This window comes from Demequina gelatinilytica, from assembly GCF_000971115.1.
GTDB lineage: Bacteria > Actinomycetota > Actinomycetes > Actinomycetales > Demequinaceae > Demequina > Demequina gelatinilytica.
Map to the genome: position 1 here is coordinate 57,672 of NZ_BBLV01000007.1, position 115,343 is coordinate 173,014.

The window sequence follows — 115,343 nt, forward strand, 5'->3', positions numbered from 1 at the left end:
ACCGCGAGCGCGTGCTGACGGTCGCGTCGCTGGTCGAGCGCGAGGCGAAGAAGGACGAGGACCGTGCCAAGATCGCGTCGGTCATCTACAACCGTGTCGACGCGGACATGAAGCTGGAGCTCGACTCCACGGTGAAGTACCTCTCGCCCACGGAGGGCGTGTGGACCACCGAGGAGGAGCGCGCGATCGACAGCCCGTACAACACGTACAAGTACACGGGTCTCCCGCCTGGCCCGATCGCGGGCGCGGGTGAGAAGTCGATCGAGGCCGCGATCAACCCGGCGGACACGGACTACCTCTTCTTCGTCACGGTCAACCTCAAGACGGGGGAGACCAAGTACGCGACGGAGTACGCGGACCACCTCAAGAACGTCCAGGAGCTGCAGGACTGGGCCGCAGCCAACTCGACCTCCAGCGACGAGTGAGCCCGGCGCGCCGGGCCGGCGTGCTCGGTCACCCGATCGCGCACTCGCTGTCGCCGGTCCTGCACCGCGCGGCCTACCGCGAGCTCGGGCTGGACTGGGAGTACGACGCGCACGACGTGCCGGCGGGAGGCCTGGCGGCCTTCCTCGCCGAGCTGGACGGGTCCTGGGCGGGGCTGTCGCTGACGATGCCGCTCAAGGTCGAGGCGATCCCGCTCATGGACTTCGTGGAGTCCATGGCGAAGCTGGTCGGCGCGATCAACACGGTCCTGGTCCAGGACCTCGGCGGCATCCGCCAGCTCACCGGCGCGAACACCGACGTATGGGGGATCCAGGCTGCCTTCCGCGAGGCCGGCCGGGAGCGTGCCTCCAGCGGCCTGATCATCGGCGGGGGAGCGACCGCGACGTCGGCCATGGCGGCGCTCGGAGCGATGGGTGTCGAGGCGCCGCTGGTCGCGGTACGCAACCGGGGCCGCGCGGGCGGGCTGCTGCGGGCGGCCACCAAGATGGGGGTGCGCCCACGGTTCATCGCGCTCGAGGACGTCGCCGGTGCCGCCCGCGATGTCGAGGCAGCCGTCTCGACGGTCCCTGCGGAGGCCGGCGCGGCGCTCGGCGCCGCGATCCCCGTCGTCCGTGACGACGCCTTCCTGCTCGACGCCGTCTACGACCCGCTGGTGACGCCCCTCGGTGCGGCGTGGACCCGCGCGGGAGGCGTCCGCATCGGCGGCGAGCGCATGCTCCTGCACCAGGCGGGGGAGCAGGTGCGGCTCATGACGGGGCGGCAGGCCCCGCTCGACGCCATGGGGGACGCCCTGTCCCGCGCGCTGTCCGAGGTGTGAGAGAGGCAACACTCAACCTCACGCGGGAAGTGCCGATGGTAATTTCGCACGGTTATCTTCACGCGTAGGGAGCACGGATGAAGCAACTGGGAAGCATCCTGCTCGAGGACGGCACGCTCACCGAGGACCAGCTGGTCGACGCGATCGACGCTCAGCAGCAGCGCGGTCAGTCGCTCGGGCGCACGCTGGTCGAGCTCGGCTACATCTCCGAGGGCCAGCTGGTGCGCGCGCTCGCGCAGCAGGTCGGCATGGAGTTCGTCGAGCTCGCGGAGTTCCCCGTCGACCGCACCGCGGTCGCGATGGTGCCGGAGGCCGTCTGCCGCCGTCACCACGCGCTCCCTCTCGCGGTGGGCGACGGCATGATCAAGGTCGCGATGTCGAACCCCGGCAACGTGGTCGCGGTCGACGACATCGGCACCATCACGCGCCTGCGCGTGGTGCCCGTGGTCGCGGCGCACGACGACCTCCAGCAGGCGATCGACCGCTACTGCCGCTCCGACCAGGAGCTGCAGAACCTCCAGGGCGAGATCAGCGACGAGCCCGACGGCGTGGACCTGTCCGACATGGGCGCGGTCATCGAGGACGATGCTCCCATCGTCCGGTTCGTCAACCTGCTGATCACCCAGGCCATCCAGGACCGTGCGTCCGACATCCACATCGAGCCGGCCGAGACCGACGTCCGCGTGCGCTACCGCATCGACGGCGTGCTCCATGAGATGCAGCGCGCGCCCAAGGCGACCCAGAACGGCATGATCTCGCGCATCAAGATCATGTCCGACATGGACATCGCCGAGCGTCGCAAGCCGCAGGACGGCCGTCTCTCCGTCAACCACCAGGGGCGCAAGATCGACCTCCGTGTCGCGTGCCTGCCCACCGTGTGGGGCGAGAAGATCGTCATGCGTGTGCTCGACAACTCCACCGCGACCATGGCGCTCGAGGACCTGGGCCTTCGGGAGCAGAACCAGGCGCTGTACCGCGACTCGTACACCAAGCCCTACGGCATGATCCTGGTGACCGGACCGACCGGTTCGGGAAAGTCGACCACGCTCTACGCGACGCTCAACCAGGTGTCGCGTCCCGAGATCAACGTCATCACGGTCGAGGACCCGGTCGAGTACCGCATCCCCGGCATCAACCAGGTCCAGGTGAACCCCAAGGCGGGGCTCACGTTCTCGGGCGCGCTCCGCTCGATCCTGCGTGCCGATCCGGACGTGGTGCTGCTCGGTGAGATCCGTGACGGCGAGACCGCCCAGATCGCGATCGAGGCCGCGCTCACCGGTCACCTGGTGCTGTCGACGCTCCACACCAACGACGCGCCGTCGGCGATCACCCGACTCACCGAGATGGACATCGAGCCGTTCCTGGTGGGCTCCGCCGTCGACTGCGTGGTCGCGCAGCGACTCGCGCGAAGGCTGTGCCCGAAGTGCAAGGAGGAGTACACGCCTACCGAGCACGAGCTGGCGCGCTTCTCCTGGGAGGGCTCGGGCGTGCCTACGCTCATGAAGCCGGTCGGATGCTCGAACTGCTCGCACACCGGCTACCGCGGGCGCCTCGCGCTCCACGAGATCATGCCCGTCAACGAGGAGATCGAGCGGCTCGCGGTCGCGCGGGCGTCGTCGGCGGAGATCTCCCTGGCGGCGCGCGACGCGGGGATGCAGACCCTTATCGAGGACGGCTGGGCCAAGGTCATGGACGGGTCGACCTCGGTCGAGGAGCTCCTGCGCGTTGTGAAATAACTCACAGCGCGTGCGGGAGGTTCCCGGGAATTTGTTAAAGCACGGCGTGAAATAATCCGATTAGGCAATTAGCGCCGGTAATCTCCGGAGCGATCAAGGGAGAGGGCCCGATGGACGGATCGATGCAGGACCGACAGCCCTGGCCTGTGCCGCAGGCGCAGACGCCTCAGGTGTCGCTGCACGCCGCCGGTCAGCAGCCGGCCCGCGCGCCCTTCCTGGCCGAGCGCCGGGGGACCGGTGCCGATGCCTCGCAGCCCGCGCCGCCCACCGGTGCACCCGTGCCGGGCGCCGCTCCCGCATCGTTCGCCCCGCAGGCTCCCGCAGCCCCGGCCGCCGCTCCGCAGGGGTCGTTCTCCCCGCAGCCCGCGGCGTCGTTCACGCCCCAGCAGCCGGCCTCGTTCGCCCCGCGGGCACCGGCCGCTGCGCCGTCGAGCCCCGCCCAGGCCTTCGAGCAGGCCGCGCAGGCCCAGCTGGGCCAGCAGTCGTTCTCGCCGGCGCCGGCGCAGCAGCAGGCGCCCGCCGCGCCCGAGGCCCCGGCGCAGCCCGCGGCTCCGGCCCGGCAGGCAGCACCCGCGACCTCCGCCGGCGGCAACCGCATCGGCATGGCCAGCCAGCGGGAGGACTCGGACCTCGACCTTCAGCTCGCGCTGCGGGAGATGATGCGCCTGGGCGCCTCGGACCTCCACATCACCACGGGTGCGCCGCCGATGATCCGCCTCGACGGCGGCCTCACGCCCATCCCGAACATGGAGCGCCTGACGCCCGCGAGCATCCAGCGCTCGCTCTACTCGATCCTCACGCAGAAGCAGCGCGAGATCTTCGAGGAGCACCTCGAGCTCGACTTCTCGTACGCCCTGGTGGGGGAGGGACGCTTCCGCGTCAACCTGTACCAGCAGCGCGACTCGCTCGGAGCCGCCTTCCGTGTGATCCCCTACGAGATCAAGGCACTCGAGGCGCTCGGCGTCCCGCCGGCCGTCGGCAGCCTCGCGGGCAAGCACCGCGGCCTCGTGCTGGTCACCGGCCCCACGGGCTCGGGCAAGTCGACCACGCTCGCCTCGCTCATCGACCTGGTCAACCGCAACCGCGCGGCGCACATCATGACGGTCGAGGACCCGATCGAGTTCCTGCACAAGCACAAGAAGTCGCTCATCAACCAGCGCGAGGTGGGTGCGGACACGCACTCGTTCGGCAACGCCCTCAAGCACGTGCTGCGCCAGGACCCCGACGTCATCCTCGTCGGCGAGATGCGTGACCTCGAGACCATCTCCGTGGCGCTCACCGCCGCCGAGACCGGTCACCTGGTGTTCGCGACCCTGCACACCCAGGACGCGGCGCAGACCATCGATCGCATCATCGACGTCTTCCCCTCGGAGCAGCAGGGCCAGGTGCGCACGCAGCTCGCCACCGCGATCCAGGGAGTCGTCTGCCAGGCGCTCGCCAAGCGCGCCGACGGCGCCGGCCGTGCGGTCGCCACCGAGGTCATGATCGCGACGCCGGCCATCAGGAACCTGATCCGCGAGGGCAAGACCCACCAGATCTACTCGATGATGCAGTCCGGCTCGCGCCAGGGCATGCACACCATGGACCAGCACCTCGCGGAGCTGGTGCGCAGCGGACGGATCTCCTACGAGTCCGGCCTCGAGCTGTGCCACCACTACGAGGACTTCAACCGTCTGTGCGGCCGCACGGGTGCCGACGCGCAGGGAGGCCAGCACTGATGGCGGCCACCGACATCAAGAAGTTCGACTACGCGGTCCGCGACACGCACGGCAAGATCCAGAAGGGCACCATCGAGGCGCCCTCCGAGGGCGCCGTCGCCCACCGGCTCAAGGAGATGGGTCTCGCCCCGGTGTCGATCACCGAGGTGAAGACCGGCGGCCTCCAGGCCGAGATCAAGATCCCGGGCCTGTCCGACCGCATCAAGCTCAAGGACGTCGCCGTCATGTCGCGCCAGCTCGCGACCATGATCGCGTCCGGCCTGTCGCTGCTTCGAGCGCTCAGCATCCTCGCCGAGCAGACGGAGAACCCGGCGCTCGCGCGAGTGCTGCAGGAGGTGCGTAACGACGTCGAGGCTGGGTCCTCCTTCTCGGCTTCGCTGTCGAAGCACGACAACGCCTTCCCGCCGCTCATGGTCAACATGGTCCGCGCGGGTGAGGTCGGTGGATTCCTGGACGATGTCCTCGAGTCGGTCGCCGCGAACTTCGAGTCCGAGGTCAAGCTGCGCGGCAAGGTGAAGTCCGCGATGACCTACCCCGTGGTGGTCTTCGTCATCGCGATCCTCGCGGTGATCGGCATGCTGCTCTTCATCGTGCCGGTGTTCGCGAACATGTTCGCGGACCTCGGTGGCGAGCTGCCGTTCCTCACCCAGATCCTGGTCGCGATGTCGAACGGGCTCAAGATCGGCATCCTGCCGCTCATCATCGGGATCATCGCGTTCACCACGTTCTGGAACAAGAACAAGAACAAGGTGGAGTTCCGCGAGAAGGTCGAGCCGGTCTACCTCAAGCTTCCGGTGTTCGGCATGCTGATCCAGAAGATCGCGCTGGCGCGCTTCACGCGCAACCTCGGCGCGATGATCCGCTCGGGCGTGCCGATCCTCCAGGCGCTGGACATCGTGGGCCAGGCGAGCGGCAACATCGTGATCGAGCGCGCAGCCAAGGACGTGCGCGAGTCGGTGCGCACCGGTAACTCGCTGGCCAAGCCGCTCGCGCAGCACGAGGTGTTCCCGCCCATGGTGGTCCAGATGATGGCCGTCGGTGAGGACACGGGTGCGCTCGACACCATGCTCGACAAGGTCGCGGACTTCTACGACCAGGAGGTCGAGGCGACCACGGAGGCGCTGACGTCGCTCATCGAGCCGCTCATGATCGCGGTGCTCGGCGGCATCATCGGCTTCATGGTCATCGGTCTGTACATGCCGATCTTCTCGGTGTTCTCGCTGGTCGAATAACAACACAAAGGCTTCTCCCCGGCGGACGTCTGAGGCGCTCACCGGGGCAGGAGGGACACACCACCTGGGTGTCCTTGACTCATCACAACGAAACTGAAAGTGAGGCAAGCGAAATGATCGCTCGCATCCGCAAGGCCCAGGAGACCGAGGGCTTCACCCTCATCGAGCTCCTCGTCGTCATGATCATTATCGGCATCCTCGCCGCGGTCGCCATCCCGATCTTCCTCTCGCAGCGCGAGAAGGCCGAGGACTCGGCGGCCAAGGCCGACGTCTCGACCATCGGCAAGGAGATCGCGACCTACTTCGTCGACGGCACCGGTGTCCCGGTCATCGCCGGCGGTAGCGGCGCCCCCTACACCCTCGACGGCGCCACCATCGGCAACTCGTCGAACAACGTGGTGCTCAGCGGCCAGTCGATCACCGACTCGACCGACTGGTGCGTCTACGTCACCAACCCGAAGGGTGACAAGGCTGTGACCGGCTTCTCCTACTCCGCCGCCGGCGGCCTGGAGGAGGGCACCTGCTAATTCGCAGGTAGCGCTTCCCCGTGGCGGGGCGGGCAACCGCCCCGCCACGGGACCACACATTTTCGAACTGCTGAGGGAGCCCCACCGATGCCGACGAGCCTGCGACGTCGTCTGCTGGACCCGCGTGACGAGGGATTCACGCTGGTCGAGCTGATCGTCGCCATGTTCGTCATCGCGATCGTGCTGCTCTCGATCCTCTTCGTCCAGGCGAACGCGCTTACCACCAACGCGCAGTCGGACCAGCGCCAGCAGGCGACGTCCCACGCGAATGCCGCGATGGAGCAGATGCGCGCGCTGCCGTGGGACGTGCTGACGCGCGGTCTCTCCTCGAACTTCGTGGGCGCGTCGGGTGGCGATCCGTTCGTCACCGGCGCCTCGGTGAAGCTCGGTGACCCCGCCGATGCAGCGACGCCGGTGTATGCGCTCCGGGTCTCGGGCACACAGCTGGGGGACGACGAGACGGCGTGGCCGCCGCTGTTCGACACCTCCGGCTCCAATCTCACCCAGGTCCAGGACATCGCCGGCCGCGGGACGGTGTTCGACGTCCGTGCCTACGTGCTGGACGCGGACCCGGCCGACGCGAGCGGCGGCAGCAACGGCCTGGGCATCGCCGTGATCGTCAGCTACGAAGGTCTCGACTCGGGCAAGACCGAGTACACCGCGCTGGTCTCGACCGCGTACAAGCCCAACGGCGGATGCGGCAACACCGCCGAGTCGCCGTTCCTCGCCTCGTGCGAGGCGCGCTTCGACGCGACCTCCAAGTCGGGCGGCATCGTGACGCGCATCGATGCGTCCGAGCTGGTGACCGTGGGCCCCGACGACGAGCTCGGCCTCGGGCCGGCGACGGAGGTCCTCCCGTCCTCCGGTCTGTGGACCGCGGAGTCCCGCGCAGTGACCACCGGCGCGCGGCTCGCGAGCCAGCAGTATTCGGTGGTCGACACCTACACGTGGCACGGCGGCCTCACGTGGGACGACGATGACGACGACACCGTGCCTGCGGATGAGGGTTGGACCACAGGACAGGGCACCGCGAAGCTGCAGGCCTCGGACAACTTCGCCCTCGCGGAGGTCGCCGAGGATCCGGCCGACACCACCTCCGTCACCGGTGGCGGCACCCAGACCTTCTCGGGCCTTGGCTGGATGACGCTGTCGATGCGTGCGGACGACGGCACCACAGGCACGCTTCGCGCGACGAGCGCACGCTCATGCCCGGTGTTCGTCAACTCCTCCAGCATCCCCGCCACGCAGACGTGCGGCGTGTCCAGCGCGGGTGGCGCCTCGGACCGTCCCGTGAGCACGCTCAGCGTGTCGGGCAACGCGATCACGCTGTCGAAGGTGTCCTCGGGCTCCTCGCCCAGCTCCGACGCCTGGGTCGGGCGCTTCTCGGAGGCGATCGTCGGCAACACCGACACCCGCTGCTTCGCGGTCGCCAATGCTGGTTGCGCCTCGGCCGGCAGCCGGATGGGCTTCAGCCAGGCGACGTTCGGCCAGTCCTCGAGCTGGGAGGACTCGGACGCCGCCGACGGCCTGGTAGAGATCTCGAACTATGCGGAGATCCTGGTCGCCGACCGTGGCTCGCTCCAGCTGACGGACGTCTGGACCGCGACCCGCGCTGCCCAGATCCGGATCTGGAACGGCACCGACTACACCACCATCGTGGTGGACGCGGACACCAACGGCACCTGGAGCGCACCCGCGGTGACCTTCGAGACCTCCAACGCGGTCGTCACCGCGACGGCGGAGCTGCTCGTGTCGCCGACCACGTCGCAGACCACGGGTGCATCGCCATGCAAGACCGAGGCCTGCGCCGTGAGCCTGACCAGCGGGCTCATCACCGTCGACGTCGAGCTCCAGGTCGAGCCCAAGGCGGCGGACGCGGATCCCTTCCAGATCTCGTCGAGCACCACCATCGGCAGCGGAGTCGCGTCGGTCTCGTACAAGGAGCCCGAGGATGTCTGAGCGGCTGCGGCGGATGCGTGAGGAGGACCGGGGTTTCACCCTGGTCGAGCTGCTCATCGCGATGGGGATCTTCGGGTTGCTGATGGCCTTGGTCTTCAACCTCCTGATCGAGATGATGTACCAGTCGAACGACAACCTGGCTCGTACCCGTGCAGTGGAGCAGGCGCGCCTGGGCATCTCGCAGATCGACCGCCAGATCCGTTCGGGCAACGTCATCCTCGATCCCGCGATGGAGAACCCCGCGAACGCAGGCCTCGCCGCATCGGAGACGTACTACAGCCTCCGCGTCTACACGCAGGAGGACGGCGGGGACATGTGCGTGCAGTGGCGGGTGCTGTTCCCGGACGCGGCCAGCGAGTACGGCTCGCTGCAGTTCCGTGAGTGGGAGGCGGGAGACCCGTCGAGCGTCACGTCCTGGGCGAACGTGGCCAACAACGTCGTCGCGGCGACCGGAACCCCCGACCTCGACGACCCCGAGACCTGGCCGCCCTTCTGGGTGGACACGAGCCTCTCGGCAGACGCGCGCACCACGGCGCAGCGCATCCGCATCACCCTTCGCATGGGTGATCCGTCCGCCCGCGAGGACGCGAAGCCCGCGACCGTGAGCTCGGTGGTGACCGGGCGCAACACCGTCTTCCAGTACTCGGCGCTGCACTGCGCGGATGTGCCGGCCGCCTAAGGAGCTGATGAGGATGCTGACTCGACTGACACCCCGCGTGCTGCGCTCCGACGAGGGCATCGCGCTCGTCGCGGCGATGGCCGTCGCGCTCATCGGCATGTCCGTCGCGATGATCGTGGTCGCGCAGACCATCATGGTCGCGAACGACTCCGGGCGCGATCGTGTCCGGACCGCGGAGGTCCACTCGGCCGAGGCCGCCATCGACTCGGCCATGGCCCAGCTCGAGAACGCGGCGACCTGCGAGATCGACCCCGTCGCGCTCGGCTCGGAGGGTTCCGAGACCGACGTGACGGTGGACATGGAGTTCTACGCCGCGGACGGCGTCACCCCTGTCACGTGCGCCGGTGGTGTGTACTCGGACGTCCCCGCCTTCGCCACCGTCCGCGCGACCTCGACGGCCGGCACCGCGCTGCCGGGCATCGACCCCGAGCGCACCGTCGAGGTGAAGCTCGCGCTGACCCCCAAGTCGGGAGAGACGGCCAAGGCCGCGATCTTCACGGGCACGCTCCTCACCACGGGCGTGGGCGTGGACACGGACTCGAGCTTCGCCGGTGCGAATGCCGACGTCTGGGTCGACAGCGGTTCGTGGCGCTGCAACGACAACGCGGACATCCAGGGCTCGGTCTACGTGCCCCAGGGCGGCGTGAACATCCAGAACGGCGCGTGCAAGATCCGTGACGACATCTGGGCGCGCGACTTCCTCACGTTCAACACCAAGAACGGCGTCAACGGCGACATCACCGTCCAGAACGGCAACCTCACCACCAGCAACGGCGCGATCAACGCCGGTGGAGAGGTCCACATCGCCGGCACCATCGACTACCCCTCGAAGGTGACCGCGGACAGCGGCGTGGTGCAGTACGGGATCGGCTCGAGCGCGATCACGCCGATGAGCGCGAGCGGTATGCCCGTCATCACCTACGACCCCTCGGATTGGCCCGGCTGGGAGTTCGTCACCAAGGCACAGTTCACCAGCGAGGTGATCTCGCAGTGGAGCTCGCCCACCTGGTTCCACTCGGACATCAACAACTGCTCGTTCGGCTCGTGGCAGGGTGGATCGGTCATCAACTTCACGCGTGACGAGGCCGTCTACGACCTCCGCGGCTGTGCGCCGCTGCTGCCCAACGGCATCAAGTTCGCCATCTACGGAGACACCGCGATCTTCGTCAACGAGCTCTCGGCGAACAGCCTCACCATCTACAGCGGTGACGGCGAGGCGCACAACCTCTACCTCATCGCTCCTTCCCCCTCCGCGACGGCCAACGGGATCAAGGTCACGAGCTCGCTGCGCGTCGAGGTGCCGCTCGAGACCTTCATCTACTCCGCGACCGCGGTGCACTTCACCAACAGCTCCTTCATCCGTGGCCAGATCTTCGCGAGCTCGCTCAAGATGGACCCGAGCTCCGAGGTCGAGTACTCGCCCGTGGGAGAGAACTGGTTCACCATCAACCCGAGCACCAGCACCAGCAACGGCTTCACGGTGCAGATCCTGGCCAAGCGCGAGGTCTCGTAGGTGCAGGTCTGGATCGTCCCCGTCGCCGCGGCGCTCGGGCTGCTGTGCGGCTCGTTCGCCAACGTGCTGATCGCCCGTATCCCTGCGGGGGAGCGATGGGCGAACGAGCGGAGCCGGTGCCCGCGTTGCGGGCACCAGCTCGCATGGCATGACAACATCCCGGTGCTGTCATGGCTGTGGCTCCGGCGCCGGTGCCGCTATTGCGCAGCGCCCATCTCGGCGCGCTATCCCATCGTCGAGCTCTCGACCGCGGCGCTGTTCGCTGCGGTCGCGGCGGTTCACGGTGCGAGCTGGCTCACGGTGGCGCTCCTCTATCTGGCCCTTGTGTCGGTCGCGCTGTTCGTCATCGACCTCGATGTCCAGCGGCTTCCCAACGAGCTGGTGCTCCCCGCGATCCCCGTGGTGCTCGTCTTCGTGGCGGCACAGGCGGGCACCGACGGCGACTGGTGGACGCTCGCACGCGCGGCGCTCGGCGGCCTCGCGCTCGGCGGCTTCTACTTCGTGCTGTGGTTCCTGTACCCCAAGGGACTCGGCTTCGGCGATGTGAAGGCGGCGGTGCTCCTCGGGATCGCGCTGGGCGCGGTCGGATGGGACGCGCTCGCCGTGGGAGGCATCCTGGGCCCGCTCATCGGCGGCGTCGCCGGGATCGCCGCCATCGTCCGCCATCGCAAGGCGGCGGGCGTGCGCATCGCCTACGGCCCGTGGCTGATCGCGGGAGCGTGGGTGGGTCTCCTCGCGGGGCCCGAATTGTGGACCGCTTACCTGAATGTGGCCCTGGGTGCTTGAGAACCCGGGGCTAGTGACCGATAGGGAAGACAACGTGGCTCGAGAAGAGGGAGTGCCGTGGCAGTCAAGAGGATAGGCCTCGACATCGGCAGCACCGAGGTGCGCCTTGCCGAGGTCGAGTTCGCCGGGAAGGGACCGGCCGCGGGCGGCAAGGGAACGTTGACCGCATTCGCGCGGGCACCGCTGCCGTCGGGCGCGGTGCAGCAGGCCGAGGTCGTCGACGTCTCCGCCGTCGGTGCGGCCATCAAGAAGGCGTATCACGCGGGCGGCTTCAGCACCAAGGAGGTCGTGGTCGGGGTCGACACCCCGGCCGTCGTGGTGCGTGAGCTCGAGCTCCCCGAGATGCCGCTCCCGCAGCTGCGCAGCTCGTTGCCGTTCCAGGTCCAGGAGATGCTCCCGATGTCCGCGGACGAGGCGCTGCTGGACTTCTACCCGACCAGCCAGCGCGACACCGACAACGCGTCGTTGCTGCGCGGGATCCTGGTCGCGGCACCCAAGGCGCTCGTGGCGCAGAACGTGCTCGCGGTCGAGAACGCCGGGCTGCGGCCCGTGCAGGTGGATCTGGGCGCCTTCGCGCTGCTGCGTGCGCAGATGACCGATGCGATCGCCAACCAGGTGGTCGCGTTCGTCGACATCGGCGCGCGCACCACCACGGTCGCGATCGCGGCACAGGGCTCACCCCGCCTGGTGCGCATGCTCGCCGACGGCGGCCAGAGCATCAGCTCCGCGATCATGTCGACGGCGAAGGTCGACGCGGTGCAGGCCGAGCAGCTCAAGCAGCAGCTCGGCAGCGCGCCGGCGGACGTCCGCGAGGCGGTGGACACGGCGCTCCGCGGCCTGGTCGAAGGCATCCGCAACACCTTCGTGTACTACGCGAGCTCCAATCCCGGCTCGGCGATCGACCAGGTGGTCATCACCGGCGGCGGTGCCTACACGCCGGGACTCGGTCAGGGGCTGGCCTCCGCGAGCCGCCTGCGCGTGACCTACGGCAACGCGTTCGCGCGCGTGTCCGCGGGCAAGAAGGTGTCCCGCGAGACCCTGAGCGGTCTCGAGTCCATGGTGCCGATCGCCGTCGGCCTCGCATTCGGGGAGGTCTCGTGAACCCGGTTCCTGAGTCGGTCAAGGCGCCCAAGGCGCCTCAGGTCAACCTGCTGCCGCCCGAGATCGAGGCGCGGCGCACGCAGGGGCGTGCCAAGGGCCTGATCCTGTTCGCCCTGCTGGCGTTCGTGCTCCTGCTCGGCGGTGCGTGGTTCTACGCTTTCGAGGCACGCAAGAACGCCGAGGACGACCTCGCCGCGGAGCAGGCCAAGACCCCGCAGCTCACCACCGAGCTCGCGTCCTACGAGTACGTCAACGGCGTCTCCGACGACTACGAGAACTCCGTGTTCGCCCGCCTGTGGGCCGGCGCCACCGACATCGACTGGTCGGCGCAGCTCGCGAGCCTGATGAAGGCGTTCCCGGAGGACATCCAGTTCTCCTCGCTCCAGGTGACGCAGGTCACCCCGTACGCGACCGTCGGTGCTCCCGGCACGGTCTTCGACCAGCTCGACATGGGTCAGGTCTCGTTCACGGGCAGGTCCGTGGAGGCCATCACGATCCCCGACCTGGTCGACGCGCTCAACGCGCTGCCCGGTTTCGAGGGCGCGTGGATCGAGGGCCAGACGATGCAGAGCGATGAGGACCACCCAGACGAGTGGTACGAGTACACCGGCTCGGTGCGCATCACCTACAACGCTCTGTCCGGGCGCACCGTGACCGAGCAGACCGAGGCGGACCCGGACGTCCTCGCGGCGATCACGGGGGAGGACAGCTGATGAAGGCTCAGCAGAGCACTGGAGTGTGGGTGCTGCTCGGCACCCTGGTCGCGGCGATCCTCGCCGCGGGTGCGTGGTTCCTGCTCATCTCGCCCGAGCTCGACAAGCAGGCGGATGCGCAGTCCGCGGCCGAGGCCGCGCGCAACGAGAACGATCGGCTCTCGCTCGAGATCCAGCGGATGAAGGCGCTCTCTGAGGACGTCCCCGACTGGCGCGAGCAGATCGCGAAGATCGCGATGGACATGCCTCCCACGCCCGAGGCGAACGAGTTCGTGCGACTCTTCACCAAGGAGCTGGACGATCTCGAGCTGCCCAACGTCCAGTACACGGTGGGTCGAGCCTTCACCATCGATCCGCTGGAGCTTGCGGACCTCAACCTCCCGGCCACGGTCGACGAGGAGGAGGCGGCCGAGTCCGAGACCGAGGCGACCGCCACGCCGACGCCCGAGCCGACCGCGACGGCTGACGCCGAGGCAGCGGATGACGGGACCTCTGCCACCGACACCGCTCAGCCCGCCGCCGAGGCGCTCTTCGAGGGGCTCCAGGGCATGACGGTCACCATCACGACCGAGGGTGACCACGACAAGATCCTGGATCTCATCAAGGCGCTCTACACCCAGAAGGACCGCTTCTTCTCGATCTCGAGCCTGGTGATCGAGCAGGCCGAGGAGCAGGAGGACGACAAGCCCGGTCGTCCGGCCCTTGAGGAGACCCAGTGGGTCGCCACCATCTCCGGCACCATCTTCTCGCTGGTGAACGAGGACCTCTCGTACCCCGTCGAGGAGGCCGGCAAGGTTCCCACCTACAAGGAGGGCGCCAAGACGCCCAACGCCTTCGAACCGGTCAACGACTAGCAGGAGCGGATCGGCGGTCTCGGACCGCGCCACGACCGCACGCCCGGGAGGGCCGTCCGACAAGGGCGGCCCTCCCGGGCGTCTCAGCATCCGGACCGGGTGTCCAGTCGTGGAAGAATGACGGCCATGCTCAGATGGCTCACCGCAGGCGAATCCCACGGCCCCGCGCTGGTCGGCACCCTCGAGGGTCTCCCGGCCGGCGTCGAGATCACCAGCAGCGAGGTCCAGGCGGCCCTCGCACGCCGGCGCCTCGGCGCAGGGCGCGGCGCGCGCATGCAGTTCGAGCAGGATCAGGTCACCTTCCTGGGCGGCGTCCGTCACGGCCTCTCCCAGGGCGGACCCGTCGCAATCATGGTGGGCAACACCGAGTGGCCCAAGTGGGAGACCGTGATGTCGGCGGATCCCGTCGCGCCGGAGGAGCTCACTGGCGCCCGCGCCGCGGCGCTCACGCGTCCCCGCCCGGGCCACGCGGACCTGGTCGGCATGACCAAGTACGGCTTCGACGACGCTCGACCGGTCCTGGAGCGTGCGAGCGCCCGGGAGACGGCGGCCCGCGTCGCGCTCGGCCAGGTGGCCGAGAACTTCCTCGAGCAGGCTGCGGGTATCCGGCTGGTCGCGCACACCGTCCAGGTGGGACCGGTGGCCGTGCCGGAGGATGCACCGTTGCCGCCGGCGGACGCGACGGCCGACCTCGACGCCGATCCCATCCGCTGCTTCCACGCCGAGACCTCGCGCGCGATGCTCGAGGAGATCGACGACTGCCAGAAGGCAGGCGACACGCTCGGCGGCGTGGTCGAGGTGGTCGCGTACGGCGTCCCCGTCGGGCTCGGCAGCCACGTCCACTGGGACCGCCGCCTCGATGCCCGGCTCGCTGCGGCACTGATGGGCATCCAGGCGATCAAGGGTGTCGAGGTCGGCGACGGCTTCCGCACCGCAGCGCGCCGCGGCTCGCAGGCGCACGACGAGATCGAGTACGGCGAGGACGGCGTGACGCGCCGCACCAACCGCGCGGGCGGTGTCGAGGGCGGCATGACCAACGGCGAGCCGCTCCGTGTGCGCGCCGCGATGAAGCCCATCAGCACGGTTCCGCGTGCGCTGGACACCATCGATACGGCGACCGGCGAGGCGGCGAAGGCCATCCACCAGCGTTCCGACGTGTGCGCCGTCGCGCCTGCGGCCGTGGTCGCGCAGGCCATGGTGGCGCTCACCCTCGCCGACTCGCTCCTCGAGAAGTTCGGCGGAGACTCGGTCGCGGAGGTCGCACGCAACATCGAGTCCTACGTCGCCGCTATCCCGGAGCACCTGCGCTGATGGCTCCGCGCGCCGTCCTCATCGGACCGCCCGGCTCAGGCAAGTCGACCATCGCGGCCAAGCTCGCGACACTGTGGGGGGCGGACCGTCGCGACACGGACGCCGATGTCGAGGCGCACGCGGGCAAGGCGATCGCCGACATCTTCCTCGAGGATGGTGAGGCGCGCTTCCGCGAGCTCGAGCGCGAGGCCGTCGCGACCGCGCTGGCCGAGCACGAAGGTGTCCTCGCGCTCGGTGGAGGCGCGATCCTCGCACCGGAGACGCAGGCGCTCCTCGAGGCGTACGCCCACGACGGGGGAGCGGTGGTCTTCCTCGACGTGACGCTCGCCGCGGCCGCGCCCCGCGTGGGTCTCAACGCCTCGCGCCCGCTCCTGGTAGGCAACCCGCGCGCGCAGTGGGTGGCGCTCATGGAGGCGCGCCGGCCCATCTACGAGCGGCTCGCCACCGTCACGGTCCTCACCGACAGGTCGACGCCGGCGCAGGTCGCCGCGCAGATCGACGACGCCATGAAGGAGCACGCATGACCGTCGCCCACACCATCGCGGTCGCAACCGCGTCGCCGTACACGGTCACGGTGGGCGAGCATCTCCTGCCAGATGTGGCGGCGGCGGTCCCCGAGTCAGCGTCGCGCGTGCTCATCGTCTCCGCCGCGCCGCTGCGTCCCCAGGTGGACGCGCTGCATCGTCTGCTTGAGGACCGCGGCCTCACCGTGGTGGTGGCCGAGGTCCCGGACGCCGAGGCGGGCAAGACCGCGGAGGTCCTCGCATTCTGCTGGCAGGTGCTCGGCAAGTCCGACTTCACCCGCAGCGACATCGTGATCGGACTCGGGGGCGGCGCCGTCACCGATCTTGCGGGCTTCGTCGCCGCGACCTGGCTGCGCGGCGTCGGGGTGATCCAGGTCCCCACGACGCTCCTCGCGATGGTGGACGCTGCGGTGGGCGGCAAGACCGGCATCAACACCACCGAGGGCAAGAACCTGGTAGGCGCGTTCCACGAGCCGCTGTCGGTGTGGTGCGATGTCCGGGTGCTCGATGCGCTTCCGCGCCACGACATCGTCGCCGGCCTCGCCGAGGTGGTGAAGTGCGGCTTCATCAAGGACCTCGAGATCCTGAGCATCGTCGAGGACAACCTCGCGCTCCTCAGGGCGGACGATGCGCAGAGCGGCTCGCGCGCCGACGGTCAGGTGAGCGCAGCGGGGCTGGGGATCGAGGCGCGGGCGGTGCTCACCGAGCTCATCGCGCGCGCGGTGCAGGTCAAGGCCGATGTGGTCGCCGCGGACCTCAAGGAGTCCTTCCTGCGGGAGATCCTCAACTACGGCCATACGTTCGGCCACGCGATCGAGTACACCGAGCGCTACCAGTGGCGCCATGGCGCCGCAGTCTCGGTGGGCATGGTCTTCGCGGCCGAGCTCGCTCACCTGGCCGGTCGGCTCACGGAGGAGGAGGTCGAGCGGCACCGCGCGATCCTCGGCGGCCTCGGTCTCCCGACGTCCTATCCCGGCCATCGCTGGGATGCCTTGCTCACGGCCATGCGACGCGACAAGAAGACCCGCGGCGACCTGCTGCGCTTCGTGGTGCTCGCGGGCATCGGCAACCCCGTGCGTCTCGAGGGTCCGGACCCGGCGCTGGTGCAGGCTGCGTACAGCGCGGTTGCGAGCTGATCCGCGCGCGGCGGGGAGCGTGCGTCTCCCGCGCAGCAGGCGCGGGCGAGGGGCACGTACCGGGGTATGCTCCCGGCCATGACTGACGGAGTGACGGTGGCCGTGGACCGGAATGCCGACGACGGCTCCCGTCTCCCGATCAAGCAAGGGCCGCGTGCCCCTCGGGCGCAGTCGGACCTGCCCCGTTGGGCCGGGGCGACTGCCTGGTTGGTGGCCGCCGCTGTGCTCGTCGCGGTGCAGTGGCGATCGGTGGCACCGGTCTTCCGCGCGGACGAGGTCGGCAATCTTGGGAACGCCTACCTGTTCGCTCACCCCGACGCCACGTGGATGCTTGCCGCCAACTCCTACATGCCGGGCACCAGCATGCTGCTGACTCCCGTGTGGTGGGTCACCTCCGACCCGGAGGTCGCGTATCGGATCGCCGTGATCATCGTGGCCCTGGTCGGGCTGCTGACGATCCTGCCGCTGCGCGCCATCGCGCGCGAGGTCGGCGCACCGCCGCGGGTCGCCACCGTGCTGGCCGCCATCGTGGTGGTGGCGCCCTCGCGCGCGCTGGAGTCGAACTACGTCTGGGGCGAGAACCTTCTGGTCCTGTGCGTGGCGGTGGCAGTGCTGCTGCTGCTCCGTCTGGACATCGCGTCGCCGGGTCGGACGCCGGTCTACCTCGGAGCGGTCGCCGGTACGACCTTCCTCGCGCACGGGCGGGCGCTGCCCTTCGCCCTCGCCGTGCTCGTCGTCGGTGCGGTGCTCCTGCGGGGACGCCTCAAGGACGCGGCAGCCGTGGTGGCGTCCGGCGTCGCGGTGCTCGGGGTCGCCTACGGGCTGCACCGGTACATCGGTTCCACGATCTATCTCGAGGATGAGCGGGTCGGGAAGACGCTGAACGACATCGCACACGTCGACGTCGCGTCCTATCTGGGCCTCGCAGCCGGGCAGCTCTGGTACACCGTCGCCGCGTGGGCCGGCCTCACCGTCATCGGGGGAGCAGCGCTACTTGCCCGAGCCCGTCGCGAGTCCTGGCGTGGCCCGGCCGCCGCGGTCTCCGTGGTCCTGGTCGCCATGAGCGCGGCGGTGCCGCTTCTGCTTGCCAACGGCGAGACGGTGAACGGGCGCGCGCACGTCTTCATCTATGGCCGCTACCTCGACGCCTTCCTGATCCCGCTCGCCGTCATCGGACTCGTCATGCTGTGGCGCGGCGTGCCGCGTGTGCTGCCCTGGGTCGTCGTCGTGCTCGGCGCGATCGGGGGTCTCGGTGCGGCGTGGATGCTCCAGGCCGAGGTGCCCGCCGAGTCGGGTGACTGGATCGTCGCTCCCGCTCACGTTGCAGGGGTCGCACACCTCATGCGCATCGACGCGACGGACGCGTGGCCCGCCTCCTGGTGGGCGGTCACGATGCTCGGGCTTGTTCCGGCCCTGGTGGTCGCGCTGCTCGCGAGGTGGCGCGTGGCATGCATCGCCGCCGTCGCGATCGGGGCCATCGGGCTCACCCTCTACAGCGACACCGTGAAGTTCGATCGCTTCGAGCAGCAGTACCGCGTCGCCCCGCTGCAGGTCGAGGCGCTCGCCGGTGTCGACACCGACATCGTCCTCTACGGCGATATCGCCTCACCCCAGGTGCTCGCCAACGGCAACGAGTTCACCTACTGGGCGACCCCGCGTGCGTTCGTCTACATGGACACCGCGCGCGACACCTCGGGAGTGGAGCTCTTCATCGCGAACCTCGACTCGGAGTTCGCTGCCGAGCACGGCGCGTCGCCCCTCGTGGGGACGATCATCGGCAACAGCGCCACGTGGGTGATGCCCGGTGAGCTGCACGACGAGCTCGACTCCCAGGGCAGGGTCCTTCACCGGCGCGAGGACTGAGGTGGCGGCCGTGCGGGAGCGGTTGCCCTCGCATCGTCTCCCGATACGCTGAGCGCCATGAACGTCCTGGTCGTCAACGGTCCCAACCTCCGCAGGCTCGGCACGCGCGAGCCCGAGAAGTACGGCACCACCACGCATGACGAGCTCGCGGTGCTCGCGACCCAGTGGGGCGCGGACCTTCAGCTCGACGTCGAGGTGCGGCAGTCGGACGATGAGGCGGACCTGGTGCACTGGATGCACGAGGCGGTGGATGCCGGCTGGCATGTGGTGCTCAACCCGGCGGCGTTCACGCACTACAGCTACGCGCTGCGCGACGCGTGCGCGCTGGTCAGCGGTGCGGGGCTCGCGCTCGTCGAGGTGCACCTCACCAACCCGCACGCCCGCGAGGAGTTCCGCCATACCAGCGTGATCAGCGGGGTGGCGAGCGGGACCATCGCTGGATTCGGCGTCGAGGGCTACCGGCTGGCGCTCGAGGCCGTGTCGCGCCGCGTCGGCTAGAATCGTCTGCGGACTATTCCCAGACATCTGTGTAAGGACACCCCTGTGGCGACTTCGAACGACATCAAGAACGGCTCCGTGCTCAACCTCGACGGCAACCTCTGGTCCGTCATCGAGTTCCAGCACGTGAAGCCCGGCAAGGGCGGCGCCTTCGTCCGTACCAAGCTCAAGAACGTGCTGACCGGCAAGGTGGTCGACAAGACGTTCAACGCGGGCGCCAAGGTCGAGTTCGAGACCGTCGACCGTCGCGACATGCAGTACCTGTACTTCGACGGCACGTCCTACATCTTCATGGACCCGCAGACCTTCGACCAGATCCCCGTCTCCGAGGCCGTCATGGGCGACGCGACGGACTACCTGCTGGAGAACGAGTCCGCCGTCATCGGCTCCAACAACGGCAACCCGATCTTCCTCGAGCTCCCGGGCTCCGTGGTCCTCGAGGTCACGTACACCGAGCCCGGCCTCCAGGGCGACCGCTCGTCGGGCGGCACCAAGCCCGCGACGCTCCAGACCGGCAAGGAGATCCAGGTCCCGCTGTTCCTCGAGGTGGGCACCAAGGTCAAGGTCAACACGCAGACCGGCGAGTACCAGTCGCGCGTCAACGACTGATGTCCGCACGCACCAAGGCGCGCAAGCGCGCGCTCGACATCCTCTTCGAGGCCGACCAGAAGGGCGCCAACGTCCTCTCGGTCCTCGAGGAGCGCCGACGCGAGCCCGGCCGTGAGGCGGGCCTGCCCCCTTACGCCGAGGAGATCGTGCGCGGCGTGGTGCAGTGGTGGGTCGAGCTCAACACGATCATCCAGGACGCGTCGCCCGAGTGGACCCTGCCCCGCATGCCCGCAGTCGATCGCGCGCTCCTGCGCATCGCGTCGTGGGAGATCCTGTGCAACGACGAGGTCGACGTGGCGGTCGCGATCGACGAGGCCGTGACCATCGCTGCGGAGCTGTCGACGGACGACTCGCCGGGCTTCGTCAACGGCGTGCTCGGCACCATCGCCCGTGAGGCGCCCGCGCTCTCGCGCGGCGAGGGCTGACCTCCGCACCTCCAGCGCACGAGGGCTCGCACCACTGGGTGCGGGCCCTCGTCGCTTTCCCGGAGGCACCTGGTCGGGCGTGCGGTGTGATCTGCGTCACACGTAGACGGGGGTCCGGCGGGAGGGCGCGTCATACCTGCTTCTCGCGCCGATTCCCCTCCACTAGGTTGTCGCCAGCGTGTCCAACGGTGTGATGCGCGTACGTGTGTGCTGGGGGAAGGGCTCGCTCATGGGTCGTCGCAGGGTGGTGTCCGCTGTGCTTGCAGCGGTGGTGGTGGGGTCCGTGCTGGTCGCGGTCCCGGCGGAGGCTGCGGGTCCGCCCGCCCCGGTCGGGCTCGAGGCGAGCAAGTCCGCCGACGGCACCGTGCATTTCGAGTGGGATGCCGCGCCTGGAGCGAGCGCGTACCGTCTCGAGTGGTCCGCCGACAGCGCCTTCTCGGCGGGGACCGTCACCACGGTCGACACCTACGGGCTCGACCACGTGACCCGGTACGCGCTCATGCCGACCGGCGGCGACGTGTACTGGCGCGTGTCCTCGTTCGGCACGGGCGTGGCCGCCGCCACCCTCGGCGATCCCGCCGAGTCGCAGTGGATCGAGGCCGGCACGGACACCGCACCCGTGCCCGTCGGCCCCGGCGTGACCGGCGCGATGGAGACCTTGGCGTACCCGGCGGCGACGGTGTTCTCGTGGGAGCCTGTGCCGGGCGCGGTCGCCTATCAGCTCGAGTACACGTTCGACACCCTCGGTGGCGGCGCGAACATCACGACGGCGACCGTCTACGGCACGCAGCACGCGCCGTCCGCACCGTTGGCACGCATCGACAACGACGGCAACCCGCTGACGTGGAAGTGGCGTGTGCGCGCGGTGCTCTACAACGGCACCACCAGCACCGGCACCACCTACGGCGCGTGGTCGCCGGCGCGCGAGTTCCAGATCACGTGGAGCCAGGCGCCGGAGCTGCTCACGCCGGTCGACGGCGTCGACCCGGTGTACTCCGATCTCGAGTTCAGCTGGGCCGCCGTGCCCGGCGCGGCGAAGTACCGCGTGACGTTCGGCACGGCGGTCGAAGGCGACGGCGCATCCTTGCGCATCCTCAACCCGGTCACACGGGACGTCTACACGACCACCTACATCCCGACCGCCCAGGCCTCCGACAGCACCCGCTACTGGCAGGTCACGCCGCTCGACTACGCCGGCAACCCTGGAACGGCATCGGCCGTGCAGCAGTACCGCAAGAAGTGGGGATCGCAGGACACGCCCGATGCACCCGCGTCCGCGCCCGATGCCGCACCGGCGAGCGTCACAGGTGCCACCACGCGCGAGACGGCGCCCGAGGTCTACCTCTCGGACTTCGAGCTCGAATGGGAGCCGCTCGCTCGCGCGACCTTCTACCAGGTCGAGGTCCGTGATGACGCATCCAACCTGCTCGTCTGCCGCACCGCGAGCACGTCCGCGACCATCGTCGCCTACTACGCCTCGGGCCTCAACAACACCGGCACGACCGAGGTGCTGAAGGGCGCCGGGTCCTGCCTCTGGGACTCGGCGGAGACCAAGCGGATCCAGGCCGACCGCACCTACAACTGGCGGGTCCGCGCCGTCGACTACGCGGGTTCATCCACCACCGCGTACCAGGCGTCCACGCTCCCTGCCGGGGTCCAGCTGTCGAGCTGGTCCGAGACCCGCTACGTCACGGTGAAGGCGGAGGATCGCGAGGCGCCGTCCGATGTGGCCATCGATCTCGACCTCGAAGCGTTCGCCACGGACAACCCGGCTGAGGCCAGCGGACAGCCGGCGTCGCTCATGACGTGGGCGGCAGCCGGTGACGGCTCCTTCGCCCCCGGCTACGAGGTGATCCTCTACAGCAACCCGACGCGGACCGCGGAGATCGGAAGGTTCCGCACGCCGAGCACCCGGCTGCGTCTCAACGGCGTCCTGTCGGACAACACCACCGCCAACCCGTACTACGCATCGGTGCGCCCGATCGACCCCGTCAACGTGTCCGGGGTCACGTGGACCTCGGCCGCCTCGAGCGTGATCGGCGGGATCGACAACGAGAGCCTCGAGTCGTTCGTGTGGCAGAAGGAGAGCCAGTCGCTCACGGGGCTCGCGGCGACCACGCTCGACGACGGCTCCGTGCGCCTCTCCTGGACGCCGCAGAGCGCCACCGGCGAGCTCGACGGCGGAAGCCGCGGCTACCAGGTGCGGATCTTCAACGGCAGCGTCCAGCAGGGGACCACCAAGAAGATCGAGTTCCCCTTCTACATCGCCCAGAAGCCGGCGGCCTCCGCGGATTCCGAGTTCCCGTCCACCATGACGGACGTGCCGCTCCCGCCCGGAAGCAACTACGCCTTCGAGGTCGCTCCGCTCGACGCCAACGGCAACCCCGGGCGGGTCGCGCGGTCCGAGGCGTTCAGCGTCGGCATCGCGACGCCCGTCGTCGTGTCCCCGAGCTCGGCCGATCCGAGCGGCGTGGCCGGCTCGACCGTACGCCTGACATGGGGCACGGTCCCCGGTGCCCTGAAGTACTCGGTGCAGTACCGCAAGGTCGGCGCCACGAGCTGGAGCAGCGTGACGGGGGTGTCGCAGACCTCCACGACGGTGGCCGGGCTGGACCAGGGCGAGTACGAGTGGCAGGTGCGCGCGCACGATGCGTCGAACCAGACGGCGAACGTGAGCGCATGGAGCGCGGAGGAGACCTTCGTGGTCGGCCAGCCTCAGTCGGCGCTGCGCGTGACCGACGCACTGGCGCTCCCGCTCTCCGACCGCATCCTCCGGTGGGAGTCCGACGTGGTGGGCGCCACGCGCTTCCAGGTGCAGGTCGCGACCGACGCCGCCTTCACCACCGGCGTCAAGAGCTTCGAGACCATCGCCACCTCCTTCGCCATCCCCGACGCGCTCGCCTCGGGTACCCAGTACTACTGGCGGGTGAAGGCGCTTGCGGAGCCGGTGGGTTCGAGCAGCACGATCCGCGTGCTTGCCGTGTCCGCTGCGGACCCGTTCACCGTGCTGAGCGCTCCTGGGAAGGTCACGGGTCTCAGCCTTACCCGGTCCGGAACAGGGATCAGGGCCGCGTGGAGCCAGCTGACGGGAGCCGGCACCGGCACCGATCAGCCCATCAGCTACGTGGTCTCGTACCGCGAGAAGTCGACGGACACGGACTGGACCACCGCCACCGAGATCGAGACGGGTGAGCTGGCCACCAGCGCGACCATCCTCGACCTCGAGCACGGCGTGACGTACCAGTTCCGGGTCGCGGGCAGCAGCGAGCAGGGCATCGGGCCGTGGTCCGACGTCAAGGAGCTGGCGACCGCCACCGCGCCGCTGGCCGCGCCCACGCTCTCCATCACCCCGAAGCTCGGTGAGCTGTCGCTGCGGATCGGGACGGTGTCGGCCAACGGCGGCAGCGCGATCACGGGCTACCGGCTCTCCTACCGCAAGGCTTCCAGCGATGTGTGGACCACCACGGAGATCCCGGTGTCGTCGACCTACACGTTGTCCGGCCTCAGCCGTGCCACCGGCTACGTGGTGTCGGTCGCTGCGATCAACGCGGTCGGCGACGGTCCCGCCACGGATGTGTCCTCGGTGACGCTCGGCCTGCCGTCGGCGCCCACCAGCGTCAAGGTCGCGCGCGGAGACAAGGCGGCCACGGTCTCGTGGAAGGCGCCGTCCACGCCGAACGGCACCGTGACGTACTACGTCGTCGAGAAGCGCCTGGGCACCAGCGGTGCGTGGACCAGCGCGGGCACCGTGTCCGCCGGCACCACGAAGCTTGTCGCCTCCGGCCTGGTCAACGGCAAGAAGTACCAGTTCCGGGTGGCTGCGCGCACGAGCGTGGGTGTGGGCAAGTACTCATCCGCCGTCGCGGTCGTCCCGGCCGGCAAGCCGATCGCGCCGACCACCGTCAAGGCCTCGTCGAGCTCCACGGGCGTCCTCACGTTCTCGTGGTCCAAGGCGTCCGGCAACGGATCACCGATCACCGGATACGTGGTCCAGTACTCGACCGACGGCAGCAGGTACACGACGCTCAAGACGGTCGGCACGAGCACGCAGAAGATCACGGCGAAGGTCGGCACGCGCGGGAAGGCAGTCTACTTCCGCGTGATCGCCAAGAACGCGGTGGGCAAGTCCGCTCCCAGCAGGTCCGTGACCGTGGTGCGGAAGTAGCTCGACCGAGCGGTGAAGGGGCCCGGATCGTCACGGTCCGGGCCCCGTCCGCTCTCGCGGACGGCACCCCATCAGGGCCGCCGTCGGGTAGTGTGGCTCCCGCAACCCAGACATCCTTTAATGACCGTCCTGTGAGGCGGGGAAGGGGGTCGCCAGGTGACTGGCACCATCATGGGGGCGGCGGACATCTCGCGCGCTCTCACACGCATCGCCCACGAGATCGTGGAGCGCAACGACGGAGCCCTCGACGTGGTGCTCCTCGGGATCCCGAGCCGCGGGCTGCCGCTCGCGCATCGTCTCGCGCAGCGCATCGCGGAGATCGAGCCCGGCTTCGACGCGGACGTCGCCACCGGCGCGCTCGACATCACGATGTACCGCGACGACCTCTTCAAGAACCCCACGCGCGCCATCGGCACCACGACCGTCCCGGCCGCCGGCATCGACGATGCCGTGGTGGTCCTGGTCGACGACGTCTTCCACACGGGCCGCACCATCCGCGCCGCGCTCGACGCGATCCGCGACCTCGGCCGCCCGCGTGCGGTCCAGCTCGCCACCCTGGTGGACCGTGGGCACCGCGAGCTGCCCATCCGCGCCGACTTCGTGGGCAAGAACATCCCCACCGCGCGGTCGGAGCGCGTCGACGTCCACGTCGAGGAGCTCGACGGCGAGGACGCCGTCATCCTGCGGAAGGGGGAGTGACGATGCGCCACCTCCTCTCGACCAAGGACCTGTCGCGCGACGACGCGATCCTCATCCTCGACACCGCGGCCCAGATGGCGGCCACGCAGGAGCGCGAGGTCCGCAAGCTCCCGACGCTGCGCGGCAAGACCGTGGTGAACCTCTTCTTCGAGGACTCGACCCGCACCCGCATCTCCTTCGAGGCCGCCGCCAAGCGCCTCAGCGCGGACGTCATCAACTTCTCCGCCAAGGGCAGCTCCGTGAGCAAGGGCGAGTCCCTCAAGGACACCGCGCTCACGCTCCAGGCGATGGGGGCCGACGCCGTGGTGGTCCGGCACTGGGCCTCCGGCGCGGCGTACCAGCTCGCTCATGGCGGCTGGCTGCACGGCAGCGTCCTCAACGCGGGCGACGGCACGCACCAGCACCCCACGCAGTCGCTGCTCGACGCCTTCACGATGCGCCGCCACCTGGTGAGCGATCCGACCGGAGCCGACCTCGCGGGCCTCACCGTCGCGATCGTCGGCGATGTGCTGCACAGCCGCGTCGCGCGCTCCAACGTCCACCTGCTCCACACGCTCGGCGCCAAGGTGGTGCTCGTGGCGCCGGCCACGCTGGTCCCGGTCGGCATCGAGCCGTGGCCGTGCGACGTGGTCCACACGCTCGATCAGGCGCTCGAGGCCTACGAGATCGACGCGCTCATGATGCTCCGCGTCCAGCGCGAGCGCATGACCGGTGGAGGGTCGGCATTCTTCCCGAGCCCCGCCGAGTACACGCGCCTGTTCGGCCTCGACGGAGATCGCCTGCGTCGCCTGCCGGACCACGCCATCGTCATGCACCCCGGCCCCATGAACCGGGGCCTCGAGATCTCGGCCGAGGCCGCCGACTCGCCCCGCTCCGTCATCGTGGAGCAGGTCGCGAACGGCGTCGCCGTCCGCATGGCCGCCCTGTACCTGCTGCTTGCCGGAGAGGAGGGCGCCCAGTGAGCCGCCCCATCGTCATCGAGAACGCGTCGCTGTACGGCGACACCACCGCCAGCATCCTCGTCGAGGACGGCGTCATCACGGCGGTGGGGGAGGTGGCCGCCCCGGAGGGTGCCGTGGTGGTCGACGCCACCGGGCTCATCGCGCTCCCGGGCCTGGTCGACCTGCACACGCACCTGCGCGAGCCGGGGCGTGAGGACGCCGAGACCATCGAGACCGGTTCCCGCGCGGCGTCCCGCGGCGGTTGGACCGCGGTCTTCGCGATGGCGAACACGAACCCCGTCGCGGACACCGCGGGCGTGGTCGAGCAGGTGTGGAGCCGCGGCCGCGAGATCGGCCTGGTCGACGTCTTCCCGGTGGGCGCCGTCACGGTGGGCCTCAAGGGCGAGCACCTGTCGGAGATGGGTGCCATGGCGCACTCGAAGGCGAACGTCCGCCTGTTCTCGGACGACGGCGTGTGCGTCTACGACCCTGTCATCATGCGTCGCGCTCTCGAGTACGTGAAGACCTTCGACGGCGCGATCGTCCAGCATGCGCAGGACCTGCGCCTGACCGAGGGCTCCCAGATGCATGAGGGCGAGGTGAGCGCCGAGCTCGGCCTCGCGGGCTGGCCCGCCGTCGCCGAGGAGTCGATCGTCGCGCGCGACGCCCTGCTCGCCGAGCACGTCGGATCCCGCGTGCACGTGCAGCATCTGTCCACCGCCGGCTCGGTGGAGATCATCCGGTGGGCGAAGGCCCGCGGCATCAGCGTGACCGCAGAGGCCACGCCCCACCACCTGCTCCTCACCGACGAGTCCGCGCGGACCTACGACCCGCTGTTCAAGGTCAACCCGCCGCTGCGCACCCAGTCCGACGTCGATGCTCTCCGTGCCGCCGTCGCGGACGGCACCATCGACATCATCGCGACCGACCACGCGCCGCACGCGGCCGAGGACAAGGACTGCGAGTGGGCCGCCGCCTCGTTCGGCATGCTCGGCCTGGAGACCGCTCTCGGCGTGATCCAGAAGGCCCTGGTCGACACGGGCGCGCTCACCTGGCGCGACGTCGCGCGCCTCATGTCGGAGAACCCCGCCCGCATCGGCAAGGTCGACGACCAGCACGGTCGTCCGCTCGCCGAGGGCGAGCCCGCCAACATCACCCTGGTGGACCCGGCCGCCGCGTGGACCGTCGACGGCGCCCAGCTGGCGTCGCGCGCCTCCAACACCCCGTACGGTGGCATGGAGCTTCCGGGCCGCGCCGTGGCCACCCTGCTCCGTGGCGAGCCCACCTACCTCAGCCCCCGTTTCGAAGGAGCGTTCGCGTGACCGATGCGACCCGCGCAGTCCTCGTCCTCGAGGACGGCCAGACGTTCGAGGGCCGCGCCTACGGCGCGGTCGGCGAGACGCTCGGCGAGATCGTCTTCAACACCGGCATGACCGGCTACCAGGAGACCCTCACCGACCCGAGCTACCACAAGCAGATCGTCGTGATGACGGCGCCGCACATCGGCAACACCGGGGTCAACGACGAGGACGACGAGTCGCGCCAGTACTGGGTCGCCGGCTATGTGGTCCGCGATCCCGCGCGCCGGCCGTCGAACTGGCGTGCCCAGCGGAGCCTCGACGAGGACCTGGTATCGCAGGGCGTGGTGGGCATCTCGGGCATCGACACCCGCCAGCTCACCCGCGTGCTGCGCACCGCGGGCGTGATGCGCGCCGGCATCTTCTCGGGCGAGGCCCTCGCGTCGGACGATGCGCTGCTGGCCCGGGTGCGCGAGTCCGCCCAGATGAAGGGCGCGCACCTCGCGGACGAGGTCTCGGTCACCGAGCCCTACGAGGTCGCCGCGATCGGCGAGGAGCAGGCCCACGTGGTGGCCGTCGACCTCGGCATCAAGGCGATGACGCCGCATCAGATGGCCCAGCGCGGCATCCGCGTCACGGTGGTGCCCTCGCGCATGCCCGCCGCGGAGATCCTCGCGATGAGCCCCGACGGCGTGTTCTTCTCCAACGGCCCCGGCGACCCGGGCGCCGCGGACGCGACGGTGGCGACGCTCCGCGAGATCCTCGACGCGAAGGTGCCGTTCTTCGGCATCTGCTTCGGCAACCAGATCCTGGGTCGCGCGCTCGGCTACGGCACGTACAAGCTCGCCTTCGGCCACCGCGGCATCAACCAGCCCGTGATGGACCGCACCACGGGCAAGGTCGAGGTCACCGCGCACAACCACGGCTTCGCCGTGGACGCACCGCTCGAGGGCGAGTCCGACTCCCCGAACGGCTACGGCAAGGTGCTCGTGAGCCACGTGTGCCTCAACGACGACGTGGTCGAGGGCCTCGAGTGCCGCGACATCCCCGCGTTCTCGGTCCAGTACCACCCGGAGGCCGCGGCGGGTCCGCACGACGCCTCGTACCTCTTCGACCGCTTCCTCGACCTCATGAAGGGCCGCAATGCCTAAGCGCGACGACATCAAGTCCGTCCTGGTCATCGGGTCCGGCCCGATCGTCATCGGCCAGGCCTGCGAGTTCGACTACTCCGGCACCCAGGCGTGCCGCGTCCTCAAGTCCGAGGGCATCCGCGTCATCCTCATCAACTCCAACCCGGCCACCATCATGACCGACCCGGAGTTCGCCGACGCGACGTACGTCGAGCCGATCACCACCGAGGTCATCGAGCGCGTGATCGCCAAGGAGCGCCCCGATGCGCTGCTGCCGACCCTGGGCGGGCAGACGGCCCTCAACGCCGCGATCGACGCGGCGGAGGCCGGCATCCTCGACAGGTACGACGTCGAGCTCATCGGCGCCAACCTCGAGGCGATCCACCTGGGCGAGAACCGCGAGCTCTTCAAGGGCGTGGTCGAGCGCTGCGGCGCGGACTCCGCCGCGTCCGTGATCTGCCACACCATGGACGAGTGCCTCGCCGCCGCCGAGCAGCTGAAGTACCCCGTGGTGGTGCGTCCGTCGTTCACGATGGGCGGCCTGGGCTCGGGCTTCGCGTACGACGAGGCGGACCTGCGCCGCATCGCCGGCGCAGGGCTGCACTACTCGCCGACCACCGAGGTCCTCCTCGAGGAGTCGATCCTCGGCTGGAAGGAGTTCGAGCTCGAGCTGATGCGCGACAAGCACGACAACGTCGTGGTCGTGTGCTCGATCGAGAACGTCGACCCGGTGGGCGTCCACACCGGCGACTCGGTCACCGTGGCCCCCGCGCTCACGCTGACCGACCGCGAGTACCAGCGCATGCGCGACATCGGCATCGCGATCATCCGCGAGGTCGGCGTCGACACCGGCGGCTGCAACGTCCAGTTCGCCATCGAGCCGAACACCGGCCGCATCATCGTCATCGAGATGAACCCGCGCGTGTCGCGCTCCTCGGCGCTGGCGTCGAAGGCCACGGGCTTCCCGATCGCGAAGATCGCGGCGCGCCTGGCGATCGGCTACTCGCTCGACGAGATCCCCAACGACATCACGGGCTCCACGCCCGCGAGCTTCGAGCCCACGCTCGACTACATCGTGGTGAAGGTGCCCCGCTTCGCATTCGAGAAGTTCCCGGCCGCGGACCCGGTGCTCACCACCACCATGAAGTCCGTGGGCGAGGCGATGAGCCTCGGCCGCTCCTTCACGGAGGCGCTCGGCAAGGCGCTGCGCTCGATCGACAAGAAGGGCGCCAACTTCCACTGGGACGGTCCCGTCCCGGCGGGGGAGGAGCTCGAGGAGCTGCTGCGCGCGATCGAGGTCCCCACGGAGAAGCGCTTCATCCAGGTCCAGCAGTGCCTGCGCGCCGTCGAGGCGGGGACCATCAGCCTCGAGCGCGTCTTCGACGCGTGCAAGATCGACCCGTGGTTCCTCGACCAGATGCTCCTCATGAACGAGGTCGCGTCGAAGGTCGCGTCGGCGCCCACCGTCGACGCCGCCCTCCTGCGCGAGGCGAAGGGCCACGGCCTGTCCGACCAGCAGATCGCGGACCTGCGCGGCCTCAAGGTCAACGAGGTCTTCCAGATCCGCAAGGCGCTCGGGGTCCTCCCCGTCTTCAAGACCGTGGACACGTGCGCCGCCGAGTTCGAGGCGCGCACGCCGTACCACTACAGCTCCTACGACGCCGAGACCGAGGTCCAGCCGCGCGACCGCGAGGCCATCATCATCCTCGGCTCCGGCCCCAACCGCATCGGCCAGGGCATCGAGTTCGACTACTCCTGCGTCCACGCGGCCCTGACGCTCAAGGACCGCTACGAGACCATCATGGTCAACTGCAACCCCGAGACCGTCTCGACCGACTACGACACCGCGAACCGCCTCTACTTCGAGCCCCTGACCTTCGAGGACGTCATGGCGGTCTACGAGGCCGAGCTCGCGGTGGGTCCGGTGAAGGGCATGTTCGTCCAGCTGGGCGGCCAGACCCCGCTGTCCCTCGCGCAGCGCCTCGCCGATGCGGGCGTGCCGATCCTGGGCACCAGCCCGGAGGCGATCGACAACGCCGAGGACCGTGCCGCCTTCGGCCGCGTCCTCGATGCCGCGAGGCTGCCCGCGCCGGCCTACGGCACTGCGCACGGCATCGACCAGGCCGTCGAGATCGCCGAGAGCATCGGCTACCCGGTCCTGGTGCGACCGTCGTACGTGCTCGGCGGACGCGGCATGGAGATCGTCTACGACCGCGCGCAGCTCGAGGACTACGGCACCCGCATGGACTCGGTCGGCGACCACGCCACGGACGCGCCGCTGCTGGTGGACCGCTTCCTCGACGACGCGATCGAGATCGACGTCGACGCGCTGTTCGACGGCGAGGAGATGTTCCTCGGCGGTGTGATGGAGCACATCGAGGAGGCCGGCATCCATTCGGGCGACTCGGCGTGCGTGCTGCCGCCGTTCTCGCTGAGCAAGGCCGAGCTCGAGCGCATCCGCACGTCGACCGAGGCGCTTGCGCGAGGCATCGGCGTGCGCGGGCTCATGAACGTCCAGTACGCGCTCGTCTCCGACGTGCTCTACGTCCTCGAGGCGAACCCGCGCGCGTCTCGCACGGTGCCGTTCGTCGCGAAGGCCACGGGCATCCCGCTGGCCAAGGCGGCCTCCGAGGTCATGGCCGGCGCGACCATCGCCGAGCTCAAGGCGAGCGGCATGCTGCCCGAGCACGATGCGGCGAGCGTCGACATGAGCCAGCGCGTCGCCGTCAAGGAGGCCGTGCTGCCCTTCAAGCGCTTCCGCACCCACGAGGGCATCGCGGTCGACTCGGTGCTCGGCCCCGAGATGCGCTCGACCGGCGAGGTCATGGGCTTCGACGAGACGTTCCCGCTCGCATTCGCGAAGTCCCAGTCGGCGGCCTTCGGCGGTCTGCCGACCGGCGGCAAGGTCTTCGTATCGACCGCGGACCGTGACAAGCGCTCGATCACGTTCCCGGTGGCGCGCCTGCGCCAGCTCGGCTTCGAGATCCTCGCGACGGAGGGCACCGCCCAGGTGCTCCAGCGCATGGGCATCCCGTCGACCGTGGTGCGCAAGCACTCGGAGGGCCGCGGCCCGAACGGCGAGCCCACCATCGTCGACGTGATCCACGAGGGCGGGGTGGACCTCATCATCAACACCCCGTCCGGTCAGGGCGCGCGGGCGGACGGCTACGAGATCCGTGCGGCGGCCACCGCGGCGGACATCGCGATCGTCACCACCACGCAGCAGCTCTCGGCCGCCGTGCTCGCGATCGAGGCGCTCCAGGCCGGTCCGTTCGACGTGCTGAGCCTTCAGGACGCCGCGCGCGGCTGACTCCCTCGCGTCGCATCGTCCCCTGGCCGGGGGACGATGCGACGCGCCCGGCGTGCGCCCGCGCGCGCGCCCAACATCGCAGGTAGTGTGTCAATGGCTGCACATTTGGGGCAGCTCGCAAGGAGGTAGGGATGGCGTTCGGCGCCCGTCTCGCGGCCGCGATGGACCAGTACGGTCCGCTCTGTGTGGGGATCGATCCCCACCCGGGTCTGCTCGCGGCGTGGGGCATGGAGGACACGGCGCAGTCGCTCGCCGATTTCGGCGATGCGGTGCTCGAGGCTGCGGCCGGCGCGTGCGCGGCGGTCAAGCCCAATGCGGCGTTCTTCGAGCGTCACGGCTCCGCAGGGGTCGCGGCTCTCGAGCATGTGCTGGGCCGCGCGCGTGAGCTGGGCATCCTCACGGTGCTCGACGCGAAGCGGGGCGACATCGGCTCGACCATGCAGGGCTACGCGGACTCGTACCTGCGGCCCGGCGCCCCGCTCGAGGCGGACTCGCTCACCGTCTCGCCCTATCTGGGCTTCGGCTCGCTGAAGCCCGCCCTCGATCTTGCCGCGGAGCACGGCAAGGGCATATTCGTGCTGGCGCTCACCTCGAACCCCGAGGGACCGGAGGTGCAGCACGCGATCGCGCCGGACGGCCGAGCCGTCGCGGCCGTGGTCGCCGACGAGGCGGCCGCGCTGAACATCGATGCCAGCCCCATGGGAGACGTCGGCCTGGTGGTCGGCGCGACCGTGGGGGACGCCGTCCAGCGGCTCGGCATCGATCTGGACCGGGTCAATGGTCCCATCCTGTCCCCTGGAGTGGGTGCTCAAGGGGCGGGTGCGGCGGAATTGTCCCTGGTCTTCGGGAACGCGCGGGGTCGCGTGCTCGTCAACCAGTCGAGGGGCGTGCTTCAGGCCGGCCCCGTCGTCGAGAAGCTGCGCGAGGCCACCATCGAGGCATCGTCCGCAGCGAGGAGCATCCTGCGCTAGTCGCAGGCCGACTTTGGAGGGAGAGGCCATGGCCACCCCGGAACTTACCGATGAGCAGCGCGCGGCAGCGCTGGTGAAGGCGACCGCAGTGCGGTCCGCGCGACGTGTCTTCAAGGAGGAGCTCACGCGGGGGGAGATGTCCCTCGCAGAGGCGATCCGGCGGGCGAAGGCGGATGAGGCCCTGGCCGGCATCCGCGTGCGCGACCTGCTGCAGTGCCTTCCCGGCATCGGCCCCAAGCGCGCGCAGCTCGTGATGGAGGAGATCGGCATCTCGCTCGCCCGCCGCATCCGCGGCCTCGGCCAGCACCAGGTCGACGCGCTCGTCGAACGCGAGCGTCGATGAGCCGACTCATCGTCCTTGCCGGCCCGACGGCGGTCGGCAAGGGCACCGTCGTGCGCACGTTGCGCGACATGGCACCTGAGGTCTACATCTCCGTCTCCGCGACCACGCGCGAACCGCGTCCGGGCGAGGTGGACGGCGTCCATTACCACTTCATCTCGCGCGACGACTTCGAGCGTCGCATCGCGGCGGGGGAGTTCCTCGAGCACGCCGTGGTCCATGGTCAGAACCGGTACGGCACGCTGAGGGGCCCGGTCGACGAGCGCCTGGCCCAGGGCGAGCCCGTGCTCCTGGAGATCGACCTCCAGGGCGCCCGGCAGGTCAAGGAGACGATGCCTGACGCGCACTTCGTCTTCCTCGCGCCGCCGTCGTGGGACGAGCTGGTGAACAGGCTCGTCGGTCGCGGCACCGAGGGCGAGGAGGAGCGCGAGCGTCGTCTCGCCACCGCGCGGGACGAGATGGCGGCCGTGGAGGAGTTCGACCAGGTCATCGTCAACGACACCGTCGAACGCGCCGCGGAGGAGCTCCTGTCGGTGGTCCGCGGGACCCGGTAGACTGTCCCGAGTCTTTTTGTGAAATCTGAGGAGTGAACGTGGCCGGAACCGTCGCCAACCCCATCGGCATCACCAACCCGCCGATCGACGAGCTGCTCGCCAAGGTCGACTCGAAGTACGCCCTGGTGATCTACGCGTCCAAGCGTGCGCGCCAGATCAACTCGTACTACGAGGCGCTGGGCGAGGGCCACTTCGAGAACGTGGGCCCGCTCGTCGAGGCCGACACCACCGACAAGCCGCTGTCGGTCGCGCTGCGCGAGCTCAACCAGGGCGACCTGCTCGAGCTCGGCGACTCCGCCGAGCAGCAGTAACCCCTTCCGTGCGCGTCCTCCTGGGCGTCACCGGCGGTGTCGCGGCGTACAAGGCCGCCATCGTGCTGAGACGCCTCAAGGAGGACGGGCACACCGTCCGCGTGGTCCCCACGGCTGCCTCGTTGCAGTTCGTGGGGCGCGCGACGTGGGAGGCGTTGTCGGGCCTTCCCGCCACGACGGACACCTTCGACAACGTCCCCGCGGTCGAGCACGTGAGGCTCGGCCAGCAGGCGGACCTCGTGCTGGTCGCTCCGGCGACCGCCGACTTCCTCGCGCAGCTCGCCCACGGTGAGGCACGCGACCTCCTGGGCAACGCGCTGCTTGCGACGCGCGCCCCCGTGGTCGTCGCCCCTGCGATGCACACCGAGATGTGGGAGAAGCCCTCGACTCAGGCCAACGTCGCGACGCTGCGGGAGCGGGGCGTCACCGTCATCGATCCCGCGGTCGGCCGCCTGACCGGGCCCGACTCGGGCCCCGGGCGCCTTCCGGAGCCGGAGGAGATCGTCGCCGCTGCGTATGCGGTGGTGGGCTCCGGGCCCATGCCCGACGGGACCTCCTCCGCGCCGTGGGGCGACCTTGCCGGCGTGCGCATCGTCATCTCCGCCGGGGGGACCCGCGAGCCCATCGACGCCGTGCGCTACCTGGGCAACCGTTCGTCGGGGCATCAGGGCTTCGCGCTCGCCGAGGCGGCGCGCGAGCGCGGTGCGCACGTGACCGTGGTCGCGGCGAACGTGGCCCTCCCGCTGAGCGAGGGCGTCGCCCGCGTCGACGTCGAGACCAGCGCGGAGCTCGCCCGGGCCGTGCGCCAGTCTGCAGCCGAGGCCGACGTGGTGGTGATGGCGGCCGCCGTCGCGGACTTCCGTCCCCGCGAGGCCTCGGCCACCAAGATCAAGAAGGACGGCAGCGGCGCGCTCACGCTCGAGCTCGTCGAGACGGAGGACATCCTCCGCTCGCTGGTCCTCGAGGCGGTGCCGGGCCGCACGGTCGTGGGCTTCGCCGCGGAGACGGGCGACGATGCGACGTCCGCGGTCGAGCATGCGCGCGCCAAGGCGCGGCGCAAGGGTGCCGACCTGCTCGTCTTCAACCCCGTGGGGGAGGGGCGAGGCTTCGGCGACGTCCCCAACGAGGTGACGATGCTCGACGCCGCCGGCGCGGAGGTCGGGCGGGCCGCCGGGCCCAAGCTCGCGGTCGCGCATGCGGTGCTCGACGCGGTGGCACGCCTGCGCGGCTGAGCCCCGCCGATCATGCGCCGTGGCGCCGGCCCGACACGTGCGCGGTGAGACGGTCGCACCCCGCCATTACGATGTCCGGCATGACCTCCCTCAGGCTGTTCACCTCCGAGTCCGTGACCGAGGGTCACCCCGACAAGATCTGCGACCAGGTCTCCGACGCGATCCTCGACGAGATGCTGCGGCAGGACCCGCTGTCGCGCGTCGCGGTGGAGACGATGGTGACCACCGGGCTCGTGCACGTCGCGGGTGAGGTGACCACGGAGGCGTACGTCGACATCCCGGGCACCATCCGGGGCGTGGTGAACGACATCGGCTACACGTCCTCGCACGCCGGCTTCGACGGCGACTCGTGCGGCGTGTCGGTGTCGATCGGCGAGCAGTCGCCCGACATCTGGATGGGGGTGGGCAACGCAACGGACTCCGACGCGCAGGAGCTCGGCGCGGGCGACCAGGGCCTGATGTTCGGGTACGCCTGCAAGGACACGCCCGAGCTCATGCCGCTGCCCATCCACATGGCGCACGCGCTGACGGCGCGTCTGGCCCAGGTGCGTCGCAGCGGCGAGGTCGCCGGGCTGCGTCCGGATGGCAAGGCGCAGGTGACCATCGGCTACGACGGCGAGCGCGCCGTGTCGGTGGACACGGTCGTCGTGTCGACCCAGCACGCGGAGGAGGTCGCGACGGAGGACCTGCGCGCCGCCGTCGAGGAGCTGGTGATCGCCCCGGTCCTCGCTCGCTACGAGCTCGACGCGTCCGCGCATCGTTCCCTCATCAACCCCACCGGTCGCTTCGAGATCGGCGGCCCCAAGGGCGACGCGGGCCTCACGGGTCGCAAGATCATCGTCGACACGTACGGTGGCATGGCGCGCCACGGCGGCGGTGCGTTCTCCGGCAAGGACCCGTCGAAGGTCGACCGCTCGGCGGCCTACGCGATGCGTTGGGTCGCGAAGAACGTGGTCGCCGCCGGCCTGGCCGACCGCTGCGAGGTCCAGGTCGCGTACGCGATCGGCACGGCGCATCCCGTGGGCCTGTACGTCGAGACCTTCGGCACGGCCACCGTGGCCGAGGCCGGGATCGTCGCCGCGATCCGTGACGTGTTCGATCTCCGCCCCGGAGCGATCATCGAGGCGCTCGACCTGCGCCGCCCGATCTACCGCCAGACCGCCGCGTACGGGCACTTCGGCCGCGAGCTGCCCGACTTCACGTGGGAGCGCACCGACCGCGCCGCCGATCTCGCGAGCGCGGTCCGATAGCCGCGTTGCTGCCCCGTACTGTCGCGCGCGTATGCGTCGACAGCGAGCTGCCGCACCTCGACAGACCCTTCGACTACGAGGTTCCGGAGAAGCTGCGCGCCAGCGTCGCGGTGGGATCACGTGTGCGCGTGCGGTTCAGCGGTCGGCTGCTCAACGGGGTGGTCATCGCGCTGGACGACGACAGCGACTTCGACGGCACGCTGCTGCCGCTCCATTCGTGCTCCGCCGTGCCCTCCTACACGCCCGCGGCCATCGCGTTCGCCGAGCAGGTAGCGCGGCGGTACGGCGGCGGGCTGTGGGACGTGCTGAGGCTCATGGCCCCGCCGCGGGTCGCCGGGGTCGAGAAGCGCGACTGGTCCACCGTCGAGCATGACGAGCAGGCCTTCCGCGAGGCGCATGCGACGCTCGCGAGCGCGGCGGCGCAGGTCTCGCTTCCCGACGACGCCGTCGCGCGCGGCGCGCGCATCGTGTGGGAGGCGGTCCCCGACCCCTCGCGTCGTCACGGGCTCCCCGTCGACGCGCTGCTGGCACCGGCGGTCGCCGTCGCATCCCGCGGGCTGTCCTCCCTGGTGATCCTCCCTGACGCGCGCGCGGTCGCGGCCGCCGCGGAGGCGTTGGAGCGTGCGGGTCTGTCGCGTTGGACCGCGCGCTCGGGCGGTCACTTCGCGGTGCTCCACGCCGACGACGGCTCCTCGGTCCGGTTCGGCTCGTACCTCGCGGCGCTCCAGGGCCACGTGCGGATCGTGCTCGGGACGCGCCCGGTCGCGCTCCAGCCGGTGCCGGCGCTCGGTCTGATCGTCATATGGGACGACGCCTCGCCCGTGTACGACGACCCCCACGCGCCCTACCCGCACGCCCGTACGCTGGCCGCGATGCGGGCGGACGAGGCGGGCGCCGGGGTGCTCCTGGCCTCCTACGCGCCGAGTGTCGAGGCGATGTCCCTGGTCGCCCACGGGTGGGCGGAGCGCGCGGGCGTGGCCCGCAACGAGGTCCGGGTCGCGACGCCGCTGGTCACCGTCGTGGACGATGCCCGGCGCGAGGCCGAGGGCGCCTCCGGATGGCACTGGATGCCGGCCTCCGTGTGGCGGCGTGCGCGCGGCGCCCTCGAGCGCGGGCCGGTCGGCATCATGGTGCCGCGCGCGGGCTATGTGCGCGCCACGGCCTGCGCCCGCTGCGGCGCATGGGCCGCGTGCCCGGCGTGCGAGGGCCCACTGCGCCGGGACTCCGCCACGGACCCGTTGCGGTGCGCCGAGTGCGGTGCGGAGCACCCGCATTGGCACTGCGGCGAGTGCGGCTCGCCGGCCACCAAGCAGCTGAGGCAGGGCGTCGAACGGATCGCGGAGCAGGTCACCGCGATGGCGCCGGGTGTCCCCGTGACCCTCTCTGCGGGCGCGGTGGGGACCGTGCCCGACGGGCGGGTCTCCGAGGGCATCGTGGTCGCCACACCCGGGGCCCTGCCCGCCGTCGCAGGCGGCTACGCGAGCATCGTCATCGTGGGCGCCGACGTCCCCGCGGGTGGCGCGCTCGGAGCCGAGCTCCAGGCGCTGCGCTGGTGGCTGTCCGTCGCGGCGCTCGCGCGGCCGCGCGGGGACGGGGGAGAGGTGCTCGCGGTGGGCGAGCTGCCGCCCGCGGTGCGTGAGGCGCTGGTGGGCTGGTCCGCGGGCGACTCGGCCTGGGAGGCCTACGTCGAGCGCGCCGACCTGATGCTCCCCCCGTATCGGAGGGCGATCCGGCTCTGGGGCGAGCGGCCGGTGCTGACGCTCGCGCTGTCGGAGACCGTCGAGGGTGAGCGCCTCGAGCGCCATCGCGACGTCGCCGTGGTGGAGGCCAAGGGCGGCGTCACGCTGCTGGTGACACGTCGCGCGGCCCAGGGCGTCGTGGACGTGCTGCGCCGACGTCAGCAGGAGTTCTCCAAGGTGGGCGACGGGGAGCTGCGCATGCGCGTCGACGCCCCGCTGGACCCCGTGTCCTGAGCGCCGCCCTAGACTGGTCCGATGCGCCTGATCTTCGCCGGAACGCCTGAGATCGCCGTCCCGACGTTGGCCGCCCTCGAGGACGCGGGCCACGAGATCGTGGCGGTCCTCACCCAGCCCGACGCGCGCGGCAAGCGTGGTCGCACGCTCCATCCGTCGCCCGTCAAGGAGTACGCGCTCGAGCGCGGCCTCGACGTGTGGACGCCGGAGAAGGCGTCGGCGCCCGAGGTGGTCGCGCGCGTCGAGGAGCTCGAGGTCGATGCGGCGGCGGTGGTCGCGTATGGACAGATCCTCCGGCCCCGGCTGCTCGCCGCGGTCCGGCTCGCGTGGGTCAACCTGCACTTCTCCGTGCTGCCCACCTGGCGTGGCGCCGCCCCGGTGCAGCGCGCGATCATGGCCGGCGACGAGGTGACGGGCGCGAGCACGTTCGTCATCGAGAAGGGCCTCGACACAGGCCCGGTCATCGGCACGCTCACCGAGCGCATCCGCGTGACCGACACCGCCGGCGACCTGCTCGAGCGGCTGGCCCGGCTGGGCGCGCCCCTGATGGTGCAGTCGCTCGAGGCGCTGGACTCCGGCGCGGCCCGACCCGCCGCGCAGAGCGGCGACGATGTCAGCTACGCGGAGAAGCTCACGCGCGAGGACGCGTACGTGCGATGGGACCTCGCCGGGCACATCGTCGACCGGCGCATCCGGGGGTGCACGCCCGCACCCGGGGCGTGGACCACGCTTCCTGATGGCTCGGTCGCGAAGCTCGGCCCGGTGTCGCCGCGCCCGCAGCGCGCCGGCACCGTCCCAGGCCAGCTCCGGGAGGAGGCCGGCGAGGTGCTGGTCGGTACGGGCACGGAGCCCGTCGCGCTCAGCTGGATCGCACCCGCCGGCAAGAAGCCGATGGACGCCGCGGCCTGGTGGCGCGGTGCACGCCTGGGCGAGGGCGCCCAGCTGGGGGAGGCATGAGCCGCGCCCGGGACGTCGCCTACGACTGCGTGATGGCGGTCTCGACCGAGGGCGCGTACGCGAACCTGCTGCTCCCGTCGCTGCTCGAGAAGGCAGGGCTCGAGGGGCGGGACGCGGGCTTCACCACGGAGCTCGCCTACGGCGCGCTGCGCATGCGGGGGCTCTACGACGCGATCATCGGCAAGGCGTCCGGCCGGGACCCCCGAGACCTGGACCCGGAGGTGCGCGTCGCGCTGTGGCTCGGCACGCACCAGGCGATCGCGATGCGGGTACCCGCACACGCCGCCGTGAACGAGACGGTCGACCAGGTCCGCCGCGAGCGCGGTGCCGGCGCCGCCAAGTTCGCGAACGCGATCATGCGCCGGGTGACCGAGCGCGACGCGGAGGGCTGGCTTGCCGCCGTGGCCGCGGGCGATTCGCGCGCGGCGGTCGCCACGCGCCATTCGCACCCGGAGTGGGTGGTGCGCGAGCTCGAGGAGGCGCTCGCCGCAGACGGCCACGGGGGCGAGGTGACCGCGCTCCTCGAGTCCGACAACTCTCCGGCACGCGTCACGCTCGTGGCGCGTCCCGGTCTGGTCGACCGTGAGGAGCTCATCCAGCAGGCGGGCGGCGAGGCCGGCGAGTACTCGCCCTACGCCGTGGTGCTGCCCGGCGGGCGTCCGGGTGACCTCGAGGCGGTCGCGGACGGCACCGCGGCCGTGCAGGACGAGGGCAGCCAGGTGGTCGCCGCCGCGCTGGCGTACGCGCAGCCCGTCGAGCCGGGGGAGCGGTGGCTCGACCTGTGCTCCGGTCCGGGAGGCAAGGCCGCCCTGCTCGGCGCGCTCGCCGCCGACGGCGCCGCGACGCTCGACGCGGTCGAGCTCCATCCGCATCGCGCCGACCTGGTCCGACGCTCGACGCGTGCCGTTCCGGAGGGCGTGGTCACGGTGCATACCGGGGACGGCACCACGTGGGGCGAGGACGGCACCTACGACCGCATCGTGCTCGATGCGCCGTGCTCGGGGCTGGGTGCGCTGAGGCGCCGTCCCGAGTCGCGCTGGCGTCGCCAGCCTGAGGACCTTGCCGAGCTCGTGGACCTGCAGAAGGCGCTGCTCGCCAACGCGGAGCGCCTCCTCGCTCCCGGAGGGCTGCTCGCCTACATCACGTGCTCCCCTGTGCTCGCGGAGACGCGCGGCATCGTGGCCGGCACCACGCTGCGCCAGGTCGACGCACGCGACGCTGTCGCGGCGGTCACCGGCACGGTCCCGCGCGTGTGGGGCGAGGGCCCTCACGTCCAGCTGTGGACCCATGTGCACGGCACCGACGCGATGTTCCTCGCACTCCTGGAGAAGCCCACCGCCTGACCTCCCCGGGTCCGCCGCGCTACAGCGTCGAGATCACGGTCTCCCACAGCAGCACGAGCACCAGCAGCCCGGCGTGCTCCAGAGTGGAGAAGGCGTGCCTCGCCGAGGCTAGGGGATCGGGCCCGGTGGGGCGGCGCCAGCGGCGGCCACTAGGCTTCTGGCATGGCCATCCAGATCGCGCCGAGCATCCTGTCCGCCGACTTCGCGAACCTCGAGCGGGACATCCTCGAGGTCGCCGATGCGGACTGGCTGCACGTCGATGTGATGGACGGGCACTTCGTGCCCAACATGACGCTCGGGCTGCCCGTGGTCGAGCGCATCGCCGAGGTCTCCCCGCTCCCGATCGACGCGCACCTCATGATCGACGACCCCGACCGCTGGGCCCCTCGCTACGCGGAGGCCGGTGCAGCCTCGGTGACGTTCCACCTCGAGGCGGCACGCGATCCGCGCACGATCGCGGCCGATCTCCACAGCCTGGGCAAGCGTGCCTCGTGCGCCATCAAGCCCGGCACGGCCGTGGAGCAGGTGCTGCCGCTCATCGACACGCTCGACATGGTGCTGGTCATGACGGTCGAACCCGGCTTCGGCGGCCAGGCGTTCATGGAGGACATGATGCCCAAGCTGCGCACCCTTCGCGCCGCCGCCGAGGCTGCGGGGCGCGATCTCCGGATCCAGACCGACGGCGGCATCGCACGCGCGACCATCGGCACCGTGGTCGAGGCCGGGTGCGACGTGGTGGTCGCCGGATCCGCGATCTTCGGCGCCGAGCACCGCGGCGCAGAGATCGCGGCGTTGCGCGAGCTCGCAGGGGCGGTGCGCCATCAGGTCTGAGGCCACCGGCATCGACGCGGAGCACCTCGCCCGCGCGGTGGAGCTCGCCGCACGCGGGCCCGCCTACGGTCCCAACCCCCGGGTGGGCTGCGTCATCGTCGGAACCGACGGCACGGTGCTCGGGGAGGGCTGGCACCGGGGCGCGGGCACCCCGCACGCCGAGCCCGCGGCGCTCGCCGACGCCCACGAGCGTGGGCATGACGTCGGCGGCGCCACGGCGTACGTGACCCTCGAGCCCTGCAACCACACCGGTCGCACCGGTCCCTGCACGGAGGCGCTCGCCGACGCGGGCATCGGCACCGTCCGCTACGCCGTCGAGGACCCCAACCCGCAGGCCGCGGGAGGCGGGGAGGTCCTGCGCGGACGCGGCATCGACGCGCGCCATGCAGCGTATGCGCCCGCGGCCACCCTCAACCGCCGCTGGCTCGGCTCCGTCGAGCGGGGACGCCCCTGGGTGATCGCCAAGTGGGCCCAGACGCTCGACGGACGCACCGCGGCCGTGGACGGCACCAGCTTCTGGATCACGGGTGAGGAGGCGCGGGCGCACGCGCATTCCGTGCGAGCCCAGGTCGACGCGATCCTCGTCGGCACGGGGACGGTCGTCGCCGACGATCCGAGCCTGTCGGCCCGTCCGCCGCACGTCGAGGAACCCCACCAGCCTCTCCGCGCGGTGCTCGGACTCCGTGACACGTTCGGCGCCAAGGTGTGGCGCGATGACCACGCCATCGCCATCCGCTCGCACGACCCCCATGAGGCGCTCGCCGCGCTCGCCGCGCGCGAGGTGCGTACCGTGGTGGTCGAAGGCGGGGGCACGGTGACCACCGCGTTCCTGCGCGCGGGCCTCGTCGACGAGGTCCATGCGTACATCGCGCCCGCCATCCTCGGTGCCGGGACATCGGCCGTGGGGGAGCTGGGAATCGGGACCATGGGCGGGGCGTTGAGGGGGCGGGACGTGACCGCGACCGCCCTGGGCGTCGATACGCTGGTCACCGCCTTCTTCCAGAGAGGACCGCAGTAGATGTTCACCGGCATCGTCGAGTCGCTCGGCACCGTCACCTCCGTGACCGTCGCCGACGCGACCGCACGGCTCACCATCGAGGCCCCCGGCCTCACCGATCTTGTCCATGGCGAGTCGATCGCCGTCCAGGGCGTCTGCCTCACCGTCGCCTCGCATGAGGGCAGCACATGGACCGCGGACGTCATGCGTGTGACGCTCGAGACCACCGCGCTCGGCGAGCTGACCGCGGGCTCCCGCGTCAACCTCGAGCGCGCGACACCCGCCGGCGGGCGCCTCGGCGGCCACATCATGCAGGGCCACGTGGACGGCGTCGCGACGCTCGCGATGCGCGACTCCCAGGCCGAGTGGACCGACCTCACGTTCGAGATCCCGTCCGAGCTCACGCGCTACGTGGTCCGCAAGGGCTCGATCGCGCTCAACGGCGTGTCCCTCACGGTCGCGGAGATCCACGATGCGCGGGTCACGGTCTCGCTCATCCCGACCACCCTCGCGGAGACGACCTTCGGGGCTATCGAGGTCGGCCAGCGCGCCAACGTCGAGGTCGACGTGGTCGCCAAGTACGTCGAGAAGCTCGTGGCGGCCCACGCATGAGCCTCGACGTGATCGCCCTGGTCGAGCGCGCGCTCGCCGACATGCGGGACGGCAAGCCGGTCCTGGTGTCCGACTCGCGCGACCGGGAGGACGAGGCGGACTTCATCATGGCCGCCGAGACCGCCACGGTGGACTGGATCGCCTGGGGCATCCGCCATTCGAGCGGCTACCTGTGCGCCCCGATGCCCACCGAGCGTGCCGACGCGCTCAACCTGCCCCTCATGGTGCCGTCGAGCCAGGACCCGCGCCGTACGGCGTACACGGTCTCGGTCGACGCGGCGGTCGGCGTGACCACCGGCATCTCCGCCGCGGACCGCACCACCACCCTCAAGGTGCTCGCGAACCCCGACGCGCACGCGGACGACCTCATCCGACCCGGTCACGTGCTGCCTCTGCGCGCCGTGCCCGGCGGGGTGCTGCATCGTCCCGGCCACACCGAGGCCTGCGTGGACCTCGCGCGCCTCGCGGGCCTCGAGCCCGTGGGCGTGATCGGCGAGATGGTGAACGACGACGGCACGATGATGCGCCAGGGCGACGCGTCCTCGCTCGCCGAGCGCGAGGGGCTGACATTCCTCACCATCCAGGACCTCATCGAGTACCGCCGCGCCGTCGGCGACCTCGCGCCTCCGATCGCGCCCCGACCGGAGCGGGTTCTCCACCAGGGCGAGGCTCGCCTGCCCACCCGGCACGGCGACGTCACCATCCACGCGTACCGCGACGCCCGCACGGGCGACGAGCACGTGGCGCTGGTGGCCCCGTCCAAGCCCGGGACCGTGCCCTACGTGCGCGTCCACTCGGAGTGCCTCACCGGGGACGCCTTCGGCTCGCTGCGCTGCGACTGCGGTCCTCAGCTCGATGCCGCGATCCAGCGCATCGTCGAGGACGGGGGAGCGGTGATCTACCTGCGCGGGCACGAGGGCCGCGGCATCGGCATCGCCGCGAAGGTGCAGGCGTACGCGCTGCAGGACCAGGGCTACGACACGGTGGACGCCAACACCCATCTGGGGCTGCCTGTGGACCGTCGGGAGTACGGCGCGGCCGCCTCGATCCTCCACGACCTGGGTCTCATGCAGATCCGTCTGCTGACCAACAACCCGGCGAAGGTCGAGGGTCTCCGGGCCTCGGGGATCGACTGCATCGATCGCATCCCGCACCGCGTGGGTGCGCATCCGGAGAACGAGAGCTACATCCGCACCAAGGTGATGCGGATGGGACACCTGTGGGGAGACAACGCATGAGCGGAGCAGGAGCGCCCACCGTCGAGGTCGACGCGTCGGGTCTGACCGTCGAGATCGTCGCGAGCTCGTGGCACACCGAGGTCATGGACGGGCTCGTGGCGGGCGCGATCCGCGCGGCCGAGTCCTCCGGTGCGGCGTACCGGGTCATCCGCGTCCCGGGGGCGTTCGAGCTGCCGGTGGTGGCCGAGGCGCTCGCCAGGAAGGGCGTCGACGCGATCGCATGCCTCGGCGTCGTGATCCGTGGCGGCACCCCGCACTTCGAGTACGTGTGCGATGCGGTCACGCGCGGCCTGACCGATGTGGCGCGGGTCCACGCGACGCCCGTGGGCTTCGGCATCCTCACCACCGACGACGACGCCCAGGCGCTCGACCGCGCGGGCCTGCCGGGCTCGAGCGAGGACAAGGGCGCCGAGGCGGTCGAGGCCGCGCTGGCGACAGCGCTGGTCCTGCGGGGTCTGTAGCCTCCGGCTCGCGCCGCCGAGCCCCCCGATGTGGGGGCTTGCACGCCCGTGGCGAGCGTGGTCGGGTGCGGGTGTGAACACCACGACCGACGGCGCTGCGGCGCGCGCCCGCCAGCCGCTGGCGTCGGAACGCGTGCTGACCCTCGCGCACGTCCTCGGCCTCTGCTCGCTGCTGGCGGGCATCGCGTACGTGGTCGCGTCGCCGTGGGTCCTTCTCGCGGGCCTGGGCTCCGCCATGACCGCCGGCGGGAACCCCCTGTCGCCGCTCGAGCTGATCGGATGGGTGGTGCTTCCCGGCGCCGTCGCGGTGGCGGCGATCCTGTGCGCGCTGGTCGCGCATGCGCGACGCCACCGCTTCGCGCCGGACCACCTCGCGATCATGACCGGCGGTTGGACGGCGCGCTCGCTGCTCCTGTCGGTCATCGGGGCCGTCCTCATGGCCGGGCCATGGGCCTGCATGCTCGTCCTCGTGCTCCGCGACGGGTTGCGCTGAACTGCCGCTTCCAGGCCGGACCGCCTGGCCGGGACCGATAGGCTGGCGCACGTGAAGACGTTCGAGAGCCTGTTCGAGGAGTTGCAGCGCCGTGCCGTGGAGCGGCCCGAGGGTTCGAGCACCGTCAAGATGCTCGACAAGGGCGTCCATGCGATCGGCAAGAAGCTGGTCGAGGAGGCCGCGGAGTCCTGGATGGCCTGCGAGCATCAGACCGACGACGAGGCCGCCGAGGAGATCTCGCAGCTGCTCTACTGGGCCCAGGTGATGATGGTCGCCAAGGGCCTCACTCTCGACGACGTCTACAAGAACCTTTGAGGAGAGAAGTGCTCCGCATCGCCGTGCCCAACAAGGGCTCCCTGTCCGAGCCCGCCGTCCAGCTGCTCAAGGAGGCGGGCTACCAGCAGCGTCGCGACCCCCGCGAGCTGGTGCTGGTCGACGAGCGCAACAACGTCGAGTTCTTCTTCCTGCGCCCGCGCGACGTCGCGGTGTACGTGGGCGCCGGCACGGTGCACGCCGGCATCACGGGACGCGACCTGCTGATCGACTCGGGGGCCGACGCCGTCGAGCACCTCGAGCTCGGCTTCGGCGGCTCCACCTTCCGCTACGCCGCGAAGCCCGGCGTCGCGGCCTCCATCGCCGACGTCGACGGCAAGCGCGTCGCGACGTCCTACCCGCGCCTGGTCGAGCAGCACCTCGCGTCGCACGGCGTCACCGCGACCGTGGTCCGTCTCGACGGCGCGGTCGAGTCCTCGGTGCGCCTGGGCGTGGCCGATGTGGTGGCCGACGTCGTGTCGACCGGCAGCACGTTGCGCGCCGCGGGCCTCGAGATCTTCGGCGAGCCGATCCTCGGCTCCGAGGCGATCCTGATCCGGGCGCAGGACGCGCCGGTCGAGGACATCGCGATCCTCACGGGTCGTCTGCGCGGCGTGCTCACGGCGCGCAAGTTCGTCCTGGTCGACTACGACGTCCCCGCGGACAAGCTCGACGAGGCGATCGCCGTGAGCCCGGGCTTCGAGGCGCCCACCGTGACGCCGCTGCACGGCTCCGACTGGCACGCCGTCCGCGTGATGATCCCCCGCAAGGAGATGAACCACATCATGGACGCGCTGTACGCGGTGGGTGCGCGCGCGATCCTCACGACCGAGCTGCTCGCGGTCAGGGTCTGATGGCGGTCGAGAAGGCGCAGCGCCTGCTCAACCTCATCATCGGGCTCTCCAGCACGCGGCACCGGCTCACACGCGACCAGATCCGCGACACCATCGAGGGCTACGAGCCGTTGCCGTACGGTGCGGACGATGAGGAGCGGCGCAAGGCCGAGGCGAGCTTCGAGCGCATGTTCGAGCGCGACAAGAAGGAGCTGCGCGAGCTCGGCGTGCCCATCGAGACCATCGAGGATCCCGTCCACGGCGACGAGATCGGGTACCGCATCCGGCCTGCCGAGGCGGCGATGCCCGCGCTCGATCTCACCGCGGCGGAGCTCGCCGTCGTGTCGATCGCGACCGACTACTGGCGTGGCGCGGTGCTGGGCGGCGACGCCCGCCAGACCGTGATGAAGCTCGCCTCCTCCGCGGAGCATGGCCCGCGCGTGGAACTGCCCTTCGCGGCGCTCCCCGCCGTCGCGAACGACGCGTTCGGGGCGCTTGTCGAGGCCGTCGCTGACCGGCAGTCGGTGCGGTTCGAGTACTCCTCGGTGAGCTCCGGCGCAGGGACGCGCACCATCGACCCGTGGCGCGTGGTGCTGCGCGCGGGCATCGCGTACGTGATCGGCTTCGACCGTGACCGGGAGGAGCCGCGCACGTTCCGCATCCAGCGGATCGGCGGCAAGGTGCGGCCGGTCGGCGATCCCGGCGCCTACGCGATCCCCAAGGACATCCCTCTCGGCGCGCTCGCCGAGAGCGGCGACGTGGCTACCGCGCGTGTCGCGCTCCGTCCCGAGTCGGGGCATGCGCTGCGCCGCCGTGGGACCCCCGTGGGTGCGGAGAACGGCTGGGAGCTCTACGACGTCGACTATGCGCACGGCGATGCGCTGGTGGCGGAGGTGCTCGCGCTGGCCGGGGGCGCACGCATCGTCCGCCCCGCGACGCTCGCCGATGCCGTGGTGAAGGCCGCGACGGCGGCGCTGGAGGTGGAGCGTGGCTGAGCAGGCGACCGATCGGCTGGTGCGGATGCTCGGCATCCTCACCTATGTCGAGCGCCACGGCGACACGCCGTTCTCGGAGCTCGCGGAGCACTTCGGCGTCTCCGTCGCCCAGGTGCGCAGCGACATCAACGCGCTCTGGGTGGCCTCCGAACCGGGCGACTCGTGGCTGCCGATCGACTTCTCCGCGGACGCCTTCGACCAGGACATCGCGTCGCTGGTGCGCAACGACGGCGTCACCCAGGTGCGGCTGTCCCCGCGCGAGGCGGTGGCGCTCGTCGGCGCGCTGTCGACGATGCGCGGGGCGGGCGCCCTCCCCGACGCGGGCACGCACCTGCTCGAGAAGCTGCGCGAGGCGCTCTCCGAGCCGGTCACCGTGGTCGGCGACGACCACGTGGGTGCGGAGATCCGCGAACCCCTGGTCGAGGCGATCGACCGGTACCGTCGCGTCGAGATCGAGTACGTGGACGCCATGGACCGGCGCTCGACGCGCGTCGTCGACCCGCACCGTCTGGTGGTCATCGACGGGCACGCCTACCTCGAGTGCTTCTGCCGTCGCGCGCAGGACTACCGCGTGCTGCGGCTGGACCGGATCGCGTCCGCGACCGTGCTGGACGGGGCGATCGAGCACCCGCCCACGGATTCCGCGGGCTTCTCGCTCACCCCGGCCTTCCGGGCCACCGTGACGGTCGGGCGTTCGGGCCGCTACGCGGTCGAGGACATGCCGGGCGTGGTCATCGAGGACGCGGACGATGCGGTGGTGGCCACCTTCGACGTCGTCGACGCGGCGTTCGTCGCCGGGCGGCTGCTCGCGGTGGCCCCGCACCTGCGGGCCGTCGCGCCTCGACGACTCGCCGACGCGCTCGAGCGTCAGGCGAAGGCTGTGCTCGACGTCCAGCGATAGACTGACGAGCAGTCACCCCCTCGAAGGAGCTACATCCCATGGGACCCCGCGAAGTACTCATCGTCCTCCTGATCGTGCTGCTGCTGTTCGGCGCGCCCAAGCTTCCGCAGCTCGCGCGCTCGTTGGGCCAGTCGATGCGCATCCTCAAGGACGAGACGCGCTCCCTCACCGATGACGACAAGCCCGCCCAGGAGCGTGCTGCCGAGGAGAAGCCCGCGACCTCGTCCTCGGACGAGCCGCGTGACGCAGAGAAGTAGCAGCGCGCGTCGGGGCAACCCCGATGCCCGCATGCCGCTGGCCGAGCACCTGCGGGAGTTCCGCAAGCGCGTGGTGCTCGCCGCCGCGGGTATCGCGGTCGGCATGGTGGCAGGCTGGTACCTCTACACGCCCGTCTTCGAGGCGCTTCAGCAACCCGTCCTCGAGGCCGCCGAGCGCGCCGACGCCCTGGTGACGGTCAACTTCTCGGGCATCGCGACCGCGCTCGACATGCAGCTCAAGATGTCCCTGGTGCTGGGCATCGTGGTGAGCGCGCCGTGGTGGCTCTACCAGCTGTGGGCCTTCGTGGCGCCGGGGCTCCACCAGCGCGAGAAGCGCTACACCTTCGCGTTCCTCGGAGCGGCGGTGCCGCTGTTCTTCGGCGGTGTGGCGTTCGGGTGGTGGGTGTTCCCGCGCGCGATCGCGATCCTCACGGGGTTCACCCCCGAGGGTGCCGCCAACTTCCTCGACGCGCAGCTGTTCATGACCTTCGCGATGCGGCTGATCCTTGCGTTCGGCCTCGCATTCGTGTTCCCCGTGGTGATGGTCGCGCTCACGTGGACCGGTCTGGTGCGGGGGCGCACGTGGATGCGCGGCTGGCGGTGGGCGATCTTCCTCATCTTCCTGGCGGCGGCGATCCTCACGCCCACGCCCGACGCGATCACCATGCTGTTCATGGCGGGCCCCATGGTCCTGCTGTACTTCTCCGCGGTGGGGGTGTGCCTGCTGCGGGACCGCCGGCGCCCGAGAGAGGTGGAGACCTTCGTGTGAGGACCATCGGCATCATCACGAATCCGACATCGGGGTCGGGACGTGGGGCTCGACGAGGAGCCGAGGCCAAGGCCGCGCTCGCCGCGGGCGGGCATCACCTGATCGACCTGTCGCGCGGCTCATGGGCCGCGTCCTACGAGGCCGCGATGGCGCATCGTGACGCACTCGACGCATTGGTGGTGGTCGGCGGGGACGGCATGGCGCACCTGGGTCTGCAGGTGTGCGCCGAGCATCCGCTCGCTCTCGGCATCGTGGCCGCGGGCTCGGGCGACGACATCGCGGCGGCCGTGGGCCTGCCGCGTCACGACATCGCCGCGTCCGTCGCACGGATCGAGGACGGCCTGCGCGGCTCGACGGTGACGCTCGACGTGGGCAAGGTGGACGGCGAGGCGATCGAGGAACCGTGCCGGCCCCGCTACTTCGGCGCGGTCCTGTCCGCGGGGCTCGACGCCGCGGTCGCCTCCTACGCCCGCGCGATCTCGTTCCCGCGAGGACCGCTCAAGTACAAGGTCGCGACGCTGCACGAGCTGCCGCGGTTCCGCCCGTACGGCGTGCGCATCACCGCCGACGGCCGCGAGTGGACGCAGACGTGCACGCTCGTGGCCGTCGCCAACGCGCGCGTCTTCGGCGGCGGGCTGGTGATCTCTCCCGGGTCGCACGTGAGCGACGGCCGGCTCGAGCTCGTGACGGCGGATGCCATGGGCAAGCGCGACATCGCGCGTCTATTCGCCAAGCTCAAGGACGGCAGCCACGTGACGGACCCGCTGGTCACCATCCGGCAGGTCGACTCCGTGAGCATCGTGCCGGATGCCTCGGGCGCGCCGCTGCCGCCCGCCTTCGCGGACGGCGAGCTGGTCGGGGCGACCCCGATCCACGTCTCCACGGTGCCCGGCGCGGTCACCGTCCTGGGCGGGCGCGCACAGTAGCCTGACGGCATGACCACCCCCGCCGAGCGCTATGCGGCGGCGCGTGCACGCGCGCGCCACGCCGACCTCGTCGAGTTCGAGGAGGGCCTGTCCTTCCCGCTCGACCCCTTCCAGCGCGAGGCGTCCGAGGCCGTCGCGGACGGCCACAGCGTGCTGGTCGCCGCGCCCACCGGTGCGGGCAAGACCCTGGTGGGGGAGTATGCGGTCCGCCACGCCTTCCGCAACGGCGAGAAGGCCTTCTACACGACGCCCATCAAGGCGCTCTCGAACCAGAAGTTCCACGACCTCCAGCGGGCCTACGGCGAGGACTGCGTCGGGCTCCTCACCGGCGACACCACCATCAACCCCGACGCGGACATCATCGTGATGACCACCGAGGTCCTGCGCAACATGATCTACGCGGGATCGTCGACCATCGACAAGCTGGGCGTCGTGGTGCTCGACGAGGTCCACTACCTTGCAGACCGCTTCCGCGGCTCGGTCTGGGAGGAGGTGATCATCCACCTCCCGGAGCGGACCTCGATCATCGCGCTGTCCGCGACCGTGTCCAACGCGGAGGAGTTCGGGGCATGGCTGCGCGAGGTCCGGGGCGACACGCGCGTGGTGGTCTCCGAGCACCGTCCCGTGCCGCTGTGGCCTCATGTGCTGCTGCGCGAGGGGATCTTCGACCTCTACGGGCCGGGCGTCGACCCGCAGGATCCGGGGCTCACGCCCCGCCTCAACCCCGAGCTCGAGGCGGTCGCCAAGCGGTCGCGCCACGAGGGCAGCGGACGCGGGCCCGGGCGGCCGACGCGTGGAGGGAGGCGCCCGGAGGGACGGCGTGCGCCGCCGCGCTTCGCGGTGATCGACGTGCTCGACCAGCAGGGCCTGCTCCCGGCGATCGTGTTCATCTTCTCGCGCGCGGGCTGCGAGGACGCCGCCGACCAGGTGCGCGCCGCGGGCATGGTGCTCACCACCGAGGCCGAGCGCCGCGAGATCGCGCACATCGTCGAGCAGCGCTGCGCCTCGATCCCCACGGAGGACCTCGGGGCGCTCGGCTACGCGCATTGGCGCGACCGGCTCGAGGCAGGCATCGCGGCGCATCACGCCGGCATGATCCCGTTGTTCAAGGAGGTGGTCGAGGAGCTCTTCGCCGCCGGCCTCATCAAGGTGGTCTACGCGACGGAGACGCTCGCGCTCGGCATCAACATGCCCGCCCGCTCCGTGGTGCTGGAGAAGCTGGTGAAGTGGGACGGACAGGGGCACAAGGACCTCACGGCGGGGGAGTACACGCAGCTCACCGGCCGTGCAGGCCGTCGCGGCATCGACATCGAGGGCCACGCGGTGGTGGTCGAGCACCCCGGCTTCGACGTCACCCAGCTGGGCCGCCTCGCCTCGCGGCGCACGTACCCGCTCATCAGCTCGTTCCAGCCCACCTACAACATGGCGATCAACCTCCTGTCGCAGCTGGGCCTCGAGCGCGCGCGCGAGGTGCTCGAGATGTCCTTCGCCCAGTACCAGGCGGATCAGTCCGTGGTGGGCAAGGCGCGCAAGGCACGCGAGCTCGAGTCGACCCTCGCGGGCTACGCCAAGGCCGCGGAATGCGACCGCGGCGACTTCATGGAGTACGCAGCCCTGCGCGAGCGGCTGGGACGCCTGCAGAAGCAGGCCGCGAAGGCCAGCCAGCGCGCACGCCAGGAGGCCACCGCATCGTCCCTCGCGGCGCTGCGGCTGGGCGACGTGGTGCGCGTCGGCGGCGGCCGCCGTGCCGGCCTCGCGACCGTGGTGCAGCCGGACGACAACCCCGTCGCGCCGCGTCCGCTCGTGGTCACCGAGCATGCGCGCGTGCATCGCCTCGCGGTGTCCGAGCTCCACCATGGCCTGGAGACCGTGGGTGCGGTCAAGGTCCCCCGACGGTTCGACGCGCGCAACGCGCGCAGCCGGCGCGAGCTGGCCCAGGTGATGGACGATGCGCGGGGCAGCTTCGAGCTGCGGAGGACCCGTCAGCGCAACCCCGAGGCGGCCTCGAACGAGGCCGCGGAGCTCGAGGTGCGCCGCCGCATGCGGGAGCACCCGTGCCACCAGTGCCCGGACCGGGAGGCGCATGCGCGGTGGGCCGAGCGCTACCACCGGACCCTGCGCGACAAGGACCGTGTGGTGGGCGAGATCCAACGCGCGACGGGATCGATCGCGAAGGTCTTCGACCGGCGGCTCTCGATCCTGACCGAGCTCGGCTACGTCGACACGGTCGAGGGCACGCCCTCGCCCACGCGCGCGGGCGAGATGATGAGGCGGCTGTACGCGGAGAACGACATCGTGATCGCGGAGGCGCTCCGGACGGGCGCGTGGGAGCGGCTTCACCCGCCGGCACTCGCCGCCGCCGTCTCCACTCTGCTCTACCAGGGACGACGTGAGGACGAGGCGCGCGCGCCCCACGTCCCCGGCGGGTCCTCGGGTGTGCTCGGGACGGCGCTCAAGGACACCGTGCGCCTGTGGTCGCGGATCGACGACCTGCAACGCGAGCGGGGCCTGCCCGACCTGCCCGCGCCCCACTGGGGGATCGTGGGACCCATCCACGGCTGGGCGCAGGGCAAGGGTCTCGACGCGGTGCTCAAGGGTGCGGAGCTCGCTCCCGGCGACATGGTGCGCTGGTGCAAGCAGGTGATCGACGCGCTCGACCAGATCGCCGATGTCGCCCCGAGCGCCAGCGTACGAGCGGCGGCGGTGAGCGCGATCAAGGCGATGCGCAGGGGAGTGGTGGCCTATTGAGGTCTCCCGGCACCCGTAGGCTTGCCTGGTGCTGACCGGACTGAGGAACCTCCTGCTGGCGATCGCCGCGGGAGCCGGCCTCAACCTCGCCTTCCCGGACATGTCCTGGTGGTACCTCGCGCCGGTCTCCGTCGCGGTGCTGTGGTGGACGCTCGAGCGAGCCACGGCCTGGGGCGCGCTCGCCTTCGGCTGGGCGTACGGGACTGCGTTCATGCTGCCGCACCTGTGGTGGGCGGACTATGCGGTCGGGCCCATCCCATGGATCGCTCTCAGCGTCGCGGAGGGGCTCGCGTGGGGCCTGCTCGGGATCGGGTGGGCGCATGTGCGGCGCTCCGGGATGCTCGAGGGGCACCGGTGGGCGGCGGCGCCCACGTTCGCGCTCATCTGGGTCGGTGTCGAGCAGCTGCGAGGGATGGTGCCGTTCGGCGGCTTCCCCTGGGGCCGCATCGGCTACGCCTTCGTCGACGCGCCGGTGGCCCGCCTCGCGTGGCTCGGCGGGGTGCCGCTCGTGTCCTTCGCCGTGGTGCTCTCCGGCGCCTTGCTCGGCCTTGCCTGGGAGTCCGCGCGGACGCGGCACGTGGTCACGGCGGCTTCGGCGCCGGTGCTCGCGCTGGTGATCCTCGCGGTGGGCTACCTGGTCCCGCTCGACAGCCAGGCCCAGTCCGGGACCATGAGCGTGGGTGCGGTGCAGGGCAACGTCCCGGACAGGGGTCTGGACTCCTTCTCGCAGGCACGCGAGGTCACGCAGAACCACCTGGCCGAGACCCTGAGGCTCGCCGAGGAGACAGACGGCGATCCGGTGGACCTGGTGGTGTGGCCCGAGAATGCGGCGGACATCGATCCGCGCGTCGACGCGGAGACCATGGCGGCGGTGCAGGAGGCGATCACGGCCACGCGGGCGCCGCTGCTGCTGGGCACGGTCGACTACACGCCCGTCGAGGGTCGGTACAACACGATGCTCGCGTTCGACGCGGACGGCGGGCTGGTCGACACCTACTCGAAGCAGCGACCGGCCCCGTTCGCCGAGTACATCCCCCTGCGCTCGATCGCGCGCCAGGTCGCGCCCATCGTCGACCAGGTGACCGACATGCTCGCGGGCGTGGGCGTCGCGACCGTCGAGGTGCCCGTCGAGGCGCTCGACAGGTCGGTGCGCATCGCGACCCCGATCTGCTTCGAGGTGGCCTACGACTCCATCGTCCGCGAGGCGGTCGCGGCGGGGGCCGAGCTCCTGGTGGTGCCCACCAACAACGCGACCTTCGGTCGCACGGCCGAGAGCACCCAGCAGCTCCAGATGACCCGCATGCGCGCCATCGAGTCGGGCCGCTGGGCCGTCCAGATCTCCACCGTCGGCGTCAGCGCCGTGGTGGATCCGAGCGGGCACGTGGTGGAGTCGACCGAGCTCTTCGAGGCGGAGCACATGATCGCGCGCGTCGGGCTGCGGACCGAGGTCACGCCCGCCGTGCACGCCGGCTGGTTCATCGGGTGGGCGTTCCTGCTGCTTCCGGTGGTCGTCGTGGGCCTCGCCGTGCGCGCCCGTCTCGCGAGGAGGTACGACTGGTGACCGCAGCGCTCGTCATCATCCCCACGTACAACGAGCGTGAGTCCCTGCCACGGCAGCTCGACGCGGTGCTCGCCGCTGCGCCCGAGGTCCACGTCCTGGTGGTCGACGACGGCTCACCGGACGGCACGGGGGAGTGGGCGCAGCAGCGCTCCGACCAGGACCCGCGCATCCATGTGCTGCGCCGCACCGCCAAGAACGGGCTCGGCGCCGCCTACCTGGCGGGCTTCGCGTGGGGGCTCGAGCGCGGCTACCCGCTGCTGTGCGAGATGGATGCCGACGGTTCGCACCGCGCGGTGGACCTGCCTGCGCTGCTGGCACGATGCGCCGACGCGGACCTGGTGATCGGATCGCGGTGGATCCCCGGTGGCTCCGTGGTCAACTGGCCGTGGCATCGTCGGGTGCTGTCGGTCGGCGCGAACACGTACGTGCGCCTTGCGCTCGGCATCTCGGTGCACGATGCGACGGCGGGCTTCCGCGTCTACCGCGCCGATCTGCTTCGTGAGCTCGGTCTCGGGGGCGTCGCTTCGCAGGGCTACTGCTTCCAGGTCGACATGGCCTGGCGTGCGCTGCGGGCCGGCGCACAGGTGGCGGAGGTGCCCATCACGTTCGTCGAGCGCGAGGCCGGTCAGTCGAAGATGTCGGGCGCCATCATCCGCGAGGCCCTGGTCAAGGTGACCGTGTGGGGCGCCGCGCATCGCCTGCGCCAGCTCGGCAGCCTGTTCCGCCGCCGGGCATGACGAAGGGCCCGGCGGTCACCGGGCCCTTCATGACGACGTCTGGTCAGCGACGGCTTGCGCGGAGCGCCTCGAGACGCTCCTCGAGCAGCTCCTCGAGCTCCGGGATGGTGCGCCGCTCGAGCAGCATGTCCCAGTGGGTGCGCTGCGGCTTGATGTCCTTCTGCTCGGGCCGGTCGCCGTCGCGCAGGAGCGCGAGCGCGCCGCAGTGGCACTCCCAGGAGAGCGGCACGTCGGCCTCGACGGAGAAGGGCATCGCAAGCACGTGCCCGTTGGGGCAGTCGTAGTGCACCTCGACGCGCTCGGCGAGCTCGGCGTGGTGGATCGACTCCATGGACTGGGTTCCCAGCCTCATGCCTCGAAGCGCGCGGTCTGCCATGGCGTTCTCCTTCCGGCAGGTGGGGGTCACCCGCACATGCACAGAACGAACGTTATTGCACGGTTGTTCCGCCGTCGCGCCGAGACGCCGGCACGAACTCCCTGATCGTCGCCCGTGGGGACCCGAATCGGACCGCCGGTCGCGATGGGTGGCCACTCAGTGCCGAAATTGAGGGGTTGAGAGATCATCCACGTCGCACCCGGAACTGAGCGGGAAGGCAATATGGCGCGAATTCTGAGCGATTGTGACAAGCACCATACCGAGCGATCGAAATTCTTATGAAAATGCCTGCATAAACTCCTAACATCCCAGGTATGAGGCGCGTTAGAATGCCTCTGGGGCTGCCACTGGCGACGATATGACGGCGATATGCGAACGCCGTTGCTGCGCCTAATGTCACCGGCATGCCGACGCCTTATGCCCCCCAGCCCGCAGGGGTCGCGCCCATGCTCACGCGCACCCTGTCCATCGCGCTCGCCGCAGTGCTCGCGACGCTCCTGACGGTGGCGCTGGCACCCCCGAGCAGCGCCGCGTACGAGCTGGGCGGCAAGCCGCACCAGCCCACGGGCACCGCGAGCAAGCGGACCGCGGTGGTCATGGAGTCCGCGCCGCGCATGACGCTTCCTCGCACCTGGGCGACGCAGAAGGGCTCGTACCGTGCCGGCAGCACCGTCACGCTCGAGTGCGCGGTCTGGGGGACGCCGACGTTCGGGCGGGGGAGCGCCAACATCTCGGGCGGCTTCAGCGGGCTGTGGTACCGGCTGTCCGACGGCTACTTCGTGGCGGACGTCCACCTGGACACCGGCAGCAACGGCGCGATCACCAAGACGTGCCCCGTCCTCACCTCGAACGTCAACGTGACCACGACGTCCTGGCAACGCATCACGTCCCGGCGCACCGGCGCGAAGGTCGCGATCTACAAGACGACCGCCACCGACGGCACCTCGGTCCGCACGCAGAGGGCGACGTCCCGCGCGACCCAGCAGTTCAGGTTCATCCGGGACGAGTTCGGCACCTACAGGATCGTCAGCGCGACCCGCGCGGGACAGGTGCTTACGGTGCGCGGCAAGGCTCGGACGTCTGCCGCCGGAGCCGGCGTGGTCACCAAGACGTGGAGCTCGTACCAGAGCCAGCGCTGGCTGGTGCGCAAGAGCAGCAAGCCGGGCTACGTCACCATCCGGCCGCGCTCGACCAGCAAGCTGTGCCTCACCGTGCAGGGCTCGGGAACCGCACGTCTCACGGTCGAACGTTGCGGGAAGGCCGGGCAGCTGTTCAAGCTCGACGCCGCCGGCACGGCGAGCACCTACTCGAAGGCCGTCTCGTCGTTCTACAGCAAGACGTACGGGCGCTCGATCGCCACGCCGACGGGCCAGGATCGCGGGATCTGCCGGGCGCTCACCGAGAACTACCTGGACGCCGTGTACGGCGTCAACGTGTCGAGCCTCGGAGACTACGTGCCGGGCGGCGGCGACGGCGCCGGCGAGCTCCGTCGGCATGGCCTCACATGGAAGGCGACGTCCAGCACCCGATCGCTCAAGCAGGGCGACATCGTCGTGTTCAGGTCGACGAAGGCCGGTCAGCCCGGTCACGTGGGCATCTGGTACAACGGCCGGCTCTACGATCAGAACAACCGCACGCGCAGCTACTTCAGCACGGCACGGCTGTCGTCGTATCCCGTACCGGGGATGAAGCTCGTCGGGTACTGGCGGGCCTGAGGTTCGATCTTGGGGCCCCTTCGGTAACGCCGATAATGTGCATTATGTCATCCTGAACGCGTGCGGCCCCGGAAGCGGCCCTCCCCGACAAGGTGCCGGCGCCAACGCGCCAACGCGCCTCGCTGCTTGCAGGTGCACGGTTGCCGGACGGCCGCATCGTCGTTCGGGCCCGCACCGTCCTCGAGGTGCGTCCCGCGGCCGCGACATGGCGCTCGCGCGCGTCCCGGCCAGGCGTCTCGCCGCATGGCCGGGCCGTCTCGGATCGCGCTCGCCGCACCCGCGTCGCACGCACGCTGGGGCCGCTTCGGGGCTCGCTCCGCGGACTGTCGCAGTGGGATATCTACCAGGGATGTCATATCGCAGGGGCTGCCCCTCGGCGGCCTCTCCCCCGTGGCCGCCACGCCACGATCAGGGCGTTATGCCTGGTACGCCGCGTATGGCGGTATCCTGGTGCCACCGGCGCCAGCGTGCGCACCACCCTGAGAAGGCTGGAGGATGAGGCGATGACCGTGCTCGATGAGGCCCTGGCGGTCCCGGAAGGAACGCCCGCAGCGGCGGTCGACCTCGCCTCGCGATGGCGCGAGCACGATGCGCAGTTCAAGTCGGCGCGGTCGCAGGCGCCCCGCGCGGACTCGGCGCTCCACATCGACCGTGGCAGCCATGTGGTGCTCACCGCGCCGCACGGGACGCGCCACTACCGCGCGGGCGCCATGAAGCAGGCGGACCTCCACACCGCCTCCCTGACGCTGCTCGCCGGCGAGGTCTCCCAGGTCTCGACCGTGGTCTCCGCCGGTGCGCGAGCCGAGTGGGAGACGTGGGACGAGCGCGACGACGAGTTCAGCCGTCACCTGCGCGACCTCGGCGATCCCGCGCGCATGCTCATCGACATCCACGGCATGGGCGACCACCACGGCCCCGACTTCTGCCTGGGCACCGGCCCGCGGCCCGGCGCGCTCGAGGAGGCGGCGGTCGAGATCCTCCGCGCCGAGCTCGCCCCGTTCGCGGTGGCGGTCGACTCCCCCTTCGACGCGAGCCCGCACTACACGGTCACGAGCCTCGCCCAGCGGCACCTCGACCTCGCCGGCCTCCAGATCGAGGTCGCCGCTCGCTGGCGGAGCCCGCACGATGACGCGGCCGCCCCGGCGGTAGCCGCGCTCACCCGCGCGCTGGCCGCCGTCGAGGACCACCTCCGCGCCGCCGCGTGAGCCTTCGCTACGCTGGCACGATGCGGCGCATCGTCCCCCTCGCCACGCTCGCCCTCGTGCTGGCGGGCTGCGCAGGCAGCTCCGAGTCGGCGCTCACGCCTGAGGTGGCGGCGCGTCTCGACGCCCTCGACGCCGCCGTCGAGGCCTGGTCCTCCGCCACGTCGGTCGGCGACGCCCACCAGGCGGCCGAGGAGGCGCGCAACCTGGTCGTCGGCCCCGCCGGCCCGTTGTACGGCGACGCCGACCGCGACGGCCTGATCGAGGGCGAGACCGGGCAAGGGCTCCTTCCAGGGCTCGACGGCTCACCCGGCATCGTCGCCGAGCCCGCCGCGAACGCGTGCGTCGAACGCGACGTCCTCGGCGGCTCGTGGGAGCAGCCCGAGGCGCGATGGGACGAGGCGTTGGCCGCGATCGACGCGTGGGAGCCGGAGGGCAACACGTTCCCTTCGCTCCCGTCGCATCCCCAGCGCACGGTCGGATGGGCGTCCCTCACGCTCGCGACCGATGATCTTGACACCGCCGTCGAGTACGCGGGCCACGCACGGCTGCACGTCGACGTGACCCGCGCCGCCTTCGACGACTGCGACGGGTGATGCGCCTCAGCGGTGCTTGCGGTGGTGGTTCTGGATCGCCACCGTGACGGTACCGGTGATCCCCGCGAGGACCAGGGCGATCATCAGGTAGAAGCCGGGCTCGAAGGAGCCTGCGGAGGCGCTGAGGGTGGATGCGGACGCCAGGGTGACGGTGAACATGAACTCTCCGTTGAGTCGTTCTGCGAGGGTCGGTGGATCGCACCGGCCTCGCTGCCAGGTGGGGACCTGACACCAGCATATGGCCCCGGGATCGGGCGCCCAAGCGCGTGTGAGGCGTGTCTCAGACGTTCTCGTCGTCACCCTTCAGACCAGGCACGACGACGTCGTCGGCAGCCTCGCCGGCGTCCGGGTAGAGCGCGAGCGAGAGCCCGGCGCCCAGCGCCCCGCCCACCACCTGCGCCGCGACGAACGGCGCGACGGAACCGGGCGCGATGCCGGCGAACGTGTCGGAGAAGACGCGCCCGAGCGTCACCGCCGGGTTGGCGAATGACGTCGAGCTGGTGAACCAGTAGGCCGCTCCGATGTAGGCGCCCACCGCGGGTGCGGCGAGCACCCCGCGGCCGGTCCGTGCGAGCGCGAGGATCACCGTCACGAGGCCCGCGGTCGCCACGACCTCGGCGATGAGATGCGCGCCCGAGGCGCGCTCGGTGGTCGAGACGGCGGTGGGCACCTCGAACATGAGGTTCGCGAGCAGCGCGCCGAGGATGCCTCCGGCGCACTGCGCAGCGGCGTACCCGCCCACCTCGGCGAGGGGCAGCCCCCTCCCCCGCTTCCGGCCCACCCACCAGTCGACAAGGGACACGACCGGGTTGAAGTGCGCCCCCGAGACCGGGCCGAACACGAGGATGAGCACCGTGAGCCCGAACGCGGTCGCGAGGGCGTTCTCGAGCAGCTGGAGGCCCACGTCCCCGGGCGACAGCTGCTGGGCGGCGATCCCGGAGCCCACGACGATCGCGACGAGCGCGGCCGTCCCCACGGACTCGGCGAGCAGGCGGCGGGACAAGGAGGGCTGCGCGGTGCGGGTCACGGCGTCATCCTGGCGTGCTCGATCGACGGCGTCAAATACATCTCAACAGAGATTGAGGCGACGCGCATGTCCCCGGATACGCGAGAGGCCGGGCTCGACCCCGAGCCCGGCCTCCTCACGTGCGCGCGGCGCTCAGCCGGCCGCGATGCCCTCCAGCTGCGTGGCGACTCCGGCGGCCCAGTCGCGGACCGCGGTGAAGTCGCGAAAGTCGCCCTTGGGCGGGTTCAGGACCTTGATCAGGGCCTTCTCGCCCACGTTGAGCTTGTCCCAGTCGAGCGCGCCCGGGAAGCGTGCGTGGTCGTGCGCACCGATCTCCTTGGCGAAGCCGTCGGCCTCGTCGAGCGGCTGTCCGGGCTCGACCACGGTCTCCATGCCCACCGAGAACAGCCACACGTCCTTGGCGCGGAGCTCGTCGAGGTGCTCCTTGACCAGGTACGACGCGTCGCGGCGCCACAGGCCCCCGTAGACCGCGGATCCGAGGACGACCGCCTCGTAGTAGTGGATGCCCTGGACGTCGCTCGCGTTCTCGAAGTCGACCTCGAAGCCGTGGCTCTCGATCTCCTCCGCGATCCGCTTCGCGACCTCGCGCGTCGCACCGTACTTGGAACCGACTGCTACCAGCACCTTCATGGTGACCTCCTCCGGGGTTTGCGGCACCATCGTCCCGTGACCCTTGGCCGAGCCGACGGGACGATGGTCCCCGACCCTCCGACTATTCGACCACGAGCACCAGGTCGCCGCCCTCGAGGGACTGCGACGAGGGGATGGCCACGCGCGCGACGGTGCCGGAGACGGACGACGTGATCGAGGACTCCATCTTCATCGCCTCGATCACAGCGACGGTCTGACCGGCCTCCACATGGTCGCCCTCCGCGACCCTCGCGGTGACGAGGCCCGTGAACGGGGACGCGATGTGACCCGGGCGAGCCGGGTCCGCCTTCTCGCGCTGGACCACGTCGACCTTCGCGGAGAGATCGCGCACCTGGAGCGGGCGGATCGAACCGTTGAAGTTGAAGATCACCGTCCGCTCACCGTGCGAGTCGGGCTCGCCGACCGCCTCGATCGCCGCGATGATCTTGACACCGCGGTGCAGCTCGATCACGGCCTCCTCACCCGAGCCGACCGAGAGGCCGTACAGGTAGTGGAACGTGTCGATCACCGAGATGTCGCCGTACTGGTCGATCGCCTGGTCGAAGTCCTTCGCCGGCCCGGGGAACAGCAGGTGGTTGAGGCGCCGACGGCGGGGCTCCCCCTCCTGCGCGAGCAGCTCGCGGTCCTCATCGGTCAGCTCGGCGACCTTGCGCTCCACGTCGCGTCCCTGGAGGGCCTTGGTGCGGAAGGGCTCCGGCCAACCGCCCGGCGGGTCGCCGAGCTCACCCGCGAGGAAGCCGATGACGGAGTCCGGCAGGTCGTACTTGTCGGGGTTCTCCTCGAAGTCGTCCGGGTCCGCGTCGTTCGCGACGAGGTGCAGGGCGAGGTCGCCCACGACCTTGGACGACGGCGTGACCTTGACGAGGTTGCCAAGGATGCGGTTCGCAGCCGCGTACATGTCCTCGATCGCCTCGAACTTGTCCGCGAGGCCCAGCGAGATCGCCTGCTGTCGCAGGTTGGACAGCTGGCCGCCCGGGATCTCGTGGTGGTAGACGCGGCCGGTGGGGCCCGGGAGGCCCGACTCGAACGGCGCGTAGAGCTTGCGCACCGACTCCCAGTACGGCTCGAGGTCCTGCGCAGCCGCGAGCGAGACGCCCGTGTCGCGCGTGGTGTGCTCGAGCGCCGCGATGAGGGCGGACATGGGCGGCTGCGAGGTGGTGCCCGACATCGCGGCGTTGGCGACGTCGACGGCGTCCACGCCCGCCTCGGCGGCCGCGAGGAGCGTGCCGATCTGGCCGCCCGCGGTGTCGTGCGTGTGGAGGTGGACAGGCAGGTCGAAGCGCTTGCGCAGCGCCGACACGAGCATGAAGGCGGCCGCGGGGCGCAGCAGCCCCGCCATGTCCTTGATCGCGAGCATGTGCGCGCCCGCCTCGACCAGCTGGTCCGCGAGACGCAGGTAGTAGTCGAGCGTGTAGAGCGTCTCGTGCGGCGAGATCATGTTGCCCGTGTAGCACAGCGTCGCCTCCGCGACCGCGGTACCGGTGCCGCGCACCGCCTCGATCGCTGGACGCATCTGCTCGACGTCGTTGAGGGCGTCGAAGATGCGGAAGATGTCGATGCCGGTGGCGGCGGCCTCCTCGACGAAGGCCACGGCGACCTCGTCCGGGTACGGCGTGTACCCGACCGTGTTGCGGCCGCGCAGCAGCATCTGCAGGGCGATGTTGGGCATCTTCGCGCGCAGGTCCTCGAGGCGGAGCCACGGGTCCTCCGACAGGAAGCGCATGGCGACGTCGTAGGTCGCGCCGCCCCAGCACTCCACCGAGAGCAGCTCGGGGGTCATGCGTGCGGTGTGCCCGGCGGCCGCGAGCAGGTCGTACGTGCGAACGCGCGTCGCGAGCAGGGACTGGTGGGCGTCGCGCATCGTGGTCTCGGTGAGGGCGAGCGCGTTCTGCTCGCGCAGGGCACGTGCGAAGCCCTCGGGGCCCAGCTCGAGCAGCCGCTGGCGCGAGCCGGCCGGCGCCTCCGCGCCCAGGTCGATCGTGGGCAGCTTGTCCGCCGGCCTCACGAACACCTCGGCGTGCTCGCCGTTGGGGTGGTTCACGGTGGTGTGGCCCAGGAACGCGAGCAGCTTGGTCGAGCGGTCGGGGGTGGTCGCCACCTCGAGCAGCTCGGGGTGGCGCTCGATGAACGCCGTGGTCACTCCCCCGGCCTGGAAGTCGGGGTGCGACAGCACCGCGCGCAGGAACTGGATGTTCGACGTGACGCCGCGGATGCGGAACTCGGCGAGCGCGCGCAGGGCACGGCGCGAGGCGGTCGCGAAGTCCTGCCCTCGGCACGTGAGCTTGACGAGCATCGAGTCGAAGTGACCGGTGATGACGTTGCCCGCCATGCCCGTCGCGCCGTCGAGGCGGATGCCCGCGCCGCCCGGCGAACGGTAGGCGACGATGCGTCCGGTGTCGGGGAGGAAGCCGTTGGCAGGGTCCTCCGTGGTGATACGCGTCTGGATCGCGAAGCCGCTGACGCGGATGTCCTCCTGACGGATCCCCATGTCCTCGAGGGACTCGCCCGCGGCGATCCGGAGCTGCGAGCTCACGAGGTCGATGCCCGTGACCTCCTCGGTCACCGTGTGCTCGACCTGGATGCGGGGGTTCATCTCGATGAAGACGTGCTGTCCCGCGCGCTCGCCCTCGGTCGCGAGGAGGAACTCCACGGTGCCCGCGTTGACGTAGCCGAGGCTCTGCGCGAACTTGACGGCATCGGCGCACAGGGCGTCGCGGATCGCGGGGTCCAGCGCCGGCGCGGGTGCGATCTCGACGACCTTCTGGTGGCGGCGCTGGAGCGAGCAGTCGCGCTCGTACAGGTGGACCACGTTGCCCTGGGCATCGGCGAGGATCTGGACCTCGATGTGGCGAGGCCCGAGCACCGCCTGCTCGAGGAAGACGGTCGGGTCGCCGAATGCGTTCTCTGCTTCGCGCATGGCCGCGGAGAGCATCTCCACCAGGTCCTCGCGGCGCTCGACGCGGCGCATGCCGCGCCCGCCGCCGCCTGCGACGGCCTTGACGAACACCGGGTACCCGATGCGGTCGGCCTCGCCGACCAGGAAGTCGACGTCGCGCGAGGGCTCGGACGAGTCGAGGACGGGGACGCCGGCCTCGCGCGCCGCCTTGAGCGCCGCGACCTTGTCACCGGCCTTCGCAAGCACCTCCGGCGGAGGGCCCACGAACGTAACGCCCTCCTCGGCGCAGCGACGCGCGAAGTCGACGTTCTCCGACAGGAAGCCGTAGCCCGGGTAGACGGCATCGGCGCCGGCCTGCTTCGCGACGTCGAGGATCGCCTCGATGTCGAGGTAGGCCTTGACCGGATGGCCCTCCTCGCCGATCTGGTAGGACTCGTCGGCCTTGACGCGGTGCTCGGACATCCGGTCCTCGTAGGGGAACACCGCGACCGTGCCGGCGCCGTTCTCTACTGCAGCGCGGAACGCCCTGACGGCGATCTCTGCACGGTTGGCCACGAGGACTTTGGCGAACATCTGCTTCCCTTCGTCGTTGGAGACATCCTGCCAGGTTTCACGGTGCCAGTCAGCCGCCGTCCAGCAGGTGAGACGGCACCGTGCCGCGACATGCCGACGCCCCCGTCATGAGGACGGGGGCGACGTGGGGCGACGGTTCAGCCGGCCTGGCTGCGGCGTGCGCGGCGCTCGGCGAGCTCGTCGACGTCCGGCGTGCGTGCCGCATCGTCCGCGCGGTCGGCGGGCAGTGCCGAGAGCGAGCCCTCGAGCTCGCGCCAGACCTTGCCCAGCGCGATGCCGAACACGCCCTGTCCGCCCTGGACCAGGTCGATGACCTCGTCGTCGGAGGTGCACTCGTACACGGAGGCGCCGTCCGACATGAGGGTGATGTGCGAGAGGTCCTCGACGCCCCGCTCGCGCAGGTGCTCCACCGCGGTGCGGATCTGCTGGAGCGAGACGCCCGAGTCGAGCAGGCGCTTGACCACCCGCAGGACGAGGATGTCGCGGAACCCGTAGAGGCGCTGCGTGCCGGAGCCTGTCGCGGAGCGCACCGTGGGCTCGACCAGCCCGGTGCGGGCCCAGTAGTCCAGCTGGCGGTAGGTGATGCCCGCGGCCTTGCATGCGGTGGGACCTCGGTAGCCGGCGTTCTGATCGAGCGGCGGAAGCCCATCGTCGAACAGGACGCCCTGGTCGAACCGGGGAGGCATCCGCTGGCCGGGCTCGTCGGTCATCAATCCTCCTAGGTTCAACCTTCACTCAAACGTTAGGGCTGAGGGGGTGCCGGGTCAACGACCGCGAGGTCGTGTCGCGGCGTGTCTCCCCTATCCTCCCACCCGGTGGCGCACCACGGCGGAGAACGCGGCGATCGAGGCCTCGCCGAGCTCATGCGCGGCAGCCTCCGCCTCTCCCCCGGCGCGTCGCCGCAGCGGTGCGGCATGCGCCTCCGCACGGTCGGCCTCGCGCCGCGCCGCGAGCACGAGCGTCCGCAGCGAGCGCACGTCCCCTCCCGCCAGGACGTACGCGGAGGCCGCCACCACGACAGGCAGCACCGCGGGCTCGAAGCCGCCGGGCGTCGACGGGCTGACGATGCCCGCGGACTCGAGCTCCTCGAGGAGCTCGGCGCCGACGCCGGCGCGCTCCGCGACCTGGGCGGCCGTGAGGTAGTCGTCGGGCGCCTCGCCGATCTCCGCGAGCGTCACCGGCTCATGCATGCGGCCCGTGTCGAGCGCGTCGAGCTGCTCGCGGATCGCGGTCAGGGGGCGGTAGTGGTCCCGCTGCTGTCGCAGCACGAACCGGAGACGCTCGACGTCCGCAGGCGAGTACTTGCGGTAACCCGAGGCGGTCCGCTCCGGGCACACGAGCCCGTTCGAGTCGAGGAACCTCAGCTTGGACGTGGTGAGGGTCGGGAACTGCGGCTGCACCAGGCCGAGCACATCGCTTACGCGCAGCATCGGCTCATGCGACAACGCGTGCGGCCAGCGCCCGCTGAGAGCGACGGGCTCCTCCCGCGGCTCGGGATCGACGGTGACAGCGGAGGGGCGGCGTGCGGCCTGTGCCATCCGTCAGGCCTGCGAGCCCGGGTGGAACGTCAGGCGGTACTTGCCGATCTGGACCTCGTCGCCGGACTCGAGCTTGCGCTCCGACACGTTCTCGCGGTTGACGTAGGTGCCGTTGAGCGAGCCGTGGTCGCGCACGTAGAAGTCGTGGCCGTCGCGGATGAACTGGGCGTGCTCGCGGCTCACCGTGACGTCGTCGAGGAAGATGTCGGAGCTCACGGAGCGGCCGACCGTGGTGACGTCGACGTCGAGGAGGAACCGGGCGCCGAGGTTGGGACCGTGGTGCACGATCAGCAGCGCGTGGTCGGGGCCCAGCGCCTCGATGGCGACGTTGTCCTGCTGGCTGGGCGCGGCGGGCCCGCCATCCTCGATGGCTGCCGCCGAGTCGAGCGACATCGTGCGCTCTGCGGGGCTCTCGTCATACGTCATGACGCCTCCTTCGGCTCGAACAGTCGCCCCTCATCCTAGGCCTGTCGCGCCCTCATGCCTAACGCCGCGACGCGCGTCGCGCGATCGACGTCCTGGCACGCAGATCCCGGACGTAGCCGATCCCCGCGTACCAGTAGAGCACCGCCGCGAACGAGGCTCCCACCAGGGCGACGACGCCCACGGCGGGCGTGTCGGGGAAGGCCACCACCTGGAGGTAGGCGAGCGGCAGGAACACGTACAGCATCGCCGTGGCCGTCTTGCCGATGAAGGTGACCTGCGGGGACTCGACGTGGTGATGGTGCCCGATGAGCAGCCACGTCCCCACCATCAGGTCGCGCGCGAGAAGGACCGCGACCAGCCACCACGGGATGATGTCGCGGAAGGCGAGCCCGAGGACCACGGCGACCGTGAGAAGCCTGTCGGCGGCGGGGTCGAGCAGGCGGCCCAGGCGGGTCACCTGACCCCAGCGCCGCGCAAGGAAGCCGTCGAGGAAGTCGGTGACGCCGGCCGCGCCGAGCGCCACGATCGCCCAGGCATCCCGTTCCGTCGCGAGCAACGTGCCGAACACGACGATGAGCACCAGGCGTCCCGCGCTGATCGCGTTGGGGACGGTCCACACCGCTGTCACAGGCACAGGATGGATGGGCCCGGAGTGAGGGTGCTCGATCGCTTCCACGCGCGCCAGTCTAGAGGGACGTCACGACGGCGAGTCCTGCTCCATCACCTTGTCGACCATCGCCGTCGCGATCCTGGTGGCCTCATCCTCGCTCGCGCCGCGTGCGAGCTCCTTGGCCTTGATCTGCTCGAACTTGTAGTGACGCGTGTCCGTCACCTTCTCATCGCTCACGATGCACCTCCTGGAACCGAGGGACACCTCCAGCCTAGGCGCGCCCGCGCCGCCACGCACGACCGAGGGCCTGGTTGCCGCGCCGCCGCGCCCTCTACGATGAGTGCATGCACGCCCCTGAGCTCGAGCCGCGAGACGCCGCGCTGTGGCGCGCCCTCACCCTCATGGGCCGGCGTCTGGTCGCGGGCCTCGAGCAGCGGCTGCAGGCGTCGGTGGGCATCTCGGTGCCCGACCTCGACATCCTCATGGCGCTCGACGCCGCGCCTGAGGGCCGCCTGCGCGCCGGATCGCTCGGCGAGATGCTCGGCTGGGAGAAGTCGCGCATCTCGCATCACGTGGCGCGTATGGAGACCCGCGGGCTCGTGACGCGCGTGACGTGCGTCGAGGACCTGCGGGGCACCTGGATCGAGATCGACCACGAGGGCCGTGTCGCGCTCATGCGGGCGCTTCCCGTGTTCTCCTCGCACGTGCAGTCGGGGCTCGTGGAGCTCCTTCCTCGCGAGGAGGCCGAGGTCGTCGGCCGCGCCGCGCTCCGGATCCTCGACGCCTCGCCTGCGACGTCGTGCAAGGCCGAGATCGACAGGCTGGGGGCGGACCTCGGGCTCCGCGCCGTCGACGGCAGCGCCGCATCATCCTGAGCCGCGCGCCGTCCGATGCGCGAGCGTCCAGACCCTAGGGTGGAGCCCATGCCCGACCCCTCCGATCGCACCGCCGACGTCGTCATCATCGGTGCCGGCCAGGCCGGCCTGGCGGTCGCGTACCACCTGGGCCGTCGCGGACTTGCGCTCGGCGAGGACGTCCTGGTGCTCGACCGGGGCCCGGGCCCGGGCGGTGCCTGGCAGCACCGCTGGGAGTCGCTGACGCTGGGGGGGACGCATCATCTGCACGACCTTCCCGGGATGGCGGAGACCGGGCTCTCCTTCGCCTCCGCGCCCGGCGACGTGCCTGCGCGCGCCCTGGTCCCCAGCTACTACGGCACCTATGAGGAGCGTCACGGCATCGAGGTGCTGCGTCCGGTCACCGTCACGAACGTCTCGCGCACCGTCGACGGCTACAGCGTGAGCGCGGCCCCCGGATCCGCCGTCGAGCGCGTCCACGCCCGCGTCGTGGTGTCGGCGACCGGGACGTGGACCAGCCCGCGCGTGCCGTTCGTGCCGGGACGGGAGCACTTCCAGGGGCGCCAGCTCACCACGGCGGACTTCAGCTCCGCCGCGGAGCTCGCCGGGCTGCGCGTCGCGGTGGTCGGTGGCGGCACCTCCGCCCTCACCTTCCTCGACGAGGTCGGGGACGTCGCGGACGAGGTGCTGTGGTTCACGCGCAGGCCGCCGACCTTCCACGACGAGGAGATCGAGCTCTCCCCCGAGCGCGGTCGCGTCGCGGTCGCGATCCAGGACGACGCCGCGCGCGCCGGACGGCCCCTGCCGTCCATCGTCTCCGTGACGGGCCTGCCACGGTCGCCGCTGGTGCGGCGCCTGGAGGCGGCGGGGCGCCTGGAGCGCATGCCGATGTTCGCGCAGATGACCGCCGACGGCGTGGTGACCCGGGAGGGCGCGACCATCCCCGTGGACGCCGTGATCTGGGCGACGGGCTTCCGTCCCGAGATCGCTCACCTGCGGCCGCTGGGCGTGGTGGGCGAGGACGGCGGGATCGTGGTCGAGGACGGGCGCGTCCCCGCGGAGCCGGGCCTGTTCCTCGCGGGCTACGGCCCCCAGGCGAGCACGCTGTCCTCGAACCGTGCGGCGCGCGTCACCGCCAAGGCGATCACGGATCTCCTGGTTCGGTGACGCGCCGCGCCGGGCTCAGGAGAGCCCGGCGACCACCGCATCGGCCACCGGCCACGGCGTCCCGAACCTGTGCGCCGTGACGGACACCGCCTGCTCCCGCACGAACGGGAGCAGCTCGAGCTCGGGAGCGGACGTCACCGCCGCGTCGTACACCGCGAGATCGGGCCGCTGCGCCGGCGCGTGGCCGACGGCACGCACGCGCGCGCCGTCGCCCGCGAGCCGCTGCGTCATGGTGCGCTCGTCCTCGACGGTCCACCGCAGCCCGAGCGACGCCACCGCGGCGCGGACGTCGTCCGGCGCGGGCTCGTCAGCCGAGATGCCACCGGTGCCGCCCGCCCGATGGCGCGCGGCGCAGACACGCAGCAGCGCCTCCTGGTCGACGCCGTCCCACCGGATCTCGGTGGTCGCCGGGACATACCTCAGGGCGTTGTGCTCGGACTCCAGCCCGGTGCGGTCGAGGGCGACGCCGAGCATCGTGCTCCACGCCTCCGCGTCCGCGGCCGCCGCCGCACGCACCCACGCGGGAGCCCCCGGCATGGCGGGCAGGTCCGCGTGGACGTCGCCCGGCACCTCCGCACGCTCCCATCCGGTGAGCGCGACGAGGTAGGAGGGCCCGCCCGCCTTGGCCGTCGGCCCGACCACGGAGCGCTTCCAGCCGCCGAAGGGCTGGCGCTGCACGATCGCACCGGTGATGCCGCGGTTGACGTAGAGGTTGCCGGCCTCGACCCGCGAGAGCCAGTGGTGGATCTCCGACTCCTCGAGGCTGTGCAGCCCTGCCGTGAGCCCGTAGTCCACCGCGTTCTGGAGGGAGATCGCCTCGTCGAGCGTGGAGGCGGTCATGATGCCCAGCACCGGCCCGAAGCACTCGGTGGTGTGGAACCAGGACCCGCGTGCGACGCCGATGCGCACGCCGGGCGACCAGGACCTGCCGTCGGTGTCGAGCACGCGTGGCTCGACCAGCCACCGCTCCCCCGTCTCGAGCGACGTCAGGGCGCGCTCGAGCTTCCCGGACGCGGGCGAGATGAGCGGACCCATCTGCGTCCGTGGGTCGTCCGCGCGGCCCGCGCTGAGCGAGCGCACCGCGTCCTCGAGCTGCGTGAGGAAGCGCCGCGAGGTCGCCACGGAGCCCACCAGGATCACCAAGGAGGCGGCGGAGCACTTCTGGCCCGCGTGCCCGAAGGCCGACTGCACCACGTCGCGCACCGCGAGGTCGAGGTCGGCGCTCGGGGTCACGACGATCGCGTTCTTCCCGGAGGTCTCCGCGAAGAGGCGGACGCCGGGTCGGATGCGATGGAACAGCTCGGCGGTCTCGTAGGCGCCGGTGAGGATCACCTGGTCGACGCGCGGATCCCGCAGGAGCACATCGCCCAGACCGCCCTCGATGCCCGCCTCGTCGATGTCGATCAGCCGCAGCGCGTCGCGCGGGATGCCGGCATCCCACAGGATCTCCGCGAGCAGCGCACCGCAGCGCGCCGACTGCTCCGCGGGCTTGAGCACCACGGACGATGCCGCAGCGAGAGCCGCGAGCGTCGAGCCTGCCGGGATCGCGACGGGGAAGTTCCACGGCGGCGTCACCACCGTGACGTCCCTGGGCCGGGGGCGGGCGCCGCGAAGGCCGTGGAGCTCGAGGGAGCGCTCCGCGTAGTAGTGCGCGAAGTCGACGGCCTCCGACACCTCGGGATCGGCCTGATCGATGGTCTTGCCGGCCTCCGCCATCATCACCGCGACGAGCTCGGAGCGACGCGCCTCGAGTGCGCGACCCGCGGCGTGCAGGAGCGCCGCGCGGTCCTCGGGGCTGAGCGCCTGCCATCCCTCCGCACCCGCCTTCGCGGCGCCCACCTCGGCGGACACCGCCGCCTCGTCGCGGACGCGTGCGGCCGCGAGCGTGGCCTGTCCCGCATCGGTCACGGCGGCCGACGTGCGCACCGCGGCCGCCCACGCTCGGCTCGCCGGCAGCGACGGGTCCGTGTCCGGGGTGTTCGAGAAGCCGGTGGCCGCGGTGCGGACAGGGGCCGTCTGCCGATACGAGGCCGCGGCGGGTGCGGCGGCCCGCGCGAGCGAGGCACGGAAGCGCTCCTCCTCGCGCGCGAAGGTCTCCGCGTCGTCGAGGTCGTACAGCGCGGACATGAAGTTCGCGGGGCTCGCGACCTCCTCGAGGCGGCGCACCAGGTAGGCCAGCGCGACATCGAACTCGGTCGGGTGCACCACGGGCGTGTAGAGGCGCAGCGGCCCGGTGTCCTGGGCGACCGCCCGCGCCACGTGCTCGCCCATCCCCAGCAGCATCTCGAAGTCCAGGCCGTCCTCGACGCCGCGGTCGCGTGCGGTGAGAAGCGTGTGGGCGATGTCGAAGAGGTTGTGGCCCGCGACGCCCAGCCGCACGCTTGCGATCCGCTCGGGGGTGAGCGCGAAGTCGAGGATGCGCTTGTAGTGGGCGTCGGACTCCTCCTTCGAGCCCCACGTCGCGAGCGGCCAGCCGTGCGTCTCGGCGTCCACGCGCTCCATCGACAGGTTGGCGCCCTTGACCAGCCGCACCTTGATGGGCGCGCCGCCTGCGTCGACGCGCGCGGCTGCCCACTCCTGCAGACGATGCATCGCCGTGAGCGAGTCCGGCAGGTACGCCTGAAGCACGATGCCGGCGCTCAGGCGCTCCAGCCCGGGGCGCTCGAGCAGTCGCGTGAAGACGGCGACCGTGACATCGAGGTCCCGGTACTCCTCCATGTCGAGGTTGACGAAGGCACCGTCCTTGCGTGCCGCGAGCTCGTACAGCGGCGCGAGCCGCTCGACCACCGATGCGACGGTCTCCTCGAAGGCCCATGGCGAGTGCGGCGCGACGGCGGCGGACACCTTGAGAGAGACGTAGTCGACGTCGTCGCGCTCGAGCAGGGCGACGGTCCGCTCGAGCCTGCGGTCGGCCTCGGCGGAACCCAGCACCGCCTCGCCGAGCAGGTTGAGGTTGAGCCGGCTGCCCTGCGCGCGCAGCCGTGCGAGCGCGCGGCCCAGCCGGGCCTCGGACGCATCGACCACGAGGTGGCCGACCATCGCCCGCACCACACGGCGGCAGGTCGCGACCACGAGGCCCGGGAGGACGCGTGAGACCGCACCGCCGAGCACGAGCGCCGCACGCTGGTACGCCGGAAGGAACGCGTGGTCGCGTGCGGCCATCCTGCGCAGGCTCGCCGCCGCGACGGACGTGTCCTCGGGGCGGACGATGCCGTCGACGAAGTCGGTGAGGAAGGCGAGGCCCTGCGGGTCGCGAAGCATGCGCGCGAGCAGCCGCGCGGAACCGTCGATGCGGTTGGTCCGCGCCGCGTCGAGCCACGTGCGGACCTGGGCGACGGTGTCGTCGGACGTGTGGGTGCGCTGAGGCGCGACCGGGGACATGGTCATGACGCTCCTTTATTCGCGGATCATTGTGGGCTCCGCCAAGCATCACCACCAGCGCGCTCAACTTACGCAGATACGTAAGCGCTGCTTATCATTTGGGCATGCTTGATCTGACCCGCCTGGTGGCGCTGCGCGAGCTCGCGTTGCGCGGCACCATCGCCGCCGCCGCCGATGCGCTGGGCTACACGGCGTCCGCCGTCTCGCAGCAGGTCGCGGCGCTCGAGCGCGAGACCGGCGTGCGCCTCACCATCCGCGCCGGGCGCCGGCTGGTGCTGACGCCCGCCGGCGAACGTCTGGTCGCGCGTACCCACGACCTCCTCGACACCATGGAGATCGCCGAGGCGGAGCTCCACGCGGAGACCGAGGGCGTCACCGGCACCGTGCGGCTCGCGGTGTTCCAGTCCGCGGCGCTGACGCTGGTCACGGGCGCGTTGCTGCGGCTGCGCGAGACGCACCCCGACATCCGGGTCAAGGTGACGCAGACGGAGCCCGAGGAGGCGTTCGCCGACACGTGGGCGCGCGAGTACGACCTCGTCGTGGCCGAGGAGTACCCGCAGCATTCCGCGCCGCACTACCCCGGGGTGGTGCGGCGCCCGCTCGTGAGGGACGAGCTGCTGCTGGCCGTGGGCGGCGAGTGGGCCGGCGCCACGAGCGTGGCCGAGCTCGCGACCGCGCCCTGGGTGATGGAGCCGCCCGGCACCGCGACTCGGCACTTCGCGGAGCAGACCTGTCGCCTGGCAGGCTTCGAGCCCGACGTGCGCTTCGCCTCGTCCGACCTCCAGGCGCATGTGCAGCTGGTGCAGAAGGGCCTTGCCGTCGCGATCCTGCCCGGGCTCATGGTCGCCTACGCCCGCATCGACGCGCGCGTCATCCCGCTCGACGGCGGTCCCCGCCGCACGGTGTTCGCGGCGATGCGCGCCACGTCACGCCTCGATCCCGCGGTCGAGGCGGTGCGGCTGGCGCTCGAGGCCGAGGGCGGGCTCGCGACCGCCTGAACGGAGCCGCTACCGGTCCCTGCAGTCCCGGACCAGGAGGGTCGCGCCGACCACGGCCGTGGGCATGGCCAGCAGCGCGCCCAGGGGCAGCAGGAACACCAGGAAGACCGTCGTTCCGAAGGCGATCACCCGGGGACGATGCGGCCGTAGCGCCGCGATCCGGTCGCGCCTCGCGACGATCCCCCGGCGCGCCATCGGATACGCCGTGAGCTCGATCGCGAGCAGCCGCCCACCCAGGAGCGCGCCGCACGCGAACGCCGCGACCGAGCCCACGAGCGGCACCAGACCCACCACGAGGAGCCCGATGGACAGCCCGAGCGAGATCCCGACGGTGACCGCGCCCTCTCGGAGGCCGCGCGCCACCGCGGCGGTCCACGCCTCCTCGACCTCCTCGCCCTCGTACCCGAGCGTCGCGTCGACGCGTCGCGAGATCGCCTCGAAGAAGGGCTGACCGATCGCGAGCGTGAGCGCGGTGAAGAGCGCCACGGAGACGAGCGCTGCGGCCCCCATCACGGCGGCTGCCGCCGTTGCCGCGACCAGACCGTGCGCCCAGCCGTCCTCGAACCCGAAGGCATCGGCGAGACCCGAGCCGATCGTGCTCAGGTTCAGCGCCAGGACCCCGAGCGCGATCCCGAGCCCGGCCGCGACGATGACCCCGGGGAGCGCTCCGAGGGCGAGCAGCCGCGGTTCGCGCGCCCAGCCCCGCAGGCCTTGGACGGCGGTGCGGACGCCGGCGGCAACCTCGGCGGCGGCATGAGGGCGGGTGGGCGTCGGGGTCACAACCGCCGATGCTAACGATGCCGCACGCGTGGGGCTACAGTGACGCGCGTCGCACCTCCCGCGACGCCCAGCGAGGAGCCCTCATGCACGATCTGATCCTGCGCCACGCACGCGTACGCGGCTTCGACCGGCCGGTCGACATCGCGATCGACGGCGGCGTCATCACGCGGGTGGGCGCCGTCGAACGCCGCGCGGCCGAGGAGATCGTGCTCGAAGGGCGCGCGGTGGTGCCTGGCCTGTGGGACGGGCACGTCCACTTCTCCCAGTGGGCTCGCACCCGTGGGCGGTTGGACGTCTCGGCAGCCGCGTCCGTCGACCACGTCTCCGTGCTGGTGCGTGAGGCCGAGCCCACGGGGATGCTGGTCGGCTTCGGGTTCCGGTGGGCGACGTGGGGCGAGACGCCCACCGCGGAGGCGCTCGATCGGGCACGCGTGGCGCCCACCGTGCTCCTGAGCGGAGATCTGCACTCGTCGTGGGTCAACACCGCCGCGGCGCGTGCGCTCGGATGCGCCCCGGGCCTGCTGCGGGAGGACGAGGCGTTCGCGGTGCAGGTCGCGCTCGGTGCGCTCCCGCTGCCCGACGCCGAGGTGGCCGATGCCGTGCGCGCCGCCGGGGCGCGCGGCGTGGTCGGCATCGTCGACCTCGAGATGGACGATGCGCTCGAGACCTGGGGGGCGCGCATCGCGCGAGGGATCGACGGCCTCCGGGTGGATGCCGGGTTCTACGCACCGCTGCTCGACGCGCGCGTCGAGGCCGGGGCTGCGAGCGGGACGGCCGTCGCGGGCACGCGAGGCCTCCTGCGCCACGGTCCGCTCAAGATCATCACGGACGGCTCTCTCAACACCCGCACCGCCCACTGCATCGATCCCTACCCCGGAGGTGGGCACGGGACCCAGAACGTGCCGCCGGCGGAGCTGGCCGACCTCATGCGCACGGCGACGCGAGCCGGCATCGCATGCGCGATCCATGCGATCGGCGACCATGCCAACGACATCGCGCTCGGCGCCTTCGAGCAGTCCGGTGCGCGCGGCAGCATCGAGCACGCGCAGCTGCTCGCGGACGGGGACGCGGACAGGTTCGCGGGGCTCGGCGTGATCGCGAGCGTGCAACCCGAGCACGCGCTCGACGATCGCGACGTGGCGGACGTGCTCTGGGAGGGCCGCACCCACCGCGCGTTCCCGCTGCGGGCCCTGATCGATGCGGGTGCCACGCTGGCTCTCGGCTCGGACGCGCCCGTCGCGCCGCTCGACCCGTGGATCGCGATCTCGGCGGCCGTGCACCGGACGCGCGACGGCCGCCCCGGCTGGCACCCCGAGCAGTCGATCACGCTGGACGAGGCGATCGCCGCGAGCACGCGCTCGCGCGTCGCGCCCGGGAACCCCGCCGACCTCGCCGTGCTCGATGCCGAACCTGGGACGGCCGATGCCGCCGCGCTGCGTGCGCTCCCGGTCGCCCTCACCCTGATGGGCGGACGCGTCACGCACGCAGCGCTCTAGGTCACGCGACGAGCGTGGCGCTCTCGAGAGAGATGTCCACGCCCGCGAGCGCCTTCGACACCGGGCAGTTCTCCTTGGCGTCCTCGGCGAAGCGCGAGAACTCGAGCTGGTCGATCCCGTCGACCTTCGCATGCACCGTGAGCATGCTCGACTTCACGCCCACGCCGGCCTCGAACTTGACCTCCGCGTCGACCTTGACCCAATGCGGCGGCGTGCCGTTCTGCTCGAGCGCGAACGACAACGCCATCGAGTAGCACGAGGCGTGCGCCGCGGCGAGGAGCTCCTCGGGGGTCGTCACGCCGGCCTCGCCCTCGGACCGCGCCTTCCAGTTGACGTCGAAGCTCCCGTTGCCCGACTCGAGGTGGGCCTTGCCCTGCCCCGTCGTGAGACCGCTGTACCACTCCGCCTTCGCCTTGCTCGAGACCTCCATGGCTCCTCCTTCGCTCGCAGTGCCGGCGACGTGGTTCCCCGCCGATCCCAGGTGGGAGTCCCACCTCCAAGGTCCACGTTACGGCCCTGTAAAACCTTCCCGCACGCCCTTGCGCGTGCAGACGCCGGGTGGGACCGTCGGCACCAGTTGGACGAACGTCCAAGTAGGTGAGCGAGCGAGGAGCGGTGATGCGCACTCCCCCGTCATGCGTGGTGGTCACCGGGGCCAGCTCGGGCTTCGGTGCCGAGTTCGCGCGCAGGTTCGCGGCCGAGGGCTCCGATGTGGTGCTCGTGGCGCGCCGCCTGGATCGGCTCGAGAGCCTTGCCGCCGAGATCGAGAGCGCTCATGACGTGCGCGCGACGCCGATCGCCGCCGACCTCTCCCTGCCCGGTGCCGCTGCTGCTCTTGTCGACGAGGTCGTGGCCCAGGACCTCCACGTCGACGGGCTCGTCGCGAACGCCGGCCTCGGGATCGAGGGGCCGTTCGTCGATGCCGATCCCGACCGCATCCATCAGCTTCTGGCCGTGAACGTGGTCGCGGTCACGGAGCTCACCCGCCTGCTGCTGCCGCGCCTCATGGGGTCGCGCGCGGGGGTGCTGGTCACGGTGACCAGCACCGCCGCGTACCAGGCGATCCCCACCATGGCGCTGTACGCGGCCTCCAAGGCCTACGTCCGTTCGCTCACGGAGGCGCTGTGGCATGAGACACGGGGAACGCGTCTGCGTGTGCTTGCAGTCGCGCCCGGCCCCTCGGAGACGGAGTTCTTCACCGCGGCAGGCTCGGATCGCTTCAAGGTGGGCCAGGTCGTGGGGATCGCCGATGTGGTCGAGGCGGCGCTCAGCGAGCTCGACCGGGGCGCCCCACGCCCATCGCGCATCGTCGGCTGGCGCAACGCGGTCCAGTCCCATGCGGCCCGGGTCGCGCCGGCGCGGCTGTCGCTCGCCGTCGCGGCCAAGGCGACAGGCGGCGCACGTTGACCCGGATGACCCGCGAGGAGCGGCGCGAGGCCCTGGTGGCGGCCGCTCTGGTGGTGGTCGAGCGTGAGGGGCTCGGGGGCGCCTCGGCGCGGGCGATCGTCGCCGAGGCGGGCATGCCTCTCGGCGCGCTGCACTACGCCTTCGCCTCGCTGGACCACCTGCTCGCGGCGACCCTCGATGCCGTCACCGACCAGGAGCGCCTCGCGGCGGAGGCGCCCATCAGCGCGGGGGTCGACGCCGGGCTCGAGGCGACGCTCGCGGCAGGCCTCGACGCCTACGTCTCGCTCCTCGTGGCGCGACCGGCACGCGAGCTCGCGTATCTCGAGCTCATGCTCCACGCCTCGCGCGACAGGCTCGACCTCCCACCCGCGCCCGGCCGCTACGAGCGTTCGTACGGCCTGGTCGCCGCACTCCTCGAGGAGGCTGCCGCGGCCACGGGCTGCACATGGACCACCCCGCCGCCCGTTCTCGCACGTCACACCGTCGCGATGCTCGACGGCATCACCACCACCTGGCTCGCCGACCACGACGACCAGGCCGCACATGCCAGCGCGCGCTTCCTCGCCGCGTCGCTCGCCGCTCGATCCCTCAAGGAGGACTGATGCTCACCGACACCGATCCCGGGGTGCTCGCCCGGGTCAACATGCATGCGGTCCTCGGGGCCCTCCCAGTGCTCGCCGAGCGCGCGCCCGAGGCCCCGCCGCTGCTCGCACGCATCGACAGGCCGACCGTGCTGCGCCTGCGCGTCCCGGGCCTGCCCGGCCACGCGCTGCGCTTCGACACGGACGGGATCGAGGCGGGCGAACGAGGAGGCGAGCGCGTGGTGACGCTGATGCTTCGCTCCCCGGCCCATCTCAACGCGATGGTCGAAGGCGACGCCCAGCCGATCCCCGTCGCAGGTCCCGCCGGCCTGCGCTTCCTCACGCAGGTCTTCGCGCCGCTCGCCGACCTGCTGGGGCGCTACCTCAAGCCCTCCGACGCCGACCTCGAGGACGCCGCCTTCCGGGGCGTCAGCGCGCTCCTCACGCTCCACGTCGCGATCGCGGCGGTCGCGCAGGTCGCGAACGCCGACCGCGCGGGCCGGTTCTCCGCCTCGCACATCCCCGACGGGCAGATCGGGGTCGAGGTGGGCGACGGGATCGACCTGCGCCTCGACGCACGGGACTCCGTGCTCACGTTCGACGCGAGCCCCGCATCGTCCCCCGCCAGGGCCGTCCTGGCCTTCCGCGACCTCGACGTCGCCGGCGACGTGCTCGCCGGCCGCACCAGCGCGCTGTCCTGCATCGGCGACGGCTCGATGGCGATGCGCGGCTTCATCCCCATGATCGACAACGTCAGCCGGATCCTCGACCGCGTCGGCTGCTACCTCGGAGGCTGACCCATGACCACCACCGCCACCACGCCGTTCATCTACGCGAAGAGCCTCGAGGCCTTCGATCGCGCACGCCGCGTGATCCCCGCCGGCATCCCCGGTCATCAGGGCCCCACCGAGGGCTGCTACATCCCGCGCGACGCCTTCCCGCTGTTCAGCTCGCACGCGGAGGGCACCCGCTTCTGGGACCTCGACGGCAACGAGTACCTCGACTACATGTGCGGCTACGGCCCCAACGTGCTGGGCTACGGCGACCCCGTGGTCGACGAGGCGGCGCGTCGCCAGGCCGCGCTCGAGGACGTGGTCACCATCCCCTCATCGGTCATGGTCGACCTTGCCGAGCTGCTGGTCGACACCGTCGCGAGCGCCGACTGGGCGTTCTTCGCGAAGAACGGAGGCGACACCACCACCCTGGCGGTGATGACCGCGCGCGCGGCCACGATGCGCAAGAAGGTCGTGTTCGTGAAGGGGTACTACCACGGCGTCGCACCGTGGACGCAGAAGCTCGACTACCCGGGCGTCCTCGAGGAGGACGTCGCGCACAACCTGTACGTGCCGTGGAACGACCTGGATGCGCTCGACGCGATGCTCCGCGAGCACCGCGGCGAGGTCGCGGCGTTCATCTCGACGCCGTACATGCACGGGAACTTCGTCGACAACGTGCTCCCGGCACCCGGCTACTGGGAAGGGGTGCGACGCCTGTGCGACGAGCACGGGGTGGTCCTCATCATGGACGATGTGCGCGCCGGGTGGCGGCTCGACCTCGCCGGCTCGGACCATCACTACGGCATCGAGGCCGACCTCGTGTGCTTCTGCAAGGCGATCGGCAACGGGTACAACCTCGCCGCGCTCACCGGGCGCGAGAGCCTGCGGGAGACCGTCGCATCGCTCACCTACACGGGTTCCTACTGGATGAGCGCGGTGCCGTTCGCGGCCTCGATCGCGACCATCTCGAGGCTCAAGGAGCTCGATGCGCCCGCCATGTTCCGGTCCCTGGGCACCGAGCTCACCAGCGGCCTGGTCGAGGCGGCCGCCGGCCACGGGCTCACGCTCGTGACCTCCGGCGAGCCCGCGCTCTTCTACCTCAGGATCGCGGACGACGACTCGCTCATGCTGCACCAGCGGTGGATCGCCGAATGCGTCCGGCGGGGCGTGTGGTTCACCTCCCACCACAACCACTTCCTCAACGCCGCGCTCACGCGCTCGGACGTCCGCCGCACCCTCGAGATCGCCGACGAGGCGTTCGGGATCGTCGCGGCGGGCTAGCGTCATGGCCGACCTTGTCCCCACCCCCGTCGCGCTGCGCACCGAGCGGCTCGGCGTCGGCGCGGTCTACGCCGCGCACGGCCTCAGCTACGCGACCATCGTGACGGCGCTGCCCCAGTTCAGGGATCGGTACGGCCTCTCGGAGGACACGGTCTCGCTCGTCACGCTCACCGTGGTGATCGGGGCGGCGCTCGGCTCCGTCCTCGCGGACCGCGTGGCCGTGAGGCTCGGCTCCCGCGCGGGAGTGGTGCTCGGGCTGACGCTCCAGGGCCTCGGGCTGCTCACCGTCGCCCTGCAGGTGCCGTTCGCGGCCTTCTGGGTCGCGATGGCGCTCTACGGCGTGGGGCTCGGATGCATCGACGCCTCGGCCGCGATGCAGGGATCCCTGGTCCAGCGGCGCCTGGGCACCTCGGTGATGGCGTCCTTCTTCGCGGCCAACACCGCCGCCGCGGTCGTCGGGGCGCTCGCGATGTCCGCCAGCGCCGCGACGCCGGTCGGCGCCTCTCTCGCGCTCGGGCTCGCGGGACTCGTCGCCGGCGGTGTGGCTCTCGTGGCTCCGCGGCTGCTCGACCCCGCGCGCGAGCGCGCGGTCGCGCCCGGCGTCAGACGCCCGCCGCTGCCCAGGCACGGCGTCGCGGTGGTGGGCTTCGTGGTGTTCGCGGCCTTCACGGCGGACTCCACCGTCGCCACGTGGTCGTCGTCGCACCTCGCCGACGGTCTCCACGCCTCGGCCACGGTGGTGCCCCTCGGGTACGCGGTCTACGCCGGAGCCACCCTGGTGACCCGGCTCCTCGCGGACCGCGTGGTGCGCCGGTACGGGCGCGGCCACCTCGCGGTCGCCACGGTCGCGATCGCCGCGGCCGGGCTCGTGCTCGCGGGGCTCGTCCCCACGGTGTGGTCCACGCTGCTCGGGTTCGGGCTCGCGGGGCTCGGCGTGGGCGCGCTCGTCCCTCTCGCCTTCTCGGCCGCGGGCGACCTCGACCATGGCCGCTCGGACGAGGTGATCGCCCGCGTCAACCTCTTCAACTACCCCGGCGCCGTCATCGGCGCCGTGGTGCCCGGGCTCATCGCCACGGGGAACGGGCACGGCGCGTCGTTCCTCCTCGCGGCCGTCCTGCTGCTCCCCGCGCTCGGTGCGGTGCGGATGTTCCGCACGCACGACGAGGCGCGGGTAGGCGCCCGCGCGGTCAGCGGGTGACCGGCAGGGAGCACGCGCGCTCGCGACGCACCCGCGCGACGAGGGCCCACGCCAGCAGGGCGATCGCACCGGCCGCCAGGTAGGGCTGGATCGGCTCGAAGAACTCGATCGCGCCGGTGTACCCGAGCGCGACGAGCACCAGCTTGTTGCAGACGGGGCACCCGACGGCGAAGAACGTGACGAAGGCGCCCGCCGCGCCGATCCGGCCCTCGCGCTCCACGCGTGCCGCCTCGGGGGTGGCCACGTACGTGGCCGTCACCAGGCCGGAGAGGACCGCGGTGGCCGCGAGCGCCCAGTACGACCAGGCCGTCGGCGGGATCTCCCGTCCGAACACGGGATTGTCGATGAGGTCCGTCGGCAGGGCGATCGCCAGGTAGGTGGCCGCGGCCGTCCCGAGGGCGACGAGCCAGCGTCGCGCGGGCCATGCGGCGATCAGCGTCAGGGCTTCCATGCGGGAACAATACCCCATGGGGTATCAGGCGACCGGATGCTCCAGCAGTCGACGCAGCGTCACCACCACGCCGTGGTCGACGTTCGACGGCGCCGTGTAGCGCGCTCGCGCGGCGACCTTGGGATGCGCGTTCGCCATCGCGAACGACAGCTCGGAGGCATCCATCATCTCGAGGTCGTTGAGGTAGTCGCCGAACACCACCGTCTGCGACGGGGTCACGCCGAGCGACTCCTGCAGCGCGCGCACCGCCACGCCCTTGTTGACGCCCGGCGCCATGAGGTCGATCCAATGCCTGTCGGACACGACCACCTGGAGCTCGTCGGCGAGGTGCGCGAGCGCCGGCTGGGTGTCGTGCGCCGCGTCGCCGAAGTCGTAGACCGCGACCTTGAGGATGTCGTCCTCCACCGCGGTGAGGTCCTCCACCACCTCGAGGGCGGCGTAGTAGGGCTCGACCTTGCTCATGAACGCGGGGTCGTCGCGTTCGACGTAGGCCGATCGCAGGCCGCACACCACCGTGCCGACGTCGAAGCCGGCGACCGCGTGACCGCGGACGGCCGCCACGATGCGAGCCATGGCCCCCGCCGGCAGGGGCGAGCACGACACGATGTCACCGCCGTCGACCACGAGCGAGCCGTTCTCAGCGATCACCACGAGCGAGGACCCCAGGCGCGCGAACTGGCCCGCGAGCGTCGCGTGCTGCCGCCCCGACGCCGGGGCGAACACGATGCCGCGCTCGCGCATGACGTCGACGAGCGGCCAGAGCGCGTCCGGGATGCGCTTCGCAGCATCGAGCAGCGTCCCGTCCATGTCGCACACCACCAGGCGGATGTCGTGGCGTACGGAAGGCGCATGGAACGCGTCGGTGGGGGTCATCCTGCCTCCTGAGGTGGGCCTCGACCAGAGTAGCGGGGTACGCGGATGGGCCTCGCCCCCCACCTTGCGGCAAAGGGGTGGTCAAGGAAGCAGCCGGATCGGCGCTACATTCTCGCCAGGGGCGGGGCAGCCCCGGGGAGCACGGGGGGATCATGAGCGCGCCGGTGATCGGGGTGACGTCGTACGTCGAGGAGTCGAGCACGGGCATCTGGCACGACCAGCATGCGGTCTGGCTCCCTGACGCCTACATCGCGCCGTTGCGCGCCGCCGGTGCAGTGATCGCGGTGCTTCCCGAGCAGGACCCTGCGCTGGCCGCCGATGCGCTGGCGCGCGTGGATGCCCTCTACCTCACGGGTGGCTACGACGTAGACCCGGCGAGCTACGGTGCCGCGGCGCACGGCGAGACCGACGCGCCACGGGCCGCGCGCGACGCATGGGAGCTCGCGCTCGTGGGAGCCGCCTGCGAGGCGGGCATGCCCGTGCTGGGCGTGTGCCGCGGCGCGCAGGTCATGAACGTCGCACGTGGCGGCACGCTCCACCAGCATGTCCCCGACGTGGTCGGCCACGACGAGTACCAGATGGGCGACGCGATCTTCCGCGAGCTCGGCGTGAGCGTCCTGCCCGACACCCTGCTCGCGTCCCTGCATCCGCTCGAGCGCGAGGTGCCCATGTACCACCACCAGGCGATCGACGCGGTCGGCGAGGGACTGGTGGTGTCCGCGCGCAGCGTCCACGGCCTGGTGGAGGCCGTCGAGGACCCCAGCCGGGCCTTCTGCCTGGGGCTCCAGTGGCACCCCGAGCTCGACGGCCTCACCGCGGTGTGGGAGGCGTTCGCCGCCGCCGCCCGGGCCTACGGGACCCGCTGAGCTCGGTTCGCGCCCACGGTCAGAGCGCGAGCGCGATCCTCACCGCCGCGTCGAACTGCGTCTCCCGCTCCTCCGACGACATGCTCTCGCCGGTCAGGAGATGGTCCGACACGGTCACGATCGCGAGGGTGCGGATGCGCTCGGCCGCTCCCACCGCGTAGAGGGCGGCTGCCTCCATCTCGACCGCCAGCGTGCCGTGCGCCGTCAGCGCGGCGGAGAGCTCGGGGCGCTCGAGGTAGAAGTGGTCGGACGTGAAGAGGGTCCCGGCGTGCACCCTCGCGTCGCCCCCGAGGCGGGAGGCCTCCGCGACCGCGGCGCTCGCCAGACCGAAGTCCGGCACATGGCTGAAGCTCACGCCGGGGATCCGGCTCGCCGTCGTGGCCGAGTCGGTGTGGGCGCCGGTCGCGATGATCACGTCCCGCACGCCCACCTCCGTGCTCATCCCGCCGGCCGTGCCGACGCGGACGATCTGCGTGACCCCGTACTCGCGAGCGAGCTCGGTGGCGTAGATGGTGATCGAGGGCGCCCCCATCCCCGAGGCCATCGCGGTGACCCGCCGGCCGTCCCAGGTGCCCGTGAAGCCGAGGATCCCCCGCACATCGGTCACGAGCTCGGCGCCCTCGAGGTACTCCGTCGCGATCCGCTCGGCGCGCTTGGGATCGCCCGGCATGATGACGCGCTCGGCGATCTGGCCGCGCTCGGCGCGGATGTGGGGTGTAGGCATGGGCCTCACCCTAACGTCCGCTGGTGGCGCGGCTCATGCATCGCGCAGGGCGAGGAAGGCCTCGACATCCGCGCCGCTCGGGATCGACTGGGCGGAACCCGGGCGCTGCAACGCGAGGGCGGCCGCCGCGGCGGCCCTGGCCGCCGCGGAGTCGATCCCCTCCCCTGCGGACAGCCCTTGTGCGAAGGCGCCGCAGAAGGTGTCCGTCACCGCGGAGCTGTCGAGCGCATGCGCGACGATCGCGGGCAGCGACCGCACGCCCGCGCCGTCCGCGAGGACGGTGACGCGATCGGCCCCCAGCACCACAGCGGCGGGCACGCGCTGCGCGAGGGCGGCGGCGAGCGTCTCCGGGGAGGCACCGGGCAGGTCGGTGATCGCCGCCGCCTGGGGCTCGTCCGCCACCACCACATCGACCAGCGGCAGCAGCGCCTCCGCCTCGTCGGCTGTCGGCACCGCGTTGAGCACCACGGACCCGCCCTGTCCCTTCACGATCCTGGCGGCGGCCCGGGACCCGGCGACGGGGACCTCGAGCTGCACGAGCAGCACACCCGTGTGCGCAAGCACATGCCGGGCACGATCCGACAGGACGTCGAGCGTCGCGTTCGCCCCAGGGATCTCGATCACGGTGATCTGTCCCTCGGCATCGAGCGCGATCATCGCGGCACCGGTCGCGCCCTCGACCTCGTCCACGCATGGCTCGACCCCGGCCTCGACCAGGCACCGCACCAGCATGGCGCCGTGGTCGTCGAGCCCCACCGCTCCGATAAAGGTGGTGCGCGCGCCCATGCGCGCCGCGGCGACGGCCTGGTTGAGGCCGATGCCGCCGGGACCCACCTCGAGGTCGTGCGCCACGGTCGCGGTACCCCGCTCGGGCGGTCGGTCCACCACCACGCGGATGTCCGCGTTGGCGCTGCCGAGCACCGTCACATCGCGATCCACGCGGCCTCCTGTGGTGTGGTCACGCCACGTCGCGTGAATGCCCGCCACTGCTGTTCCTCTGGACACTATGAGGCCGTGACCGGCCGTGCAACGCGGCACGCCTGCGGGCCGGGATACTGGGCGGGTGACCACGCTGCGCTCCGTCCTCTCCCCCGTCGCACCGACCGCCGACAGCCCGACGGTCGCCCTGCTGCTGCACGGGTTCGGCTCCCACGAGCACGATCTCCCGGGCATCGCTCGGTGGCTGCCTGCCGGCCTGCCGTGGGCCTCGCTCCGGGCACCGCTCGAGATGGGCTACGGCGCCGCAGCCTGGTTCCCGCTGTCCCCGGACGGCGGGATGGACCAGCCCTCGATCACGGCGGCCACCCAGGCGGTGTGGGACTGGGTCGACGCGCATCTCGGGTCCCACGCGCGCATCGTCCCCGTCGGCTTCTCGCAGGGCGGTCTCATGGCGCTCCAGCTCCTGCGCACGCGGCCCGACCGCGTGGTCGCGCCCGTGGTGCTGGCCGGCTTCGTGCCGGTCGATCCGCAGGACGCGGACGCCGCCCTCGCCGCCTCCCGTCCTCCCGTGTTCTGGGGCCGCGGCGACGCCGACCCCGTGATCTGGGCCGATGCCCTCGCCCGCACGCGTGGCTTCCTCGCCACGCATGCATCGGCCGTGACGCGCGTCTATCCCGGGCTCGGGCACTCGATCACCGAGGAGGAGATGGAGGACGTGCGCGCGTTCCTCGAGGCGCAGCTGCGACCTTGACGGACGGGCCCTCCGGGGTTCCCATGGTGGGGACGGGAGGAGCCGGATGTCCCCGCACGCGCATGCCTCGGCGGACGAGTGGGCGGAGCACGTGCTCACGGCCGCGCTGGGCGCGATGGATACCCTTGCGATCCACCTGGGCGACAGGCTCGGGTGGTACCGGAAGCTCGCGAGCGACGGCCCGATGACGCCGGAGGCGCTCGCGGACCGGACCGGCACCCACCCGCGCTACGCGCGAGAGTGGCTCGCGCATCAGGCCGCCGCCGGCTTCGTCGTCGAGGCCGAGATCGATTGCGAGGCGGTCTACTCGCTCCCCCCGGGCGCCGCCGAGGCGCTGACCGACGGCGGCTCCCTCGCGTACGTCGCACCCATCGCACGCATCCTCGCGGCGGCGGCCACGCAGATGCCCGCGCTGCTCGAGGCGTACCGGACGGGCGGCGGCGTGAGCTGGGCGCAGCTCGGCGACGATGCGCGCTGGGCTCAGGGCGATGTGAACCGGCCATGGTTCGAGACGATGCTGGCACCGGCGCTGGCGAGCGTGCCCGATCTCCACGCGGTGCTCTCCCGGCCGGGGGCCCGCATCGCCGACATCGCGTGCGGGGCGGGGTGGTCGGCCATCGCCCTGGCGCGCGCCTACCCCACCGCCAAGGTGACCGCCGTCGACGTCGACGGACCGTCGATCGATCGTGCACGGGAGCACGTGCGTGCCGCCGGGCTCCAGGACCGGGTCACGCTGCTCCACTCCGACGGGGGCGCCCTCGCGGGAGGCTTCGACGCGGCCTTCGTCTTCGAGGCGCTGCACGACATGCCGCAGCCGGTCGAGGTGCTCGCGGCGATCCGCGACGCCGTGCAGGACGACGGCGCGGTGATCATCATGGACGAGGGCGTGGCGGATCATCCGCCTGCGCCGGGCGACACCGTCGAGAGGCTGATGTACGGCTACAGCGTCCTCATCTGCCTCCCCGACAGCATGGCCAGCACCCCCACCGCCGCGACGGGTACGGTCATGCGCGCCCCCGTGCTGCGGGAGTATGCGGCACAGGCCGGGTTCAGCGAGGTGGAGGTCCTGCCGATCGAGGACTTCGCGTTCTTCCGGTTCTACCGCCTGCGTCACTGACGCGGTGCGACCGCATCCAGGTGCGCGAGCAGCCAGCCCGCACCCCGGACCTCGGCTCGCCCGGCGACCCGCTCCGCGAGCCTCCGGTCCGAGGTCACCACCGTGACGGCGTGACCCGCGGACGTCAGCGCGGCCGCCTCCGCGACCACGGCATCGTCCCCGGATCCGGGCGCGTCACGCACCTCGACGCCCGCCGCGCCCTGGACCCCGCGCGCGGCGCCCTCGACGACCGCGACGATGCGGGGGAACCAGAGGTGGAGACCGCGGGCGGGCTCCGGGACCCCGGCCTCCGCAAGCGTCGCGAGGCGCGCGACAAGGCGCGCGGCGGCGCCGTGGCGGTCGCGCCACCACCCGTCGGGCACGGACCCGACCACGTTGGCGGCGTCCACCACGAGCGCGGGACGATGCGCGAGGGCCGCCCGGAGCGTGGGCCACGAGCCCGCGAAGCCCGGGTGGAGGGCGCGGCTCTCGACCTCGTCCACCGGGATCCACGCCAGCTCGAGGCTCTCGCTGTCATCCGCGACGGGGTCGAACGGCTCGATCACGTGCGCGACCACGGTGGCGTAGGTCCACACCTCGAGGTCGAGCACGTGCACGCCGGCGGCCCGGATCGCGGACGCGGGCACGCCCGCCTCCTCACCGGCCTCCCGCAACGCCGCAGCGATGGCCTGCTCGCCTGCGTGGCGGGCGCCGCCAGGGATCCCCCAGGTCCCGCCGTGGTGGCTCCACTCGGCCCGATGCTGGAGCAGCACGCCCCGGCCGGTGGCATGCACCAGGAGGCCGGCGGCGCCGAAGGCACCCCAGTAGCGCGTGCCGTCCGCCGCATAGGCCCAGTTGTCGCCCGGATCGCGGTCCGCCGGGAGACGGGGTGCGCTCATGACGCCTGTCCGCGGCGCGCGTTCGCGGCGGCGTCCCGCACCAGCGCGACATCCCGCGGATGCGCGAGGGCGTCGACAGCACGGTCCTCGGCGCTCTCCGACGCGTGCAGCAGCGTGGCCCGCTCGTCACCGTCGGCGACCGTCGCAAGCCCCGCGAGCACCCGCTGGACCCGGATCGCGACCTCGACCAGGTGCGCGCCGTCGCGGGCCACGGGTCGGATGCCGTCCTCGACGAGGTCGGCGAAGGCCACCTCGGGGACATGCACGCGAGGGTGGTCGACCGTGGGGTCCGGCCGTGCGACCAGGTGTGCGGTGAGGACCCGCTGGATCGAGTTGAGCACCTCGACCGCTGTCCCGGGATCGTTCGTCGACGGGGAGAGGGCCCGGCTGCCGATCTCCCCGAGCGCGACCAGGCCGAGCCGCGGATCCTGGTCGTAGGTGCGGTGCCGCGCGATGGTGAAGGCGTCGCGGATCGCGTCGATCGCGGCATCGTCGTGCACGCCGCCCACCCTGGCGAGGGCCTCGCCGCGCGCGACCGGCGCTCCGGCGCGCACCAGCACGTGCACCTCGCCGTGCGCGCGCTCCGCCGCGCGGTCGAGCGCCGCGATGTCGACCCGGGTGATCACGCCTGCCCGGTCCGCGAGGACCGGCCGGGCGTCGGCGGGGATCTCCACGACCGGGGCACCACCGAGCCGGGGCCTGCAGGCCGACGCCGAGACCGTCTCGCACGCGACATCCTCGATGCGATCGACCACGTCGGCCATCCGCCCGAAGGTGACAAGGTGCTGGATCCAATGCAGGAGCGTGAGGACCACGCTCGCGATGACCACCAAGGTGCCTGCATAGAGCACGATGCGGCCGTCGTCACCGTAGTAGTCCGTGGACAGGGCCGCGATCCCGACGATCGCGAAGACGAAGGCTCCGAGGAACGTGGACAGCGCCTGCTGGGAGGTCTGATCCTCGATGAGCAGCTGCGTGGCGCGGGGCGTCGCGACCGCCGCCGCCGATGCGTAGACGGACACCATCACGGTGAGCGAGAAGGTGGTGACCGCGAGCATCGACGTGGCGAGGATCTGGAGGAGCGTCTGCACGGATCCCTGCCCCAGGTCGAGCTCCACGAGCCCACCCAGCGCGGAGCCGGCGGTGCGTGCGAGGAGCGCGAGGAGCACGGCGCCCGCGGTGAACAGCGCGAGGCGGAACCACACGCGCCTGCGCAGCGACGCGACGGCCATCCGCCAGCCTTCTCGACCCACGCGTCCTCCCCGTTCCTCCTGGAGACCATCCTGCCGGTGCCGGGCGGGCTCGTGCCCTCCGCCGCGCCGGGTCACAATGGCTCCATGCCCACGTTGCACGACTTCAGCGCCACCGCCCTCGACGGGCGGACCCAGGACCTCGCCGAGTACGAGGGCAAGGTGGTGCTCGTGGTCAACACCGCCTCGCGGTGCGGGCTCACCCCCCAGCTCGAAGGGCTCGAGGCGCTGCATCGCGAGCTCGGTCCGGAGGGACTCGTGGTCGCGGGCTTCCCGTGCAACCAGTTCGCCCGCCAGGAGCCAGGCACGTCCGAGGAGATCGGCGACTTCTGCAGCCGGAACTACGGCGTGACGTTCCCGATGTTCGCGCGCATCGACGTCAACGGCCGGGGCGCGCATCCGCTCTACCGGTGGCTCAGGTCGCAGACCCGATCGGTCACGGGAAGCTCGATCAAGTGGAACTTCACCAAGTTCCTGGTGGGCCGCGACGGGCGGGTGCTCGCGCGCTACTCCCCCGCCACCGAGCCGGCCGCGCTGGCCGCCGACATCCGGGTGGCGCTCGCCGCGTGAGGCGGGTCAGCCGAAGTAGCGTCCGGGTCGGTGGTTGATCGCGACCACCAGGTTGAGCAGGACGCCGCCGACGATCGACACGAGCAGGATGCGCCAGTCGACCAGGGCGACCGAGGCCGCGATCACGCACAGATCGAGCGCGAGCTGGACGTAGCCCGCACGCCAGCCGCGCGTCTTCTGGAGGAACTGGGCGAGGATGCCGAAGCCTCCCGCGCTCGCGCCGTGACGGAACAGCACGATCATGCCGGTGCCGATGGTGAGGCCCGCGAAGATCGCGGCGTACATCGGCTGGATGCCGCTCACGTCGATGTAGTGGGGGTGCAGGCCCACACCGACGGAGATCAGGCCGACCGCGATGAGGGTCTTGACGGTGAACGCCCACCCCATCCGGCGCACCGCGAGCCAGTAGAACGGCACATTGATGAGGAAGTAGACGAGCCCGAGGGACCAGCCCGTCACGTACGTCGTGAGGAACGAGACACCCGCGAGCCCGCCCGTGACGCCGTCGATGGCGCTGAGCAGGTACATGCCCCAGGACATGAGGAACGCACCCGTGGGGATCGCGAGCACGTCCTCCCACACCGCGTGGGGCTTGATCTCGGCGGGCGGCTCGACGACGGTCACGGTGCTCCTCCTGGGACGGTGCGGGGCCGCGTCAGCGCCCGGGCCGCAGCGCGACACGGTCGTCATCGGCCGCCAAGGAGGGTACCGCATCGTCCGCACCTGGCCGTGTGACGGCCCACCCCGCGACGGCCGCGAGCACCCCGGGCACGCACAGCGCGAGACCTACCCACGTGGGCGCGACATAGCCGAGCCCCGCAGCGATGACCGCGCCTCCCAGGAAGGCGCCGAGGCTGTTGCCGATGTTGAGCGCGGAGTGGTTGAGGGCCGCGGCGATGGTCTGGCTGTCGCCCGCGACGTCCATGAGGCGGGTCTGGATGGCAGGCGAGATCGCCGCCGCGGAGGCGCCCACCATGAACAGGCCCACGAGGAGGCCCGGCACCGTGCTCGCCGACAACGCGAGCATGAGGAGCGAGGCGGCGAAGACGCCGAACAGCGTGAAGACCGCGCGCACCGCGCCCTGATCCGCCATGCGTCCACCCACCACGTTGCCGGCGGTCATGCCGAGGCCGAGCACCACGAGCGCGACGGGCACGAACGACTCGGGCTTCCCCGTCACCTCGGTCGCGAGCGGCGACACGTACGAGTAGACCGCGAAGAGGCCGCCGAAGCCGAGCGAACCCGTGGCGAGCGCGAGCCACACCGCGGGGCGACGGAAGGCACGCAGCTCCCGCCGCACGGTCGCGTGGGGGTCGCCTGCAGTGCGTGGCACCCAGAGCACGATCGCGACGGTGGTGAGCGCGAAGAGCACCGCGACGCCCAGGTATGCGACGCGCCATCCGGTGTGCTGACCAAGCCATGTGATGGCGGGCACACCGACGACGTTGGCGATGGTGAGACCGGACAGCACGAACGCGGCGGCACGGCCGCGCCTGCCCGGGCCGAGCAGGTCCGCCGCCGCGAGCGCGGCGACCCCGAAGTACGCGCCATGCGGCAGCCCGGCGAGCACCCGGGCCGCGACCACCGTCTCGAACGTCGGCGCGAGCGCCGAGGCGAGCGTGCCGAGGGTGAAGGCAGCCGCGAGCGCGGTCAGCAGCCGCTTGCGCGGGAAGCGTGCGGCAGCGGCGGCGATGGTGGGGGCTCCGATCACCACGCCGGCGGCGTAGGCGGAGATCACGAGCCCCGCCCGGGCGACCGCAGCCTCGGGATCCTGGCCGTAGAGCTCGGGAAGCAGGTCGCGCGCGATGTCCGGGAGCAGGCCCATCGCGACGAACTCCGTGGTGCCGATGCCGAACCCGCCGCAGGCGAGGGCGAGGAGCGCGAGCCGGGTGCGCGCGGGGGTGAGCTGCATGGAGGCGCCTTCTGTGATGAGCCGTCGGGGACCGCTCATCGTCGAGCGCGCCAGGGCGCATGGCCCTGATCGACACCAGTCAACCACTCCTCCCGCGCCGGCATTCCGCCGCGCCGGGCGTCAGTCGTGCAGCATCCGGGCCCCGAGCCACGACTCGGGGATGCCGAGCCCCTCGACCAGCGCGAGCGCGTGCGGCCGCAGCTCGCGGCACAGGGCCTCGATCTGGTCGGAGATCACCTTGGACCGCGCCGTGGTGATGCGGCTGTGCTCGAGGAACCACGCGCGATCCTCCGCGATGGAGCTCAGGGCGTAGAGCGCACGCACCTTCTCGAGCACCTCCCGCGCCTCGCGGTCGTCGCACGCGGCGACCAGCTCCACCAGCGCCGCGAGCGTCACCCGCTCGAGGTGCGCGCGCGCGACGAACTGCACGTGGGGTCCCAGCCGGTTGAACCCCTCGAAGGTGTCGCCGCCGCTCCTGCCCGCGGCGCGCATGCGGCGAGCGAGCGACTCGAGCGCGTGGCGCTCCCGCTCCTCGAACATCAGCGCATGCCAGCCGGCATCCACGAGCGTGGTCTCCTCGGGACGCCGGCGCGCGGTGGCCGCGAGCCGGTCGAACAGCAGCCCCGCGGAGGTCCTCTCCATCACCATGCCGCCCACGGCGCGCGTGGTCGCCTGGACCACGCCCGAGCGGTCGAGCGCGCTCCACGCCTGCTTGTAGTCGGTGAGGAGAGCCTTGGTCACCAGCTGCATGAGAACGGTGTTGTCGCCCTCGAAGGTCGCGAAGATGTCGACGTCCCCGCGCAGCGCCGTGAGCTCGTTCTCACTGATGTAGCCCGCGCCGCCGCATGCCTCCCGCGCCTCCTGCACCGCGCGGTTCGCGAACCAGGTCTGCATCGCCTTCATGCCGGCCGCGAAGGTCTCGAGCTCGCGCTGGTCCCGCTCGGAGCTGGGCTGGTCGCCCTGGACGTGCACGAGCGCCTCGATGAGGCGGTTCTGGGCGGCGCCGAACGCGTACGACCGCGCGATCAAGGGGAGCAGGCGCCGCTGATGGACCACGTAGTCGAGGAGAAGGACGCCGTCGGGGCGTCCGGGCGCCGGGAACTGCCGGCGACGGAGCGCGTGGCGGGTCGCGATCGAGAGGGCTCGCCGCGCGGCCATCGCACCTCCGCCCCCCACGCACACCCGTCCGCGCACGAGCGTGCCGAGCATCGTGAAGAAGCGCCTGTTCGGATCGGGGATGGGCGAGGAGTACACCCCGTCCTCCCCCACGCCGCCGTAGCGGTCGAGGAGCATCCGGCGGGGCACCCGCACCCGATCGAATCGGATGGTGCCGTTGTCGATGCCGAGCAGCCCGCCCTTGTGCCCGTGGTCGCCGGTCGTGACGCCGGGGAGATCCTCCCCTGCCTCGTCCCGGATGGGGACCAGGATGGTGTGCACCCCGTGGCGCTCGCCGTCGACCACCAGCTGTCCGAAGACCGCGGCCATCCGCCCGTCGCGTGCGGCGTTGCCGATGTAGGCCTTGGTGGCCGCCTCCGAGGGGGTGTGGACCTCGTACTCGTCGGAGGAGGGCAGGTACGTGACGGTCGTCTCGAGGCTCGCGACGTCGGAGCCGTGGCCGAGCTCCGTCATGGCGAAGCACCCGAGCAGCTCCATCGACGTGACGCCGGGCAGGAACGTGTCGTGATGCCAGGCCGTGCCCAGGTTGGTGATGGCGCCGCCGAACAGCCCGAACTGCACGCCCGACTTGATCGTGACGGACAGGTCGCACATGGCGAGCGTCTCGAAGGTGAGCGCGGCCTCGAGCGGCGAGGCGTGCGCACCCGCCCGGTCGGGCACGCCTGCCGAGCCGAAGCCGGCCTCCTGGAGCTCGAGCAGCCGGGCGAGCGTCCAGTCCCGCGACGCCTCGATGCCCAGCTCGGCCGGCCGCAGCGCGCCTGCTGCCGGGAACGTGGCGCGGGCCACGGAGCGCTCCGCCGCGTAGGGCCCGTCGAGCGCGATGCGGAGCGCGGCCCCGACGGTGGTGAGGCGCTCATGCGCGAGCGGGCTGGGCGTCTGGTCGGTCAACGTCATTGTCAACTCCTTCGGTTCAGGCAGGTTCGAGGCCGAGCGCGGGGCTGGGACTCAGCGCTCCGGTGAAGCCGGGCGCGAAGATCGCGGTGATGTGGGCCACCACGTCCGCACGCGGGGGGCGCGGCGAGGCGTCCATCCACTGGTCCGCCGCGGCCCTGATGAAGCCCACGAGGCCGTGGCCCCAGATCGATGCGGAGGACGCGTCCGCTCCCGTGCGCTCGAGATGGGCGCCGATCGCCGCCGAGACATGCGTGCCCATGATCGCGGGGAGGTTGCCCGCGGGGTCGGGCGCGCCCGCGGGGGTCGCCACCGGCACGGCGAGCACGAACCGGTAGATGTGCGGGTCCCGCTCCACCAGGCTCAGGTAGGCGTCCGCGAGGTCCCCGGCCATGCGCCCCAGGTCCTCCGTGTCGGTGAGCTCGAGCGCCGTCGTCAACCCCGCGTGGATGTACGCGTGGACGGACTCGACCACCGCGGCGTACAGGCCGGCCCGATCGCCGAAGTGCCGGTAGATGACGGTCTTGGAGGTGCCCGCGCGCGTCGCGATGTCCTCGAGCGCGACACCGGGCCCGTGGACGCGGATGGCGCGCAGCGCGTGGGAGACCAGCTCGCGGCGTCGATCGGCGCGATGCTGCTCCCACCTGGTATCCCGGCCATCGGAGGACATGCCCCGACTATATCCAGTACTCGAGGTATCTGCTACCTTCAGTATCGGATAACCACCGAATCCCCGGAGGAGACATGCACCACAAGGTCGTGGTCGTCGGAGGGAACCGCATCCCCTTCGCGAAGGCGGGAGGACCCTACGCACAGGCGTCCAACCATGACATGCTGACCGCCGCCCTGGACGGGCTCGTCGCACGCACGGGGTTGTCGGGCTCCCGCGTGGGCGAGGTCGCGGGCGGCGCGGTCCTCAAGCACCCCAACGACTTCAACCTGACTCGCGAGGCCGTGCTCAGCTCGGCGCTGTCACCGTCGACCCCCGCGTGCGACCTTCAGCAGGCCTGCGCGACGGGCCTCGAGACCACCATGTACATCGCGAACAAGATCGCCCTGGGGCAGCTGGACAGCGGCATCGCCGCCGGCGCCGACTCCGCCTCGGACGCTCCCATCGCGGTCAGCGACCCGCTGCGTCGGATCCTCCTGGAGGCCAGCCGTGCGCGCAGCGCGAAGCAGCGCATCGCAGCCTTCGCCAAGATCCGTCCGGGCCACCTTGCGCCGCTCGCACCGCGCGTCGCCGAGCCCCGCACCGGGCTGTCGATGGGTGAGCATCAGGCGCTCACCACCACCCGCTGGGGGATCACGCGCGAGGCCCAGGACGAGCTCGCGGCGGCGAGCCATCACCGGCTCGCCGAGGCGTGGGACCGGGGCTTCTTCGACGACCTGGTGACGCCGTACCTGCGCGTCGCGAAGGACGCGCTGCTCCGCCCCGACACGAGCGTCGAGCGCCTCGCCGCCCTCAAGCCCGCCTTCGGGGGCCCGGAGGGCACCATGACCGCGGGAAACTCCACCGCGCTGTCCGACGGCGCCGCGGCCACGCTGCTCGCCACCGAGGAGTGGGCGGCCGAGCACCACCTCACCCCGTGGGCGCGCATCGTCGACGCCGAGGTCGCCGCCGTCGACCACCCGGCTGGCGAGGACCTGCTGCTCGCGCCGGTGGGCGCCACCGGCCGTCTGCTCGCGCGGCAGGGCCTCACGGTCGCCGACATCGACCTGTTCGAGATCCACGAGGCGTTCGCCTCGACCGTCCTCGCGACGCTCGCCGCGTGGCAGGACGAGGACTACTGCCGCTCCCTCGGGCTGGACGGGGCGATCGGCACGCTCGACCGTGCGCGGCTGAACGTCACCGGCTCGTCTCTCGCCGTCGGCCACCCGTTCGCCGCGACTGGCGCCCGCATCGTCCCGACGCTCGCGAAGCTGCTCCACGAGCGCGGCCCCGGGTCGCGAGGGCTGATCTCCGTGTGCGCGGCCGGCGGCCAGGGCGTGGTCGCGATCCTGGAAGCGGTGTGATGAGCGCGCTCGAGAAGGCCTTCTACTCCCCCGTCGGGCGCAAGGTCGCCGCGAAGGCCGGGCTCGCCGAGCCTCCGCGCCTGCGCCGAGGCCGGGACTTCCCGCGCGGCCCGCTCGTGCTCGCCCCGCTCGGGCCCTCCACGCTCGTGGAGCGGACCCTCGCGCTCGTGGGCCGCGCGTTCGAGGCGCCCGTGGTCGATGCGGGCGAGGAGGCCCCGGGCTACGGCGACCGGATCGGGGCGCTCATCGTGGACGCGACCGACGTGTCCACGGTCGCCGAGCTCGAGGGCCTCCGTGCGGTCCTGCGGCCCGCCGTGCGCGGCGTCGAGCGCTCGGGACGCATCATCGTGGTCGCGCGGCCCGGTGGCGCCGGGGGCGGCTGGGAGGCCGATGCTGTCGCACGAGCCCTCGACGGCATCAACCGGACGGTCGCGAAGGAGCTGCGGGGCGGTGCGACCTCGACGCTGATCTACGTGCACCAGGGCGCGACCCCCGCGGACCTGGTGTCGACGCTCGGCTTCGTGCTCCAGGGACGCAGCGCATTCGTCGACGGGCAGGCGTGGCACGTGCGACCCGCCTCGACTCCCGAGGCGTCGCTCGCCGAGCGTCCCCTCGAGGGCAGGATCTGCGTGGTGACGGGTGCGGCCCGAGGCATCGGCGCCGCGATCGCGCGCACGCTCGCGCGCGACGGCGCCGTCGTGGTCGCCGTCGACATCCCCCAGGCGGGCGAGGGGCTCGCCGCGGTCGCGAACGAGATCGGTGGGACCGCGCTCCAGCTCGACATCACGGCGGACGATGCGGGCGCGCGCATCGCGGCGCACGTCGCCGCGCGGGGCGAGAGGATCCACGCGATGATCCACAACGCCGGCATCACGCGCGACAAGATGCTCGTCAACACCGATGCCGCCCGTTGGGGCGCGGTCGTGGACGTCAACCTCGCGGCTCAGATGCGCATCAACGAGGTGCTGCTCGCCCCCGACATGCCCGGCGGCATGGCTGACGACGGCCGCATCATCGGCGTCGCCTCGACGTCGGGGCTCGCGGGCAACAAGGGGCAGACCAACTATGCGGCCTCGAAGGCCGGCGTGGCGGGCCTGGTGATCGCGATGGCCCCCGACCTCGGCGCGCGCGGGATCACGGTCAACGCCGTCGCGCCGGGCTTCATCGAGACCGACATGACGGCCAAGATCCCGTTCGTGCAGCGCGAGGTGTTCCGCCGCAGCAACAGCCTCAGCCAGGGCGGCAGCCCCGTCGACGTCGCCGAGACCATCGGGTACCTCATCGATCCCGCATCGAGAGGCGTGACCGGCCAGGTGGTGCGCGTCTGCGGTCAGAACCTGGTCGGCGCGTGATGCCCGCCGCGGATGCGCGCGCTGTCGAGACGCTCGACACGCTCCCCGCGATGGGGACCGCCTTCGCACGCGCGCTCGTGCCTGCCCGCAAGGGCGAGGCGCGGGTCCCGTCCCACGCGGTCCGCGTCGACGGCGTCCGGCAGGACCTCGACCGGCTCGCGGCGTACACGCGGGTGTGCGGCTACACGCTGCGCGACGCGGTGCCCGCGACGTGGATCCACGTGCTCACCTTCCCGCTCCACGTGAGCCTGCTGGGCGACCGCCGGTCCTCCGTGCGCCTGGTCGGCGCGGTGCATGCGTCCAACGCGATGACCCTGCACCGTCCGGTCGCCTCCGACGAGCGTCTCGCGCTCGAGGTCCATGCGGAGGCGCTCCGTCCGCACGCGCGTGGCGCGATGCTCGATCTGGTGGGCACGGCCCGCGTCGACGGCGAGACCGTGTGGGAGGGCGTGAGCACCTACCTCGTCGCGGGCCTGCGGGCGCCCGGCGAGCCTGTCCCGGTCCCCCGGGAGCCGTTCGAGCCGCACGCGCCGCAGGCCGTGTGGCGCCTCGCGCCCGATCTGGGGCGCCGCTACCGCGCGGTCTCGCACGACCCGAACCCGATCCACACCAACCGTGCCGCGGCGAAGGCCTTCGGCTTCGCGCGGCCGATCATCCACGGGATGTGGACGCACGCACGCGCCCTCGCCGCGCTCGAGGGACGCTTCGGGGACGCCTACAGCACCCACGTCTCCTTTGTGAAGCCCGTGCTGCTGCCGGCGACCATCGGCTTCCGCGCCACCGCCGTCGACGCCGGCCTCGACGCGGCGGTCACCACGCGCGATGGCGTGAAGCCGCACCTCCTCATGAGCGTCCGCAGCGCGTCGTAGTCGCGCGGTACCGCCCGGACAGGGAACAATCGTCCCCGAAACAGATCCGCCCATCGATGAGGATGTGACGCCATGTCCCCCCACGCCCGCCCCGCCCACGACCCCGTCGGCGGCGAGGACCGACCCTGGTACCAGTACTACGGCCCGGGCGTCCCGCGAGCCATCGAGCCCGTCGAGGACCGGTCCCTGGGCGAGATGGTGGCGCGCGCCGCGCACGAGCACGGCGACAACGTGGCGTTCTCCAACCTGGGAGGCACGCTCACCTTCCGTCAGGTCGACCAGCTCGCGACCCGCTTCGCGGCGTTCCTCCAGCAGGACCTGGGCCTCGCCAAGGGCGACCGCATCGTGATCCAGATGCCGAACCTGCTCCAGTACCCGGTCGCGCTCTACGGCGCGCTCCGCGCGGGGCTCATCGTGGTCAACGCGAACCCGCTGTACACGTCGCGGGAGATGGAGGGCGTGTTCCGCGATGCCAAGCCGCGCGCGATCGTGGTCATGGCCAACTTCGCGGACAAGGTGGCCGGCATCCTCGGCGCGACGAGCATCGAGCACGTGATCATCACGCAGGCGGGCGACCTGCTCCCCCAGCCCAAGCGGGCCCTCACCAACTTCGTGGCCGCCAAGATCAAGAAGATGGTGCCCGAGTACCACCTGCCCGAGGCGATCGGCTTCCGTGCCGCGCTCGCACGGGGGCGCGGCCGCACGCTCGCCGCGCCCGAGCTCACGCAGGACGACGTCGCCTTCCTGCAGTACACCGGCGGCACCACGGGCGGCGCGAAGGCCGCGGTGCTCACCCACGGCAACCTCCTGGCCAACCAGGAGCAGTTCATGGCGCAGATCCGGAACACGCTCGGTGAGGAGCGGCAGTCCGTGATCATCGCGGCCCTGCCGCTCTACCACGTGTTCTCCCTCACGGTGAACTGCATCGGATTCTTCAAGTTCGGCTCGCACAACGTCCTCATCACCAACCCGCGCGACCTCAAGGGCTTCGTCAAGACGCTGGACGCCACCAAGCCCGACGGCCTGATCCTGGTGAGCACCCTCGCGGGCGGCCTGCTCGACACGGAGGGCTTCGCGGACGTCGACTTCGGCCGGCTCAAGCTCACGGTCGGCGGTGGCATGGCCGTGCGCTCGGCGGTCTCCGACCGCTGGAAGCGCGTGACCGGCCACGACATCACGGAGGGCTACGGCCTCACCGAGGCGTCCCCCGTGGTGTCGGTCAACCCGACCCACATGCCGCCGCGCATCGGCACCATCGGCGTGCCGCTGCCCTCGACGGACGTGCGCATCGTCGACGACGAGGCCAGGCCGCTGCCGCTGGGCGAGCGGGGCGAGCTCGCGGTCCGGGGCCCGCAGGTGATGCGCGGCTACTGGAACAACGACGCGGAGACGGCGCGCGTCCTCACCGAGGACGGCTGGCTCCTCACGGGCGACATCGCGGTGGAGGACGAGGACGGCTTCTTCCGCATCGTCGACCGCAAGAAGGAGATCATCGTCTGCGGAGGCTTCAACGTCTACCCCGGCGAGATCGAGGACGCCGCGATGCTGCACCCGCTGGTGGTCGAGGCGGGCGCGATCCCGATCCCGAACGAGCACTCCGGGGAGGTCCCCAAGCTGTTCGTGGTCCGACGCGACGACACGCTGACCGAGGACGCGCTGCGGGCGTTCCTCAAGGAGCGGCTCACGGGGTACAAGCGCCCGCGCGTCATCGAGTTCATCGACGTGCTTCCCAAGAACAACGTGGGCAAGGTGCTGCGCCGGGAGCTGCGCGAGCTCGAGGCGTCCCGCTCGGAGGACGCGGACGCATCGTGATGCTCGCGGCGGCGCTCGCCACCGCTCTGGACGATGCGCGGCACGGGCCGACCGGCGACGTCACGCAGGTGTATCCCGCGCTCGCGGCGATCGAGCCCGCGCTCCTCGCCGCGGCGGTGCGTCCGCTTGCCGGCGCGGCGGTGGAGGTCGGTCATGCGGACGCGCGCTTCATCCTCATGAGCGTCGCCAAGCCGTTCACGCTGGCGCTCGCGGTCGACGCGCACGGCGCGGACCACGTGCTCGCACGCACGGGTCTCGAGGCGACGGGGCTGCCGTTCAACGATCCCGCAGCGATCACCGGCGCCGCCGACGGTCGCACCAACCCCATGGTCAACCCTGGCGCGATCACCGTCTCGAGCCTGCTGAGCGAGGACGCGATCCGAGACGGGTTGTCCCGCTTCGCGGGCCGTCCGCTGGCCGCGGACGCCGTCATGGTCGAGGCGATCCAGGCCACCAACCACCGCAACAGGCTCCTGGCGGGCCTGCTCGACTCGAGAGGCCTGCTCGCCGCGCCGATCGAGGATGCGCTGCACCGGTACACCTTGCAGTCGTGCATGGGTCTCACCATCGGCGACCTCGCGCGCATGGGCGCGGTGCTGGCCGCCGGCGGCGTCGACCCCGTCACCGGTGCGCGGGTGGTGAGCGCGCACGCAGCCGAGGTCGCTGTGCGTGCGATGGCGCTCGCGGGCCTCTACGAGGCGACCGACTCCTGGATGGAGCGGATCGGGCTTCCCGCCAAGAGCGGCATCGCAGGGGGCCTGGTGATGGGCGCTCCGGGCCGGGGCGCGCTTGCCGCCTACTCCCCCGGCTTGGACATCACCGGCAACCCGGTGCGCGCGCAGGTGGTCGCCGGCGCCATGGCACCCCTGCTCGCGCCGCGCTGACCCGGTTCAGCGCCCCTTCAGCCCCGCCCACTCCACGGCATGCCCCGCCGCGAGCGAGGCGGTCACGTCGAGCACGCGCTGGTTGAGGCTGCCGCGGAAGGCGAGCGACAGGTCGCGCTGCGCGTTGTCGAAGGGCCCGTCCACCAGCACGTCCACCAGCTCGAGGAGCTCGCGCTTGTCGCCGGGCTCGGCCATGAGCTGCTCGAAGGTGTACCCGGTCCAGCACCACACGTCCTTGCCCGGGAGCTCGGCACGCATGCGCCGTACCACGGCGAGGCAGGTGCCGGTGTTGAGGAAGGGCTCGCCGCCCAGCAGCGAGAGCCCCTGGACGGCCTCGTGGCGGAGGTCGCCCAGGATGCGGTCCTCCAGGTCCTCGGTGAAGCGCTCGCCGCAGCGGAAGCTCCACGCGTCCTCGTTGAAGCAGCCTTCGCACGCGAAGAGGCATCCGCTCACGTAGAGGCTGCACCGCACCCCCTCGCCGTCCACGAACACGAACGGCTTGTAGTCGGCGACGAATCCCTGGCTGACCTTCGCGGCCTGCCAGGTGTCGCGCACGGGGGCGCGGTGCATCGGCGTCAGCGCTCCGGGACGGTGAGCCGGTCGACCAGGGCGGGAGGCACGCGCACATCGCCGGGGAGGTGCTTGACGCGTGCCGCGATCTCCTGGTGGCGGCCGTGGACCATCGGTCGCTGCTGCGGGTTGCCCAGGTACCCGCACGTGCGCTTGACCACATCGCACGTGCGCGGGTCCTCGTTGCCGCACGCCGGGCAGGCGAAGCCGCGCGCCGTGGGGTCGAAGTCGCCGGCGTACCCGCACTCGAAGCAGCGGTCGATCGGCGTATTGGTGCCCAGGTAGCCCACGCGGTCGTAGGCGTAGTCCCAGACCGCCTCGAGCGCCTTCGGGTTCTGCTGCAGCACGGGGTACTCGCAGTAGTGGATGAAGCCGCCCGACGTGTGCTGCGCGTACTCGGCCTCGAAGTCGAGCTTCTCGAACGGCGTGGGGTTCTTGCGCACGTCGTAGTGGAACGAGTTGGTGTAGTAGTCCTTGTCGGTGATGTCCTTCACCGAGCCGAAGCGCTCCTTGTCGAGCCTGCAGAACCGGTCGGTCAGGCTCTCGGAAGGCGTCGAGTACACGCTGAAGTGGTACCCGGTCGCCGCCTTCCACGCCGCGGCGCGCTCGCGCAGGGTCCGCAGCACCCGCAGGGTGAGCTCCTTCGCCTCGGGGTCGGACTCCCACTCGCCGCCGAAGAACGCCGCCGCGACCTCGTACAAGCCGATGTACCCGAGCGACACGGTCGCGCGTCCGTCGCGGAACAGGGTGTCGACCTCGTCGGCCGGGCCGAGCCGCTTGCCGAAGGCGCCGTGGATGTACAGGATCGGCGCGTTGCCGGGCACGGCCTCCTTGCACCGCTCGATGCGGAACGTCAGCGCATCGTGCATCGTCTCGAGGCGCTCGTCGAGCAGCCGCCAGAAGACCTCCTGGTCGCCGGCCGCCTCGAGCGCGATGCGCGGCAGGTTGAGCGTCACGACGCCGAGGTTCATGCGCCCCTCGACCACGTCGTCGCCGTCCGCGTCCTCCCAGCCCTGCAGGAAGGAGCGGCACCCCATGGGGGCCTTGAACGAGCCGGTGAGCTCGACGATCTTGTCGTAGCTCAGCACGTCCGGGTACATACGCTTGGTGGCGCACTCGAGGGCGAGCTGCTTGACGTCGTAGTTCGGGTCGTCCTCCCGGAGGTTGAGGCCGCGCTTCACCGTGAACAGCAGCTTGGGGAAGATCGCGGTGCGACCCTCACGCCCCAGGCCCCGGATGCGGATCTGGAGGATCGCCTTCTGGATCTCGCGCTCGTACCAACCGGTGCCGAGCCCGAAGCCGATCGACGTGAAAGGCGTCTGCCCGTTGGACGTGAAGAGCGTGTTGATCTCGTACTCGAGCGACTGCATCGCGTCGTAGATGTCCTTGCGCGTCTTGTCCTGCACGTAGGCCTCGCGGCGCGCCGGATCGTCGATCCACTCCGCGGCGTCCCGCTCGTGCTTGGCGCGGTTGAGCGCGGCGTACGGGGCCAGCAGCTCGTCGATGCGGTTGACGGTGCAACCGCCGTACTGGCTCGACGAGACGTTGGCGATGATCTGCGAGATCTGGGCCGTCGCGGTCTGGATCGACCGGGGCGGCTCGACCTGCGCGTTGCCGATGCGGAAGCCGGTGGACAGCATCGTGTGGAAGTCGATGAGGCAGCAGTTGGTCATGGGCGCATACGGGTGGTAGTCGAGGTCGTGGTAGTGGATGTCGCCCTTCTGATGCGCGTTCGCCACGTGCGCGGGGAGCATGCGCAGGCCGATCGCCTTGCCGACCATGCCCGCGGTGAGGTCGCGCTGGGTGTTGTAGACCTCGGCGTCCTTGTTCGCGTTCTCATGGACCACGGCCGAGTCCTTGCTCATCAGGCGCGTGATCGAGTGGTTGAGATCCATCGCCTTGGAGCGCGCGAAGTCGCGGTCGACGCGGTAGTCGATGTAGGCGCGGGCGACCTCGTACTCCCCCGCCTCGAGAAGCTCATGCTCGACCACGCTCTGGATCTCGTAGATCTTGACCGCGCCGGAGTAGCGCGACGCGAGCTCGGCGTCGATGCGCGACACGAGCGCGTCGACAGCCTGCTCATGCGCAGGCGCGAGCTCGCCGTGCACGGCGGCGAAGGCCTTCGCGAGCGCGGCGCCGATGCGGCGGTCGTCGAAGAGGAGCGTGCGCCCGTCGCGCTTCACCACGCGCAGGGCGGTAGCGTTCTCCCCGTTCCTCGCGGTGGTCGTGCGCTCCTGCTCCGTGATGCTCATGGCGGCTCCCCTTCGTGTCCCGTGATGCCCGCCGGCCTCGCAGGCCGGCCCCGTCGCGCAGCCGCCACCACAAGATGTAGTGGTGTGGGCTATGGATCAACACTAGATCTCGTGGTCGGGACGGCCTGGGCCCTAGGTCCCATCCGGCGTCCCGCCAGCGCCCGTCCACCGCGACACATGCACACATGCGCGCCCCAGATCCATGCAGGAATGTCGCGCCCATCGGCGTGTCGCGCGCACAGAGGCGCCGGAGTGAGACGGAATTCACACTCAATTCCCAGGATCGGGCCCACGCGGGCGACTCCCCTGGTGCCGCCGGGTACCGGCGGGGGTACCACCCGGGCGCGGCGGCAGCCTCCACCCCTCGGGGACGATGTGCGCATCGCGGCGTCGCATAGCGCAGTTATGGTTCTGCGAGTGCCTGGACGGCCTACCGCTGCTGGTGGCCACGCGCCCCGCAGCGCCGTCCGAGGCCAGTCCTTGTCGCCTGCCCTGGAGATCCGTGCGCCAGAACCGTAAGAGCCTCACCTGGCAGACCGCGTCCACGTTCGCGGTCTGCTGCTTCCTCGGCGGAGTCGCCGTGTCCCTCGGCGTGCACGAGCACCGCGTGGGCGCGGCCGTGGAGCAGGCGCGCGAGCAGGCGCGCGTGCTCGACGAGGAGCGCACCAAGCTCGAGGAGACGCTTGCGAAGGCCCGTGAGGTGTCGGAGGTGTCCGGCGCCGTCTCGGACGAGCAGGTGGTGGCCGAGGCTGCCGCGCAGCTCACCCAGGCAGCGAGCGCCGCGGCGTACGCCGCCGAGCAGCACAACATCACGGTGAGCGCGGCGGTCGTCGCGCCGCCGACGTTCCTCAACCCCGAGGCCAGCACGTCCACGCTCCGCGGCCCCTACGCCACGTCGCCCGTCCTCACCGTCGATGCGACCGCGGTGCTCGACGAGGTCGAGGACATCGAGGCCGACGGCACGACCTCGGCCTCCGCCGAGCCCACCACCTCGCCGAGCACGGAGCCGAGCGCCTCCGCCTCCGCCACGCCCGAGGCCTCCGCGAGCACCGAGGCCTCCGCGGAGCCCGAGGCCGACGAGGCGAGCCCGGAGACCGCGCCGACATCGGCGGAGGAGGCCGAGGCCCTCGCGCAGATCGTCGACGAGGCCGAGGTGGCCCAGGTCCTCCGGGGCGAGGTCGACGACCTCGAGACGGTCGCCGCCACGGTCGCGCGCCTCGAGCAGGCCACGGCCCAGCTCGACGACGCGACGCGACGCATCGAGGGCACCACGGCCGTCCTGGAGGCCGCCACGGCGGAGGCCACGCTCGAGCTGGCGAACGTCTCGCTGGACAAGCGCATCGACTCGGTGGAGGCCCTCGCGGACGCCGCCACGTCCATGGTCGACGCCGTCGACGGCAAGGTGGTCGACGACTCGGCCATCACGGACGTGACGCAGGCGCGCAAGGCCCTGCAGGAGCTCAAGAGCAGCGACGTGGACCGCGACGACGCGGAGGCGGTCGAGGCGCTCAAGGCCAGCATCGTGGACGCTGTCGACACCCTCGAGCAGACCGAGGAGGCGCTCTACGACTCGCACCAGGCGTGGGTGAAGAAGGAGAACAAGCGGCGCGACGCCGTGAACGCCGAGCGCACCGCGGCCTACGAGGCCGCCGTGGAGGCGGCCTACGACGCCCTCACCGCGGACTACCGGACCGCCGCCAACCTCCGCCAAAGCGGCTGGTCCGGCGCTCCGACCGGCGCGTCGTACAGCAACGGCTACCTCCCGAGCAGCAGCCTCTGCACGCTCTCGTTCGCGAGCGGCCAGACCCTCCAGTGCTCGGCCGCCAAGGCCCTCGAAGCGGCGGACGACGACTACTACGCCCAGACCGGCAGCCACCTCGGGATCGTGTCGTCGTACCGGTCCTACTCCGCGCAGGTCGCCACCAAGGCCTCACGCGGCTACTTCGCGGCAGCGCCCGGCTCGTCGAACCACGGCTGGGGCATGGCGGCGGACTTCTCGCCGGCCTCGGCCACGTGGATGCGCACCCACGGCGAGGACTACGGATGGGTCCATCCGACGTGGGCACGTCCGGGCGGCAGCAAGCCGGAGTCCTGGCACCTCGAGTTCGTGGCGCCCGGCGTCGAGGTCTCCCTGCCCGACGAGCCGAACATGCTGGCGCACGTCAAGAGCTCGCTGACCGCGTGACCGAGGGCGGAGCGTGCGCCGTCAGGAATCGAGCGCGCGCACGCTCCGGCCGAGCCCTGCGTCGAGCATCGCGCCCGTCGCGCACATGACCGCGTCCGCACCCGCGGCGCGGTAGGACGCGTAATGGGACGCGTCGAGCACGCCTCCCACGCCGACGATCGCGAAGGCTTGCCCGAGCTCCTCGCGGTGCCGTGCGAGCCGCTGCGTCATCTCGAGGCCCGCCCACCGGATCGCGTCGCCGCACACGCCCGCGACCTCCCGTCCCTCGCCGGGCAGCGCCGGGCCGCCATCCCTGTCGACCAGCCGAGCCGGCAGGGTGTTGATGGCCGCATACCCGTCGACGATGCCGGCCGTCGCCTCCACGAAGGCGCGCAGTGCCGCATCGTCGCGGAAGTACGCGAGCTTGAGCACCAGCGGCAGGTCGCCGATCGCGTCCTTGACCGCGCCCGCGATCCGCGCGACCGCAGCGGTGTCGAAGCACAGGAGAGCGCCGGTGCCCTCGTTGGGGCAGCTGAGGTTCATCTCGAGCACGCGCGCGCCCGTCTCCGCCACGAGCCGGGCGGTCGCCGCGTGGTCGGCCGTGTACGCAGCCATGCCGCCCGAGCGCTGCCGTGTGCCCTGGAACGACGCGAGCAGCAGCTGGCCGTCCCCTGCCGCGGCCACGGCCTGCGCCATGTCCGGCTGCCAGGCGTCGGGGTCCTGCGACGGCACGCCGAACGAGTTCGAGATGCTCGTCGCGTGCTCGAGCTCCGAGTCGGCGAGCAACGGCTCGGCACGGTCCGCCTCGAGCCGTCCACGGACATGGACCGCGAGGGTGTTGGGGAACGGATGCGAGGCGTGCGCCGCGCTGCGGACCGTCTTGTAGGCCGCGATGTCGAAGCCGTGCCTCAACGCGGCGGTGGTGTACGCGGAATCGAGCAGCGGGCCGGCGGCGATGCCGAACGGGCTGTGGAGCATCTCGCCCAGGAAGGCATGACGCGGAGGCGCCTCCGGCACGGGCACACCGGGTCCGGCCATGGGCCCCGAGGGGCCGTGCGCGAGGTTGTGCTCGTAGGACTGTCGGGGGTCGTAGCACCAGGTCACAGTGCCCGAGGCTAGCCCCGCCCACGGCGTCGGGGCGGGGACCTTCGGCCGCCGGCCGCTCCCGGCCAATCCTGAGCCGTCTCCCAGCAGAACCACCGGGCTCGCTCCCTAGGGTCGCCTCCATGAGCACCTCGCCCCGCACGCCCCGCACGCCCCGCACGCGCCGACGCCGCCTGCGCACCGTCATCGCGTCGATCGCGGCCCTGCTCGCGCTCGTGGCAGGCGTGGTCGGCTGGGCGCTCGACCGCTACGTGATCGACCATGTCGAGATCGCCGACGCGTCGGCGTACGAGGCGGCGCTGAGCGAGGACGCAGGGACGGCTGAGAGCGCCACCGACGAGGCCGCGGGCGAGGCGCAGATCAGCCTCTCGCAGCACACGTACGGCACCGGCGACGACGCGGCGACCTACTACGTGGCGGATATCGAGATGACGGACATCACGCAGCTCCGCTCCGCCTTCGCGGAGGACGCCTTCGGCGAGAACATCATCGCCGACCCCTCCGAGATCGCCGAGGAGGTGGGCGCGGCGCTCGCGATCAACGGCGACTACTACGGCTTCCGCTCGGACGGCATCGAGATCCGCAACGGCGTCGTCTATCGCGACGAGCCTGCGCGCGAGGGCGCCGTGATCTACAGGGACGGCACCATGGAGGTGTACGACGAGACGACCACGAGCGCCCAGGAGCTTCTCGACGCCGGCGCCTGGCAGACGCTCTCGTTCGGGCCCGCTCTGGTCGACGACGGCAGCATCGTCGACGGGATCGACCAGGTCGAGGCGGACACCAACGTCGGCAACCACTCGATCCAAGGGGATCAGCCCCGCACCGCGATCGGGATGATCGAGGCGAACCACTACGTCCTGGTGGTCGTCGACGGACGCTCGGACTCGAGCGCAGGCGTCACCCTCGACGAGCTCGCGCAGATCATGATCGACCTGGGCGCCACGGAGGCGTACAACCTCGATGGCGGCGGCTCCTCCACGATGGTGAGCGACGGCGACGTGGTCAACGTGCCGGGCGGACGCGGCCACGAGCGCGGCACGTCCGACATCCTGTGGGTGGGCTGAACGATGTGGGTGCTCATCGCCGCCTACGAGCCCGGCCCACGCCTGGTGGAGCTCGTCGACGCGTTGCGACCCCGTCACCGCGTCCTCGTGGTCGACGACGGGTCCGGTCAGGCGTTCGCGGCGGTCTTCGCAGCTGCGGCCCACGCGGGCGCGCACGTGCTCGCGCATGACGCCAACCAGGGCAAGGCCGCTGCCTTGCGGACCGGCATGGCGTGGCTTCACCGCCACCACCCCACCGAGGCCCTCGTGTGCGCCGACTCCGACGGTCAGCATCGTCCCGACGACATCGAGGCGGTGGCGCGCGTGCTCGCGGACCGCGAGGCATCCGGCCTGCAGCCCGCACTTGTGCTCGGAGCCCGAGGGTTCGACGGCGAGGTCCCGCTGCGCTCCCGCGTGGGCAACCGCACCGTGTCCGCCGCGACCGCGATGGTGACCGGGCTGCGCCTCGACGACACGCAGACGGGGCTGCGCGGCTACCCCGCAGCCCTGGTGCCCTGGGCGATCGGCGTGCACGGCGAGCGGTTCGCCTACGAGATGCGCGTGCTGCTCGAGGCGTCGCGTGCGGGGATCCCGGTGGTCGAGGTCCGCATCGGGACGGTCTACCTCGACGGCAACGTCGGCTCGCACTTCCGGCCCGTCGCCGACTCCCTCCGCGTGCTCGCGCCGGTCGCCGTCTTCGCGGCCTCCTCGCTCGGCGCCTTCGCGCTCGACACCGCGGTGCTGCTCGCGCTGGCGGATCTGACAGGCTCGCTCGCCGTGGCGGTGGTGGGAGCTCGCCTCCTCTCGGGCTCCGTGAACTTCCTCATCAACCGCCGCGCGGTGTTCGCCTCGCGAGACTCCGTCGCGCGCGAGGCCTCCCGGTATCTCGCGCTGGCGCTCGCGCTGGTCGGAGCGAGCTACGTGTCCCTCACGCTTCTCACGGCGCTCGGCACGCCGCTCCTGCTCGCGAAGGTCACGACCGACGTGGGGCTGTGGGCGCTCTCGTTCGGCATCCAGCGCGCCGTGGTGTTCGGGCGCCGCGCGCCGAGCGCCCGTCGCACCGCTCTCGTGTCGACGTCCACGGCCAAGCCGATGCCGAAGTGAAGACACGCGCGAAATTGGACCAAGCAAGCGCCACGGTTTGGTAAAGTCTCGAAGCGTGAGCAAAGACGCCACGATCCGCATCCTGCGCCTCTTCGGCGCGTCCGTGATCGCGTCCGCCCTGGGGTTCCAGGCATGGGCCGATCTCACCTTCGGCACGTTCACCTGGGGACAGCTGCCGGGGTACTTCACGCCGCTCGCGAACCTCGCCGGGATCATCGCGCTGCTGGCCTCCGCACGCGTCACCAGGCCCGAGCGACGGTGGGTGACCCTGCTGCGCGTGAACTCGGCGACCTACCTGGTGGTGGTCGGCGCGGTCTACTGGGCGCTGCTCGCGCCGTACACCACGCCGTACTTCCCCTGGGCGAACGCCGTGCTCCACGGCGGCGCGGGCGCCATCCTGGTCGCCGACTGGGTCCTCATCGGGGGACGCAGGCGCCTGCCGCTCGGCACGCTCTGGAGCGTCCTGAGCCTTCCCGCCATCTGGGTGTCGTACCTGTTCGTACGCGCCTTCCTCGACGGATGGGTCCCCTACCCGTTCCTGGATCCGGCCCGCGGCGCGGCCGCGATCGTCGCCACCCTCGGTGCGATCTCCGCGGTCGGCCTCGCCGTCTCGGGGCTGCTGCGCGTGCTCGCGGTGCTGCGGCCGGCCACGTTCTGGCCCGGGCCCGCACGGCGCACGGCGGTCGCCACCGTCCCGCCGCGCACGCGCGACGGCGCTTCGGTACGTTGAGGACGGGAGGGTGCACCTGATCACGCGTACCTGAGGAGGACGGTGATGGAGCTCGACGCCCACGCTGGCACCGACGACTTCGACGACTTCGCGACACCGTGGTTCCGGCTCCCCGACGGGGCGATGACGCCGGACATGGCCTACCAGATAGTCCACGACGAGGCCATGCTCGACGGCAACGCACGCCTCAACCTCGCGACCTTCGTAGGCACGTGGATGGACGAGCATGCGAACCGGCTCTACGCCGAGACCGTCGACAAGAACATGATCGACAAGGACGAGTACCCGAAGACGGCGGAGATCGAGACACGCTGCTGGCGGATCCTCGCCGACCTGTGGCACGCGCCCGATCCCTCGCACGCGATCGGCACCTCGACCATCGGCTCCTCCGAGGCCGCGATGCTCGCCGGCCTCGCACTCATGCGGCGCTGGCGCGCCCGGCGCCAGGCGGAGGGTCTCCCGATCGACCGGCCCAACCTGGTGATGAGCTCCGCCGTCCAGGTGTGCTGGGAGAAGTTCTGCAACTACTGGGATGTCGAGATGCGGCTCGTGCCCGTCTCGCTCGAGCACCCCACGCTCGACGGCACCGACCTCGAACGCTGGGTGGACGAGCGGACCATCGGCGTGGTGGCCATCCTCGGCGTCACGTACACCGGCGTGTACGAGCCCGTCGCGGCCATCGCCGCGGCCCTGGACCGCCTCCAGGCCGCAACCGGGCTCGACGTGCCCATCCACGTCGACGGCGCCTCGGGCGCCATGGTCGCGCCGTTCGTGCAGCCCGACCTCGTCTGGGACTTCCGACTCGACCGGGTGGTCTCCATCAACACCTCGGGCCACAAGTACGGGCTCGTCTACCCCGGCCTCGGCTGGGCGGTCTGGCGCTCCGAGGAGCACCTTCCGGAGGACATGATCTTCCGCGTGAGCTACCTGGGCGGCGACATGCCGACCCTCGCGCTCAACTTCTCCCGTCCGGGTGCGCAGGTGCTGCTCCAGTACTACCTGTTCCTGCGGCTCGGACGGGAGGGCTACACCGCGGTGCACTCGCACACGCGCGCGGTCGCGATGGAGGTGGCACGGCAGATCGCCGCGATGGGCCCGTTCGAGCTGGTGAGCGACGGCAGCGACATCCCGGTCTTCGCGTACCGCCTCAAGGACGGGTACACGGACAACTGGACGCTGTACCACCTGTCCGACCGGCTACGTGCGCGCGGCTGGCAGGTGCCGTCCTACCCGATGCCCGAGGACCTCCAGGAGGTGACGGTCCAGAGGCTCGTGATCCGCCGTGGGAGACGCGCCCTGAGCCGGGACTTCCTCGAGGACATGCGGGCATGCGTGGAGTACCTCGAGGCGCTGTCCGGGCCGATCCCGATCGAGCGTGAGGGCTCCGCCTTCCACCACTAGCGGGACGATGCGGGCACCGTCGCCGCGGGACGGACCAGCACGGCGGCGGCCAGGAAGCACAGCGCCCCCAGGAACGTCCCCAGGTTCGCCCAGAACAGGCTCACGAACGTGTCCGTCGCCGGCATCACGTACGCGCCGACGGCCGACGCGCCGAAGGCGAGGGACCCGAGCATCGTGAGCCATGCGGCCCCGGGGGTACGGGCGTCGAGCCGCCACAGCTCGTGACGCCGACGCACCGCCGCGAGAGCGAGCGCACCGGACACGAGGAACGCCGCCGAGCCCCATGCATCCGAACGCCATCCGGCGCCCACGGCGTCAGGGGTGCGCACAGCGGCGAGGAGCGCCGCGAGCGTGCTGACGTTGAAGAGCACCGTGCCGAAGGACTGCACCGCCGCCGACCACCAGTCGTACGCATCGGCGCGCGCCGCACCCGCGCGAGGCGGGCGGCGACCGCTCAGCAGCAGCTGGATCGCGCCCGCGCCGGTGAAGCAAAGCGAGCCGATGAAGAAGGTCGCCCCCGTCGCCACCGCGCCGACGGCATCGGAATACCACGGGAGCGCGCCGAGCGCGAAGAGGAGCGAGCCGACCGCGAAGCCCCAGGCCTCCGCGCGCAGGCGGATGTACCTGCGATGGGAGGTGCCTGCGGGGTCGGCCGACATGCCTCCTACGCTACGGCCGACCCGCCGCGCCGCGCCGGGTGGGGCCACGTTCGCTCTCCCAACGGGTAACCGGGCCCGTCGCGACCCCGGAGACGCCACGGCCCCGGCCCCCTCACGGGAGACCGGGGTCGTCGTCCTCGCGTCAGCCGTTCAGGAGCGCCGCGGCGCGGCGCGCGCCCTCGCCGAGCGACTCGAGCTTCGCCCACGCGATCTGCGGGTGGATGCGGCCGCCGAGCCCGCAGTCGGTCGAGGCGACCACGTTCTCCGGTCCCACGATCTCCGCGAAGCGCACGATGCGGTCCGCGACCAGGTCGGGGTGCTCGACCACGTTGGTCGCGTGGCTGACGACGCCCGGCAGCAGCGTGGTCCCCGCGGGAAGATCGACGTCGCGCCACACCTTCCACTCGTGCTCGTGGCGCACGTTCCCCGCCTCGAACGAGATCTCGGCCGCGTCGATCTGCGCGACGAGGTCGACGATGTGGCGCAGTTCGAGGTCCGTGGTGTGAGGGCCGTGCCACGATCCCCAGCACAGGTGGATCCGGACCTGCTCGCGCGGCAGGCCGGCGATGGCGTGGTTGATCGCGTCGATGCGCGTCTGGATGAATGCGCGGTAGTCGGCCACCGTGGGCTCGGGGTTGATCTGGTCCCAGCTCTCCGCGAGGGACGGATCGTCGATCTGCACGGTCAGGCCCGCGTCGACGATCGCCTTGTACTCCTCGCGCATCACGTCGGCCCACGCCCAGATGTGCTCCTCCTCGGTGGCGTAGTAGGAGTTGCCGATGCGCGCTGCGCTGCCAGGAGCGAGCGAGGTGATGAACCCCGTCTCGAGGCCGGCAGCGTCGAGACCGGCACGCAGGTTCGCGATGTCCGACGCGATCGCGTCCTGGCCGCGGTAGGTCAGCGGGGCGACGGCCTCGGGCCAGAACGGCGGCTCGCCCATGAGCACGCCCGACGTCGGGTCGAAGTAGGCGGCGGCGAAGCGGACCCAGTCGCGGCGGTCCTCCATCGTCGTCAGGTGGACATTCCCGGGTGACGAGCGCACAGGCTGAGGGCGGGGCGCGTCCTTCGACGGGAGTGCGAGGCCCGCGGTCCGCTGGAACGAGTACGACCACCACGCGCCGAAGTCGGCCGAGGCTGTCATCGCCTTGCCGAACTCGCCGTCGCCGACGATCGTGAGGCCCACCTCGATCTGCTTGCGCACCAGCTCCGCGACGGCCTGAGCTGCGCGCTCACGGTACTCGTCGGTCGGGATGAGCGTGAAGCCGTCCTCCGCGACCTGGAGGGCCTTGGTCGCCTCGACGAGCTCGGCAGAGCGCGGCAGCGATCCCGAGGTGGTGGTCTGGATGGTCAGCTCGGTCATCGAGGCTCCTCTGGTCGCGGGCACATCACCCGCACGGTTGCAGGGACAGCCCGCCGGCAATGCCCACCCTGGGTGGATCCGAGGCCTCGTTTGATGCGCGGCGGTGGGCCACAGTCTGCCGCGTTGGGCTCGGCACCGCAAACCAGGTGCGCGCGGCACCGCGGCCTCAAGTGAGAAATCGCACACCATGCCGAAAGTCGGGGCGTCAAATGCCTACACTTCTGGATCTGGCCGCCGATGGTGGTCACTAGCAACCGCGCCCGGGCCCGGGCCGGGGCGACTCGAGGAGGACCGGGTGGACTCGCAGGATCTGGGCGGCATGCCGACCGTGGCCGTTGACCGTGACCGCGTGGTGAGCGCGGCTCAGCAGACGATCGGCGATCATTCGTGCGCCACATGCGACTCCGGTCGGGTCTGCGACACCATGTTCTTCGCCGCCGCGGTGGTGGAGCTCGACCACGAGCTTCGCGAGGTCATCGCGGTGCGCGATGGCGACGAGGTGCTCCAGCGCGCGGTGGACCGCGGTCGCCACGAGGCCGTCGCGCAGTCGCTCGCGGTGCTCGGCCGCACCGAGGGCCAGTACCGCACCGAGGCGGACGGCGACACGTCGCACCTCTCCTTCGCCCTCGCAGAGGCCCTCCGCAGCACGGCGCTCGTCATCCGCTCCGAGGTGCACAACCCGACGTCCCGCACGGCGCTCGAGATCATGGCGCGCGCGGACGAGGCCTACGAGCTCGCCGAGTACGTCCGCGACGTCTCGACGCGCTACCGCGACACCAAGTCCGACGTCGCGGAGGCGCTGTCGAGCGTCGCCGGCGACATCGAGAAGGGCACCGAGGGCGTCAGCCGCCTGCAGCGCGCCTCCGACATCTCCACCCCCGTGGACGAGCTGTCCTCCCTCGCGCGGGATGCCGACCCGGATGTGCGGTGGTGGGTCGCCCAGAACCCGTCGACGGCCGCCGAGGATCTTGCCGGTGCCGCGATGACCGAGCGCCATCCGCTGGTGCTGACCGCGCTCCTGCGGAACCCGCGTCTCCCGGAGGACCGCGTGCGCCTCTTCACTGAGCACCCCCACCATGACGTGGCGGTCGCGGCCCGGCGCCGCATCGCCGAGTCGTCCGGTCGCTGACCCGCGACCGAGCGACGCAAGGCCCCGTCGTCCCACCCGGACGACGGGGCCTTGCCGTGTCCGTCGCGATACCTTGTGCCCGCCCGGCATGCTCGTTCCGTGCATCTGAAGCGCATCTGCACAGGATTCCATCGAGGACGCGGCGCTTTCGCGCCCGGTTCCTGCAGCCACAGCGCCCTATCCTGACCGGGTGATCCCCGTCCCCAGGATGAACAGCGCCTCGCGCATGCACGACGTGTCCCCCGAGAGCCACGCGATCGTCGACCACGTCCTCGAGTACACGCGCCGACGCGCGCTGTGGGAGGACATCCCGCTCGACACCCCTGCGAGCCCCGAGGAGCTCGCACGCATCGCGCCGATGTCGATCACGCCCCAGGGCATCGGTGCCGAGCAGGCCCTCGCGCTCTTCGGCGACGTGCTCGCACCGACCTGCCTGTCGACGGACCATCCCGGCTACCTCGCCTTCATCCCCTCGGCGCCCAGCAAGGCCGCCACGGCCTTCGACCTGGTGGTCTCCGCGTCGTCGATCTACGGCGGATCCTGGCTCGAGGGTGCGGGCGCGGTGCATGCGGAGAACGAGGTGCTGACCTGGCTCGCATCCGAGTTCGGCCTTCCCGGCACCTCCTGCGGCGTGTTCGTCCAGGGGGGCACCATCGGCAACCTGTCGGCCCTGGTCACGGCTCGTGACGAGGCGCGACGGCGCCTCACCGAGCAGGGGCGCCCGCACCCGCCGCGCTGGGCGGTGGTGGCCAGCATCGAGTCGCATTCCTCGATCGCCTCCGCGGCGTCCGTCATGGACATCGACGTGATCGACGTGCACCCCGACGGCGACGGCCGCCTGCGCGGACACGCGGTCGAGGACGCGCTCGCGACGCACGGCGACGCCGTCCTCGCGGTGGTCGCGACGGCTGGGACCACCAACTTCGGGATCATCGACGACCTCGAGGGAATCGCGGACGTCACCCGCAGGCACGGCGTCTGGCTGCACATCGACGGCGCGTACGGCCTCGCGGGGGCGCTCGTGCCGCAGATGCGTCCGGCCTACACGGGGATCGAGCATGCCGACTCGCTGATCGTCGATCCCCACAAGTGGCTGTTCGCCCCGTTCGACGCGTGCGCCCTCATCTACCGCGAGCCCATGGCTGCGCTGCGCGCCCACACCCAGCACGCCGCCTACCTCGACACGCTTGCCGGCTCCGCCGCACCCAACCCGTCCGATCTCGCGGTCCAGCTCACGCGGCGGGCCCGGGGGCTGCCCCTGTGGTTCTCGCTCGCCACCTACGGGACCGACGAGTACCGCGCGGCGATCGCGCATGGCATCGACCTCGCGCATCGTCTTGCGACGGAGGTCGAGAGGCGGCCCGGGCTGTCCCTGGT

General features: G+C 71.4%; 107 protein-coding genes (2 of these 107 cut by a window edge). 79 read left to right on the plus strand and 28 right to left on the minus strand.

Translation table 11 applies throughout. The annotated features are described in order from the left end of the window. The 51 genes from mltG to AOM00_RS07535 all read left to right on the plus strand — a co-directional run. Window positions 1-425, plus strand: partial view of an endolytic transglycosylase MltG gene (mltG, locus tag AOM00_RS07285; protein WP_062517161.1) — the 3' end only. 712 nt of this gene lie to the left of the window's left edge; the window shows 425 of its 1,137 coding nt (coding positions 713-1,137); its start codon lies off the left edge, out of view; it ends in the stop codon at window positions 423-425. After that, on the plus strand, window positions 422-1,261 hold the full coding sequence (locus AOM00_RS07290) for a shikimate dehydrogenase (RefSeq protein ID WP_062517162.1): 840 nt from the start codon (window positions 422-424) through the stop codon (window positions 1,259-1,261). The genes mltG and AOM00_RS07290 overlap by 4 nt, the downstream gene beginning before the upstream one ends. 77 nt (window positions 1,262-1,338) lie before the next feature. Then, window positions 1,339-2,997 (plus strand): GspE/PulE family protein, encoded by a 1,659-nt coding sequence (locus AOM00_RS07295; RefSeq protein WP_062517163.1) that lies wholly within the window; start codon window positions 1,339-1,341, stop codon window positions 2,995-2,997. A gap of 110 nt (window positions 2,998-3,107) precedes the next feature. Beyond that, window positions 3,108-4,715 carry a type IV pilus twitching motility protein PilT gene (locus tag AOM00_RS07300; protein ID WP_304524075.1) on the plus strand — a complete coding sequence of 536 codons (1,608 nt, stop codon included), beginning with the start codon at window positions 3,108-3,110 and terminating at the stop codon, window positions 4,713-4,715. Further along, complete coding sequence (locus AOM00_RS07305) at window positions 4,715-5,947, plus strand: type II secretion system F family protein (RefSeq protein ID WP_174442334.1); 1,233 nt, start codon at window positions 4,715-4,717, stop codon at window positions 5,945-5,947. The genes AOM00_RS07300 and AOM00_RS07305 overlap by 1 nt, the downstream gene beginning before the upstream one ends. 113 nt (window positions 5,948-6,060) lie before the next feature. Then, complete coding sequence (locus AOM00_RS07310; RefSeq protein WP_062517164.1) at window positions 6,061-6,474, plus strand: type IV pilin protein; 414 nt, start codon at window positions 6,061-6,063, stop codon at window positions 6,472-6,474. A gap of 87 nt (window positions 6,475-6,561) precedes the next feature. Then, window positions 6,562-8,433 (plus strand): prepilin-type N-terminal cleavage/methylation domain-containing protein, encoded by a 1,872-nt coding sequence (locus tag AOM00_RS07315; protein WP_062517165.1) that lies wholly within the window; start codon window positions 6,562-6,564, stop codon window positions 8,431-8,433. Then, window positions 8,426-9,112, plus strand: a complete 687-nt coding sequence (locus AOM00_RS07320; protein ID WP_082096750.1) for a type II secretion system protein — start codon at window positions 8,426-8,428, stop codon at window positions 9,110-9,112. Before AOM00_RS07315 ends, AOM00_RS07320 begins: the two co-directional genes overlap by 8 nt. A gap of 7 nt (window positions 9,113-9,119) precedes the next feature. After that, a complete protein-coding gene (locus tag AOM00_RS07325; protein WP_156159079.1) occupies window positions 9,120-10,625 on the plus strand; it encodes a hypothetical protein in 1,506 nt (501 codons plus the stop codon). Continuing rightward, on the plus strand, window positions 10,626-11,411 hold the full coding sequence (locus AOM00_RS07330; RefSeq protein WP_062517168.1) for a prepilin peptidase: 786 nt from the start codon (window positions 10,626-10,628) through the stop codon (window positions 11,409-11,411). A gap of 57 nt (window positions 11,412-11,468) precedes the next feature. Next, complete coding sequence (pilM, locus tag AOM00_RS07335; RefSeq protein ID WP_062517169.1) at window positions 11,469-12,512, plus strand: type IV pilus assembly protein PilM; 1,044 nt, start codon at window positions 11,469-11,471, stop codon at window positions 12,510-12,512. After that, complete coding sequence (locus AOM00_RS07340; protein ID WP_062517170.1) at window positions 12,509-13,225, plus strand: PilN family protein; 717 nt, start codon at window positions 12,509-12,511, stop codon at window positions 13,223-13,225. Before pilM ends, AOM00_RS07340 begins: the two co-directional genes overlap by 4 nt. After that, window positions 13,225-14,079, plus strand: coding sequence for a hypothetical protein (locus AOM00_RS07345; RefSeq protein WP_156159080.1), 855 nt, complete (start codon window positions 13,225-13,227; stop codon window positions 14,077-14,079). The genes AOM00_RS07340 and AOM00_RS07345 overlap by 1 nt, the downstream gene beginning before the upstream one ends. A 126-nt stretch (window positions 14,080-14,205) precedes the next feature. After that, on the plus strand, window positions 14,206-15,390 hold the full coding sequence (gene aroC, locus AOM00_RS07350) for a chorismate synthase (protein ID WP_062517172.1): 1,185 nt from the start codon (window positions 14,206-14,208) through the stop codon (window positions 15,388-15,390). Then, entirely contained in the window at window positions 15,390-15,914 is a 525-nt protein-coding gene (locus tag AOM00_RS07355; RefSeq protein ID WP_062517173.1) for a shikimate kinase, read from the plus strand. Before aroC ends, AOM00_RS07355 begins: the two co-directional genes overlap by 1 nt. Then, on the plus strand, window positions 15,911-17,050 hold the full coding sequence (gene aroB / locus AOM00_RS07360; protein WP_062517174.1) for a 3-dehydroquinate synthase: 1,140 nt from the start codon (window positions 15,911-15,913) through the stop codon (window positions 17,048-17,050). The genes AOM00_RS07355 and aroB overlap by 4 nt, the downstream gene beginning before the upstream one ends. Before the next feature lie 78 nt (window positions 17,051-17,128). Beyond that, window positions 17,129-18,913, plus strand: a complete 1,785-nt coding sequence (locus AOM00_RS07365) for a hypothetical protein (protein WP_156159081.1) — start codon at window positions 17,129-17,131, stop codon at window positions 18,911-18,913. Between the two features lie 57 nt (window positions 18,914-18,970). Next, window positions 18,971-19,411: a type II 3-dehydroquinate dehydratase gene (gene aroQ, locus AOM00_RS07370; protein ID WP_062517176.1), complete on the plus strand. Its 441-nt coding sequence runs from the start codon at window positions 18,971-18,973 to the stop codon at window positions 19,409-19,411. Between the two features lie 45 nt (window positions 19,412-19,456). Next, on the plus strand, window positions 19,457-20,020 hold the full coding sequence (efp, locus tag AOM00_RS07375) for an elongation factor P (RefSeq protein WP_062306224.1): 564 nt from the start codon (window positions 19,457-19,459) through the stop codon (window positions 20,018-20,020). Next, entirely contained in the window at window positions 20,020-20,445 is a 426-nt protein-coding gene (gene nusB, locus AOM00_RS07380; protein ID WP_062517177.1) for a transcription antitermination factor NusB, read from the plus strand. Before efp ends, nusB begins: the two co-directional genes overlap by 1 nt. A 229-nt stretch (window positions 20,446-20,674) precedes the next feature. Continuing rightward, on the plus strand, window positions 20,675-24,610 hold the full coding sequence (locus AOM00_RS07385) for a fibronectin type III domain-containing protein (protein ID WP_156159082.1): 3,936 nt from the start codon (window positions 20,675-20,677) through the stop codon (window positions 24,608-24,610). A gap of 156 nt (window positions 24,611-24,766) precedes the next feature. Beyond that, window positions 24,767-25,309 carry a bifunctional pyr operon transcriptional regulator/uracil phosphoribosyltransferase PyrR gene (gene pyrR, locus AOM00_RS07390; protein WP_439644918.1) on the plus strand — a complete coding sequence of 181 codons (543 nt, stop codon included), beginning with the start codon at window positions 24,767-24,769 and terminating at the stop codon, window positions 25,307-25,309. Window positions 25,310-25,311: 2 nt separating this feature from the next. Then, window positions 25,312-26,271 carry an aspartate carbamoyltransferase catalytic subunit gene (locus AOM00_RS07395; RefSeq protein WP_062517180.1) on the plus strand — a complete coding sequence of 320 codons (960 nt, stop codon included), beginning with the start codon at window positions 25,312-25,314 and terminating at the stop codon, window positions 26,269-26,271. After that, a complete protein-coding gene (locus tag AOM00_RS07400; RefSeq protein ID WP_062517181.1) occupies window positions 26,268-27,572 on the plus strand; it encodes a dihydroorotase in 1,305 nt (434 codons plus the stop codon). Before AOM00_RS07395 ends, AOM00_RS07400 begins: the two co-directional genes overlap by 4 nt. Continuing rightward, window positions 27,569-28,699: a glutamine-hydrolyzing carbamoyl-phosphate synthase small subunit gene (carA, locus tag AOM00_RS07405; RefSeq protein ID WP_062517182.1), complete on the plus strand. Its 1,131-nt coding sequence runs from the start codon at window positions 27,569-27,571 to the stop codon at window positions 28,697-28,699. The genes AOM00_RS07400 and carA overlap by 4 nt, the downstream gene beginning before the upstream one ends. After that, window positions 28,692-31,988, plus strand: coding sequence for a carbamoyl-phosphate synthase large subunit (carB, locus tag AOM00_RS07410; RefSeq protein ID WP_062517183.1), 3,297 nt, complete (start codon window positions 28,692-28,694; stop codon window positions 31,986-31,988). Before carA ends, carB begins: the two co-directional genes overlap by 8 nt. Before the next feature lie 131 nt (window positions 31,989-32,119). Next, window positions 32,120-32,959, plus strand: coding sequence for an orotidine-5'-phosphate decarboxylase (gene pyrF, locus AOM00_RS07415; protein WP_062306249.1), 840 nt, complete (start codon window positions 32,120-32,122; stop codon window positions 32,957-32,959). 28 nt (window positions 32,960-32,987) lie between these two features. Next, window positions 32,988-33,302, plus strand: coding sequence for an integration host factor, actinobacterial type (gene mihF, locus AOM00_RS15405; protein ID WP_042212116.1), 315 nt, complete (start codon window positions 32,988-32,990; stop codon window positions 33,300-33,302). Next, window positions 33,299-33,853 carry a guanylate kinase gene (gene gmk, locus AOM00_RS15410; RefSeq protein WP_062517184.1) on the plus strand — a complete coding sequence of 185 codons (555 nt, stop codon included), beginning with the start codon at window positions 33,299-33,301 and terminating at the stop codon, window positions 33,851-33,853. The genes mihF and gmk overlap by 4 nt, the downstream gene beginning before the upstream one ends. Before the next feature lie 38 nt (window positions 33,854-33,891). Continuing rightward, window positions 33,892-34,164: a DNA-directed RNA polymerase subunit omega gene (gene rpoZ, locus AOM00_RS07430; RefSeq protein WP_042212120.1), complete on the plus strand. Its 273-nt coding sequence runs from the start codon at window positions 33,892-33,894 to the stop codon at window positions 34,162-34,164. Between the two features lie 8 nt (window positions 34,165-34,172). Beyond that, entirely contained in the window at window positions 34,173-35,396 is a 1,224-nt protein-coding gene (gene coaBC, locus AOM00_RS07435; protein WP_062517185.1) for a bifunctional phosphopantothenoylcysteine decarboxylase/phosphopantothenate--cysteine ligase CoaBC, read from the plus strand. Window positions 35,397-35,476: 80 nt separating this feature from the next. Continuing rightward, window positions 35,477-36,646, plus strand: coding sequence for a methionine adenosyltransferase (gene metK / locus AOM00_RS07440; protein WP_062517186.1), 1,170 nt, complete (start codon window positions 35,477-35,479; stop codon window positions 36,644-36,646). A 5-nt stretch (window positions 36,647-36,651) separates the two neighbouring features. Continuing rightward, entirely contained in the window at window positions 36,652-38,619 is a 1,968-nt protein-coding gene (locus tag AOM00_RS07445; protein ID WP_156159083.1) for a primosomal protein N' family DNA-binding protein, read from the plus strand. A 21-nt stretch (window positions 38,620-38,640) separates the two neighbouring features. Then, window positions 38,641-39,576 (plus strand): methionyl-tRNA formyltransferase, encoded by a 936-nt coding sequence (gene fmt, locus AOM00_RS07450; protein WP_062517188.1) that lies wholly within the window; start codon window positions 38,641-38,643, stop codon window positions 39,574-39,576. Beyond that, entirely contained in the window at window positions 39,573-40,919 is a 1,347-nt protein-coding gene (locus tag AOM00_RS07455; RefSeq protein ID WP_062517189.1) for an RsmB/NOP family class I SAM-dependent RNA methyltransferase, read from the plus strand. The genes fmt and AOM00_RS07455 overlap by 4 nt, the downstream gene beginning before the upstream one ends. 162 nt (window positions 40,920-41,081) lie before the next feature. After that, complete coding sequence (gene rpe / locus AOM00_RS07460) at window positions 41,082-41,750, plus strand: ribulose-phosphate 3-epimerase (protein WP_062517190.1); 669 nt, start codon at window positions 41,082-41,084, stop codon at window positions 41,748-41,750. A 10-nt stretch (window positions 41,751-41,760) separates the two neighbouring features. Then, complete coding sequence (gene ribD, locus AOM00_RS07465) at window positions 41,761-42,768, plus strand: bifunctional diaminohydroxyphosphoribosylaminopyrimidine deaminase/5-amino-6-(5-phosphoribosylamino)uracil reductase RibD (RefSeq protein ID WP_228373441.1); 1,008 nt, start codon at window positions 41,761-41,763, stop codon at window positions 42,766-42,768. Further along, entirely contained in the window at window positions 42,769-43,359 is a 591-nt protein-coding gene (locus AOM00_RS07470) for a riboflavin synthase (RefSeq protein WP_062517192.1), read from the plus strand. It abuts the gene before it with no gap. Then, entirely contained in the window at window positions 43,356-44,597 is a 1,242-nt protein-coding gene (gene ribA, locus AOM00_RS07475) for a GTP cyclohydrolase II (protein ID WP_174442335.1), read from the plus strand. The genes AOM00_RS07470 and ribA overlap by 4 nt, the downstream gene beginning before the upstream one ends. Further along, window positions 44,594-45,058: a 6,7-dimethyl-8-ribityllumazine synthase gene (ribH, locus tag AOM00_RS07480; RefSeq protein ID WP_062517193.1), complete on the plus strand. Its 465-nt coding sequence runs from the start codon at window positions 44,594-44,596 to the stop codon at window positions 45,056-45,058. Before ribA ends, ribH begins: the two co-directional genes overlap by 4 nt. Window positions 45,059-45,131: 73 nt before the next feature. Further along, complete coding sequence (locus AOM00_RS07485) at window positions 45,132-45,551, plus strand: hypothetical protein (RefSeq protein ID WP_062517194.1); 420 nt, start codon at window positions 45,132-45,134, stop codon at window positions 45,549-45,551. A 51-nt stretch (window positions 45,552-45,602) separates the two neighbouring features. Continuing rightward, window positions 45,603-45,866 (plus strand): phosphoribosyl-ATP diphosphatase, encoded by a 264-nt coding sequence (locus tag AOM00_RS07490; RefSeq protein ID WP_062517195.1) that lies wholly within the window; start codon window positions 45,603-45,605, stop codon window positions 45,864-45,866. An 8-nt stretch (window positions 45,867-45,874) separates the two neighbouring features. Then, window positions 45,875-46,717: an ATP phosphoribosyltransferase gene (gene hisG / locus AOM00_RS07495; RefSeq protein ID WP_062517196.1), complete on the plus strand. Its 843-nt coding sequence runs from the start codon at window positions 45,875-45,877 to the stop codon at window positions 46,715-46,717. Continuing rightward, window positions 46,717-47,691 (plus strand): helix-turn-helix transcriptional regulator, encoded by a 975-nt coding sequence (locus AOM00_RS07500; protein ID WP_062517197.1) that lies wholly within the window; start codon window positions 46,717-46,719, stop codon window positions 47,689-47,691. Before hisG ends, AOM00_RS07500 begins: the two co-directional genes overlap by 1 nt. Further along, entirely contained in the window at window positions 47,684-48,592 is a 909-nt protein-coding gene (locus AOM00_RS07505) for a helix-turn-helix transcriptional regulator (RefSeq protein ID WP_062517198.1), read from the plus strand. The genes AOM00_RS07500 and AOM00_RS07505 overlap by 8 nt, the downstream gene beginning before the upstream one ends. Window positions 48,593-48,630: 38 nt before the next feature. Beyond that, entirely contained in the window at window positions 48,631-48,849 is a 219-nt protein-coding gene (tatA, locus tag AOM00_RS07510; RefSeq protein WP_062517199.1) for a Sec-independent protein translocase subunit TatA, read from the plus strand. Then, window positions 48,833-49,618: a twin-arginine translocase subunit TatC gene (tatC, locus tag AOM00_RS07515; protein WP_228373438.1), complete on the plus strand. Its 786-nt coding sequence runs from the start codon at window positions 48,833-48,835 to the stop codon at window positions 49,616-49,618. The genes tatA and tatC overlap by 17 nt, the downstream gene beginning before the upstream one ends. Further along, entirely contained in the window at window positions 49,615-50,544 is a 930-nt protein-coding gene (locus AOM00_RS07520) for a diacylglycerol/lipid kinase family protein (RefSeq protein WP_062517201.1), read from the plus strand. The genes tatC and AOM00_RS07520 overlap by 4 nt, the downstream gene beginning before the upstream one ends. Window positions 50,545-50,553: 9 nt before the next feature. Next, entirely contained in the window at window positions 50,554-53,292 is a 2,739-nt protein-coding gene (locus AOM00_RS07525) for a DEAD/DEAH box helicase (protein WP_062517202.1), read from the plus strand. Window positions 53,293-53,320: 28 nt separating this feature from the next. Continuing rightward, window positions 53,321-54,853 (plus strand): apolipoprotein N-acyltransferase, encoded by a 1,533-nt coding sequence (gene lnt / locus AOM00_RS07530; RefSeq protein ID WP_062517203.1) that lies wholly within the window; start codon window positions 53,321-53,323, stop codon window positions 54,851-54,853. Continuing rightward, entirely contained in the window at window positions 54,847-55,590 is a 744-nt protein-coding gene (locus tag AOM00_RS07535) for a polyprenol monophosphomannose synthase (protein WP_062517275.1), read from the plus strand. The genes lnt and AOM00_RS07535 overlap by 7 nt, the downstream gene beginning before the upstream one ends. Before the next feature lie 43 nt (window positions 55,591-55,633). Here AOM00_RS07535 and AOM00_RS07540 read toward each other — a convergent pair whose 3' ends face one another. Then, window positions 55,634-55,966 carry an RNA polymerase-binding protein RbpA gene (locus AOM00_RS07540; RefSeq protein WP_062517204.1) on the minus strand — a complete coding sequence of 111 codons (333 nt, stop codon included), beginning with the start codon at window positions 55,964-55,966 and terminating at the stop codon, window positions 55,634-55,636. A gap of 404 nt (window positions 55,967-56,370) precedes the next feature. Between AOM00_RS07540 and AOM00_RS07545 the strand changes: the two genes are divergently transcribed. The 3 genes from AOM00_RS07545 to AOM00_RS07555 all read left to right on the plus strand — a co-directional run bounded on the left by AOM00_RS07545 (window position 56,371) and on the right by AOM00_RS07555 (window position 59,479). Further along, window positions 56,371-57,681: an RICIN domain-containing protein gene (locus AOM00_RS07545; RefSeq protein WP_082096754.1), complete on the plus strand. Its 1,311-nt coding sequence runs from the start codon at window positions 56,371-56,373 to the stop codon at window positions 57,679-57,681. 503 nt (window positions 57,682-58,184) lie between these two features. Then, window positions 58,185-58,886, plus strand: coding sequence for an N-formylglutamate amidohydrolase (locus AOM00_RS07550; RefSeq protein ID WP_062517206.1), 702 nt, complete (start codon window positions 58,185-58,187; stop codon window positions 58,884-58,886). A 20-nt stretch (window positions 58,887-58,906) separates the two neighbouring features. Further along, window positions 58,907-59,479 carry a hypothetical protein gene (locus tag AOM00_RS07555; RefSeq protein WP_156159084.1) on the plus strand — a complete coding sequence of 191 codons (573 nt, stop codon included), beginning with the start codon at window positions 58,907-58,909 and terminating at the stop codon, window positions 59,477-59,479. Between the two features lie 6 nt (window positions 59,480-59,485). Here the strand turns inward: AOM00_RS07555 and AOM00_RS15415 are convergent, their stop codons facing one another. The 9 genes from AOM00_RS15415 to AOM00_RS15420 form a co-directional block, all read right to left on the minus strand. After that, window positions 59,486-59,638: a hypothetical protein gene (locus AOM00_RS15415; protein WP_156159085.1), complete on the minus strand. Its 153-nt coding sequence runs from the start codon at window positions 59,636-59,638 to the stop codon at window positions 59,486-59,488. 121 nt (window positions 59,639-59,759) lie between these two features. Next, a complete protein-coding gene (locus AOM00_RS07560) occupies window positions 59,760-60,506 on the minus strand; it encodes an MIP/aquaporin family protein (RefSeq protein WP_062517208.1) in 747 nt (248 codons plus the stop codon). Window positions 60,507-60,638: 132 nt separating this feature from the next. Next, on the minus strand, window positions 60,639-61,136 hold the full coding sequence (locus AOM00_RS07565; RefSeq protein ID WP_062517209.1) for a flavodoxin domain-containing protein: 498 nt from the start codon (window positions 61,134-61,136) through the stop codon (window positions 60,639-60,641). Between the two features lie 82 nt (window positions 61,137-61,218). Then, window positions 61,219-64,626, minus strand: a complete 3,408-nt coding sequence (locus tag AOM00_RS07570) for a pyruvate carboxylase (protein WP_062517210.1) — start codon at window positions 64,624-64,626, stop codon at window positions 61,219-61,221. 137 nt (window positions 64,627-64,763) lie between these two features. Next, window positions 64,764-65,336: a MerR family transcriptional regulator gene (locus AOM00_RS07575; RefSeq protein ID WP_062517211.1), complete on the minus strand. Its 573-nt coding sequence runs from the start codon at window positions 65,334-65,336 to the stop codon at window positions 64,764-64,766. Window positions 65,337-65,426: 90 nt separating this feature from the next. Then, the gene (gene ftsR, locus AOM00_RS07580) at window positions 65,427-66,164 is read right to left on the minus strand and encodes a transcriptional regulator FtsR (protein ID WP_082096758.1); all 738 of its coding nucleotides are present in this window, start codon (window positions 66,162-66,164) and stop codon (window positions 65,427-65,429) included. 3 nt (window positions 66,165-66,167) lie between these two features. Beyond that, window positions 66,168-66,590 carry an FHA domain-containing protein gene (locus tag AOM00_RS07585; protein ID WP_062517213.1) on the minus strand — a complete coding sequence of 141 codons (423 nt, stop codon included), beginning with the start codon at window positions 66,588-66,590 and terminating at the stop codon, window positions 66,168-66,170. Between the two features lie 58 nt (window positions 66,591-66,648). Next, complete coding sequence (locus AOM00_RS07590) at window positions 66,649-67,218, minus strand: CDP-alcohol phosphatidyltransferase family protein (protein ID WP_062517214.1); 570 nt, start codon at window positions 67,216-67,218, stop codon at window positions 66,649-66,651. 69 nt (window positions 67,219-67,287) lie between these two features. After that, window positions 67,288-67,437, minus strand: coding sequence for a hypothetical protein (locus AOM00_RS15420; protein WP_156159086.1), 150 nt, complete (start codon window positions 67,435-67,437; stop codon window positions 67,288-67,290). Between the two features lie 107 nt (window positions 67,438-67,544). Here AOM00_RS15420 and AOM00_RS07595 point away from each other — a divergent pair, with 107 nt between their 5' ends. Then, complete coding sequence (locus tag AOM00_RS07595) at window positions 67,545-68,075, plus strand: MarR family winged helix-turn-helix transcriptional regulator (RefSeq protein ID WP_062517215.1); 531 nt, start codon at window positions 67,545-67,547, stop codon at window positions 68,073-68,075. 48 nt (window positions 68,076-68,123) lie between these two features. After that, window positions 68,124-69,221 carry an FAD-dependent oxidoreductase gene (locus tag AOM00_RS07600; RefSeq protein ID WP_062517216.1) on the plus strand — a complete coding sequence of 366 codons (1,098 nt, stop codon included), beginning with the start codon at window positions 68,124-68,126 and terminating at the stop codon, window positions 69,219-69,221. Between the two features lie 15 nt (window positions 69,222-69,236). On the opposite strand, the gene AOM00_RS07605 is transcribed toward AOM00_RS07600, so the two are convergent. Beyond that, window positions 69,237-72,608: a bifunctional proline dehydrogenase/L-glutamate gamma-semialdehyde dehydrogenase gene (locus tag AOM00_RS07605; protein WP_228373439.1), complete on the minus strand. Its 3,372-nt coding sequence runs from the start codon at window positions 72,606-72,608 to the stop codon at window positions 69,237-69,239. 98 nt (window positions 72,609-72,706) lie between these two features. Between AOM00_RS07605 and AOM00_RS07610 the strand changes: the two genes are divergently transcribed. Then, window positions 72,707-73,600 carry a LysR family transcriptional regulator gene (locus AOM00_RS07610; protein ID WP_062517217.1) on the plus strand — a complete coding sequence of 298 codons (894 nt, stop codon included), beginning with the start codon at window positions 72,707-72,709 and terminating at the stop codon, window positions 73,598-73,600. Window positions 73,601-73,609: 9 nt separating this feature from the next. Here the strand turns inward: AOM00_RS07610 and AOM00_RS07615 are convergent, their stop codons facing one another. Continuing rightward, window positions 73,610-74,380 (minus strand): EI24 domain-containing protein, encoded by a 771-nt coding sequence (locus tag AOM00_RS07615; RefSeq protein ID WP_062517218.1) that lies wholly within the window; start codon window positions 74,378-74,380, stop codon window positions 73,610-73,612. Between the two features lie 83 nt (window positions 74,381-74,463). Between AOM00_RS07615 and AOM00_RS07620 the strand changes: the two genes are divergently transcribed. Further along, window positions 74,464-75,876: an amidohydrolase gene (locus AOM00_RS07620; protein WP_062517219.1), complete on the plus strand. Its 1,413-nt coding sequence runs from the start codon at window positions 74,464-74,466 to the stop codon at window positions 75,874-75,876. 1 nt (window position 75,877) lies between these two features. On the opposite strand, the gene AOM00_RS07625 is transcribed toward AOM00_RS07620, so the two are convergent. After that, window positions 75,878-76,306: an OsmC family peroxiredoxin gene (locus AOM00_RS07625; RefSeq protein WP_062517220.1), complete on the minus strand. Its 429-nt coding sequence runs from the start codon at window positions 76,304-76,306 to the stop codon at window positions 75,878-75,880. A 188-nt stretch (window positions 76,307-76,494) separates the two neighbouring features. Here AOM00_RS07625 and AOM00_RS07630 point away from each other — a divergent pair, with 188 nt between their 5' ends. The 5 genes from AOM00_RS07630 to AOM00_RS07650 are packed head-to-tail and all read left to right on the plus strand — an operon-like array spanning window position 76,495 to window position 81,119. Next, entirely contained in the window at window positions 76,495-77,283 is a 789-nt protein-coding gene (locus AOM00_RS07630; RefSeq protein WP_062517221.1) for an SDR family NAD(P)-dependent oxidoreductase, read from the plus strand. A gap of 5 nt (window positions 77,284-77,288) precedes the next feature. Further along, complete coding sequence (locus tag AOM00_RS07635; protein ID WP_062517222.1) at window positions 77,289-77,885, plus strand: TetR/AcrR family transcriptional regulator; 597 nt, start codon at window positions 77,289-77,291, stop codon at window positions 77,883-77,885. Further along, on the plus strand, window positions 77,885-78,661 hold the full coding sequence (locus AOM00_RS07640; protein ID WP_062517223.1) for a hypothetical protein: 777 nt from the start codon (window positions 77,885-77,887) through the stop codon (window positions 78,659-78,661). Before AOM00_RS07635 ends, AOM00_RS07640 begins: the two co-directional genes overlap by 1 nt. A gap of 3 nt (window positions 78,662-78,664) precedes the next feature. Then, window positions 78,665-79,921 carry an aminotransferase class III-fold pyridoxal phosphate-dependent enzyme gene (locus AOM00_RS07645; RefSeq protein WP_062517224.1) on the plus strand — a complete coding sequence of 419 codons (1,257 nt, stop codon included), beginning with the start codon at window positions 78,665-78,667 and terminating at the stop codon, window positions 79,919-79,921. A 4-nt stretch (window positions 79,922-79,925) separates the two neighbouring features. Further along, window positions 79,926-81,119: an MFS transporter gene (locus AOM00_RS07650; protein ID WP_062517225.1), complete on the plus strand. Its 1,194-nt coding sequence runs from the start codon at window positions 79,926-79,928 to the stop codon at window positions 81,117-81,119. Here the strand turns inward: AOM00_RS07650 and AOM00_RS07655 are convergent. Both AOM00_RS07655 and AOM00_RS07660 read right to left on the minus strand, forming a co-directional pair. Then, window positions 81,109-81,570, minus strand: a complete 462-nt coding sequence (locus AOM00_RS07655; protein ID WP_228373440.1) for a hypothetical protein — start codon at window positions 81,568-81,570, stop codon at window positions 81,109-81,111. The two genes, AOM00_RS07650 and AOM00_RS07655, sit on opposite strands and share 11 nt — an antisense overlap. A gap of 24 nt (window positions 81,571-81,594) precedes the next feature. Further along, window positions 81,595-82,443: a Cof-type HAD-IIB family hydrolase gene (locus tag AOM00_RS07660; RefSeq protein ID WP_062517227.1), complete on the minus strand. Its 849-nt coding sequence runs from the start codon at window positions 82,441-82,443 to the stop codon at window positions 81,595-81,597. A gap of 152 nt (window positions 82,444-82,595) precedes the next feature. Here AOM00_RS07660 and AOM00_RS07665 point away from each other — a divergent pair, with 152 nt between their 5' ends. After that, window positions 82,596-83,309 (plus strand): gamma-glutamyl-gamma-aminobutyrate hydrolase family protein, encoded by a 714-nt coding sequence (locus AOM00_RS07665; protein ID WP_062517228.1) that lies wholly within the window; start codon window positions 82,596-82,598, stop codon window positions 83,307-83,309. A gap of 19 nt (window positions 83,310-83,328) precedes the next feature. On the opposite strand, the gene deoD is transcribed toward AOM00_RS07665, so the two are convergent. Together deoD and AOM00_RS07675 are read right to left on the minus strand one after the other, a co-directional pair. Then, window positions 83,329-84,033, minus strand: a complete 705-nt coding sequence (gene deoD, locus AOM00_RS07670; RefSeq protein ID WP_062517229.1) for a purine-nucleoside phosphorylase — start codon at window positions 84,031-84,033, stop codon at window positions 83,329-83,331. A gap of 33 nt (window positions 84,034-84,066) precedes the next feature. After that, window positions 84,067-84,972 (minus strand): PfkB family carbohydrate kinase, encoded by a 906-nt coding sequence (locus AOM00_RS07675; protein ID WP_062517230.1) that lies wholly within the window; start codon window positions 84,970-84,972, stop codon window positions 84,067-84,069. A gap of 124 nt (window positions 84,973-85,096) precedes the next feature. Here AOM00_RS07675 and AOM00_RS07680 point away from each other — a divergent pair, with 124 nt between their 5' ends. Further along, window positions 85,097-85,723, plus strand: coding sequence for an alpha/beta hydrolase (locus AOM00_RS07680; protein ID WP_062517231.1), 627 nt, complete (start codon window positions 85,097-85,099; stop codon window positions 85,721-85,723). A 46-nt stretch (window positions 85,724-85,769) separates the two neighbouring features. Further along, window positions 85,770-86,840, plus strand: coding sequence for a class I SAM-dependent methyltransferase (locus tag AOM00_RS07685; RefSeq protein WP_062517232.1), 1,071 nt, complete (start codon window positions 85,770-85,772; stop codon window positions 86,838-86,840). Here the strand turns inward: AOM00_RS07685 and AOM00_RS07690 are convergent. Both AOM00_RS07690 and AOM00_RS07695 read right to left on the minus strand, forming a co-directional pair. Next, window positions 86,834-87,718 carry an NUDIX domain-containing protein gene (locus AOM00_RS07690; protein ID WP_062517233.1) on the minus strand — a complete coding sequence of 295 codons (885 nt, stop codon included), beginning with the start codon at window positions 87,716-87,718 and terminating at the stop codon, window positions 86,834-86,836. The two genes, AOM00_RS07685 and AOM00_RS07690, sit on opposite strands and share 7 nt — an antisense overlap. After that, window positions 87,715-88,950 (minus strand): DUF2254 domain-containing protein, encoded by a 1,236-nt coding sequence (locus tag AOM00_RS07695; RefSeq protein WP_082096761.1) that lies wholly within the window; start codon window positions 88,948-88,950, stop codon window positions 87,715-87,717. Before AOM00_RS07695 ends, AOM00_RS07690 begins: the two co-directional genes overlap by 4 nt. A gap of 105 nt (window positions 88,951-89,055) precedes the next feature. Between AOM00_RS07695 and AOM00_RS07700 the strand changes: the two genes are divergently transcribed. After that, window positions 89,056-89,538: a glutathione peroxidase gene (locus AOM00_RS07700; RefSeq protein ID WP_062517278.1), complete on the plus strand. Its 483-nt coding sequence runs from the start codon at window positions 89,056-89,058 to the stop codon at window positions 89,536-89,538. Window positions 89,539-89,544: 6 nt separating this feature from the next. Here the strand turns inward: AOM00_RS07700 and AOM00_RS07705 are convergent, their stop codons facing one another. The 4 genes from AOM00_RS07705 to AOM00_RS07720 form a co-directional block, all read right to left on the minus strand. Beyond that, a complete protein-coding gene (locus tag AOM00_RS07705; RefSeq protein WP_062517234.1) occupies window positions 89,545-90,162 on the minus strand; it encodes a YitT family protein in 618 nt (205 codons plus the stop codon). 31 nt (window positions 90,163-90,193) lie between these two features. Continuing rightward, complete coding sequence (locus AOM00_RS07710; protein ID WP_174442336.1) at window positions 90,194-91,450, minus strand: MFS transporter; 1,257 nt, start codon at window positions 91,448-91,450, stop codon at window positions 90,194-90,196. Between the two features lie 120 nt (window positions 91,451-91,570). After that, window positions 91,571-93,520: an acyl-CoA dehydrogenase family protein gene (locus tag AOM00_RS07715; RefSeq protein ID WP_062517235.1), complete on the minus strand. Its 1,950-nt coding sequence runs from the start codon at window positions 93,518-93,520 to the stop codon at window positions 91,571-91,573. A gap of 16 nt (window positions 93,521-93,536) precedes the next feature. After that, on the minus strand, window positions 93,537-94,187 hold the full coding sequence (locus AOM00_RS07720) for a TetR/AcrR family transcriptional regulator (RefSeq protein ID WP_062517236.1): 651 nt from the start codon (window positions 94,185-94,187) through the stop codon (window positions 93,537-93,539). A 74-nt stretch (window positions 94,188-94,261) separates the two neighbouring features. Between AOM00_RS07720 and AOM00_RS07725 the strand changes: the two genes are divergently transcribed. The 5 genes from AOM00_RS07725 (at window position 94,262) to AOM00_RS07745 (ending at window position 100,447) form a co-directional block, all read left to right on the plus strand. Then, window positions 94,262-95,530: an acetyl-CoA C-acetyltransferase gene (locus AOM00_RS07725; RefSeq protein WP_062517237.1), complete on the plus strand. Its 1,269-nt coding sequence runs from the start codon at window positions 94,262-94,264 to the stop codon at window positions 95,528-95,530. Next, window positions 95,530-96,882 carry a 3-oxoacyl-ACP reductase gene (locus AOM00_RS07730; protein WP_062517238.1) on the plus strand — a complete coding sequence of 451 codons (1,353 nt, stop codon included), beginning with the start codon at window positions 95,530-95,532 and terminating at the stop codon, window positions 96,880-96,882. Before AOM00_RS07725 ends, AOM00_RS07730 begins: the two co-directional genes overlap by 1 nt. Then, entirely contained in the window at window positions 96,882-97,751 is an 870-nt protein-coding gene (locus AOM00_RS07735; RefSeq protein WP_156159087.1) for a MaoC/PaaZ C-terminal domain-containing protein, read from the plus strand. The genes AOM00_RS07730 and AOM00_RS07735 overlap by 1 nt, the downstream gene beginning before the upstream one ends. 72 nt (window positions 97,752-97,823) lie before the next feature. Continuing rightward, window positions 97,824-99,563 carry an AMP-binding protein gene (locus AOM00_RS07740; protein WP_062517240.1) on the plus strand — a complete coding sequence of 580 codons (1,740 nt, stop codon included), beginning with the start codon at window positions 97,824-97,826 and terminating at the stop codon, window positions 99,561-99,563. Further along, window positions 99,563-100,447 (plus strand): glutaminase, encoded by an 885-nt coding sequence (locus AOM00_RS07745; RefSeq protein WP_062517241.1) that lies wholly within the window; start codon window positions 99,563-99,565, stop codon window positions 100,445-100,447. Before AOM00_RS07740 ends, AOM00_RS07745 begins: the two co-directional genes overlap by 1 nt. Window positions 100,448-100,453: 6 nt before the next feature. Here the strand turns inward: AOM00_RS07745 and nrdG are convergent, their stop codons facing one another. Then, window positions 100,454-101,017: an anaerobic ribonucleoside-triphosphate reductase activating protein gene (gene nrdG, locus AOM00_RS07750; RefSeq protein WP_062517242.1), complete on the minus strand. Its 564-nt coding sequence runs from the start codon at window positions 101,015-101,017 to the stop codon at window positions 100,454-100,456. 5 nt (window positions 101,018-101,022) lie between these two features. Then, window positions 101,023-103,269, minus strand: coding sequence for an anaerobic ribonucleoside-triphosphate reductase (gene nrdD / locus AOM00_RS07755; RefSeq protein WP_062517243.1), 2,247 nt, complete (start codon window positions 103,267-103,269; stop codon window positions 101,023-101,025). Between the two features lie 502 nt (window positions 103,270-103,771). On the opposite strand from nrdD, the gene AOM00_RS07760 reads away from it, so the two are divergent. Beyond that, window positions 103,772-105,454, plus strand: coding sequence for a D-alanyl-D-alanine carboxypeptidase family protein (locus tag AOM00_RS07760; RefSeq protein WP_062517244.1), 1,683 nt, complete (start codon window positions 103,772-103,774; stop codon window positions 105,452-105,454). A 21-nt stretch (window positions 105,455-105,475) separates the two neighbouring features. On the opposite strand, the gene AOM00_RS07765 is transcribed toward AOM00_RS07760, so the two are convergent. After that, entirely contained in the window at window positions 105,476-106,537 is a 1,062-nt protein-coding gene (locus AOM00_RS07765; RefSeq protein WP_062517245.1) for a beta/alpha barrel domain-containing protein, read from the minus strand. A gap of 122 nt (window positions 106,538-106,659) precedes the next feature. Here AOM00_RS07765 and AOM00_RS07770 point away from each other — a divergent pair, with 122 nt between their 5' ends. Genes AOM00_RS07770 through gad form a run of 4 tightly spaced genes read left to right on the plus strand, consistent with a single transcriptional unit; the run spans window position 106,660 to window position 110,818 of the window. Next, window positions 106,660-107,604 (plus strand): phosphodiester glycosidase family protein, encoded by a 945-nt coding sequence (locus AOM00_RS07770; RefSeq protein WP_062517246.1) that lies wholly within the window; start codon window positions 106,660-106,662, stop codon window positions 107,602-107,604. Between the two features lie 3 nt (window positions 107,605-107,607). After that, a complete protein-coding gene (locus AOM00_RS07775) occupies window positions 107,608-108,687 on the plus strand; it encodes a bifunctional glycosyltransferase family 2/GtrA family protein (protein WP_062517247.1) in 1,080 nt (359 codons plus the stop codon). A gap of 55 nt (window positions 108,688-108,742) precedes the next feature. After that, window positions 108,743-109,417: a Pr6Pr family membrane protein gene (locus tag AOM00_RS07780; RefSeq protein WP_062517248.1), complete on the plus strand. Its 675-nt coding sequence runs from the start codon at window positions 108,743-108,745 to the stop codon at window positions 109,415-109,417. A gap of 45 nt (window positions 109,418-109,462) precedes the next feature. Beyond that, the gene (gene gad / locus AOM00_RS07785; protein WP_062517249.1) at window positions 109,463-110,818 is read left to right on the plus strand and encodes a glutamate decarboxylase; all 1,356 of its coding nucleotides are present in this window, start codon (window positions 109,463-109,465) and stop codon (window positions 110,816-110,818) included. On the opposite strand, the gene AOM00_RS07790 is transcribed toward gad, so the two are convergent. After that, window positions 110,815-111,477, minus strand: coding sequence for a hypothetical protein (locus AOM00_RS07790; protein WP_062517250.1), 663 nt, complete (start codon window positions 111,475-111,477; stop codon window positions 110,815-110,817). The two genes, gad and AOM00_RS07790, sit on opposite strands and share 4 nt — an antisense overlap. 142 nt (window positions 111,478-111,619) lie before the next feature. Beyond that, the gene (locus AOM00_RS07795; protein ID WP_062517251.1) at window positions 111,620-112,837 is read right to left on the minus strand and encodes a cobalamin-independent methionine synthase II family protein; all 1,218 of its coding nucleotides are present in this window, start codon (window positions 112,835-112,837) and stop codon (window positions 111,620-111,622) included. A 295-nt stretch (window positions 112,838-113,132) separates the two neighbouring features. Here AOM00_RS07795 and AOM00_RS07800 point away from each other — a divergent pair, with 295 nt between their 5' ends. After that, window positions 113,133-113,966 carry a hypothetical protein gene (locus tag AOM00_RS07800; protein ID WP_062517252.1) on the plus strand — a complete coding sequence of 278 codons (834 nt, stop codon included), beginning with the start codon at window positions 113,133-113,135 and terminating at the stop codon, window positions 113,964-113,966. A gap of 208 nt (window positions 113,967-114,174) precedes the next feature. Then, window positions 114,175-115,343, plus strand: the 5' portion of a protein-coding gene (locus AOM00_RS07805) for a pyridoxal phosphate-dependent decarboxylase family protein (RefSeq protein WP_062517253.1). It continues 208 nt past the right edge of the window; 1,169 of the gene's 1,377 nt are visible here — the first part of the coding sequence; its start codon is at window positions 114,175-114,177; the stop codon falls past the right edge of the window.

Coding starts and splice junctions, on each gene's coding strand:
- AOM00_RS07295 (WP_062517163.1), top strand. CDS start 1,339: ATGAAGCAACTGGGAAGCATCCTGCTCGAGGACGGCACGCTCACCGAG.
- AOM00_RS07300 (WP_304524075.1), top strand. CDS start 3,108: ATGGACGGATCGATGCAGGACCGACAGCCCTGGCCTGTGCCGCAGGCG.
- AOM00_RS07305 (WP_174442334.1), top strand. CDS start 4,715: ATGGCGGCCACCGACATCAAGAAGTTCGACTACGCGGTCCGCGACACG.
- AOM00_RS07310 (WP_062517164.1), top strand. CDS start 6,061: ATGATCGCTCGCATCCGCAAGGCCCAGGAGACCGAGGGCTTCACCCTC.
- AOM00_RS07315 (WP_062517165.1), top strand. CDS start 6,562: ATGCCGACGAGCCTGCGACGTCGTCTGCTGGACCCGCGTGACGAGGGA.
- AOM00_RS07320 (WP_082096750.1), top strand. CDS start 8,426: ATGTCTGAGCGGCTGCGGCGGATGCGTGAGGAGGACCGGGGTTTCACC.
- AOM00_RS07325 (WP_156159079.1), top strand. CDS start 9,120: ATGAGGATGCTGACTCGACTGACACCCCGCGTGCTGCGCTCCGACGAG.
- AOM00_RS07345 (WP_156159080.1), top strand. CDS start 13,225: ATGAAGGCTCAGCAGAGCACTGGAGTGTGGGTGCTGCTCGGCACCCTG.
- aroC (WP_062517172.1), top strand. CDS start 14,206: ATGCTCAGATGGCTCACCGCAGGCGAATCCCACGGCCCCGCGCTGGTC.
- AOM00_RS07355 (WP_062517173.1), top strand. CDS start 15,390: ATGGCTCCGCGCGCCGTCCTCATCGGACCGCCCGGCTCAGGCAAGTCG.
- aroB (WP_062517174.1), top strand. CDS start 15,911: ATGACCGTCGCCCACACCATCGCGGTCGCAACCGCGTCGCCGTACACG.
- AOM00_RS07365 (WP_156159081.1), top strand. CDS start 17,129: ATGACTGACGGAGTGACGGTGGCCGTGGACCGGAATGCCGACGACGGC.
- aroQ (WP_062517176.1), top strand. CDS start 18,971: ATGAACGTCCTGGTCGTCAACGGTCCCAACCTCCGCAGGCTCGGCACG.
- nusB (WP_062517177.1), top strand. CDS start 20,020: ATGTCCGCACGCACCAAGGCGCGCAAGCGCGCGCTCGACATCCTCTTC.
- AOM00_RS07385 (WP_156159082.1), top strand. CDS start 20,675: ATGGGTCGTCGCAGGGTGGTGTCCGCTGTGCTTGCAGCGGTGGTGGTG.
- AOM00_RS07395 (WP_062517180.1), top strand. CDS start 25,312: ATGCGCCACCTCCTCTCGACCAAGGACCTGTCGCGCGACGACGCGATC.
- carB (WP_062517183.1), top strand. CDS start 28,692: ATGCCTAAGCGCGACGACATCAAGTCCGTCCTGGTCATCGGGTCCGGC.
- pyrF (WP_062306249.1), top strand. CDS start 32,120: ATGGCGTTCGGCGCCCGTCTCGCGGCCGCGATGGACCAGTACGGTCCG.
- mihF (WP_042212116.1), top strand. CDS start 32,988: ATGGCCACCCCGGAACTTACCGATGAGCAGCGCGCGGCAGCGCTGGTG.
- gmk (WP_062517184.1), top strand. CDS start 33,299: ATGAGCCGACTCATCGTCCTTGCCGGCCCGACGGCGGTCGGCAAGGGC.
- metK (WP_062517186.1), top strand. CDS start 35,477: ATGACCTCCCTCAGGCTGTTCACCTCCGAGTCCGTGACCGAGGGTCAC.
- fmt (WP_062517188.1), top strand. CDS start 38,641: ATGCGCCTGATCTTCGCCGGAACGCCTGAGATCGCCGTCCCGACGTTG.
- AOM00_RS07455 (WP_062517189.1), top strand. CDS start 39,573: ATGAGCCGCGCCCGGGACGTCGCCTACGACTGCGTGATGGCGGTCTCG.
- rpe (WP_062517190.1), top strand. CDS start 41,082: ATGGCCATCCAGATCGCGCCGAGCATCCTGTCCGCCGACTTCGCGAAC.
- AOM00_RS07470 (WP_062517192.1), top strand. CDS start 42,769: ATGTTCACCGGCATCGTCGAGTCGCTCGGCACCGTCACCTCCGTGACC.
- ribA (WP_174442335.1), top strand. CDS start 43,356: ATGAGCCTCGACGTGATCGCCCTGGTCGAGCGCGCGCTCGCCGACATG.
- ribH (WP_062517193.1), top strand. CDS start 44,594: ATGAGCGGAGCAGGAGCGCCCACCGTCGAGGTCGACGCGTCGGGTCTG.
- AOM00_RS07500 (WP_062517197.1), top strand. CDS start 46,717: ATGGCGGTCGAGAAGGCGCAGCGCCTGCTCAACCTCATCATCGGGCTC.
- tatA (WP_062517199.1), top strand. CDS start 48,631: ATGGGACCCCGCGAAGTACTCATCGTCCTCCTGATCGTGCTGCTGCTG.
- AOM00_RS07525 (WP_062517202.1), top strand. CDS start 50,554: ATGACCACCCCCGCCGAGCGCTATGCGGCGGCGCGTGCACGCGCGCGC.
- AOM00_RS07540 (WP_062517204.1), bottom strand. CDS start 55,966: ATGGCAGACCGCGCGCTTCGAGGCATGAGGCTGGGAACCCAGTCCATG.
- AOM00_RS07545 (WP_082096754.1), top strand. CDS start 56,371: ATGCCGACGCCTTATGCCCCCCAGCCCGCAGGGGTCGCGCCCATGCTC.
- AOM00_RS07550 (WP_062517206.1), top strand. CDS start 58,185: ATGACCGTGCTCGATGAGGCCCTGGCGGTCCCGGAAGGAACGCCCGCA.
- AOM00_RS07555 (WP_156159084.1), top strand. CDS start 58,907: ATGCGGCGCATCGTCCCCCTCGCCACGCTCGCCCTCGTGCTGGCGGGC.
- AOM00_RS15415 (WP_156159085.1), bottom strand. CDS start 59,638: ATGTTCACCGTCACCCTGGCGTCCGCATCCACCCTCAGCGCCTCCGCA.
- AOM00_RS07565 (WP_062517209.1), bottom strand. CDS start 61,136: ATGAAGGTGCTGGTAGCAGTCGGTTCCAAGTACGGTGCGACGCGCGAG.
- AOM00_RS07570 (WP_062517210.1), bottom strand. CDS start 64,626: ATGTTCGCCAAAGTCCTCGTGGCCAACCGTGCAGAGATCGCCGTCAGG.
- AOM00_RS07575 (WP_062517211.1), bottom strand. CDS start 65,336: ATGACCGACGAGCCCGGCCAGCGGATGCCTCCCCGGTTCGACCAGGGC.
- ftsR (WP_082096758.1), bottom strand. CDS start 66,164: ATGGCACAGGCCGCACGCCGCCCCTCCGCTGTCACCGTCGATCCCGAG.
- AOM00_RS07585 (WP_062517213.1), bottom strand. CDS start 66,590: ATGACGTATGACGAGAGCCCCGCAGAGCGCACGATGTCGCTCGACTCG.
- AOM00_RS07595 (WP_062517215.1), top strand. CDS start 67,545: ATGCACGCCCCTGAGCTCGAGCCGCGAGACGCCGCGCTGTGGCGCGCC.
- AOM00_RS07600 (WP_062517216.1), top strand. CDS start 68,124: ATGCCCGACCCCTCCGATCGCACCGCCGACGTCGTCATCATCGGTGCC.
- AOM00_RS07605 (WP_228373439.1), bottom strand. CDS start 72,608: ATGACCATGTCCCCGGTCGCGCCTCAGCGCACCCACACGTCCGACGAC.
- AOM00_RS07610 (WP_062517217.1), top strand. CDS start 72,707: ATGCTTGATCTGACCCGCCTGGTGGCGCTGCGCGAGCTCGCGTTGCGC.
- AOM00_RS07620 (WP_062517219.1), top strand. CDS start 74,464: ATGCACGATCTGATCCTGCGCCACGCACGCGTACGCGGCTTCGACCGG.
- AOM00_RS07625 (WP_062517220.1), bottom strand. CDS start 76,306: ATGGAGGTCTCGAGCAAGGCGAAGGCGGAGTGGTACAGCGGTCTCACG.
- AOM00_RS07630 (WP_062517221.1), top strand. CDS start 76,495: ATGCGCACTCCCCCGTCATGCGTGGTGGTCACCGGGGCCAGCTCGGGC.
- AOM00_RS07635 (WP_062517222.1), top strand. CDS start 77,289: ATGACCCGCGAGGAGCGGCGCGAGGCCCTGGTGGCGGCCGCTCTGGTG.
- AOM00_RS07640 (WP_062517223.1), top strand. CDS start 77,885: ATGCTCACCGACACCGATCCCGGGGTGCTCGCCCGGGTCAACATGCAT.
- AOM00_RS07645 (WP_062517224.1), top strand. CDS start 78,665: ATGACCACCACCGCCACCACGCCGTTCATCTACGCGAAGAGCCTCGAG.
- AOM00_RS07650 (WP_062517225.1), top strand. CDS start 79,926: ATGGCCGACCTTGTCCCCACCCCCGTCGCGCTGCGCACCGAGCGGCTC.
- AOM00_RS07655 (WP_228373440.1), bottom strand. CDS start 81,570: ATGGAAGCCCTGACGCTGATCGCCGCATGGCCCGCGCGACGCTGGCTC.
- AOM00_RS07660 (WP_062517227.1), bottom strand. CDS start 82,443: ATGACCCCCACCGACGCGTTCCATGCGCCTTCCGTACGCCACGACATC.
- AOM00_RS07665 (WP_062517228.1), top strand. CDS start 82,596: ATGAGCGCGCCGGTGATCGGGGTGACGTCGTACGTCGAGGAGTCGAGC.
- deoD (WP_062517229.1), bottom strand. CDS start 84,033: ATGCCTACACCCCACATCCGCGCCGAGCGCGGCCAGATCGCCGAGCGC.
- AOM00_RS07685 (WP_062517232.1), top strand. CDS start 85,770: ATGTCCCCGCACGCGCATGCCTCGGCGGACGAGTGGGCGGAGCACGTG.
- AOM00_RS07690 (WP_062517233.1), bottom strand. CDS start 87,718: ATGAGCGCACCCCGTCTCCCGGCGGACCGCGATCCGGGCGACAACTGG.
- AOM00_RS07695 (WP_082096761.1), bottom strand. CDS start 88,950: ATGGCCGTCGCGTCGCTGCGCAGGCGCGTGTGGTTCCGCCTCGCGCTG.
- AOM00_RS07700 (WP_062517278.1), top strand. CDS start 89,056: ATGCCCACGTTGCACGACTTCAGCGCCACCGCCCTCGACGGGCGGACC.
- AOM00_RS07710 (WP_174442336.1), bottom strand. CDS start 91,450: ATGCAGCTCACCCCCGCGCGCACCCGGCTCGCGCTCCTCGCCCTCGCC.
- AOM00_RS07715 (WP_062517235.1), bottom strand. CDS start 93,520: ATGACGTTGACCGACCAGACGCCCAGCCCGCTCGCGCATGAGCGCCTC.
- AOM00_RS07720 (WP_062517236.1), bottom strand. CDS start 94,187: ATGTCCTCCGATGGCCGGGATACCAGGTGGGAGCAGCATCGCGCCGAT.
- AOM00_RS07725 (WP_062517237.1), top strand. CDS start 94,262: ATGCACCACAAGGTCGTGGTCGTCGGAGGGAACCGCATCCCCTTCGCG.
- AOM00_RS07730 (WP_062517238.1), top strand. CDS start 95,530: ATGAGCGCGCTCGAGAAGGCCTTCTACTCCCCCGTCGGGCGCAAGGTC.
- AOM00_RS07735 (WP_156159087.1), top strand. CDS start 96,882: ATGCCCGCCGCGGATGCGCGCGCTGTCGAGACGCTCGACACGCTCCCC.
- AOM00_RS07740 (WP_062517240.1), top strand. CDS start 97,824: ATGTCCCCCCACGCCCGCCCCGCCCACGACCCCGTCGGCGGCGAGGAC.
- AOM00_RS07745 (WP_062517241.1), top strand. CDS start 99,563: ATGCTCGCGGCGGCGCTCGCCACCGCTCTGGACGATGCGCGGCACGGG.
- nrdG (WP_062517242.1), bottom strand. CDS start 101,017: ATGCACCGCGCCCCCGTGCGCGACACCTGGCAGGCCGCGAAGGTCAGC.
- nrdD (WP_062517243.1), bottom strand. CDS start 103,269: ATGAGCATCACGGAGCAGGAGCGCACGACCACCGCGAGGAACGGGGAG.
- AOM00_RS07770 (WP_062517246.1), top strand. CDS start 106,660: ATGAGCACCTCGCCCCGCACGCCCCGCACGCCCCGCACGCGCCGACGC.
- AOM00_RS07775 (WP_062517247.1), top strand. CDS start 107,608: ATGTGGGTGCTCATCGCCGCCTACGAGCCCGGCCCACGCCTGGTGGAG.
- gad (WP_062517249.1), top strand. CDS start 109,463: ATGGAGCTCGACGCCCACGCTGGCACCGACGACTTCGACGACTTCGCG.
- AOM00_RS07790 (WP_062517250.1), bottom strand. CDS start 111,477: ATGTCGGCCGACCCCGCAGGCACCTCCCATCGCAGGTACATCCGCCTG.
- AOM00_RS07795 (WP_062517251.1), bottom strand. CDS start 112,837: ATGACCGAGCTGACCATCCAGACCACCACCTCGGGATCGCTGCCGCGC.